General features: G+C 59.9%; 103 protein-coding genes, 1 tRNA gene, 2 rRNA genes and 1 riboswitch. Of the genes, 75 read left to right on the forward strand and 31 right to left on the reverse strand.

Annotation, left to right across the window (positions count from 1 at the left end; all coding sequences use genetic code 11):
• Positions 1-19 precede the first annotated feature (19 nt).
• Positions 20-2,815: ribosomal RNA gene (locus KW403_RS09220) — 23S ribosomal RNA — on the forward strand.
• Between the two features lie 16 nt (positions 2,816-2,831).
• Here the strand turns inward: KW403_RS09220 and KW403_RS19445 are convergent.
• Positions 2,832-2,960 carry a hypothetical protein gene (locus KW403_RS19445; RefSeq protein ID WP_281425579.1) on the reverse strand — a complete coding sequence of 43 codons (129 nt, stop codon included), beginning with the start codon at positions 2,958-2,960 and terminating at the stop codon, positions 2,832-2,834.
• Positions 2,961-2,996: 36 nt separating this feature from the next.
• Here KW403_RS19445 and rrf point away from each other — a divergent pair.
• Positions 2,997-3,111: ribosomal RNA gene (gene rrf, locus KW403_RS09225) — 5S ribosomal RNA — on the forward strand.
• 103 nt (positions 3,112-3,214) lie between these two features.
• Positions 3,215-3,291: transfer RNA gene (locus KW403_RS09230), tRNA-Met, on the forward strand.
• A gap of 17 nt (positions 3,292-3,308) precedes the next feature.
• Here the strand turns inward: KW403_RS09230 and KW403_RS19490 are convergent.
• The 3 genes from KW403_RS19490 to KW403_RS09240 all read right to left on the reverse strand — a co-directional run bounded on the left by KW403_RS19490 (position 3,309) and on the right by KW403_RS09240 (position 5,290).
• On the reverse strand, positions 3,309-4,079 hold the full coding sequence (locus KW403_RS19490; RefSeq protein WP_425518226.1) for a DDE-type integrase/transposase/recombinase: 771 nt from the start codon (positions 4,077-4,079) through the stop codon (positions 3,309-3,311).
• Positions 4,080-4,194: 115 nt separating this feature from the next.
• On the reverse strand, positions 4,195-4,401 hold the full coding sequence (locus KW403_RS09235) for a transposase (RefSeq protein WP_343224061.1): 207 nt from the start codon (positions 4,399-4,401) through the stop codon (positions 4,195-4,197).
• A gap of 175 nt (positions 4,402-4,576) precedes the next feature.
• Entirely contained in the window at positions 4,577-5,290 is a 714-nt protein-coding gene (locus tag KW403_RS09240) for a GntR family transcriptional regulator (protein WP_223019212.1), read from the reverse strand.
• 312 nt (positions 5,291-5,602) lie between these two features.
• Here KW403_RS09240 and KW403_RS09245 point away from each other — a divergent pair, with 312 nt between their 5' ends.
• The 15 genes from KW403_RS09245 to KW403_RS09315 all read left to right on the forward strand — a co-directional run bounded on the left by KW403_RS09245 (position 5,603) and on the right by KW403_RS09315 (position 20,336).
• A complete protein-coding gene (locus tag KW403_RS09245; protein ID WP_223019213.1) occupies positions 5,603-6,550 on the forward strand; it encodes a Bug family tripartite tricarboxylate transporter substrate binding protein in 948 nt (315 codons plus the stop codon).
• Positions 6,551-6,618: 68 nt separating this feature from the next.
• Entirely contained in the window at positions 6,619-7,122 is a 504-nt protein-coding gene (locus KW403_RS09250; protein ID WP_223019214.1) for a hypothetical protein, read from the forward strand.
• Entirely contained in the window at positions 7,122-8,615 is a 1,494-nt protein-coding gene (locus KW403_RS09255; RefSeq protein WP_223019215.1) for a tripartite tricarboxylate transporter permease, read from the forward strand. The genes KW403_RS09250 and KW403_RS09255 overlap by 1 nt, the downstream gene beginning before the upstream one ends.
• A gap of 23 nt (positions 8,616-8,638) precedes the next feature.
• The gene (locus KW403_RS09260; protein WP_223019216.1) at positions 8,639-9,568 is read left to right on the forward strand and encodes an amidohydrolase family protein; all 930 of its coding nucleotides are present in this window, start codon (positions 8,639-8,641) and stop codon (positions 9,566-9,568) included.
• Between the two features lies 1 nt (position 9,569).
• A complete protein-coding gene (locus KW403_RS09265) occupies positions 9,570-10,733 on the forward strand; it encodes a UxaA family hydrolase (protein WP_223019217.1) in 1,164 nt (387 codons plus the stop codon).
• The gene (locus KW403_RS09270) at positions 10,730-11,011 is read left to right on the forward strand and encodes a UxaA family hydrolase (protein ID WP_223019218.1); all 282 of its coding nucleotides are present in this window, start codon (positions 10,730-10,732) and stop codon (positions 11,009-11,011) included. Before KW403_RS09265 ends, KW403_RS09270 begins: the two co-directional genes overlap by 4 nt.
• Positions 11,008-11,811: an HpcH/HpaI aldolase family protein gene (locus KW403_RS09275; protein ID WP_223019219.1), complete on the forward strand. Its 804-nt coding sequence runs from the start codon at positions 11,008-11,010 to the stop codon at positions 11,809-11,811. Before KW403_RS09270 ends, KW403_RS09275 begins: the two co-directional genes overlap by 4 nt.
• The gene (locus tag KW403_RS09280) at positions 11,808-13,247 is read left to right on the forward strand and encodes an aldehyde dehydrogenase family protein (RefSeq protein ID WP_223019220.1); all 1,440 of its coding nucleotides are present in this window, start codon (positions 11,808-11,810) and stop codon (positions 13,245-13,247) included. Before KW403_RS09275 ends, KW403_RS09280 begins: the two co-directional genes overlap by 4 nt.
• An 11-nt stretch (positions 13,248-13,258) precedes the next feature.
• Positions 13,259-14,359 (forward strand): enolase C-terminal domain-like protein, encoded by a 1,101-nt coding sequence (locus KW403_RS09285; RefSeq protein ID WP_223019221.1) that lies wholly within the window; start codon positions 13,259-13,261, stop codon positions 14,357-14,359.
• 38 nt (positions 14,360-14,397) lie between these two features.
• A complete protein-coding gene (locus KW403_RS09290) occupies positions 14,398-15,237 on the forward strand; it encodes a carbohydrate ABC transporter permease (RefSeq protein WP_223019222.1) in 840 nt (279 codons plus the stop codon).
• A 52-nt stretch (positions 15,238-15,289) separates the two neighbouring features.
• A complete protein-coding gene (locus tag KW403_RS09295) occupies positions 15,290-16,537 on the forward strand; it encodes an ABC transporter substrate-binding protein (RefSeq protein WP_223019223.1) in 1,248 nt (415 codons plus the stop codon).
• 55 nt (positions 16,538-16,592) lie between these two features.
• Positions 16,593-17,480: a carbohydrate ABC transporter permease gene (locus KW403_RS09300; RefSeq protein ID WP_223019224.1), complete on the forward strand. Its 888-nt coding sequence runs from the start codon at positions 16,593-16,595 to the stop codon at positions 17,478-17,480.
• Positions 17,481-17,494: 14 nt separating this feature from the next.
• Positions 17,495-18,562 (forward strand): ABC transporter ATP-binding protein, encoded by a 1,068-nt coding sequence (locus KW403_RS09305; RefSeq protein ID WP_223019225.1) that lies wholly within the window; start codon positions 17,495-17,497, stop codon positions 18,560-18,562.
• On the forward strand, positions 18,559-19,503 hold the full coding sequence (locus tag KW403_RS09310) for an aldo/keto reductase (protein ID WP_223019226.1): 945 nt from the start codon (positions 18,559-18,561) through the stop codon (positions 19,501-19,503). The genes KW403_RS09305 and KW403_RS09310 overlap by 4 nt, the downstream gene beginning before the upstream one ends.
• On the forward strand, positions 19,500-20,336 hold the full coding sequence (locus KW403_RS09315; RefSeq protein WP_223019227.1) for an amidohydrolase family protein: 837 nt from the start codon (positions 19,500-19,502) through the stop codon (positions 20,334-20,336). Before KW403_RS09310 ends, KW403_RS09315 begins: the two co-directional genes overlap by 4 nt.
• Before the next feature lie 761 nt (positions 20,337-21,097).
• Here KW403_RS09315 and KW403_RS09320 read toward each other — a convergent pair.
• Entirely contained in the window at positions 21,098-21,496 is a 399-nt protein-coding gene (locus KW403_RS09320) for a RidA family protein (protein ID WP_223019228.1), read from the reverse strand.
• Positions 21,497-21,616: 120 nt separating this feature from the next.
• Between KW403_RS09320 and KW403_RS09325 the strand changes: the two genes are divergently transcribed.
• Positions 21,617-22,204 (forward strand): TetR/AcrR family transcriptional regulator, encoded by a 588-nt coding sequence (locus KW403_RS09325; RefSeq protein WP_223019229.1) that lies wholly within the window; start codon positions 21,617-21,619, stop codon positions 22,202-22,204.
• Between the two features lie 31 nt (positions 22,205-22,235).
• On the opposite strand, the gene KW403_RS19450 is transcribed toward KW403_RS09325, so the two are convergent.
• On the reverse strand, positions 22,236-22,358 hold the full coding sequence (locus tag KW403_RS19450; protein ID WP_281425580.1) for a hypothetical protein: 123 nt from the start codon (positions 22,356-22,358) through the stop codon (positions 22,236-22,238).
• A 116-nt stretch (positions 22,359-22,474) separates the two neighbouring features.
• Positions 22,475-22,612, reverse strand: a complete 138-nt coding sequence (locus tag KW403_RS09330; RefSeq protein WP_223019230.1) for a hypothetical protein — start codon at positions 22,610-22,612, stop codon at positions 22,475-22,477.
• A 689-nt stretch (positions 22,613-23,301) separates the two neighbouring features.
• On the opposite strand from KW403_RS09330, the gene KW403_RS09335 reads away from it, so the two are divergent.
• From KW403_RS09335 to KW403_RS09345, 3 genes are all read left to right on the forward strand, one after another.
• Positions 23,302-26,361 carry an AfsR/SARP family transcriptional regulator gene (locus KW403_RS09335; protein WP_223019231.1) on the forward strand — a complete coding sequence of 1,020 codons (3,060 nt, stop codon included), beginning with the start codon at positions 23,302-23,304 and terminating at the stop codon, positions 26,359-26,361.
• A 242-nt stretch (positions 26,362-26,603) separates the two neighbouring features.
• On the forward strand, positions 26,604-30,446 hold the full coding sequence (locus KW403_RS09340; RefSeq protein WP_223019232.1) for an autotransporter domain-containing protein: 3,843 nt from the start codon (positions 26,604-26,606) through the stop codon (positions 30,444-30,446).
• A 96-nt stretch (positions 30,447-30,542) separates the two neighbouring features.
• Positions 30,543-31,076, forward strand: a complete 534-nt coding sequence (locus KW403_RS09345) for an invasion associated locus B family protein (RefSeq protein WP_223019233.1) — start codon at positions 30,543-30,545, stop codon at positions 31,074-31,076.
• Between the two features lie 581 nt (positions 31,077-31,657).
• Here KW403_RS09345 and KW403_RS09350 read toward each other — a convergent pair.
• Genes KW403_RS09350 through KW403_RS09360 form a run of 3 tightly spaced genes read right to left on the reverse strand, consistent with a single transcriptional unit; the run spans position 31,658 to position 34,566 of the window.
• The gene (locus KW403_RS09350) at positions 31,658-32,359 is read right to left on the reverse strand and encodes a GntR family transcriptional regulator (protein WP_223019234.1); all 702 of its coding nucleotides are present in this window, start codon (positions 32,357-32,359) and stop codon (positions 31,658-31,660) included.
• 9 nt (positions 32,360-32,368) lie between these two features.
• Positions 32,369-33,400 (reverse strand): Gfo/Idh/MocA family protein, encoded by a 1,032-nt coding sequence (locus tag KW403_RS09355; RefSeq protein ID WP_223019235.1) that lies wholly within the window; start codon positions 33,398-33,400, stop codon positions 32,369-32,371.
• Between the two features lie 11 nt (positions 33,401-33,411).
• Positions 33,412-34,566, reverse strand: coding sequence for an isocitrate/isopropylmalate dehydrogenase family protein (locus KW403_RS09360; RefSeq protein WP_223019236.1), 1,155 nt, complete (start codon positions 34,564-34,566; stop codon positions 33,412-33,414).
• Between the two features lie 143 nt (positions 34,567-34,709).
• Here KW403_RS09360 and KW403_RS09365 point away from each other — a divergent pair, with 143 nt between their 5' ends.
• From KW403_RS09365 to otnC, 8 genes are all read left to right on the forward strand, one after another.
• Positions 34,710-35,720: a Bug family tripartite tricarboxylate transporter substrate binding protein gene (locus tag KW403_RS09365; protein WP_223019237.1), complete on the forward strand. Its 1,011-nt coding sequence runs from the start codon at positions 34,710-34,712 to the stop codon at positions 35,718-35,720.
• A gap of 87 nt (positions 35,721-35,807) precedes the next feature.
• Positions 35,808-36,584, forward strand: coding sequence for a hypothetical protein (locus KW403_RS09370; protein ID WP_223019238.1), 777 nt, complete (start codon positions 35,808-35,810; stop codon positions 36,582-36,584).
• Positions 36,585-36,586: 2 nt separating this feature from the next.
• Positions 36,587-38,137: a tripartite tricarboxylate transporter permease gene (locus KW403_RS09375; protein ID WP_223019239.1), complete on the forward strand. Its 1,551-nt coding sequence runs from the start codon at positions 36,587-36,589 to the stop codon at positions 38,135-38,137.
• Complete coding sequence (locus KW403_RS09380; RefSeq protein WP_223019240.1) at positions 38,137-38,424, forward strand: putative quinol monooxygenase; 288 nt, start codon at positions 38,137-38,139, stop codon at positions 38,422-38,424. The genes KW403_RS09375 and KW403_RS09380 overlap by 1 nt, the downstream gene beginning before the upstream one ends.
• Positions 38,421-39,443, forward strand: a complete 1,023-nt coding sequence (locus tag KW403_RS09385; protein WP_223019241.1) for an aldo/keto reductase — start codon at positions 38,421-38,423, stop codon at positions 39,441-39,443. Before KW403_RS09380 ends, KW403_RS09385 begins: the two co-directional genes overlap by 4 nt.
• Positions 39,436-40,260, forward strand: a complete 825-nt coding sequence (locus KW403_RS09390; protein ID WP_223019242.1) for an N-acyl homoserine lactonase family protein — start codon at positions 39,436-39,438, stop codon at positions 40,258-40,260. The genes KW403_RS09385 and KW403_RS09390 overlap by 8 nt, the downstream gene beginning before the upstream one ends.
• Positions 40,261-41,517: a 3-oxo-tetronate kinase gene (otnK, locus tag KW403_RS09395; protein ID WP_223019243.1), complete on the forward strand. Its 1,257-nt coding sequence runs from the start codon at positions 40,261-40,263 to the stop codon at positions 41,515-41,517.
• Complete coding sequence (gene otnC / locus KW403_RS09400; RefSeq protein WP_223019244.1) at positions 41,514-42,158, forward strand: 3-oxo-tetronate 4-phosphate decarboxylase; 645 nt, start codon at positions 41,514-41,516, stop codon at positions 42,156-42,158. Before otnK ends, otnC begins: the two co-directional genes overlap by 4 nt.
• Before the next feature lie 146 nt (positions 42,159-42,304).
• Here otnC and KW403_RS09405 read toward each other — a convergent pair whose 3' ends face one another.
• Positions 42,305-43,075 carry an IclR family transcriptional regulator gene (locus KW403_RS09405; RefSeq protein WP_223019245.1) on the reverse strand — a complete coding sequence of 257 codons (771 nt, stop codon included), beginning with the start codon at positions 43,073-43,075 and terminating at the stop codon, positions 42,305-42,307.
• A 194-nt stretch (positions 43,076-43,269) separates the two neighbouring features.
• Between KW403_RS09405 and KW403_RS09410 the strand changes: the two genes are divergently transcribed.
• The 8 genes from KW403_RS09410 to KW403_RS09445 all read left to right on the forward strand — a co-directional run bounded on the left by KW403_RS09410 (position 43,270) and on the right by KW403_RS09445 (position 52,369).
• The gene (locus KW403_RS09410) at positions 43,270-44,841 is read left to right on the forward strand and encodes an ABC transporter substrate-binding protein (protein ID WP_223022504.1); all 1,572 of its coding nucleotides are present in this window, start codon (positions 43,270-43,272) and stop codon (positions 44,839-44,841) included.
• 99 nt (positions 44,842-44,940) lie between these two features.
• Positions 44,941-45,792 carry an alpha/beta hydrolase gene (locus tag KW403_RS09415; protein ID WP_223019246.1) on the forward strand — a complete coding sequence of 284 codons (852 nt, stop codon included), beginning with the start codon at positions 44,941-44,943 and terminating at the stop codon, positions 45,790-45,792.
• Positions 45,789-47,402 (forward strand): gamma-glutamyltransferase, encoded by a 1,614-nt coding sequence (gene ggt, locus KW403_RS09420; RefSeq protein WP_223019247.1) that lies wholly within the window; start codon positions 45,789-45,791, stop codon positions 47,400-47,402. The genes KW403_RS09415 and ggt overlap by 4 nt, the downstream gene beginning before the upstream one ends.
• A gap of 23 nt (positions 47,403-47,425) precedes the next feature.
• The gene (locus KW403_RS09425; protein WP_223019248.1) at positions 47,426-48,400 is read left to right on the forward strand and encodes an ABC transporter permease; all 975 of its coding nucleotides are present in this window, start codon (positions 47,426-47,428) and stop codon (positions 48,398-48,400) included.
• A 6-nt stretch (positions 48,401-48,406) separates the two neighbouring features.
• Positions 48,407-49,342, forward strand: coding sequence for an ABC transporter permease (locus KW403_RS09430; RefSeq protein ID WP_223019249.1), 936 nt, complete (start codon positions 48,407-48,409; stop codon positions 49,340-49,342).
• Positions 49,339-50,313 carry an ABC transporter ATP-binding protein gene (locus tag KW403_RS09435; protein WP_223019250.1) on the forward strand — a complete coding sequence of 325 codons (975 nt, stop codon included), beginning with the start codon at positions 49,339-49,341 and terminating at the stop codon, positions 50,311-50,313. Before KW403_RS09430 ends, KW403_RS09435 begins: the two co-directional genes overlap by 4 nt.
• Positions 50,310-51,338: an ABC transporter ATP-binding protein gene (locus KW403_RS09440; RefSeq protein ID WP_223019251.1), complete on the forward strand. Its 1,029-nt coding sequence runs from the start codon at positions 50,310-50,312 to the stop codon at positions 51,336-51,338. Before KW403_RS09435 ends, KW403_RS09440 begins: the two co-directional genes overlap by 4 nt.
• A complete protein-coding gene (locus KW403_RS09445; RefSeq protein WP_223019252.1) occupies positions 51,335-52,369 on the forward strand; it encodes an AbrB family transcriptional regulator in 1,035 nt (344 codons plus the stop codon). Before KW403_RS09440 ends, KW403_RS09445 begins: the two co-directional genes overlap by 4 nt.
• Before the next feature lie 78 nt (positions 52,370-52,447).
• Here KW403_RS09445 and KW403_RS09450 read toward each other — a convergent pair whose 3' ends face one another.
• From KW403_RS09450 to KW403_RS09490, 9 genes are all read right to left on the reverse strand, one after another.
• Positions 52,448-52,792 (reverse strand): RidA family protein, encoded by a 345-nt coding sequence (locus tag KW403_RS09450; protein WP_223019253.1) that lies wholly within the window; start codon positions 52,790-52,792, stop codon positions 52,448-52,450.
• The gene (locus KW403_RS09455; RefSeq protein ID WP_223019254.1) at positions 52,789-53,943 is read right to left on the reverse strand and encodes an NAD(P)/FAD-dependent oxidoreductase; all 1,155 of its coding nucleotides are present in this window, start codon (positions 53,941-53,943) and stop codon (positions 52,789-52,791) included. The genes KW403_RS09450 and KW403_RS09455 overlap by 4 nt, the downstream gene beginning before the upstream one ends.
• Positions 53,944-53,958: 15 nt before the next feature.
• On the reverse strand, positions 53,959-55,344 hold the full coding sequence (locus KW403_RS09460; protein ID WP_223019255.1) for an FAD/NAD(P)-dependent oxidoreductase: 1,386 nt from the start codon (positions 55,342-55,344) through the stop codon (positions 53,959-53,961).
• Positions 55,341-55,640 (reverse strand): (2Fe-2S)-binding protein, encoded by a 300-nt coding sequence (locus tag KW403_RS09465; protein ID WP_223019256.1) that lies wholly within the window; start codon positions 55,638-55,640, stop codon positions 55,341-55,343. The genes KW403_RS09460 and KW403_RS09465 overlap by 4 nt, the downstream gene beginning before the upstream one ends.
• On the reverse strand, positions 55,624-56,730 hold the full coding sequence (locus KW403_RS09470) for an NAD(P)/FAD-dependent oxidoreductase (RefSeq protein ID WP_223019257.1): 1,107 nt from the start codon (positions 56,728-56,730) through the stop codon (positions 55,624-55,626). Before KW403_RS09470 ends, KW403_RS09465 begins: the two co-directional genes overlap by 17 nt.
• The gene (locus KW403_RS09475; protein ID WP_223019258.1) at positions 56,727-57,527 is read right to left on the reverse strand and encodes an ABC transporter permease; all 801 of its coding nucleotides are present in this window, start codon (positions 57,525-57,527) and stop codon (positions 56,727-56,729) included. The genes KW403_RS09470 and KW403_RS09475 overlap by 4 nt, the downstream gene beginning before the upstream one ends.
• Positions 57,524-58,384, reverse strand: a complete 861-nt coding sequence (locus KW403_RS09480; RefSeq protein WP_223019259.1) for an ABC transporter permease — start codon at positions 58,382-58,384, stop codon at positions 57,524-57,526. The genes KW403_RS09475 and KW403_RS09480 overlap by 4 nt, the downstream gene beginning before the upstream one ends.
• Positions 58,381-59,472, reverse strand: coding sequence for an ABC transporter ATP-binding protein (locus tag KW403_RS09485; protein ID WP_246637739.1), 1,092 nt, complete (start codon positions 59,470-59,472; stop codon positions 58,381-58,383). The genes KW403_RS09480 and KW403_RS09485 overlap by 4 nt, the downstream gene beginning before the upstream one ends.
• A gap of 115 nt (positions 59,473-59,587) precedes the next feature.
• The gene (locus KW403_RS09490; protein ID WP_223019260.1) at positions 59,588-60,637 is read right to left on the reverse strand and encodes an ABC transporter substrate-binding protein; all 1,050 of its coding nucleotides are present in this window, start codon (positions 60,635-60,637) and stop codon (positions 59,588-59,590) included.
• 109 nt (positions 60,638-60,746) lie between these two features.
• On the opposite strand from KW403_RS09490, the gene KW403_RS09495 reads away from it, so the two are divergent.
• The 12 genes from KW403_RS09495 to cydX all read left to right on the forward strand — a co-directional run bounded on the left by KW403_RS09495 (position 60,747) and on the right by cydX (position 75,022).
• Complete coding sequence (locus KW403_RS09495) at positions 60,747-61,676, forward strand: LysR substrate-binding domain-containing protein (protein WP_223019261.1); 930 nt, start codon at positions 60,747-60,749, stop codon at positions 61,674-61,676.
• A 324-nt stretch (positions 61,677-62,000) separates the two neighbouring features.
• Positions 62,001-62,198, forward strand: a riboswitch (cobalamin riboswitch).
• A gap of 158 nt (positions 62,199-62,356) precedes the next feature.
• Positions 62,357-63,415, forward strand: coding sequence for an LLM class flavin-dependent oxidoreductase (locus KW403_RS09500; RefSeq protein WP_223019262.1), 1,059 nt, complete (start codon positions 62,357-62,359; stop codon positions 63,413-63,415).
• The gene (locus KW403_RS09505) at positions 63,412-64,401 is read left to right on the forward strand and encodes an ABC transporter substrate-binding protein (RefSeq protein ID WP_223019263.1); all 990 of its coding nucleotides are present in this window, start codon (positions 63,412-63,414) and stop codon (positions 64,399-64,401) included. The genes KW403_RS09500 and KW403_RS09505 overlap by 4 nt, the downstream gene beginning before the upstream one ends.
• A 21-nt stretch (positions 64,402-64,422) precedes the next feature.
• Entirely contained in the window at positions 64,423-65,592 is a 1,170-nt protein-coding gene (locus KW403_RS09510) for a FecCD family ABC transporter permease (RefSeq protein WP_223019264.1), read from the forward strand.
• The gene (locus KW403_RS09515) at positions 65,589-66,410 is read left to right on the forward strand and encodes an ABC transporter ATP-binding protein (protein WP_223019265.1); all 822 of its coding nucleotides are present in this window, start codon (positions 65,589-65,591) and stop codon (positions 66,408-66,410) included. Before KW403_RS09510 ends, KW403_RS09515 begins: the two co-directional genes overlap by 4 nt.
• A 161-nt stretch (positions 66,411-66,571) precedes the next feature.
• Complete coding sequence (locus tag KW403_RS09520) at positions 66,572-67,891, forward strand: O-antigen ligase family protein (protein WP_223019266.1); 1,320 nt, start codon at positions 66,572-66,574, stop codon at positions 67,889-67,891.
• A 177-nt stretch (positions 67,892-68,068) separates the two neighbouring features.
• Positions 68,069-68,641: a GbsR/MarR family transcriptional regulator gene (locus tag KW403_RS09525; protein ID WP_223019267.1), complete on the forward strand. Its 573-nt coding sequence runs from the start codon at positions 68,069-68,071 to the stop codon at positions 68,639-68,641.
• Positions 68,638-70,395, forward strand: a complete 1,758-nt coding sequence (gene cydD / locus KW403_RS09530; protein WP_223019268.1) for a thiol reductant ABC exporter subunit CydD — start codon at positions 68,638-68,640, stop codon at positions 70,393-70,395. Before KW403_RS09525 ends, cydD begins: the two co-directional genes overlap by 4 nt.
• Positions 70,392-72,083 (forward strand): amino acid ABC transporter ATP-binding/permease protein, encoded by a 1,692-nt coding sequence (locus tag KW403_RS09535; protein ID WP_223019269.1) that lies wholly within the window; start codon positions 70,392-70,394, stop codon positions 72,081-72,083. Before cydD ends, KW403_RS09535 begins: the two co-directional genes overlap by 4 nt.
• Before the next feature lie 46 nt (positions 72,084-72,129).
• Positions 72,130-73,707, forward strand: coding sequence for a cytochrome ubiquinol oxidase subunit I (locus KW403_RS09540; RefSeq protein WP_223019270.1), 1,578 nt, complete (start codon positions 72,130-72,132; stop codon positions 73,705-73,707).
• A 5-nt stretch (positions 73,708-73,712) separates the two neighbouring features.
• A complete protein-coding gene (gene cydB / locus KW403_RS09545; RefSeq protein ID WP_223019271.1) occupies positions 73,713-74,870 on the forward strand; it encodes a cytochrome d ubiquinol oxidase subunit II in 1,158 nt (385 codons plus the stop codon).
• A 32-nt stretch (positions 74,871-74,902) separates the two neighbouring features.
• A complete protein-coding gene (cydX, locus tag KW403_RS09550; RefSeq protein WP_223019272.1) occupies positions 74,903-75,022 on the forward strand; it encodes a cytochrome bd-I oxidase subunit CydX in 120 nt (39 codons plus the stop codon).
• Positions 75,023-75,065: 43 nt separating this feature from the next.
• Here the strand turns inward: cydX and KW403_RS09555 are convergent, their stop codons facing one another.
• Positions 75,066-76,364, reverse strand: coding sequence for a mechanosensitive ion channel family protein (locus tag KW403_RS09555; RefSeq protein WP_223019273.1), 1,299 nt, complete (start codon positions 76,362-76,364; stop codon positions 75,066-75,068).
• Between the two features lie 187 nt (positions 76,365-76,551).
• On the opposite strand from KW403_RS09555, the gene KW403_RS09560 reads away from it, so the two are divergent.
• The 4 genes from KW403_RS09560 (at position 76,552) to olsA (ending at position 80,835) form a co-directional block, all read left to right on the forward strand.
• On the forward strand, positions 76,552-78,735 hold the full coding sequence (locus tag KW403_RS09560; RefSeq protein ID WP_223019274.1) for a malate synthase G: 2,184 nt from the start codon (positions 76,552-76,554) through the stop codon (positions 78,733-78,735).
• 62 nt (positions 78,736-78,797) lie between these two features.
• A complete protein-coding gene (gene tsaB, locus KW403_RS09565) occupies positions 78,798-79,478 on the forward strand; it encodes a tRNA (adenosine(37)-N6)-threonylcarbamoyltransferase complex dimerization subunit type 1 TsaB (protein WP_223019275.1) in 681 nt (226 codons plus the stop codon).
• Positions 79,478-79,963 (forward strand): ribosomal protein S18-alanine N-acetyltransferase, encoded by a 486-nt coding sequence (gene rimI / locus KW403_RS09570; RefSeq protein ID WP_223019276.1) that lies wholly within the window; start codon positions 79,478-79,480, stop codon positions 79,961-79,963. The genes tsaB and rimI overlap by 1 nt, the downstream gene beginning before the upstream one ends.
• 86 nt (positions 79,964-80,049) lie before the next feature.
• Complete coding sequence (gene olsA, locus KW403_RS09575; RefSeq protein ID WP_223019277.1) at positions 80,050-80,835, forward strand: lyso-ornithine lipid O-acyltransferase; 786 nt, start codon at positions 80,050-80,052, stop codon at positions 80,833-80,835.
• A gap of 40 nt (positions 80,836-80,875) precedes the next feature.
• Here olsA and KW403_RS09580 read toward each other — a convergent pair whose 3' ends face one another.
• On the reverse strand, positions 80,876-81,634 hold the full coding sequence (locus tag KW403_RS09580; protein ID WP_223019278.1) for an alpha/beta fold hydrolase: 759 nt from the start codon (positions 81,632-81,634) through the stop codon (positions 80,876-80,878).
• A gap of 102 nt (positions 81,635-81,736) precedes the next feature.
• Here KW403_RS09580 and KW403_RS09585 point away from each other — a divergent pair, with 102 nt between their 5' ends.
• The 9 genes from KW403_RS09585 (at position 81,737) to trmB (ending at position 91,142) form a co-directional block, all read left to right on the forward strand.
• Complete coding sequence (locus tag KW403_RS09585) at positions 81,737-82,660, forward strand: LysR family transcriptional regulator (protein ID WP_223019279.1); 924 nt, start codon at positions 81,737-81,739, stop codon at positions 82,658-82,660.
• 26 nt (positions 82,661-82,686) lie between these two features.
• Positions 82,687-84,099, forward strand: coding sequence for a tRNA (N6-isopentenyl adenosine(37)-C2)-methylthiotransferase MiaB (gene miaB / locus KW403_RS09590; protein ID WP_223019280.1), 1,413 nt, complete (start codon positions 82,687-82,689; stop codon positions 84,097-84,099).
• Positions 84,100-84,158: 59 nt separating this feature from the next.
• Positions 84,159-85,127 carry a PhoH family protein gene (locus tag KW403_RS09595; protein WP_378596503.1) on the forward strand — a complete coding sequence of 323 codons (969 nt, stop codon included), beginning with the start codon at positions 84,159-84,161 and terminating at the stop codon, positions 85,125-85,127.
• A 13-nt stretch (positions 85,128-85,140) separates the two neighbouring features.
• The gene (ybeY, locus tag KW403_RS09600; RefSeq protein ID WP_223019281.1) at positions 85,141-85,644 is read left to right on the forward strand and encodes an rRNA maturation RNase YbeY; all 504 of its coding nucleotides are present in this window, start codon (positions 85,141-85,143) and stop codon (positions 85,642-85,644) included.
• Positions 85,645-85,671: 27 nt separating this feature from the next.
• On the forward strand, positions 85,672-86,727 hold the full coding sequence (locus tag KW403_RS09605; RefSeq protein ID WP_343224029.1) for a hemolysin family protein: 1,056 nt from the start codon (positions 85,672-85,674) through the stop codon (positions 86,725-86,727).
• A 90-nt stretch (positions 86,728-86,817) separates the two neighbouring features.
• Positions 86,818-88,401 (forward strand): apolipoprotein N-acyltransferase, encoded by a 1,584-nt coding sequence (gene lnt / locus KW403_RS09610; protein ID WP_223019282.1) that lies wholly within the window; start codon positions 86,818-86,820, stop codon positions 88,399-88,401.
• 132 nt (positions 88,402-88,533) lie between these two features.
• Entirely contained in the window at positions 88,534-88,947 is a 414-nt protein-coding gene (locus KW403_RS09615) for a helix-turn-helix domain-containing protein (protein ID WP_223019283.1), read from the forward strand.
• A gap of 182 nt (positions 88,948-89,129) precedes the next feature.
• Positions 89,130-90,410 carry a methionine adenosyltransferase gene (gene metK, locus KW403_RS09620; RefSeq protein ID WP_223019284.1) on the forward strand — a complete coding sequence of 427 codons (1,281 nt, stop codon included), beginning with the start codon at positions 89,130-89,132 and terminating at the stop codon, positions 90,408-90,410.
• Between the two features lie 30 nt (positions 90,411-90,440).
• On the forward strand, positions 90,441-91,142 hold the full coding sequence (gene trmB, locus KW403_RS09625; protein WP_223019285.1) for a tRNA (guanine(46)-N(7))-methyltransferase TrmB: 702 nt from the start codon (positions 90,441-90,443) through the stop codon (positions 91,140-91,142).
• A 7-nt stretch (positions 91,143-91,149) separates the two neighbouring features.
• Here the strand turns inward: trmB and KW403_RS09630 are convergent, their stop codons facing one another.
• Positions 91,150-91,314 (reverse strand): hypothetical protein, encoded by a 165-nt coding sequence (locus KW403_RS09630; protein WP_223019286.1) that lies wholly within the window; start codon positions 91,312-91,314, stop codon positions 91,150-91,152.
• Positions 91,315-91,579: 265 nt separating this feature from the next.
• On the opposite strand from KW403_RS09630, the gene rimP reads away from it, so the two are divergent.
• The 10 genes from rimP to KW403_RS09680 all read left to right on the forward strand — a co-directional run bounded on the left by rimP (position 91,580) and on the right by KW403_RS09680 (position 104,561).
• A complete protein-coding gene (rimP, locus tag KW403_RS09635; protein WP_223019287.1) occupies positions 91,580-92,269 on the forward strand; it encodes a ribosome maturation factor RimP in 690 nt (229 codons plus the stop codon).
• A 1-nt stretch (position 92,270) separates the two neighbouring features.
• The gene (gene nusA, locus KW403_RS09640) at positions 92,271-93,926 is read left to right on the forward strand and encodes a transcription termination factor NusA (RefSeq protein WP_223019288.1); all 1,656 of its coding nucleotides are present in this window, start codon (positions 92,271-92,273) and stop codon (positions 93,924-93,926) included.
• Positions 93,927-94,059: 133 nt separating this feature from the next.
• A complete protein-coding gene (locus KW403_RS09645; protein WP_223019289.1) occupies positions 94,060-94,695 on the forward strand; it encodes an RNA-binding protein in 636 nt (211 codons plus the stop codon).
• Positions 94,692-97,289: a translation initiation factor IF-2 gene (infB, locus tag KW403_RS09650; protein ID WP_223019290.1), complete on the forward strand. Its 2,598-nt coding sequence runs from the start codon at positions 94,692-94,694 to the stop codon at positions 97,287-97,289. The genes KW403_RS09645 and infB overlap by 4 nt, the downstream gene beginning before the upstream one ends.
• Before the next feature lie 138 nt (positions 97,290-97,427).
• Positions 97,428-97,832 (forward strand): 30S ribosome-binding factor RbfA, encoded by a 405-nt coding sequence (gene rbfA / locus KW403_RS09655; protein WP_223019291.1) that lies wholly within the window; start codon positions 97,428-97,430, stop codon positions 97,830-97,832.
• Positions 97,832-98,767 carry a tRNA pseudouridine(55) synthase TruB gene (gene truB, locus KW403_RS09660; RefSeq protein WP_223019292.1) on the forward strand — a complete coding sequence of 312 codons (936 nt, stop codon included), beginning with the start codon at positions 97,832-97,834 and terminating at the stop codon, positions 98,765-98,767. Before rbfA ends, truB begins: the two co-directional genes overlap by 1 nt.
• 93 nt (positions 98,768-98,860) lie before the next feature.
• Complete coding sequence (locus KW403_RS09665; RefSeq protein WP_223019293.1) at positions 98,861-100,585, forward strand: sensor histidine kinase; 1,725 nt, start codon at positions 98,861-98,863, stop codon at positions 100,583-100,585.
• A gap of 157 nt (positions 100,586-100,742) precedes the next feature.
• Complete coding sequence (gene rpsO, locus KW403_RS09670; RefSeq protein ID WP_007010185.1) at positions 100,743-101,012, forward strand: 30S ribosomal protein S15; 270 nt, start codon at positions 100,743-100,745, stop codon at positions 101,010-101,012.
• Between the two features lie 310 nt (positions 101,013-101,322).
• Positions 101,323-103,473, forward strand: coding sequence for a polyribonucleotide nucleotidyltransferase (gene pnp / locus KW403_RS09675; RefSeq protein WP_223019294.1), 2,151 nt, complete (start codon positions 101,323-101,325; stop codon positions 103,471-103,473).
• A gap of 74 nt (positions 103,474-103,547) precedes the next feature.
• On the forward strand, positions 103,548-104,561 hold the full coding sequence (locus KW403_RS09680; protein ID WP_223019295.1) for a class I SAM-dependent methyltransferase: 1,014 nt from the start codon (positions 103,548-103,550) through the stop codon (positions 104,559-104,561).
• A gap of 19 nt (positions 104,562-104,580) precedes the next feature.
• On the opposite strand, the gene fabI is transcribed toward KW403_RS09680, so the two are convergent.
• From fabI to fabA, 3 genes are read right to left on the reverse strand one after another with little or no spacing between them, the layout of a single operon-like run.
• A complete protein-coding gene (fabI, locus tag KW403_RS09685) occupies positions 104,581-105,399 on the reverse strand; it encodes an enoyl-ACP reductase FabI (RefSeq protein ID WP_223019296.1) in 819 nt (272 codons plus the stop codon).
• A gap of 9 nt (positions 105,400-105,408) precedes the next feature.
• On the reverse strand, positions 105,409-106,629 hold the full coding sequence (gene fabB / locus KW403_RS09690) for a beta-ketoacyl-ACP synthase I (protein ID WP_223019297.1): 1,221 nt from the start codon (positions 106,627-106,629) through the stop codon (positions 105,409-105,411).
• A 49-nt stretch (positions 106,630-106,678) separates the two neighbouring features.
• Positions 106,679-107,191, reverse strand: a complete 513-nt coding sequence (fabA, locus tag KW403_RS09695; protein WP_223019298.1) for a 3-hydroxyacyl-[acyl-carrier-protein] dehydratase FabA — start codon at positions 107,189-107,191, stop codon at positions 106,679-106,681.
• A 278-nt stretch (positions 107,192-107,469) separates the two neighbouring features.
• On the opposite strand from fabA, the gene irrA reads away from it, so the two are divergent.
• Positions 107,470-107,871 (forward strand): iron response transcriptional regulator IrrA, encoded by a 402-nt coding sequence (gene irrA / locus KW403_RS09700; RefSeq protein WP_223022508.1) that lies wholly within the window; start codon positions 107,470-107,472, stop codon positions 107,869-107,871.
• Between the two features lie 26 nt (positions 107,872-107,897).
• Here irrA and KW403_RS09705 read toward each other — a convergent pair whose 3' ends face one another.
• On the reverse strand, positions 107,898-108,452 hold the full coding sequence (locus tag KW403_RS09705; protein WP_223019299.1) for an SH3 domain-containing protein: 555 nt from the start codon (positions 108,450-108,452) through the stop codon (positions 107,898-107,900).
• Positions 108,453-108,614: 162 nt separating this feature from the next.
• Here KW403_RS09705 and KW403_RS09710 point away from each other — a divergent pair, with 162 nt between their 5' ends.
• Complete coding sequence (locus KW403_RS09710) at positions 108,615-109,616, forward strand: 2-hydroxyacid dehydrogenase (RefSeq protein ID WP_223019300.1); 1,002 nt, start codon at positions 108,615-108,617, stop codon at positions 109,614-109,616.
• 120 nt (positions 109,617-109,736) lie between these two features.
• On the opposite strand, the gene KW403_RS09715 is transcribed toward KW403_RS09710, so the two are convergent.
• The 4 genes from KW403_RS09715 to dnaA all read right to left on the reverse strand — a co-directional run bounded on the left by KW403_RS09715 (position 109,737) and on the right by dnaA (position 114,565).
• Positions 109,737-110,507 carry a molybdopterin-synthase adenylyltransferase MoeB gene (locus tag KW403_RS09715; protein ID WP_223019301.1) on the reverse strand — a complete coding sequence of 257 codons (771 nt, stop codon included), beginning with the start codon at positions 110,505-110,507 and terminating at the stop codon, positions 109,737-109,739.
• A 31-nt stretch (positions 110,508-110,538) separates the two neighbouring features.
• Positions 110,539-111,708 carry a DNA replication/repair protein RecF gene (gene recF / locus KW403_RS09720; RefSeq protein WP_223019302.1) on the reverse strand — a complete coding sequence of 390 codons (1,170 nt, stop codon included), beginning with the start codon at positions 111,706-111,708 and terminating at the stop codon, positions 110,539-110,541.
• Positions 111,709-111,731: 23 nt separating this feature from the next.
• Positions 111,732-112,850 carry a DNA polymerase III subunit beta gene (dnaN, locus tag KW403_RS09725; RefSeq protein WP_223019303.1) on the reverse strand — a complete coding sequence of 373 codons (1,119 nt, stop codon included), beginning with the start codon at positions 112,848-112,850 and terminating at the stop codon, positions 111,732-111,734.
• A gap of 278 nt (positions 112,851-113,128) precedes the next feature.
• Complete coding sequence (gene dnaA, locus KW403_RS09730) at positions 113,129-114,565, reverse strand: chromosomal replication initiator protein DnaA (RefSeq protein ID WP_378596501.1); 1,437 nt, start codon at positions 114,563-114,565, stop codon at positions 113,129-113,131.
• Positions 114,566-115,343 lie beyond the last annotated feature (778 nt).

Genomic DNA, 115,343 nt, shown 5'->3' on the forward strand with positions numbered 1-115,343 from the left:
GAGCATTGGCAATGAGAATGATCAAGTGTCTTAAGGGCAATTGGTGGATGCCTTGGCATGCACAGGCGATGAAGGACGTGATACGCTGCGAAAAGCTACGGGGAGGTGCGAATACCCTTTGATCCGTAGATATCCGAATGGGGAAACCCACCTTAGATACTTGGGAAATCACAGCAGTCTGCTTTGCGGGCTGCTGCGGTTTCCAAGTATCGCAATAAGGTATCTTATTCTGAATACATAGGGATAAGAAGCGAACGCGGGGAACTGAAACATCTAAGTACCCGTAGGAAAGGACATCAACCGAGACTCCGCTAGTAGTGGCGAGCGAACGCGGACCAGGCCAGTGGCTATCGTTTAACAAGCAGAACCTTCTGGAAAGTTGGACCGGAGCGGGTGACAGTCCCGTATGCGTAATGTGAACGATAGTCCTCGAGTAGGGCGGGACACGTGAAATCCTGTCTGAACATGGGGGGACCACCCTCCAAGCCTAAGTACTCGTGCATGACCGATAGCGAACTAGTACCGTGAGGGAAAGGTGAAAAGCACCCCGACGAGGGGAGTGAAAGAGTACCTGAAACCGGTTGCCTACAAACAGTGGGAGCACGCAAGTGTGACCACGTACCTTTTGTATAATGGGTCAGCGACTTAATGTAACGTGCAAGCTTAAGCCGGTAGGTGTAGGCGTAGCGAAAGCGAGTCTTAACAGGGCGTTCAGTACGTTGCATTAGACCCGAAACCGAGTGATCTAGCCATGAGCAGGTTGAAGGTAAGGTAACACTTACTGGAGGACCGAACCCATATCTGTTGCAATAGATCGGGATGACTTGTGGCTAGGGGTGAAAGGCCAATCAAACTCGGAAATAGCTGGTTCTCCGCGAAATCTATTTAGGTAGAGCGTCGACCGAATACCCTCGGGGGTAGAGCACTGGATGGGCTAGGGGTCCTCACCGGATTACCAAACCTAACCAAACTCCGAATACCGAGGAGTACTAGTCGGCAGACACACGGCGGGTGCTAACGTCCGTCGTGGAGAGGGAAACAACCCTGACCAACAGCTAAGGTCCCCAAGTTATGGCTAAGTGGGAAAGGATGTGAGACTCCCAAAACAACCAGGATGTTGGCTTAGAAGCAGCCATCATTTAAAGAAAGCGTAACAGCTCACTGGTCTAATTAAGGGGTTTTGCGCCGAAAATGTACCGGGGCTAAAGCCATACACCGAAGCTTTGGGCTTGCTTTGCAAGCGGTAGCGGAGCGTTCCGTAGGCTGATGAAGGGAGACCCGTGAGGGCTCCTGGAGGTATCGGAAGTGCGAATGCTGACATGAGTAACGATAAAGGGGGTGAGAGACCCCCTCGCCGAAAGTCCAAGGGTTCCTGCTTAAAGTTAATCTGAGCAGGGTTAGCCGGCCCCTAAGGCGAGGCCGAAAGGCGTAGTCGATGGGAACCACGTTAATATTCGTGGGCCTGGAGGTAGTGACGGATTGCGGACGTTGTCTTTCCTTATCGGATTGGAGAGGCAGCCATGTGGTCCCAGGAAATAGCTCCTCCATATAGACCGTACCCGAAACCGACACAGGTGGACTGGTAGAGTATACCAAGGCGCTTGAGAGAACTCTGCTGAAGGAACTCGGCAAAATGCACGCGTAACTTCGGGATAAGCGTGACCCTTGTTCGGGCAACCGGATGGGGGTGGCACAGACCAGGGGGTAGCGACTGTTTATCAAAAACACAGGGCTCTGCGAAGTCGCAAGACGACGTATAGGGTCTGACGCCTGCCCGGTGCCGGAAGGTTAAGAGGAGGAGTGCAAGCTCTGAATTGAAGCCCCGGTAAACGGCGGCCGTAACTATAACGGTCCTAAGGTAGCGAAATTCCTTGTCGGGTAAGTTCCGACCTGCACGAATGGCGTAACGACTTCCCCGCTGTCTCCAGCAGAGACTCAGTGAAATTGAATTCCCCGTGAAGATGCGGGGTTCCTGCGGTTAGACGGAAAGACCCCGTGCACCTTTACTATAGCTTTACACTGGCATTCGTGTCGGCATGTGTAGGATAGGTGGTAGGCTTTGAAGCGTGGGCGCCAGCTCGCGTGGAGCCATCCTTGAAATACCACCCTTATCTATATGGATGTCTAACCGCGGTCCGTTATCCGGATCCGGGACAGTGTATGGTGGGTAGTTTGACTGGGGCGGTCGCCTCCTAAAGAGTAACGGAGGCGCGCGATGGTGGGCTCAGAACGGTCGGAAATCGTTCGCTGAGTGCAATGGCATAAGCCTGCCTGACTGCAAGACTGACAAGTCGAGCAGAGACGAAAGTCGGTCATAGTGATCCGGTGGTCCCGCGTGGAAGGGCCATCGCTCAACGGATAAAAGGTACGCCGGGGATAACAGGCTGATGACCCCCAAGAGTCCATATCGACGGGGTTGTTTGGCACCTCGATGTCGACTCATCGCATCCTGGGGCTGGAGCAGGTCCCAAGGGTATGGCTGTTCGCCATTTAAAGCGGTACGTGAGTTGGGTTCAGAACGTCGTGAGACAGTTCGGTCCCTATCTGCCGTGGGTGTAGGAATATTGACAGGATCTGTCCCTAGTACGAGAGGACCGGGATGGACGTATCTCTGGTGGACCTGTTGTGGCGCCAGCCGCATAGCAGGGTAGCTATATACGGAACGGATAACCGCTGAAGGCATCTAAGCGGGAAACCGACCTGAAAACGAGTATTCCCTGAGAGTCGTGGGAGACCACCACGTTGATAGGCCGGGTGTGGAAGTGCGGCAACGCATGGAGCTTACCGGTACTAATAACTCGATAGGCTTGAATCATTCTCATTGCTTATGCTCATCTGGGCTTATGCTCATCGCAATTGTCCTTGCGGATGAGCGCGGCGAAAGCCGCTATCCGGCGGACGGCAAGCGCAATCATGCGCGACGGCCGCTTGGCCTTGCGGGCTTTGCCCGTATCAGGCATCAAAAACCAGCTTCTCGATTACATGCGTTTCGCCGACCTGGTGGTTATGGCGGGGCGGCTGCACCCGTTCCCTTTCCGAACACGGCCGTGAAACGCCCCAGCGCCGATGGTACTTCGTCTTAAGACGCGGGAGAGTAGGTCGCTGCCAGGTCTGCTAAACGCATGGAAATCTTCTCTGAACAAAGCCAAAAACGACAAAGGCCGCAACACGCGGCCTTTTGTCATGAAAACAGGCAAAAACGCAAAAACATTGACGCGGGGTGGAGCAGCCCGGTAGCTCGTCAGGCTCATAACCTGAAGGTCGCAGGTTCAAATCCTGCCCCCGCAACCAAATCAATCAAAAAGCGCTCAAACGAGCGCTTTTTTTGATTCAACACCCGCCCCCGCGCCTCCCATGAAGCATACACGGGCAACCATCGCCTGAAACGCAACAGCTTCTCGCTTCTGCTCACTATCCTGCTGATAACCCCGCCTCAGCCAGCTTTCCTCCTCATGTCCTGGCTCCGGTCTGGCTAGCACTGAAGTAGGGAAACCGTGGGTCGTCAGGACGAAGCCTTTCTTCTCCCTCGGCGCACAGCGTCTCGTTGAGACACAAGTCCCTGAATCTGCCGTTGAAGCTCCGCCGAAGCCATCCCGCATCGGCTTGCCAGGCTGGATGGGATGCCAGTCCACGCTGGTCTCCCAGGAACACTGAGCACGGCCGTGCTGGACAAGTTCTGCCCGGTTGTTGGAGACCAAGGTACCGGGCTTGCCACACAACCGGATCAGGGGATCGAGTTCACGGGTTACTCGAAGACCTGACAACGATGTGCCCGCCACCAGCGCAAGACACTCCCGGCTGAAGTCATCGAAGACGGCCAGAAGCCGGAACCGGCGTCTATCGGTGTAAGCATCGGAAACAAGGTCCAGGCTCCATTGTTCGTTTGTTCCTCTAGGCAGCAACATCAGTCTGCTGGTGCTGCGAGCCCGCCTCCGGGCGCCATGATTGCAAGCCTGCAGCTTCTCCTCTCGATAAAGGCGTCTCAGCTGCTTTTGGTTCAACACGATCCCTCGCCGTTCCGGCATCAGATGAAAGCGCCTGTCTCCGAACCGCCGGCGTTCACGAGCGGCGTTGTTCATCGCGTCACGCAAATCTCAGTCGCCCTGCTGGATGCTCCGGCATCGCACGCGCGGCGCTGGCGCACACCGTGCGCCGTGTACAGGTGAGTCGCGGCCTGCCACTTCGCGCCAGGCGTCACCATATTTTTGCTGCGGCATCCTTGAGTTTGGCATTCTCCAGCATCACCTCGCACAGCAGCCTGTTCAGTTTGCGGGCGTCCGACACGTCCGTTCCGCCGAACTTGGCTTTGTGTTTGTAGAAGGTCGTTTCCGAGACGCCCTGCTTGCGAAAGACATCCGCAGTCTTCATCCCGGCGTGCTGCTCCCGCGATATCCCGATGATCTTTTTTCGTGAACCGTGATGGTTCTATTGCCTGTCACCTTCGCGGAGGAACAGGCAAACCAAGAACAGGAAAATCGCAAGGGAGCAGGTCAGAAACCGAAATTCGATTCAGCCTTCAAATGACGAACACTGATACCCGCTGCCAAGGTCAGTTACTCAGGCCTTTGGCTTCCCTTCAATATTCGATCGCGTCGAGGAACCTCTGTTTTGCGGTGTCGAGGTGGTCCGCCAGAAGTTGTGCGGCTTTATCCGGAGCCCGCTCCAGTATCGCGTCCAGAATTTCGTGATGCTCGGCAAAGGCCTCGCCATGGCTGAGATACCGGGGCGGCAGCTGCAGGCGGACTAGCATTTGCCGGGTCTCGAGGTTTCGAAAAATCGTGTCGACCAGGCTGCTTTGGAGCGCGCGCAGGAAGGTTTGATGAAGGCCCCAGTCCAGTTGCGTCCGTTGCTGGACCAAAGCTTGCCGTTGTTCGGCCGTCTCCATTGGCGCATTGATGATCTCCATCGTCTTGCGGCGGAGCGTGGCAACCTCCTCGGGATCGTGGTTCAGTGCATAGATCCGTACCGCCGGCACCTCGACCAGCTTGCGCAGCTGGTAAATCTCGCGCACCTCGTCAGCGGTGATCTCGCGCAGGATGACGCCTTTCTTGGCAATCAGCTCCACGATCCCTTCGCCTTCCAACCGCTTTAGAGCCTCTCGGACGGCCGTGATGGGCGATCCGGTCGCGTCACAGATCTCGCGCTGCGTGACAAGCCTTCCGGGTCTGAAGACGCCCTGCATCAGGCACTTCAAAAAGCCTTCATAGGCACCCGATCTCTGTACGGTCGCCGTCTTGGTGGCGTCGTCTATGACCGGGTTCTGGGCTTTATTGAAACGTGCATCTTCCATGAAATTGACCTTAACGTTCAAAATTTGGGCATCGCCGCCGAATGTTCAGACATGGCTGCTGTCCGATGGCATTTCGCGCCGTCATTCCGCGAGCGCGCATTCACATGCATCACGCCAATCCAAGCACTCTGGCTGTCCTCAGTATAGAATTTCACAGCTTAATCAGAATGTTACGGACGATCATGCCAGTCGGATCCCATGGCGGAAACACGCATCAATGATAATTGACTTAGCGGCACAACTATGTCAAATCTTTTGTGAGAGCTCAGTTAAGCTCTCTAGAAGGCGAAACATTTCGGTTGGGAGGAACTTATGATTCGCAGGAAATTCATTGCACTTGCCGCCACGGCGCTGACTCTGCTGCCGCTGGTTGCAACTGCGCAGGACTATCCGAGTCAACCGATCAAGATCATTGTTCCCTTCGCCCCTGGCGGCGGAAGCGACACCGTAGCGCGTGCCTTTCAGATCGCATTGGAGGAAACGGGTGCATTGGGCACCAATGTGGTCGTCGTAAACATGCCTGGCGCGGGTGGATCGCTGGGAGGAAACGCTGTCGCAAGTGCCGAACCGGACGGGTATACGCTCGGCATGTGGCATTTCGGCATGCTGACCTCAAAGGCGCTCGGCGTTTCCCAGGTGGCGCCGGAGGATGTGGAAACCATTGCCCTGACCGGGCGCTGGAACTCGATCATGATCGCGCGTTCCGATTCCGGATATGAAACCTTGAAAGATGTGGTGGACTTTGCCCTGGCCAATCCCGGCGCTGTGACCGAAGCGACGGCTTTGGGCTCGGAGACCCATATTCAGCATGAGATGCTGAAGTCCAAAGTCGAAGGTCTGGATATTCGGCTGGTGAATATCGGGGGCGGAGCCAAGCGGTTGGCAGCGATCCTTGGCGGACACGCCGACATCACCATTCACTCGATGGGCGAATATGTCGGCAGCCCAAATCCGGACATCAAGGCGCTGGTGCAATTCTCGCCGGAGCGCCATCCGGCGATGCCCGACATTCCCACTGCCAAAGAGCTTGGCATCGATCAGGTCTGGAACAACTACAACTGGGTCTTCGCACCGAAGGGCACCCCGCCCGAGCGTCTGGAAATCCTCGAGAATGCCTTCCGCACTGCCTATGAATCGGAGAGTTTCCAGGCAATGCTGAAGCAACGCGCGCTCACCAATGAGTTCCTCACCGCCGAGGATGCGCCTGCGGCCTACGGGCCGACCTTCCAGGAAGTGATGGCCGCCGCGTCCAAGATGTAGCTGCTCGGATATCGTGAAAAACCGCAGGTCGCGTCGTTCAATCGGCGCGTCTTCGGGGGAGGAGTGCCATGGACAAAAACAGCAATGACGGCCTCATCAGCCTGCTTGCCGCGCTCGGTGCAGCGGGAATCGCGGTGGCTTTCTATGTCGCTGCGCTAACCCTACCCGAATCCCGGTTCGAGCCGATGGGCTCGGCCGCCGTGCCCAAGATGATCGCCGTCATTGTCTTCATCTGCGCGGCTTTCGAGGTCGTTCGCTGTGCACGCCTTCTTCTGGCCGATCCCTCTCCCCTGCACAACCTGATGCATCCGGGGTCCGCAGCGATCCGCCGTGCGGCCACGGTCATCGGCTATATCCTGTTCTTCTTTGCCATTGTTCTGGTGCTGCAAAGCGCGGTGGTGCCGTTCATGGCAATTGCCGCCGTCCTGTTCTGGATCGGAGCGCTGTTCATAGGCGTGCCGCGGACCCGGACGATGCTGCTTGCCCTGGGCCTTGTCGGGCTGGTGCTCGGCGTTGGGCTGGAGCTGATTTTCACCCGTGTCTTCTTCGTCAACATCCCGGCGGTGTTGTGATGGAGTTTCTGATTTCAGCCGGGGCAACCCTCTTCACCCCGTTCCCGCTAATGATGATGATGCTCGGAGTCTTTCTGGGGATCATCGTCGGCGCCATTCCCGGCTTGAGCGCGACCATGCTGATCGCGCTGGCCCTGCCGATGACCTACCTCATGAAGGACACCGACGCGATGACACTGCTGGTGTCGATGTATGTCGGTGGCATCTCCGGTGGACTGATCTCGGCGATCTTGATCAACATGCCTGGCACGCCCTCGTCGATCTTCACCACGCTCGACGGTTTCCCCATGACGCGGCAGGGGAAGGCGGCACGGGCACTTGCCCTTGGGGTGTTGAGTTCGCTGGTCGGCGGTGTGATCTCCTTCTTATTGCTGCTTGCGGTCGCGCCACCGCTTGCCTCCATCGCCCTGCGCTTCGGACCATGGGAGTTCTTCGCCATGGTGATGATGGCTCTGGTGCTGATTTCCTCCCTTGGCGGGCGATCGTTCACCAAGGGGATCATGGCAGGCTTCCTCGGCATGCTGTTCTCGCTGCCCGGTATCGATCCCACCAGCGGGAACATTCGTTTCACCTTTGGCATCCCCGACCTTGCTGCAGGTCTCAGCCTGCTGCCGGTTCTGGTCGGCACTTTCGCGCTCAGCCAGGTCATCCAGGCCGCCGGAGGTGGCATCGTGAAGATGGAGAGCAAGCGCGTCAGCTTGCGGGAGCTGACCGGCCAGTTGCGCGACTTCGGGGAGCACAAATGGAACATGCTGCGCTCCTCCCTTCTGGGTACGTGGATCGGCCTTCTGCCCGGAATCGGCGGCAATATCGCCGCCATGGTCGCCTATTCCGCCAGCCGGAGTCTGTCGAAGACGCCCGAGCGGTTCGGGCAGGGCGCGGAAGAAGGACTGGTCTCCACGGAATGCGCCAACAATGCTTCCATCGGCGGCGCCCTGATCCCGCTGATCAGTCTCGGCATACCCGGATCCACCGTCGATGCGATCTTGATCGGCGCGTTGCTCATTCACAACGTCCAGCTCGGTCCGCTGCTGATCGTCAACAATCCGGAGATCGTCTTTTCGATCGTCATGACCTACGGCGTCGCCAATTTCGTGATGTTCGCCATGATGATCGGCTTCATCCCCTATCTGGCCAGGTTGGTCGAGATTCCGCGGGCGTTTGTACTCTCGGCAGTGGCGGTGTTCTGCGTGATCGGCACCTATGCCGCGAACAACCGGATTCTTGATGTTTGGGTGTTGTTGTTCTTCGGCGTTCTGGGCGCAGTGCTGATGCGGTTGAAGCTGCCGCTCGGGCCATTCGTGATCGGATTTGTTCTGGCACCGATTGCCGAGGCAGAGATGCGCGCCGGGATCATGTTGACGAATGGCGCAATTCCTTCGCCGGCCGACTATCCCATCGCCGCAGTGATGCTGGCCGTGGCCGTGATGGTTGCGGTGATGCCGGTCATCATGCGTCTGCGCGGCGCCGCCCTGAAACGCCAAAATCAATGACCTTCGGAGAGAGAGGACCGACCATGACCTCCATCAATGTCACGCGCCGCGCGGCGCTTGCCTCGGGCGCCGCCGCTCTTGCCGCTGCTGCCCTGCCGCGCTTGGCCGGGGCGCAGGGTGAACATGGCTGGATCGATGCCCATTGCCATGCCTGGTCGGGCGACCTGGCCGCCTATCCGATGGCCGAGGGGCGCACGGCGGCGGATCTCAATCCGGCAGAAATGCCAACGGGCGGTTTGCTGAAAACGCTGGCACCGATGGGCGTAGGCCGCGTCGTGCTGATTCAGCACATCTGGTATCACGGCTTCGACAGTTCCTACCTCACCGACGCTGCCAAGGCTTCGCCGGCAACCTTCGCCGTCGTCGGCGCCGTGGGCGAGGCCGAGCCAAATGGCCCCGACATGATGCTCGAAAAGAAGGCCGAGGGGGTCAAGGGCTTCCGCGTGCGCGGGTTCGGCACCGCCGACTGGGTCGATGCCCCGGTGATGAACGGTATGTACGAGATGGCGGCGCGAGAACATCTCAACATCTGCCCGCTGATCCGCAACGACGCCAAGATGGACAATGACGCGCTGTTGCATCTGGCCGCGTTGAGCGAAAAGCACCCCGATACCGTGGTGGTGATCGACCATATGGGGACCGTGATGCCCGGCGATACCGAACAGCTGGGCAACCTGATCACCTTGGCGCGGTATCCCAAGGTTCACGTCAAGATTTCGGGCTTCAACAAGTTCGCACCACCACCCTATGACGCGCTCAAGGGCCAGATTGCGGCGCTGATCGAAGCTTTCGGGATCGAGCGGCTGATGTGGGGTTCGGACCTGCCGGTGCTGGAGTATGAGGCTCCGCACAATCTGGCCGCGGCCTTCGCGCTGATAGATTCTGGGCTGGGTCTTTCGGATGACGAAAAATCCACCCTGCTGGCAGGCACGGCAGAACGGGTGTTTTTCTAGAATGTCCGGCACCGATACCTTTCTCGGCTATCCGCGGCCCAGGGGGCGACCCGGAATCCGCAATCGTCTTCTGGTGCTGAACTGTACCGGGCTGACGGACGCGGCGGCCCGCCGTGTGGCCTTCGCCTTGCCTGGTTCGGTCTTTGCCAGCACGATGTACGGCATGGGCATGGTCGGCGCCGATGCGGGTTTTCACACCGCCGCGCTGGCTGGAATGGCAACTCATCCCAATTGCGGCGCGGTTCTGCTGATCGGTGCCGATCGAACCCGGCTTGACCAGATGATCGCAGTGGTTGAAGCCGCCAAACGCCCATTCGTGGCACTGGGGCTGGACGAGACGGGTCATGATGCACTTCTGCTTGGCCAGAGAGCGATCGCCGAAGGCGCGCGCCTCTTGCGTGATCTGTCGCTGGAGCGCCCCGTTGCCTGCCCGGTCTCGGAGTTGTTCCTCGCCTTCGAGTGCGGTCTTTCCGACCCGTCGTCCGGACTCGCGGCAAACCCACTTCTCGGTTGCATCGCGGACTGGCTGGTGGATTCGGGCGGTAGCGTGGTGCTGGGCGAAACCATTGAATGGCTCGGCACTGAGGATGAACTGGCGCGCCGCGCAGCCACGCCTGAGGTGGGCGAGACGCTGAAGCGCGTCGTCGCCGACCGGCTGGCATTGGCCCATGCCGCAGGCGTGGACCTGCTGGGCACCAATCCCAACGCCGCCAACATCAAGGCAGGGCTCAGCACCATCGAGGAAAAAGCCAGCGGGGCGGTTCTCAAGGCCGGCACCCGTGCAATTCAGTCGGTGCTCGCCTATGCCGAGGCGCCCGCGACGGCGGGCCTGCACTTCATGGACGCGCCCAGCTATTCGCCCGAATCCCTCACCGGTTTCGTAGCGAGCGGAGCACAGATGATCCTGTTCACCACCGGGCTCGGCAACAGTTATTGCAGTGCCTTGGCTCCAACGCTGAAGCTGACTGCCAATGCCAGGACCGCCGGGTCCCTTTCCCACCAGATCGACTTCGACGCCTCGGATGTCCTGGCTGGCCGCAGCTTGCAGGACGTCGCGCAGGACCTGCGCAAGCGCATCGTCGCCACTGCCTCCGGGCAGCTGACCTTCGGCGAGATCCTGGGCGAAGGCGCGGAATCCATCAGCCGCTTTGGAGCCGCCATATGACCGTAACTGCCCAGTCAGTCAGCCCCGGCGACAGGGTCGCCTATCTGCTCGCTGATGTGTCCGCGGGCGGGGTAGTGAAGGCCGCCACCGGCCTGCTCACCGCACGCGAAAACATACCGGCCTTTCACAAGATCGCCCTGCAGGACATCGCCGCTGGCGAAAGCCTGCATCGCGGCGGCTGGCTCATCGGCCGCGTCACTGCCGACATCCCGGCGGGCGCGCATGTGCATGTGCATAACCTCGTCAGTGCCTATTCGACGTCAAAGGAGACGAAATGACCGAATTGCCACGAGCTCTGGAAAAGGGGCTCTCTTTCAAGAGGAAACTGGCTGAAGGGCATGCCGTTTCGGGCGCATGGTCGACGCTTGGCTCACCGGAAGCTGCCTGCCTGATGGCCGCCGCCGGACTGGACTATTTGCTGATCGACCTCGAGCATGGCCGGGGCGGACTCGACGGCCTTGCGGCACAGATCCAGGCCTTGGCGGCGTTTGACACTGCAGTGATGGTCCGGCTGCCGGACCACGATGCAGGCAGCATCAAACGGTGTCTCGATCTGGGCGCCAACAGTCTGCTGGTGCCCCAGGTGGACACCGCAGCAATGGCGCAGGGCATTCTGGACAACGCACTGTTCCCGACCGAAGGGCGTCGTGGCGTGGCCGTCGGGGCGATACAGGCCGCTGACTGGGGGTATGCGGCAGAAGCCTATTTCAAGCATGCCAATGACGCGTTGACCGTGCTGATGCAGATCGAGTCGCCCGAGGCTGTCGCCAATCTCGATGAGATCCTGTCAATCGAACGGATCGACGGGCTGTTCGTGGGGCCGAATGATCTCTCGGCGTCCATGGGCCTGTTCCGCCAGTTCGACGCACCGGAATTCCGCAGGGTGTTTGACCGGGTTCTGGATGCCACTCTGGCTGCGGGCAAGGTCTTCGGCGCGCTGCCTGCACCCGCCCTTGAGGTCAAGACGCTGGTGAGCAGGGGCGCGCAGCTGGTTCCCGCCGGATCGGACCAGACCATGCTGCGCGGTGGGGCGCAGGCGTTGATCGCTACTCTCGCCGAAGCAGGAGATCACGGATGAACAGCACCGTCATCGAACCTCCGGTCTTGCCCTTTGCTGGCGACCAGGCCGTCAGGGAGGCATTCGCTACCCGCGACCCGGCGACCGGCGCCGTGGTTGGCCGTTATGCTGCGGCGACGTCCGAGGACATCGCCAGAACACTGGCGGCAGCGCGGCGCGGCTTCGCCGCATGGTCCGCGAAAACCGCAAACCAGCGGTGCGACCTGCTGGCCGAATGGCTGAACCGGATCGAGGCGCAGACTGAGTTGCTGGCTGGCGCTATGACGGAGGAGCAGGGCAAGCCATTGGCCGAATCCCGGGCGGAAATCGGCAAGTCGCTGCGCGAGGCGCGGCAGATGCTGAGTTTTGCCCGTGCCCATGGAGGCCGAACCCTTCCGGGGCGGGCGCCGGGATGGTCCAACACGATTCTGCGCCGTCCGCTGGGCGTCGTTCTGGCGATCACGCCGTGGAATTTCCCGGTGCTGACGCCGCTGCGCAAGCTGGTGCCGGCACTGGCTGCCGGCAATGCGGTGGTCCTGAAGCCTTCGGAATTTACTCCGGCCGCAGCGATGGGGCTGGTGCGCGCTGCGGAGGCTCTGCTGCCCCAGGGGACACTCTGTCTGGTCAATGGTGCGGGCGATGTGGCGGCGAGCCTCGTCGAGGCTGATGTCGATGCCATCTCCTTCACCGGATCGGTTGCGACCGGCCGCAAGATCGGTGCAGCCGCCGGGGGCAGGCTCGTTCCGGTTTCGCTGGAGCTCGGCGGCAAGAACGCGGCCATCGTCGACAAGGTGGCCAATCTGGACGCGGCGCTGGACGCGATCGCAGGCGCAGCCTTCCAATGCTCGGGTCAGCGCTGCACCGCGATCAGCCGGGTTATCGTCCACGCCGATGTCTATGCCGCTGCCTGCGACGGGCTGATCCGCCGCCTGACGGCGCTGAAGCCCGGGCCGGGCCGCGATCCTGAAACGACATTGGGGCCGATAACCACGCAAGCGCAGCTCGCTCGTGTGACAGACTTGGTTCGCGCAGCCGAAAGCGCGGGCGCGCGTGTGCTCACCGGCGGTCAGAAGCTGGCCGTGCCCGGTGCGCCCCAGGGGCTTTTCTTCGCCCCAACCCTGCTGGCGACCGATGACCCCGAAAATCCCGCGTCGCGGGAGGAGATTTTCGGACCGGTCCTGACGATCACCCGCTATCACGACGATGATGCAGCGCTGAGTCTCGCCAATGCGACCGATTACGGTCTGACCGCTGCGGTCTTCACAGACCGTTTGGAGTTCGCCCAGCGGGCGATGTCAGAACTTCAAACCGGCATGATCCACATCAACCATGGCACTGCGCCAGACGACAACATGCCCTTCGTCGGCATCAAGGATTCCGGTTTGGGAACCGGGTCCGTCGGTCCATCCACCCTCGATTTTTACACGACTGAACACGCCGCTTACGTCGCCTGCTGAAGGAGCCCGCAATGAAATTCACCGATATCGAGATTCGCGCCTGCCGCAGCGAGCCCGACCAGACGTACAGCCTCAAGGACGGCAAGGCGATCGATTTCGAGTTCCTGGCCATGCGCTTTCACACCGATGAGGGACTGAGCGTCGAGACTTTCGGCTTTGCCGGGCGCAGCGCACTGGCCATGGGCGCCGTCTCGTCGGAACTGTTGCGGCCCTTTTTCCTGGGGCGCGATCCCGATTACAGGGAACAGCATTGGCACGACTATCGTCGCTTCAACCGGGCCTGGAACTTCACGCCCAGCTATGTCTATGCGCCCTACGATATAGCCTGCCATCTGGCGCAGGCACAGGCGGCGGGGAAGCCTCTGTACAAGCATCTCGGCGCGGTGCGGGACAGCATCCCGATCTACGGCTCCTCGCTCACCCTGCCCACGGCAGAGGCCTATGCTGAAGAGGCCAAAGACTTGCAGGCGCGCGGATGGGCTGCCTACAAGTTGCATCCGCCGGCGGATCTCGAGGTGGCCTTCGAGGCACACCGTGCCTGCCGGGAGGCGGTTGGTCCTGATTTCCGCCTGATGAGCGATCCGGTCAACAATTTCAATCTACAGCAGAACATCCATTTTGGCAGAATGCTCGAAGAGTTGAACTTTTACTGGCTGGAAGAGCCAATGTTCGACGAATGCCACGGATCCCTGCGGTCGCTCCGCGACACGTTGAAAATCCCCATCGTCGGTGGCGAAACCTCGGAGAACCACCCCGCGGGCGTTGCCGAGCTGATCGCCAGCCGCGCCATCGATATCGTGCGCGGCGACGCGTCGTGGTCCGGCGGGATCACCGGACTGATGAAGACAGCGCATCTGGCCGAAGCCCATGGCATGAATTGCGAGATCCATACCGCGATCTATCATCCGCTGGAGCTGGTGAACCTGCATTGCGCCGCCGCGATCCGCAACAATGAGTTTTTTGAGGTTCTGGTGCCGGAGAAATTGTTCGCCATCGGCCTGAAAGAGCCGATCGACATTCGCGATGGCCAAGCCCATCTGCCGCAGAAACCCGGGCTCGGGATCGAGTTGGACTGGGACTTCATCGACAATGCAACACTGAAGGTCTTTTGATGACCAAGATAGCCCGGCATGACAGACCCGCAAGGGTCGTGAACGAAGAACGCAGGCGGCGCTGGCGTCAGTTGGCGGTCTATGCCGCGCTGACTGTGATCACCTTTGTCTTAGTGTTCCCGATCCTGTGGATGGTCTCGGTGTCGCTCAAGCCCACCACCGAGACCTTTTCGCTGCCGCCGCGCCTTATCCCCGACGAGCTGCACTGGGGTGGGTATGCGAAGGTGCTGGCCGACCCAAAGTTCCGCACCTTCCTGATCAACAGCTATGTCGTCGGGCTTGCGGTGACCTTCCTGTCACTGGTGATCGGAACGCTCGCCGCTTTCGCCTTCTCGCGTTACCGCTTTCTGGGTGACCGGGTGGCCAAACTCTTTGTCATCACCACCCAGATGGTGCCGACGATCACACTGCTGATCCCATTCTTCGGCGTGATCGTCTTTTTGGGTGTCTATGACACCCTATGGGGTCTGATTCTGACCTATCTGACATTCGCGCTGCCTTATTCCATCGTCATGATGAACGGCTACCTCGACACGATCCCCAAGGATTTTGACGAGGCCGCCGCCATTGACGGCTGCACACCATTCGGCGTGCTCGTGCGTGTCCTGCTGCCGGTGGCGATGCCAGGAATCATTTCAACTGCGGTCTATACTTTTTTGTTGGCCTGGAACGAGTTTCTTTTCGCCTTGGCTCTGACCCGGTCCCTGGAGGTGCGCACTGTCCCGGTGGGGATTTCGATGATGGTCGGCGAGTTCGGCCTCAAGTGGGACGAGATGATGGCGTTCTCGGTGATCGGCTCTCTTCCGGTGCTGATCCTTTTCATGCTCGTTCAGAGATTTGTCGTCGGCGGCCTGTCCGCAGGCGGCGTTAAGGGGTGAGGAACCTGCAAACCGGGCAATACGCCCACGCAACAATATGGAGGAGACTACAATGATGAAAATCCGGCTCCGCGCATGGGCGCTTGCCCTCGCAACGACGCTGACGCCACTGGCATCGCAGGCTGGCGAAATCGAATGGCTGCAATGGTTCGCAGCCGAGGAAACGACCGGCTTCTACGACAAGCTTGTCGCCGATTTTGAAGCTCAGCACCCCGACATCACCGTCAAGCTGGTCACCCAGCCCTTCGGCAAGGTCCGCGAGAGCATCGTGACGGACAATGCGATCGGCGTGGGCTCGGACGTGCTGGGGCTCAATATGCCATGGACCAAGGAGTTCCTCGACATCGGCATTCTGGAGCCCCTCGACGACTACCTGGCTCGCGAGGACAACAGTTTTGCGACCGACGACCTCATCGAGGCCCCTTTGGGCAAGATTGACGGCAAGACCTGGATGGTGCCGCTCAATGCCTTCCCCTTCGTGATGCATGTCAATATGGAGCTTGTGCGCAAGGCCGGGTTCGACGCCCCGCCCACCAACTGGGAGGAATTCGCTGCGCAGGCAAAGGCAATCTCGGCGCTTCAGGATGGCATCTCCGGCATTGGAATGCCGTTTTCCTCGCAGCCGCCATCGAACGGCCCCATCCTCACCTTCCTGCCGTTGCTCTATGCAAATGGCGGGCGGATCATGGATGGCACCACGCCCAATTTCGACAATCCCAAGGTTGTCGAGACCCTACAGTTCCTCAAGGACATGAATGATGCGGGCAGCATCGCCCCCGGCGCAGCCTCCCGTACCGGCGGCGTCGATCTGGAAGAGTTCATCGCCGGGCGCACCGGCTTCCTGATCTCCCCGGGTGTGCACTCCAGCTCGATCACCAGCCGCAATCCGGACCTGGATTACACGCTGGTTCGTGTGCCCTCGAACGGCGAAAAAGCCTATCGCGTCCATGGTTGGGAACTCGGCATCTCCGCCGACAGCGACAACAAGGAAGACGCCTGGACCTTCGTGAACTATCTGCTTTCGCCAGAAGTCAACGCGAAAGCCGCCGTGGCCGCCAACGCGCTGCCGGGCAATCTCGCCGCGCTCGACGCCGTGCGCGAGGGCGCGGACGAGACGCTGATCAAGCAGATGGAAATCCTCGAAGGCGACACCCCCGTCGAGGAGATGCGCCAATCGCCGAAGGCAGCGGGGAGCTGGTCAGTCATGACCGAGGAACTCCAGGCCATGCTGCGCGGCGACAAGAGCCCAGAAGAGGCCGCGGCCGCCGTGCAGGCGCGCTGGCTGGAGCTTGCACAGTAAGACTCATGGGCCGGGCACATCGTTGCTCGGCCCTCCTGCCCAAAAGGACGAACCAGTGATCGCAACGCTTCGCCAAATGACCACCCAGGGCACGCCCTATCTGTTCGTGCTACCGGGACTGGTGATCCTCGGCGCACTGCTTTCGGTGCCGCTTTACAAGGTGGTCGAATACTCACTCTACGACAACGTGATCGTTGAGCGTAATCCCACCTATGTCGGCCTCGACAACTATACTACGCTCTTGTCTGACCCTGGTTATTGGAGCGCGGGCCTCAACACCGTGGTCTTCACCGTGGGTTCGGTTCTGGGCCATATGATTGTCGGCATCGGGCTGGCGCTTCTGGTCAACGCCGATATCAACGCGCGCGCCCGGACCTTCTTTCGTTCGATGCTGGTGCTGCCGTGGATTTTCACCGCCGTCGTGGTCGCCCTGAACTGGCAATTGCTGCTCAATCCCTTTGGCCTGATCAACTATGTCTTGCAATGGCTGGGACTGATATCTGAGCCCCTCGACTGGCTGGGCAACCCCGACTACGCCATGTGGGCGCTTTTGTTGATTTCCACCTGGCGCGGCTATCCCTTCATCATGGTCAGCTTCCTGTCGGGTCTGCAGACCGTTCCCAAGGAGCTCTACGAGGCCGCCGAAATCGACGGTGCCGGATTCTGGCACAAGTTCTGGCACGTCACCTTGCCGCAGCTGAAACCGGTGATCTACGGCGTTGCGCTGCTTGATCTCATCTGGACCTTCCAGCTGTTTCCGCTGGTCTGGCTCTCGACAGGCGGGGGACCGGGGCGCGCGACGGAGGTTCTGTCCACGCTCACCTTCCGCCTCGCCTTTGTCGACTTTCAATTCTCTCAGGCGGCCACCGTCGCCGTTTCGATCCTCATCATCTCGGCTGCTTTCACGTTGCTCTATCTGCGCAACGAAGCACGCCGCGTGTAAGACCCGGAGTTCCCATGTCACGCATTGAAATCCGAAACCTCGTAAAGATGTACGGCACGCATCAAGCTTTGCACGGGATCGACATCTCTATCCAGCCGGGCGAGTTCTGCGTTCTCGTCGGTCCCTCGGGTTGCGGCAAGTCAACCACGCTCCGCATGGTGGCGGGGCTGGAGACCATCTCGGGCGGCGAGATCGTCATCGGCGAGCGCGTGGTCAACGGGCTTAGGCCGAAGGAACGCGGCATCGCCATGGTGTTTCAGAACTATGCGCTTTACCCGTCGAAGACGGTCTACAACAACATGGCGTTCTCGTTGCAGCTGTCGAAAATGCCGAAAGCCGAAATCGACCGCCGCGTGCGCGAGGTGGCCGAAATCCTCGAGCTGACACAATTGCTCGATCGCAAGCCTGGCGCCCTTTCCGGCGGTCAGCGCCAGCGTGTCGCCATGGGACGCGCCATCGTCCGCGACCCCGAGGTGTTCCTCTTCGACGAACCGCTGTCCAACCTCGATGCCAAGCTCCGCGGCCAGATGCGGGCCGAGATCAAACGCCTGCACCAGAGGCTGAAAAACACGATCATCTATGTCACCCACGACCAGGTGGAGGCGATGACCCTGGCCGACCGCATCGTCATCATGCGAGACGGGCGGATCGAGCAGCAGGGTACCCCTGACTCAATCTTCCACGATCCCGACACTGTTTTCGTGGCCGGGTTCATGGGCAGCCCGGCAATGAACCTGATCGACTGCATGGTGACGCCGGACGGGTTACGGTTGGGCGAAACAGACCTCGTCTGCACCACGCCCGAAGGGCTGCGCGCCGGTGACCGCGTGACCTTCGGTATTCGCCCGGACGATGTGCGCCCGGCTGCGGACCTGCCGAACGGCGTGCCCGCCACTTTGCCGGTGGATCTAATTGAACAGCTCGGCACCGAGAAGCTTCTCCATTTTCGCGCCGGCCCGCATGATCTCATCGGCAAGACCGGAGGCCGGATGGATATGGCTGAAGGCAGCGCGCAGACGCTGGCTTTCGACATGGCGCACGCCTTCTTCTTTGATGCGAACACCGGGCGGCGTATTCGATGAGCGGCCCGGTCAAGCCGGTCGGCCTCGGCTTTGGCCTGCTGGGGACGACCAACGCCGCTCCCATCCCGGATGAAAGCGCCGAAGAGATGTTTGCCGCCGCCTGGGAGATGGGCATCCGTCGCTTCGACACCGCTCCGCTCTATGGCGGGCGGCTCTCGGAGGAGCGCCTGGGACGCCTGCTGCGCGGCCGCTCTCGCGACGACTATGTTCTATCCAGCAAGGTCGGACGCTACCGCGGCTACGCAGCGACAGTGGTCAATCCGATGAACAATCCCGGGGACTGGCACGACTACTCGCGCGACGCCACGTTCCGTTCGGTTGAGGAGAGCCTGAAGCTTCTGGGCACCGATCATCTCGACATCGTGTTCGTTCATGATTGCGATGCGCATCTTTCCGAGGCGCTGACCGGCGCGCTGCCTGCGTTGACCGAGCTCAAGGCGCAGGGGGTCGTGGGCGCAATTGGCTGCGGCAGCAATGTCGCGGCCACCCATCTCGCACTGCTTCGGAAGATCGAGCTGGACGTGCTGATGGTTGCGGGGCGTTTCACGCTGCTGGACCAGAGCGCGGCTGATCTGCTCTTCCCGTTCTGCCTGGCGCGCGGCGTGCGCGTGGAACTGGCGGCGCCATTCAATTCGGGCATCCTTGCCACCGGTCCGGACGTGGAGGCCACGCGCTTCGATTATCAGCCGCCGGATGCAGCGCTGCGTGCCCGAGTGCGGGCCATTCAGGCCATCTGTCAGGCTGAATCAGTTACCCTCAAACGCGCCGCCCTGCACTATTCGGCATCGCATCCGGCGGTCACAAGGCTGGTGCTGGGGCTCGTCCACCCTGAGGCTCTGCGATCAAATCTCGAAGATCTGTCGACGCCGGTGCCAGGCAGGCTCTGGCCTGCGCTGGAGCCTCTGGGCATTCCCGATCCCACAGAAAGCATAAAACGATGAACACTGCCATTGACGCTCATGTCCACATCTGGAACCGCGCCCGGGGCGAAACCTTCATCGCCGAAAAGCAGTTCCCCGCCCTGACGGGCAAGGCGTTCCTGCCTGAAGACCTCATGCCCGTCCTGGCTGCAACAGGCGCCGGGAGCGCCGTGCTGGTTCACGGACCTGCCACGGTGGCGCATGCGCATTATTGTCTCGAGCTCTGTCACCGATACGAGATGTTCCGCTCCGTTGTCGGCTGGGTTGACTTGCGCGATCCCGATTGTCTTTCGCAGCTTGCGGGGCAGGCTGGAGACACGGCTTTTCGCGGTGTGCGTTTCACGCCTCTTCTGGATGCAGATCCCAGGGGGTACCTGCGAAGTGATGCTGCACTCTCGATCTGCTCGGCGCTGCAGGCGCAGGGCCATCTGGTCGAGGTCCTCGCCCCACAGGCGCTGTTGAGATCGGTCGCGGCCCTTGCTCTCGCTTTCCCCAAACTTCCCGTGGTGCTGGCCCATTTCGGCCTGCCTGATGGAAACCCGGACGGCTTTGGCGCGTGGCGCCAGTCGATGTCGCATCTGTCGCGTCACTATAACGTCCACGTCAAACTGTCGGGGCTTCCCCTGACCGGGGATGCCGACCGTGACCGTAAGATGGCGCGGGATCATGTCCTTCCCTTGTTGGATTGTTTCGGTCCTCACCGGCTGATCTATGCGAGCAACTGGCCGGTAGCGACGGCGCTGGCAAAGCCTGAATACTGGAGAGATCTGCTGCAAGCCACTCTGCAGGAGGCATCGCTCGACGAGGTGCGGCAGGCTGCGATCTGGCGCGGCAATACCGAGCGTCTCTACTGAAGTCGGGGCTGTATCGGATAGCATGCCGATCGCACCCATCCCCGACGCCGCATGCTTCCATCGTCAGGAGGGGAGAAGCATTTTCCGATACAGGCCTCACCATCTTGCTGATGCGGCGATGAAGGAGGTCGGATGGGCGATCCGAAAATCGATCAAGAAGTTGCGCAATCGCCCGACGCGAGAAGCTTTCATTTCGCTTCGCGGGAAAAGTGTGGTCAGTGCGGGACTGGCAATTCAAGGCCGATGGCGGGCGTTCGGTGTTGGAGTCTGTGCCCCAGGGACAGATGGCCGCTCAGTTTTCCAAAGCTTCCGCAGTGAAAACCTCGGCTGCCTTATCCGCACCACCCGGAGCTGAAAGCAGTATCTGCGGGTTCCAATAGTCGCGATAGTGTGCAATGCGCCTGTCACGCAGTCTGACACCAGAGACACAGTCCTGATTATAGGCAGCACCTGTTGCTTTAGCTCCTCTGGACACGAGCATTCAAATACCAGGACTTCCCCGGAGGGGTAGACGGTATCAAGCGTCAATTCCCCGAATTCCAAGACGGGCGCGAGAAGAGCGAAATGGCGGGCAAGGGCCGCATCGTGGCCGGTGCAAATCCATCGCGAGCGCAGCTTGCATGCCAGACGACCGCGATCGCTGCCGCGCTACGGGCGTTGGGCTGAAGGTCATCCGGCTGATGTCAAGATAATCACTTGACCGTCGCAGCCGCAGGCGCTTCGCCGCGCAGATGTTGCGCGGCGAGTGACCTGTGTGCTCGTTATGCTGCCGGTGTCCGCGCTATAACCTTGATTTCGAAGTCGAAACCCGCCAGCCAATTGACGCCGACTGCTGTCCAGTTCGGGAAGGGGGGCGCGGTGAACACGGTATTCCGCACTTCCATGATCGCTTCAAACTGGCTCTCCGGGTCAGTGTGGAAGGTCGTCACGTCAATGATGTCGTCGGTGGTGCAGCCGGCAGCCCCAAGAACAGCCTTCAAATTATCGAAGGCGAGGGCTACCTGTTTCTTGAAATCAGGTTCCGGCGATCCGTCTTGGCGGCTGCCAACCTGGCCGGACACGAAGACCAGATCACCAGATTTGATCGCTGCTGAATAGCGATGCTTCTCATAAAGGGCGTGACGTTCTGAGGGAATTATGGCTTCGTTCTGAGTTGGCATGGGAACTTCTCGTGTCTTGAGTGGAGCGGATGAAAGCAATGCATACGATGCGTATGTGAATAGTGGCATACGCAACGTATGTCAAGTAATATACGAACCGTATGTGAAGGCAGGAAGTACATGGCTGGAAAGACCCGGGCAGAGAAGATGGAAGAGACGCGCGCAAAGCTCATCGCGGCTGCCCGGAAAGCCTTCGCAGAGAAGGGGTTTCATGCAGCATCGATGGATGAGCTGACGGCCGATGTCGGCCTTACACGAGGAGCGCTCTATCACAATTTTGGAAGTAAGGTCGGCTTGCTGGCGGCTGTGGTGGATCGGATCGACTCTGAAATGGCGACGAAAGCGCGGGCGCTCGGGCAGATCGCAGGTGGCGGATGGAGCGGTCTTCTGGCGGAAGGTGTTGCCTATATCGAGATGGCCCTTGAGCCAGAAGTACAGCGGATCGTCCTGCTAGACGGTCCGGCAGTGCTGGGAGATCCCTCCGGTTGGCCCAGTCAGAACCGATGTCTACAGGCCACAATCGCGACTTTGCACGACCTTGCAGCAGATGGTCGGATCAAATCTGCCGATATAGAGGGGCTCGCGCGCCTGTTGAATGGGATGGCCTTGAACGCCGCGCTCTGGGTTGCTGCCAGTGAGGACGCGCGCGCAACCCTGCCGAAGGCCGTCGCTGCCTTTGAATGTTTGGCGTCTGGTGCGTTGAAATAGCTTTCTATCGCCTTTTGGCAGGGCTGGTTGATCAGCATTGCTTGCTGTTTGCTGAGAAGCCCAGATCTAAATCCAGCGCGCCCCTTCGGTCACATCCATGGCAGGCCATCTGCAACTCATCGTGTCGGCCCGCATAGCGTTCTTCATATTTCATTGCGATCTCCTCGACGAAACAGCGCGAAGGGTATGCATCAAAGCTGATATTGAACATTGGTGACATGCCTTCTGCCTCTCACACATCGCCGAGTGTCAACTCGTTGAGGCTTTTGGCTAGTTGCCAACTGCCGCCATGCCCTTTTCGGAGAACACGACGTCGCGCCCGCGCAATCCAGCCATCATGCGGCGCACCACGACGGGGTTGGCGGCCATCGTCATGGCGTTTGAGCAGCGAGTTGATGACGTATTCAAGCCCAGGCCTTCTGACGCTTCAATTCCTGAGCATGGAAGAACGCCTGCACGATTTGCATGAGCTTCGCAAGCGCTTGCGCCCCCCTCTTCTCCGCACATCATCGCAGCCCGGAGAGAGGCCACTCTAGCGAATGGTTGGCACACACCGCAGCTTTCGCTGCAGGAGAAGATGTTGTTTGTTGATCCCCCGGCCACGGCTCAATCGGCCTCAGCCATGGCCCGAAAGCTTGTTCTTCTGTCGGCGGATGAAGAAGCGGCGCTATTGCGGAAGTCCGCATCAATCTGCGTGGCTGGGTCAGTTACGTGTACAAATATGCGCAAGGCAAAGTCTGATCCCGGATTCTGAGCTTGTCCCAGGTGATCTGAGCCTCCGACAATTTCGACTTCTGCATGGGGCTCTCCAACTCCCATAGCAGGGATCGTAAATCGAAAATTCCGGTCCAGAACGTTCCAAAAATCGGGTGGCACGTCAGCGCTGGGCGACCGTTGTCTTAATGTTGTCGAGTGAGACCAGCGGACAGATCCGCGACCTATCCGCGACCGTTTGACCCTATCAATATAGTGGTCATGGCAACACTTCAGGCCGGCGGGCAGCAGCGTCAAGCCGTTGTGAGGAATTGCGCTGGCCCGTCGATGGCGGCAAACTTGGGAGGCAAGCTCGACAATTGGGGGGATCGGAATTGAAAAGGATGGGGGGCCCTACCAAGGGGCGTTCGAGGGGAACGATCCTGCGCCATGCCGGAGATGCGCTGGAAGGGAATCTCAAACCGGTTGTCTGGATCACTGCGCCTGCAGGCAGCGGTAAATCCGTCTTTGCGAAGCAGATTTGCCGTCGGTCCGGTGGTGTATGTATATGGTTGCGCGCCGAACCGCGCATGGCCGACATGGGCATGTTTCTGACCTCTCTCGAGTCTGCTTTCCGCAATGCGCTTGCGAAGCGCGACCTGCCCGCTCTGGCCTCGCAGGATATCGCATACCCTGTCGATTATCTGCGCCGACTAATCGCAGCCGGCAGCCAAGACAGCCGTATCACCATTGTGCTGGACGATCTTCACGGTCTGCCCGCCGACGCGCCACTGCATCAGGCGCTTGCAGACGCCATTGCCGATGACACCGGCGATGTCCGGCTCATTCTGGTTTCACGGGAGACGCCGCATCCCGCCTGGTTGAGGTTCAACGCTGCCGGCAAGGTTGTGACCGTCGATTTCAACACGTTGAAGCTCAGCGAAGCCGAAGCATCAGAACTAATGATTCAGCTGGGTGGCGATTGCGGCGGCTGGACCGCGTCGAGCCTGGTACAAGCCTCCGGCGGATGGATGCTCGGTGCGTGCCTGCTTCTGCAATCCGCGATGCCGCGCAAGGTCAATGATGCCGCCGACCTCCTTTCACCTGACTCCACGGACCTGTTCAATCTCATCGTTCACGAACTGATCGAGCCGCTCTCGGACACGGACCGCACCATGCTCTGCAGAATGGCACGGCTGCCCAATCTGCCGGTTCGGATCGTAGCGCACGCGCTTGGGCTGCCGCGCGGCGACAAGCGTTTGGTGAGGCTGGCGAACAGATTGCTCTTCGTCGAACGGGACGGCCGTGACAGGTTGCAGATTCACGACCTACTCAAGGCGGCGCTTCGCCACCACTATTCAGACCTTGTCGATGAGGGCAAAGCTGCGGAACTCGCCACGAGAGCGGGTAAGATGTTGCTTGAGGACGGGGATGTGGGCGAAGGTTTGCTGCTTCTATCGTCATCCGCCGCATGGGCTGCTCTCAAGAGAGCGGTCATCGAACATGCACCGGCGCTCAGCGAACAGGGCGAACTCGGTGTGATCCTGACAGCACTTGAACCGATGCCGGAGGCGGAGCGGGAAACGAACCTCACTATGCGCTACTGGTATGCGGCTGCGCTGCTCAACGTCAATCCGATCAAAGCGCGGGAATTATTGACGCCCATGCTCGAAACCGCGCGGCGGGTTCGCGCAAACGAACTGCTTATCCCGATCTGGACGACACTCGCCGATGCAATCTGGCTGGAATGGATGGACTGCTCCCTGTTCGATCCCTTGATAGAAATGCTGCCCGAACTCGCAAAGCGCGCAAAGAAGCAGGGACCGACCTATGAGGCCATGCTTGCGCGCGGTGCGTTCGCCGCCATGTCGTTTCGTTGCCCCGATCACAAGGATTTTTCATACTGGGAGCAACGCAATCTCGACTTCTATGGCCAGCGCATACCCCGCCACGAGACTATCAGGCGAGGCATCCACTTGCTTTTTCGTTATTGCTACGGGGAAGGGCATCGTTGGAAGGCGGATCAGGTTCGCACACGCCTGAATCAGGTCTTTGACGAAGAAACCGCCTCGGTCGCAGATATCTGCACCCGCTATGTGGTGACGGCGGAGTTCCTTTCGATCTTCGACGCATCCGGCGACGAAACCTTTCGCGCATTGGAAATGGGGATCGAGGCCAATGCCCGGCACCAACAGACCTTCTGGGACGGAACGCTGATCAATGCCGCACTTTTCAAGGCTCTGTCACTGGAGGACCGTGAACGGGCGCGGCGTTATCTGGGGCTGCTTGCCGCCAGGCTTGGGCCGCATGCACACCCCAACCATGTCGCCTTTCATCAGCATTTTTCCGCCTGGAACCACTGGCTCGACGGGGAACGCGAGGCGGCGCTCGCCCTGCTCCTGCCTGCCTATCGCACGGCTGAGCGCAGTGGCATGGCGATGTTCCCGGTTCATTATGGCAACGCGGTCGCCGCCGTTCTTCAAAGCCTCGGCCGCCGGCGCGAGGCTCTGGCATGGCTACGCCGCTCACGCCGGGCCGCGGAAAGGCAGAGCAGCCCACTGCTGGTTTTCCTGAGCGGTCTGCGCGGCGCTTCGCTGGCGTTGACGAGTGCCAATCCGGAGCGCGCGAAACCCTATCTGCGAGCGGCGCTCGCGGCCGGCGCCATCATGCGGTTCTATCTTCATGCCTGGACCAGCCGGTCCGAGATGGCCGCCCTGATGCGCTTTGCGATCCTGAACGATATCGAGGCCGACTACGCCCGGGAGTTGATCCGTGTGCTTGGGTTGGCCGGAGAAATGCCGCCCGAGGCGGATCTCGCCAATGTGCAGATCGTTTCGCTCGGACGGTTCGATGTCCTGCAGGGTGGCGGCTCGCGCCTGACATCGGGAAAACTCCCGCGCAGCCCTATCGCGCTCGCCGTGCATTTGATCGCCGCCGGACCAGAGGGCGAAGCAAGCGAGGCTCTGGCCGACCGGCTCTGGCCCGACCTCAATGCAGACGAAGCGCGCAAGCGGATGAAATCGACCGTCTATAGGCTGCGGCAGATGGTGGGCACGTCGGAAGCCATCGTCACGGCTGGCGGCCGTATTTCCTTCGATCCCGAGCATGTGTCCATCGATGCGTGGGAGCTGATGACGCTGGCAACGGCGCCCGGCTGGACGGCGGAGGCCCGCCATGCGGAGGCGCTGCGCCTTTATCGCGGGCCGTTCGTCTATCACTACGCCGATGATACGGGGCTTATCTCTTACGAACACAAGCTTGAGGAAGCGGCAATCGAAGCGTGCACGGCCTTTGTCCGTGCGCTCAGCGTGGCGGGGGACTGGTCGCGCGCATTGCGCGTTTCGCGTGAAGGGCTGGAACGCCTCGGCTTCCGCGAAACTCTCCATGACCTGGCAACCGAGGCCGCTGAACATCTCGGTGTCGACTTTGATGCCGGCGCTTCGGATGTCAGACTCTATAGCTGACCTTGAAACGTCAATAACCAGAGGTCGTGCCAAATTCGTGGCTTGAGCCGACCTCAGATACCCTCCGTTCAACCTGTTGCGATCTGGCAACAGGTTGAACGGATCTCAAGAAAATTTCACGGTGTAGAACAAGCTGTCAGATCCGCGACCCATCCGCGACCCTCTCCCCTTATGCGTCATTCAACAGGATTCACCGCGCGCCACGGCGGGTCGGTTGAAGCATTGAAGGGGGACACCGCATTATGCCGAAGACGGTCGGAAGAGTCAGCATCAACACCTTGTCCAGGGCGCTGTTATGCTCGACGGCGATTGCGGGCTGTCTGCTTGGGGCCAGCGTCCCCGCCATGGCGCAGTCGATCAACTGGGACGGGGACACGTCCTCCGACTGGGGCACCGCCGACAACTGGGACCTGGGAGTGGTTCCGACCGGTGTGCTCAACGTTTACCTGAACGGAGACGGCGCCGATCCCGTTATCGATGGCGTCGTCATGGGCGGGACAGCCCATGCGGGCACCATCATTTTCGGAAGCACGCCCGCATCGCCCGGCAGCCTTCTCTTCGACAATGGCGGTCGACTGGAGAGCGGCACCGCCTATGTCGGGGATGCGGCAAGCTCCCAACACAGTATCCGCCTGCAGGGCGCCTCCTCATGGGAGGTGACGGGAACGATCTTTCTCGGCAGCGTGTCACAGGGCAATCTTGCTGTCACGGCTGCCAGCACAATGACAAGCTCCGATGCGGTGTTGGGCATGGGAGCGTTTACCTATGGTATCGCGACCGTACAGAATGCCGGGTCGTCCTGGGATGCCGGCGAGGATCTGACGGTGGGGCGAAACGGGACGGGCCAGCTCTTCATCCTGGACCAGGGCGTGGTCGGCGCCGAGTATGTTGCCCTTGCCGAAGAAGCCGGCAGTACCGGTGTGGTCCTGGTCAACGGAGCTGGCTCGCAACTGATTGTCGATCATAGTCTCGATGTCGGTGAAGGCGGTGAGGGTCAGCTGGCGATCACGGATGGCGGCTATGTGTCCAGCAGCGATATCGCCAGGATCGGCCGCGATACCGGTTCCCAGGGCGCTGTCCAGGTTGCGACAAACGGTGTGTGGGATCACGCGGGCACGATCGTCGTCGGCGGCGAAGGGGAGGGCTATCTGACCATCGACGTCGATGGCGCCGTGAACAGTGTGAACGGCATCATCGGGCAGACATCCGGCTCTGTCGGTTCTGCTCTTGTCGGGGGTACCTGGACCAATACGGGCTATATCACCGTGGGCCAGTCGAGCCTTGGCGAAATGCGCATTGCGAACGGGCAGGTCACAAGCAGCTTCGGCATTATCGCCGACAATGCCGGTGCCGATGGCAGTTCGGTTACGGTCGATGGGGCGAGCGCATCCTGGAATGCCAATGACGGGCTCTATGTCGGCGATGGCGGCGACGGGCGGCTCGATATTATCAATGGCGGCTTGGTGACGGCTGATGAAGTGGAGATCGGTGGCGGTGGCGGCACGCAAGGCGCCGTCCTTGTGGATGGAGCTGGCTCGCTTCTCGATGCCGTAAATGTGCTTTCGGTCGGGGTTGATACGGTCGGCAGCCTGCAGGTCGTCAATCGCGCTCGCGCGACCACCTACAGGGCGCGGATCGGATCGGATGCGGACGGGGTGGGCACCGTAACGGTCGATGGAAGCGGATCATCCTTTGATGTGGATGAGAACCTGTATGTGGGCTGGAGCGGGAATGGCCGTATCGACGTGGTGAACGAGGGGCAGGTCGAAGCCGATATTCTTATCATAGCAGAGAACCCCGGCAGCGCCGGTGATATTCTGGTCGACGGTGCCGGTACGGTACTCAGCGCCAATGAGTTGCTCGTCGGCTGGGAGGGCGACGGCGCGCTGACGATCAGCAACGGTGGCCGGGTCAACAGCACGCACGGCTATGTCGCCCAGCTTGACACCTCATCCGGTTCCGTGACGGTGACCGGCCCGGGATCCTCATGGTGGCTCACCGGTGCCAGCGGCAATCTGTTCGTCGGTGAGGAAGCTGAGGGGACGCTCGTCGTCGCCAATGGGGGGTTGGTGAACCAGGATGCCGGCGATGCCCATATCGGTGCTGGAACCAATCTCGCCGGTTTGGGCAACGTGCTTGTTACGGGTCCCGGTTCGGAATGGGTTACGAGCGGCCGAATTTATGTCGGCTCGAGCAATAGTGGCACCGTTACGATTGCCGACGGCGGATCGGTGGAGAGCGCAGAACTGCTCATCGCCTCTGCCAGCGGCTTTGCCGGTACGCTAAATATCGGCGCGGTATCGGGCGGCACCGCCGCCGGCGCGGGCACGCTCAGCACCTCGGCCGTGGCCTTCGGGGACGGTGACGGCACTTTGGTGTTCAATCACACCGACAGCGGCTATGACTTCAACACCTTCCTGGCTTCGTCGGGAACCGGTACGCACCAGGTTCTGCAGGAAGCCGGCGTGACGCTTTTCAGTGGCGACTGGTCGGCATTCAATGGCACCACGACGGTTTCAGGTGGCACGCTGATGGTCAATGGCCTCCTCAACGGCGCCATTCAGGTGGGTGGTGGCGTTCTTGGCGGTACCGGGGCTGTAGGCGATCTGGCACTCAACTCCGGGGGCGTGCTGGCGCCCGGCAATTCCATCGGCACGATCAATGCTGCCGGCGCGGTCATCAATCCCGGCGGGGTCTACGAGGTCGAACTCAACGACGGTGGTTTCGTCGCCGGCGTCAACAACGATCTGCTCGCAGTCACCGGCGCAGTGACGATCAACGGCGGCACCGTGCATGTGACGCGGGAGAACGGCACCGATGACGGCTCGACCTACACGCCGGGCACCTACACCATCGTCAGGGCCGGCGCGCTGACAGGAGCCTTCGGCGCCGTGACAGACGACTTCGTCTTCCTCGATTTTGTCGACAGCTATGACTATACGCTCAACGAGGCGTACCTGACTTCCAGCATGGCAGTCACCAGCTTCTGTGTCGTGGGGATGAGTAACAATCAATGCGCGGCTGGCGAGGGTGTGTTTTCACTTGGCAGCGGCAATAGCGTGTTCGATGCAGTACTCGGTCTCTCCGCCGCCGAAGCTCCGGTTGCCTTCGATCTGCTCTCGGGCGAGATTCACGCTTCTGCCCAGACCGGGCTTCTGGAGGACAGCCGTTTCCCGCGCGAGGCGACGACGGATCGGCTGCGCGTGGCGCTCGGCGGTTTGGGAAGCGATAACAGCGCCCAGATCGAGAAGCGGATCTCCGAGAGTTTTGGCCTCTGGGGTCAGGGGTACGGATCTTGGGGCCAATGGGACAGCGACGGCAATGCTGCCACCATGGACCGCAATATCGGCGGGTTCCTAATGGGCGGAGACGCACTGGTCTGGGACAATGTGCGCTTCGGTGTCCTGGCGGGCTATTCCCGCTCTAGTTTCAGCGCCGATGACCGGTTGTCCTCGGGTTCGGCTGATACCTATACATTGGGCATCTATAGTGGGGGAGGATGGGATGCCTTCACCCTGACAGGCGGGTTTGCCCATAGCTGGCACAGCCTCAACACGTCGCGGACGGCGTCTTTCTCGGGCTTCTTGGATAGCCTCAGCGCCTCCTATGATGCCCGGACCCTTCAAGCTTGGGGTGAAGCCGCCTATAGCTTCGAGGCGGGTGGAGCACGGTTCCAACCCTTCGCCAATCTTGCCTATGTGAACCTGTCCACCGATGGCTTCACCGAAACTGGTGGTGCGGCCGCGCTGACTGCGTCCTCCAATGTGGTCGACGCGACCTTCACCACACTGGGCCTACGCGCCGAGACCGATGTATCGCTTGGCGACATGAACGCCACACTGCGCGGCATGATGGGCTGGCGGCACGTCTTCGGCGGCGCTCCGGCTAGAAATATGGCTTTCGCCTCGGGGGGCGATGCTTTCACCATTGCAGGCGTACCGATGGCGCAGAATAGTCTGGTGCTCGACGCGGGGCTCGATGTGAATCTCAACGAAAACGCTATTTTGGGCTTTGCCTATGGCGGTCAGTTCGGCTCCGGCGTTCAGGATCACTCGGCCAACCTCAATCTGAGCGTACGATTTTGATCGTCGGGGTCTCATCGGGAAACCTGAAAACGCCACGCCCACCGCCCCGGGGCCTCACTCGGGGGCTGCTTCCTTTCTTCAGCGAAGACGATCATCATGCCGAACACAAGAAACCTCCTTGCAGCCATCGTCACATTCCTGCTTCTCACTTCGACGACTTTGGCCCAGGAGAACGGCCTGCCCGGCAATGCTTCGAGCCTTCGTGAGGGACATGGCGATTGGCAGGTGGCTTGCTCAGTAGCCGAAGGCAAAGTGCGATGTGCGATGTCGCAAATTCAGGTGGGAGAGAATCGTCGACGGGCCCTTAGCATCGAACTTGTCACCAACAACGACGCCCATGCAGCCAGCGGTGCGCTGGTTCTGCCTTTCGGACTCGATCTCGCCAGTGGCGTCTCCTACCGGCTCGACGAAGGTGACGCCGGTGCTGTCCAGCCGTTCCGGACCTGCCTGCCTGTGGGCTGCATAGTCGACATCGCCTTTGATGCTGACACCGTCGCTTCGCTCCGGACTGGCAACAAGCTCAACGTGATTGCCACCGCCGATGGCGGACAGGAATTCATCTTCTCTATCTCGCTCGCAGGCTTTTCCAGTGCATATGATCGTGTGATCGCTTTGGCCGAAGTTGAATAGGTCTAACCCCGATGAGAAGTCAGGAGATCGGTATGTTCCGATTGGGATTGGGAATGAAAACTGCATTTGTCTTGATGGCGCTCGCTCCGCCCGCGAACGCACAGTCGATTGGCGGCATTTACGAGGCCGTCGGAACCAACCTCGACGGCTCAACTTATCGCGGTACAGCAACTATAACGCTGACGAGTTCCACCACATGCAAGATCAGATGGCAGACGGGAGGAACGACGTCGCAGGGCATTTGCATGCGCAACGGATCCGCCTTCTCCGCAGCGTATGTTCTGGGTCGCGCGATAGGGCTTGTGATCTACAGCGTACAGCCGAACGGCACGCTCCAAGGGATCTGGACGGTTGCAGGGTCCGAGGGAGTAGGCACCGAGGTTTTGACACCCAGATAAGCAGCAATTGAAAAACGCCCGCGTTCACCACCAATGAGATGGAAAACCGCTGCCTCCATGCGCATGCAGGTGAACCCAGCCCACGGTGCGCCCGTTCAACCATGAGAAAGGAAGGCACCATTGGAGCGCGGGATCAGACTTCGGAACTTCAATGGCTGTTTATGACCGCGCCTGGCTGCTGCATCATATCGCACTGAACCCGTGGGAGGTGATGAGTTCGATCATCAATTCCTTTGCCTGCAGGCGGTGTTGGCGGTGGATTTCACGCGCCTCTTCCGCCTTCCCGGCGGCAATGGCCTCGACCAGTGCACGGTGATCGGCGTTGGATTGATGCGGGGCAGGGCGGATATAGAGCGTGAGAAGGCGCGCCCTGTGCACCTGATCGGAATAGGTGGAGACGATGGTTTGCAAACGCCGGTTTCCGGCAAGCTGGATGAGGCGGCGGTGGAAACGGTCATCCACCTGTGCCCACAGCTGGCGGTCATCCTTTTCCAGCGCGTGTTCCATCTCCTCGATATGGTGGCGCAACTCTGCAAGTTCGCTGTCGCTCAGCCCCTTCATGGCAAGGTCGTGGGCGGCAAGCGATTCCAGCTCGGTCAGAATGGAATAGATCTCTTCCATGTCTTTTGGAGAGATGGGCAGGACGCGCACGCCGCGTCGCGGGCGGACTTCCACCAGTCCTTGTCCTTCCAGAATGATGGCCGCCTCACGAACCGGGGTGCGTGACATGCCCAGCAATTCGGCGAGTTCGGCTTCCAAATGATTGGAACCGGGCAAGAGCTTGTTGGATATGACCATCTCGCGCAACAGCGTTACCGCGCGTTGCGTCTGTGATTGCGGTTTGGTCTCGCCGGGGTCCATATCCAAAAGCTTCGAGCCGCCCATGTGTCGTTCCTATTGCGCCTCAAGCGATACCACGCAGCCCTTACTTGCGGAATGGTAGATGGCGTTTTCGATCTCGATATTGCGCAGATATGAGGCGGCATCGTTCTCGATCGGCGTGCCATGCAGAAGGTGATCACTCACATGTTTCTGCAGGTGATAGACGCAGTCACCGCCGAAACGGCTGTCGTCGAAGGCGTAGTCCACGGGGCCCCATTCACGTGCACCGCGTTGGCGCAGGAAGAGCCTGCCAAAACCGTCCAGCATGAGTGTGCCTTCGCTTCCTTCCGCCAGGCATTCGCCCATCGTCAGGCGCGGATTGTCGGCGGGATGGTCGCTCAGGCGGTTTCCATCGAAAAGGGCTCGCTTTCCATCCTTGAAGCGATAGAGAAAATAGCCGGCATCTTCCCCGGCAATGTTGGGATTGAGCCTGCGCAGATCGGCGAAGACATCGGTCGGTTCGCCCAGAAGAAACCGGAAGGTGTCAATCCAGTGGACCGCTGTTTCATGCACCAGAAATCGCTCCATCGCCTGGAAATAGGGCTGCCGTGACAGATAAGCGTCCGGCCCCTGCCCATCGCCCGGACGTAGGCGGAAGGTGATCTGATAGAGATCGCCGATCCGACCACTGTCGATCATCTGGCGCATGGTGCGATACCACGGCTGAAAGCGGAAATTTTCATGTACGATTAGCGGCTTGCCGGCTTCCGCCGCCTCCCGGGTCACCGCCTGTGCTTCATCAAGCGAGGTGCAAAAGGGCTTCTGGCAGATGATCGCTCTGGCGTCGGTGTCCAAGGCCTCCCTTATCAGGGGGGCATGAGAGGTGGGCGGTGCCGCGATGTCGATGATATCGAACGGTCCTTGACAGACGTTGAGATCGGCCGCCGCCTTCGCCCCTGCAGCGCCGTGTTCGGCGAGCAGGGAACGTGCCTTGTCTTCATCGAGATCGATGACGGCCGCTAGCTCCGTGTCCGGGTTGCGGTGCCAGCCTTCCACGTGAAAGCCGGCGAAATAGCCCGCGCCGATGACGGCCACTGAAAGCATTCCCTCCTCCTTCACGCGGCAGTTCTCAACCGTTTGTCGAAGGCATCAAGAACGGCATCGGCAACCGCTTCGGTGCTGGCATCGCCGCCAAGATCCGGGGTCATGACGCGGCCTTCGGAAATCACGTCATTCACGGCTGTCGTCACTCCCTCGGATGCTTCCAGCATTTCGCTCACGCCGTGCTCGTGCCCCAACCATTCCAACATCATGGAGGCAGAGAGGATCATGGCAAGCGGGTTTGCAAGCCCTTTGCCGGCAATATCCGGCGCGCTGCCGTGGCAGGGCTGGAAAACGGCATTGTCGCTGCCGATATCGGCGGAGGGCGCGAGGCCCAGACTGCCCATGATACCGGCTCCCAGATCCGACAGGATGTCGCCGAACATGTTCTCGGTGACCATCACGTCGAACATCTCCGGCCGCTGCACCATCCAAAGCGCGGTGGCATCAACATAGGCGGTTTCAGCGGCAATGTCGGTGTGTCGAGCGGCCACTTCGTGGAAGATCTTGCGGAAGAAGGCGAAGGCCTGGAATACATTGGCCTTGTCGACGCAGTGGACCTTGCCAGGACCCTTACCGGTTTCCTTGCGCCGGCGGGCAAGGTTGAAGGCGAATTCAAAGAGCTTTTCGGAAACGTCGCGGGTGATGACGAGCGTTTCTTCCGCCGAAGCGTCGCCGTGCACCTTGCCCTTGCCGTGGGAGGCGAAAAGACCTTCCGTCGATTCGCGGATGATGACGAAATCGAAGCCCTTTCTTTCCGCGACCTTGAGTGGAGACCCTTGCCCGGGATGAATGAGAACCGGGCGCACGCCTGCGAACAATCCCAATTCCATACGCAACTCGATTTGTGGAGAGATTTCCGTGCCATCTGGATAGCGCACTTCCGGCAGACCCATTGCGGACAGCAGGATGGCATCCGACTGGCGGGCCGTTTCAAGGGAGGCTCCGGGCAGTGAAACGCCGTGATCACGGAAATGGGCAGCCCCTGCGGGAGCGACTTTGAAATCCAGCGTGAAAGCACCGCTGGCCTTTGCCACCGCGCGCAGAAGTTTGATCGTGGGGGCCATGATTTCTGGCCCGATACCATCTCCCTCGAACACAGCAATGGAGAAGTGCGGCGATGTGTTGCCGCGCAGGCTGCTGCCAGAAGGTGGATTTGTAGCACTCATCGATCAACGTCCTCCGATTTCACCGCAGACTTATCGGCAAACAATGTCGTTGACAATGCATAATTTAACGCATACGCAATTTATGATCTTGTGGATCGACATCGATTGCACAAGTGTTGTCTGCAATTCTGGGAGGAATCGAAATGAAGCTCGGACTTGGAACTTGGGGCGCCTTCGCGGCCCTTTCGGCCGCCATTCTGTCTGCGCCTGCCCAGGCACAGGAATATCCCTACCGCGACATCTCGACGGTTGTCGTCTGGGGTGCCGGGGGAGGCACCGATTCCATCAACCGCATGATCATGGCGGAGATGGAGAAGGAGCTGCCGGTCAACATCACGGTCACCAACACGACGGGCGGCGTGGCCGGCTCCAACGGCATGACCTATGTGCTCAACCAACCCGCCGACGGCTACACGCTCGCCGGGATTTCCGAATCTAACGTGACTGCCGCGGTACAGGGCGGATGGGACAAGAAATTCGATGTCTGGCATCCCTTCATCGTGGGTGGATCGCCGGACCTGATCTCGGTGACGGCAAACTCCGAATATGACAGTCTCGAAGCGCTGATCGAGGCTGCGAAGAAGGATCCGGGCTCCATTACCGCTGCAGCATCAGGTGCGGGCTCCATCCATCACCTCAATCTTCTGGCTCTGGAAAACGGAACCGGAGCCAAGTTCAAATTTGTCCCCTACGGCGGGTCCGGCCCCGCGCAGGAGGCGGCAGTCGCCGGTGAGGTGCAGGTAATCGTCACCTCACTTGCCGAGCAGCAGGGTCTCATCAAGGGCGGTCAGCTCAAGCCGCTTGCCATGCTCGTGCCCGAGAAGGGCGACCTTGACGGCACCGAAATTCCCTCGGCCTTCGACAGCTATGCCGATCTCTCAAAATATCTGCCACTGAAGCAGGCCATCGGTTTTGCCGTGTTGGCCGATGCGCCCGACGAAGCGAAGAAGGTGCTTGAAGAGGCATTCGCAAAGGCCATGCAGTCGGACAAGGTCAAGGAGTGGGCTGCGTCCAACTATTACGACCTTTCCGGTCTTGCCGGGGCCGAGGCTTCGGCGCAGTTTGCCAAGCTGGAAAGCAATTTTGCCTGGACGCTCAAAGAGCTTGATTCGGCTGCGGTCGATCCTGCCGAACTGGGTATCCCAAAGCCCTGATCCATTGAGGGCAAAAAAGGCGGCTGCACCGGGTCTCTGGGGGGAGATTCCGGTGCAGCTTTCGCATGACAAGCAGAGGCGCCGGTGATGCAAGACAAGACAAGGCTGCGGCAGCAGGATTTTTGGACGGCTCTCGTGCTGATCGCAGTCAGCCTGTTTTTTCTCTACAAGACCAGCGAGATACCCTTCTTCCGGGCCAATGCGGCCGGGGTTGAATCGGGACAATGGTACAATTCCGCGGCACTCGTTCCCTACGGGATATTTGCCGCCATCCTTGTTCTCGGATTTTTCCTTCTGGTGACAGCGCTTCGGCAGGGTGGCGCGCCCGGCGTGGATCAGCTCTCGGTCGCCGTAAACTGGATGCGGACCCCTTCGGCCGCCCGCATGGGGGCCGTGGCGCTCATACTGCTTGCCTATATCTTCTCATTGGTGCCGCGCGTGGATTTCATCATCTGCAGCGCCCTGGTGCTTCTGGCGCTGACCTATGGATTTCATGTCCGCCGGCCACGCGCCACCCTGATCGCGCTTGTGGCCGTGCTCATTCCCGCTGCCTATGCGCTGGTGATGCATTTCCCGCAGTCGGCATGGAACGCACCCCATGACGATGACTGGCTGACGCTTGCCTGTTTCGCGGCGCTCTCCGTCTTCATGTTCGTGGAGACACGGTTGGCAGGGGAAAAGCCCGACGGGTTTTTGCGGAGCGCGCCGTTGGTGGCTCTGATCGTCCCGGCTTTCCTGATCGTGTCCATGGCGTTCGGCTTCCGCCAGAATGTTCCGAACCGAACGGGCCTCTTCTTCAAACAGATCGAATATCAGTATTACGTCAATGTGCGGCCCTGGCTTGCGGGCAAGAAGGGGAGTTGACCATGTTTGAATTCCTTCTGTCGCAGTTCACCAGTTTTGCGAGCGTGTTCGCCGAACTCGCGCTTGACCCGGTCACCTATCTTTATCTTGTGGGCTCGGTGGCGCTGGGCATCATCTTCGGCGCACTTCCAGGACTGACGGCCACATTGGCGGTGACGATCCTGACCGGATTTTTCGGCAACAAGTTCCCGGTCGAGCAGTCGCTCATCGCGTTGATCGGCGCTTATGTGGGCGCGATTTATGGCGGCTCCTATCCCTCGATCCTGCTCAACATTCCTGGCACGGCGGCCTCCGCAGCAACCGCCATGGACGGACATCCACTGGCGAAGCAGGGGCGGGGAGGAGAGGCGCTCGGCATGACCACGACGGCCTCGTTCATCGGCACCATGATCGGCACATTCTGCCTGCTGATCTTCGTCTGGGTGCTGATGGCGGTTTCCAAACAGATCGCCTCGCCCGAAAAAGCGTTGCTCGCCCTGTTCGGCATCCTCGTCTCGGGCACGTTGATGAGCACGGACCTCGTTGTCAAAGGCTGGATCGCAGGGCTGATCGGCCTCGCCATGGCGATGGTGGGGCTCGACCCGATCCTCTCCGAGCAGCGCTATACATTCGGGTGGTCCTATCTTTTGTCGGGTTTCATGGTGGTGCCGGTGCTCATGGGCGCTTTTGCCATCCCGCAGATCCTCAACGGATTGCGTGAAGGCGCGCTGGCGGCAAATCCCATCCAGATCGGCAGGATCCTCCCAAGCTTCGGCAAGATTCGCCGTTATCTGCCCACCATTTCCCGCTCCGGCGCGATAGGTGTGGGGATCGGTTCGCTGCCGGGCGTCGGTGAGGATGTCTCCGGCTGGGTGTCCTACGGCGTCGGCAAGAGCTTTTCCAAGGAACCGGAAAAGTTCGGAAAGGGGTCCCTGGAAGGGCTGATTTCCTCCGAAACGGCCAACAATGCCTGTATTGGCGGTGCGCTCATTCCGCTCCTTGTTCTGGGAATCCCCGGCTCGCCGCCCGCCGCAGCGCTTCTTGGCGCGCTGATGATCAACAATGTGACGCCCGGTCCGACCATCGATCCGATGCTCATCATCCGCATTGTCGCCATTCTGGTTCTGGCCTCCTTCACCATGTTCGTGCTCGGCCTGTTCATGGCGCGCATCTTCATCTCCGTCCTTCGGCTGCCGCAGACCATATTCCTGCCCATTGTCATGGTGCTCACCACCATTGGCTCCTTCTCTGTTGGCGGCGGCGTCAACGATCTGTTCCTCATGGTCGTCGTCGGACTCGTATCCTTTGCGTTGATCCGCATGGAATACCCGATCGCGCCGCTGGTCATCGGCGTCATTCTCGGTGGACTGTTTGACGAGACCTTCCGCAGGTCGCTTCTGGTGTCGGATGGCGATCTGACCACATTCCTGATGCGTCCGGGGGCAGCGATTCTGGTGGTCCTCAACCTGCTCCTGATCCTGTCACAAATTCCTGCCGTCAAACGGGGCGCTGGCCGGCTGTTCAGACGCAAGGCCGCGGCAAGTGGCCTTCCTACAGAGAGTGAGAAAGCCTGATGTATTGTGTTGCCGTGACCTTTCGTGTCCACAAGGACCACACAAGAGCCTTTCGGGCTCGCGTCATCCGGCAGGCGAAGGAGTCTGTGGATCTGGAGCCCGGCTGTTCGGTATTCGATGTCTGGACCGATCCGGAGCGCGGGGATGAGGTTTTCCTTTACGAGATATACGACGACCGCGCCGCCTTCGAAGCGCATCTCCAGAGCGCGCATTTCAAGGCCTTCGATGCAGAAGTGGCCGCCTGGGTGGCCGACAAGAAGGTTGTGACCTGGAGCGGCAAGGCATGACGCTGCCTGCGGTGAAACTGGGGCCCGATGGTCCCAATGTCTCGCGTCTTTGCCTCGGCACGATGATGTTCGGCGATCAGGCGGATGAGGCGGCAGCGGTGGCGATCCTTGACACCTATCTGCAGGCGGGCGGCAACTTCATCGACACGGCCGATTCCTATGCGGGGACGCGGTCGGAAACGCTTCTTGGCAAGCTTCTCGGCGAACGCGCGCCGGTGCTCCTTGCCACCAAATGCGGCAATGCCGTCGCCGGCGTCGAGGCAAGCGGAGGGCTTTCCGCACACTGGATCTTGCGGGCGGCGGAGATGTCGCTCGAGCGCCTCAGGCGGGAGAAGATCGATCTCTTCTACCTGCACCACGATGATAATGTCACACCGCTGGACGAGATGGTTTCGGCGATAGGCGAGCTCCTTTCCCGCGGCATGATTGGCGCCTGGGGGATTTCGAATTTCCGGCCATGGAAAATTGTGGAGCTGGTGCGCCAGGCTGATCTTCAGGACATTGCCCGTCCGGTTGCCGCGCAGCCCTATTATCATCTGCTCAACCGGACGGCGGAGGCGGACTATCTGCCGGCCTGCCGTCATTTCGGCATTGGCGTCATTCCCTATTCACCGCTGGCGCGCGGGGTGCTGACGGGGAAATACCGTTCAGGAACTCCTGAAGGGTCGCGGGCCGGGCGAGGAGACCGACGCATGATGGAAACGGAGTTTCATCCTGCAACGCTTGAGCTTGCCGCAAAGGCTGCCGCATATGCAGATGCCAAAGGCGTCGCACCGGCCCATCTTGCATTGCAATGGGTGCTGGCGAACGACGCCGTGACAAGCGTGCTGATCGGCCCGCGCACGGTCGACCAGCTGAATGCCTATCTGGAGGCGATGAACACGCCCTATGATGGCCAGGACGAAGACTTTCTGAGCGCGCTGTGCACGCCCGGCACCACACCGGTTCCCAATTACTGGGACCCGCGGGCCCCGCTTCAGGGCAGGCAAGTCCGCCTAGGGGAGCAGAGTGATGGATGATATCTACGAGGTCTTTGCCCTCAAATATGCCGAACGCAATGGCCGCACACGTGGGGACTCCTTCCTTTTCGACGATGATCACGCAAGCCAGCATGACATGGACTATTCCATCTGGGTGATCCGCAATGAGAGCCGCGTTATCGTCGTCGACACCGGCTATGACGAAGAGGAGGCAAAGCGCCGTGGCAGGCCGATCCTTGAGACACCGGCACGCTGCCTCGCCGATTTCGGCATAGATCCGGCCAAGGTCGACACGGTGGTCATCACGCATCTCCACTATGATCATGCCGGATCGCTCCGGGATTTTCCCAATGCCCGATTTCATTTGCAGGCCGCTGAGTTGGGGTTCGCCACTGGACCGTGCATGTGTCACGACGTGCTGAAGGCGCCTTTCTCGGTCGAGCACGTGGTGGATATGGTGCGCCATGTCTATTCCGGCCGTGTGGTTTTTCATGATGGCGATGGCGAAGTTGCACCGGGTGTTCAGGTTCATGCGGTGGGCGGCCATTCACGCGGGCTGCAATGTGTGCGGGTCAAGACCGCGCGCGGCTATCTTGTGCTCGCCTCGGACGCCTCGCATTATTACGAGAATTTCCTGCGCAAAAAGCTGTTTCCGATCGTTGAAAACCCGCAAGCGATGCTGGAGGGGTTTGATCTTCTTCCTAGGCTTGCCAGCGTTCCCTCCCTCATCATTCCGGGCCATGACCCGCTCGTGCGAACGCTGTTTCCTGTGGTGGCAGTCAGCGGCAAGCTGACGGTCAACCGGCTCGATGTGGAGCCGGCAGCCGATTTCCTTCAAAAGACGGGGCAGGCATAGATGAAGCTGGGTTGTATCGGGGATGACTTCACCGGATCGTCGGACCTCGGAAACACGCTGGCCAAGGCCGGCATGCGGACCGTGCAGTATTGCGGACTTCCTGGGAGAGCCGCCGCGCCTGACGTGGAGGCCGGTGTTGTTTCGCTGAAAACGCGGACCATGCCAGCCGATGAGGCAGTGCGGCAATCGCTGGAAGCGCTCGACTGGCTGCGAGATCAGGGCTGTCAGCAATTCTTCTTCAAATATTGCTCCACCTTCGATTCAACATCAAAAGGCAATATCGGTCCGGTGGCGGAAGCCCTGAGCGATGCGCTCGGTGCAGGTCCGGTGATCTTCTGTCCGGCCTTTCCCGCGACGGGTCGCTCCGTCTATCAGGGCTATCTTTTCGTCAATGACCGGCTGCTGAATGAATCCGGCATGGAAAACCATCCGCTGACACCGATGCGGGATGCCGACTTGCGCCGTGTGCTGGCCTCGCAAACCCAAAAGCCGGTTGGCCATGTCGGTATCGGCGATGTGCTGGCGGGGCACGATGCCATTCGCAACGCTCTCTCGCGGGAATTCGAGGCTGGCCGTCCCTTCATCGTGGTCGACGCGATCACCGACGAGCATCTGGTGGACATCGGCAGGGCGGCGGCCGATCTTTCGCTGGTGACTGGCGGCTCAGGCATTGCCCTCGGTTTGCCGGAGAATTTCGGCTGCCGTCCCGCGCTTCAGGGCCGGCTTGAAGGATTTGAGCCGGTGGCTTCAAGGGCGGTAGCGCTGGCAGGTTCCGTTTCTCGCGCTACGCGCGGTCAGGTGGATGCGCACCGGCAGGCGGGCCAGCCACTTTTTGAAATCGTCGCCGCAGACGTGATCGAGAACCGGATCAACGCGAAGCTGCTTACTGATTGGCTGCTCCAACAGGACGGCGTACCGCTTGCCTATTCTTCCACCAATCCGGAAACTGTGGCGGAGAACCAGCGCCGGTTTGGCCGAGACGAGGTGGCGCATGCCATCGAACAGCTGTTTGCCGAGACGGCACGTCTTGTTTCGGAACGCGGCGTCGAGATCATCATTTCCGCCGGTGGCGAGACATCCGGAGCAATCGTTTCCGCGCTCAGGGTGGAGGCGTTTGAAATCGGTCCGGAGATCGATCCTGGCGTTCCGGCGCTTCAGGTTGTTGGGGCGCCGCTTCGGTTGGCGCTGAAATCCGGCAATTTCGGGGGAGCGGATTTCTTCAGCAAGGCAGCACGAATCCTGGGAGCGACACTATGAGTGAAGAAGCGCGTCTGCGCGAGGAAATGGCATTTCTCGCAAAGTCACTCTATGACCGGGGCCTGACCCATGGCTCGACGGGAAACATTTCCGCGCGGCTTTCCGATGGCAGTCTGCTCGTCACGCCGACGGGGTCTTCGCTTGGCATGCTCGACCCGGCGCGTATTTCCCGTCTGGACGCAGATTTCAATCATGTTGACGGCGATCGGCCGACCAAGGAAGTGCCTCTGCATTCAGCCTTCTATGAAACGCGTCAAGCCCAGACCGGGGCAGTGGTGCATCTGCATTCCACCCATTCCGTGGCGCTCTCGGTGCTTCCGGAAACCGACCCCGACAATGTGCTGCCGCCGATCACACCCTATTCGCTCATGCAGCTCGGTAAGGTGAAGCTTCTGCCCTATTTCATGCCCGGCGATGCGGCCATGGGAGAGGCGGTGAAGGGGCTTGCCGGAAAACACTCCGCCGTGCTTCTCGCCAATCACGGGCCGGTAGTGGCGGCGAAGAATCTGAAAGCGGCCGTCTTTGCCATGGAAGAGCTGGAAGCAACCGCGCGGCTGGTGCTTCTTACCCGTGGCATGAATGCAAAGCTTTTGAGCGAGGGTGACGTGGCGGAGCTGACAACGCGCTACCCGCCCGGGTGATCGCATCAGCACGTGTTTGGGCGCGCGGTCATGGCTGGATGCGTCCGGGCATGCAACATGCCTTCAAGGTCGATTGCCCACCCGGGAAGACACTCGCCTGGAAATCGACTCTGTGCCATACGCTCCGGCGAAAGCCAGGCAGTGTACTATCCCGCTGCAACCTCCTCACCACTCCAACCCAAAGCCCGGGAGAGCCGAGCCGCGGATGATGTCGCCAGACGAATGATGTGCTCCAGTTCGGATTCCTGAATCCGGAACGCAGGAGCCACCACATGCACGGTCGCTATGACCGAATTGTCCAGGGTAAAGACGGGGGCGGCGCAGGAAACCTGATGGTCGCTCACCTCACCGCGGCTGACACAATATCCCTGACGACGAATCCTCGTGAGCTCGGCAAGAATGGCCTTGCGGGAGCGTGGCGTGTTTGGGGTGAGCGCAGCGGGTTTCAAGGGGACGCATTTGTCGATGAATGCCTGCGGCTGGAAGGCCAGAAGACATTTGGGCGAACCCGCATATAGCGGACGACGGCGCCCCACATTCGCATGCACCCTCAGGTCTCGTGAAGGCTCGGCCTTCGCGACACATAAGGCTTCCATGCCATCGATCGTCCGCAGTTGCACAGTCTCGTTCACCCGTTGGCACAGCTCTTCGAGAATGGGCGTTGCCAGACGGATCATGTCCGTTTGCGAACTGGCGGTGATTCCCAGAACCAGCATGGCATCACCCAGGCCATAAGCGCCATCTTTCGTCCGCTTAACGATTTGACGCTGTTCCATTGTATGCAACAATCTATAGGCACGGGACTTGTTGAGTCCTGTTTTTCTGGCGAGATCCGTCACACCGATGTTCGGCTTTCGGGCCACCTCCATGAGAAGATCCAACGCCTTATCGACTGATTCTACTATATAATTTTGCATGGCGCTCTGAATCGACGTTGATCTCTATCAGGGTATTTTATGTGTTTTATCTGGCGAAACAAGTTCAGAATAAGTTTGACAGCATCGTTTTAGCGACTGTTTACTCAGGCCTGTTGAAAAACACGAAGTTAAAGAAATCACGGTCGGTCACAGGCCGCCGCGAAACAACCAGGGGGAAGAGATTGACCAAATTCATGACCCGGCGGAGTTTTCATGCTTCGGTGATTGCGCTGATCGCCGCTGGCGCCATTCCCGCATCCGCACAGGAGGCAACGCTATCAATCGGCATGGCTGCGCCCATCACTTCGCTTGATCCGCATGAGGATTCCAATTCACCGAACAATGCCACCAGCCGTCACATATGGGACAGCCTCATCAATCGCGGTGGCTCGGCGGAAAACAAGCCCCAGCTAGCAACGGAGTGGGAGATCGTCGACGACACGCATTGGCGCTTCAAGCTTCGTGAGGACGTCACCTTTCATGACGGCTCATCCTTTGACGCTGAGGACGTGGTGGTTTCGCTCATAAGAGCCCGGGACAAGGAGAGCCAGGCATTTGCTTCCTACACCCGCAACATCGCCAATGTGACTGCCGAGGACGATCACACCGTTGTGGTTGAAACGACTGTCCCGGATCCGATGATCCTGAACTCGCTCAGCCGCATTCGCATCATAAGTTCGGATTTTGCGGATGCACCGGTTTCCGATTTCGAGAACGGTCCAGCGGCAGTCGGTACGGGTCCTTTCAAACTGGCTTCCTACACTCCGGGTGACAGGATCGAGCTTGAGCGGAATGACGAGTATTTTGGCGGCCCTGCTGACTGGTCCCGTGTGACCCTTCGTCTCGTACCGGATGATGGCGGTCGCCTTGCCTCCCTTCTGGCCGGTGATCTGGACCTGATCGAGAACCTTCCCGCCGAGGGTGTGGCTCGAGTCGAGTCCAATGATGATCTGAAGATCATTCGCGGCCAGTCCACCCGCCTCGTCTATCTCGGTATGGACGTTTCGCGCGATCAGACACCCTTTGCCACCGCAAAGGACGGGTCCCCGTTGGAGAGCAACCCCTTCAAGGATGAAAGGGTTCGCAAGGCTCTTTTGATGTCTATGAACCGCGAAGCAATCGTGGATCGTGTCATGCAGAAGAACGGCACGGTCGCGCATCAATACGTCGCGGAAGGCTTTTTCGGACATTCCGACGAGGTCGAGAAAGTCGGTTATGATCCCGAGGCTGCGAAGGCACTGTTGGCAGAAGCAGGATATCCAGACGGCTTTGCCCTCACGATTCACGGTCCGTCGGGCCGATATGTGAATGACAGTGAAGTGTTGCAGGCTGCCGGCCAGATGTTCTCCCGCATCGGCATCGACACCAAGGTCGAAGTCATGCCGTGGTCGGTCTATTCGGGCAAGTACGCCAATGGCGAGTATTCGCTCTTCCTCGGATCCTGGGGCGTAAATACCGGTGAGGTGTCCAATCCGGCTTTGGCCCTGGTGGCAGCAAGGAACGCCGAAAAGGGCACCGGACGCTACAATGGCGGCGGCATCGATATTCCCGCGGTCAACGAATTGCTGGACAAGGCGACTTCGACGCTCGACGAAGAGGCAAGAGAGCCACTCCTCCAAGACGTTTCGGCGCATACATTCAACGATGTGTGGCTGTTGCCGATGCACTACGAAAATGTGGTGATGGGGGCGAGAAACGGCATCGAGTTCAAGCCGCGTGGGGACAAGTATACCCTCGCTTATGAAGTGCACAAATCGGGCGAGTGACGCAGACTTTGCGGGAGGCGCCTTGGGCGTCTCCCGCATTCTTCTCCCAATATATGGCGTCCCTTCGGGCCAGCCTGATTTAACCATCCAGGAGTACACATGCAGGAGCTTGCATCCAGCGGTGCGGCTTTGCGCGCGCGCGCAATCTACGACTATGGCGAAACCGCAATCATGGCGTCAACCGTCGATCCCCGGTTCCACATGATGCTCTACGTGCCCCCGGCAGCCGCCGAGGGAAAGAAGGTCGACCTGCTTGTCGCCGTCCACGGAACAGGCCGCACCTCGGCTTTCGAGTTTCGTGACGGGTTCGCCGAATTTGGTCTTTATAATGATTGTGCGATCCTGTGCCCGATCTTTCCGGTCAATGTGCGCGGTGATGGAGCTCGCTCGGGCTACAAGTACATGCAGGAAGGCGACATCCGTTATGACAGGCTTCTTCTCTCCATGGTGGAAGAGATGGCCGGGAAATACGGGCAGGACTGGTCGAAATTCGCGATCTTCGGCTATTCCGGCGGCGGTCATTTTGCGCATCGCTTCGCCATCCTCCATCCGGAAAAATTATGGGCCGCAAGCATCGGCGCACCTGGCTCGGTGACGCTCCTCGATCCGGAGCGCGACTGGTGGGTGGGCGTGCGGGACGTGGCCGAACGTTTTGGAAAGCCCTTTGATGCATCGGCTCTGGCCCGGGTTGCCGTTCACATGGTTGTGGGTGATGCGGATCTCGAGACCTGGGAAATCGCCCACGCCCCCGGTTCGTCCTATTTCATGGAAGGCGCAAATGACGCCGGCGCCACCCGGCCGGAACGGTTGCGCAGTCTCAAGGCTTCGTTCGAGGCGGCCGGAGTGAACGTGACTTTCGACGAGATTCCAGGCGTTTCGCATGACCGGATGAAATGCATCGGACATACCAAGGCCTTCCTGACCCGTACTCTGAAGGAAATGCGTACATGAACCGTAACGCCACGATCGTCGCTCCGCAGCCAGAAGCGGTGGAGGCCGGAGCCGAAGTCCTGGAACGCGGCGGCAATGCCATCGATGCGGCACTTGCCTGCGCGTTTGTTCAGGGGGTCGTCGACCCGCAGATGTGTGGCATCGGCGGCTTCGGATCGATGCAGGTTTATATGCCGGAACGGGGCATCCACGAGATGCTGGAGTTCTATGCGCTCGCACCCTCTGCCGCGAAGCCGGATATGTGGCTCGACAAGCTCCTGGGGCAAAGCCGCGATGGGTTTGGTTTCATCCTTGAAAACAATATCTCCGAGATCGGCTATCTCGCCTGCTGCACACCCGCCTCGCTCAAGGGATATGAGCGCGCGCTGAAGGATTATGGCACATGGGACTGGGGCGACCTCATCGCGCCGGCCATCAAATATGCCGAAGAAGGCTTCAAGATCCGGCCGCATATGCACTGGTACTGGACGAAGGACCAGTCAAGCGATGGGCAGATCAATACGCTGGACAAGCTGCGATACTCGCAAACGGGGCAGCGCGTCTATTTCCGCAGTGATGGCAAGCTTCGGGAAGTGGGCGAGATTCTCAGCAATCCAGATCTCGGGCGTACACTGCGACGGATAGCTGAGAGCGGTTCTTCAGACATCTTTTATCACGGTGAGATTGCCGAGCAGATTGCGGCGGATTTCGCCGCCAATGGTGGATTGATCGCGCTGGAAGATCTGGCGCAATACGAAATCACCAAGGCATCGCCCGTGTGGGGCAGTTACCGAGGGCACCGGATTGCCTCCAGCCCCCCGCCGGGTTCCGGCTTTCCGATGATCGAATTGCTGCATATTCTTGAGCACTTCGACCTCGCAGCCATGAAGCACGGCTCCACGGAGTATGTGCGCACGCTGTTCGAAGCGATGAAGCGGATGACCATCGACAAGGACAAACATATGGGCGACCCCGCCTATGTGGATGTTCCGGTGGATGAACTTCTGTCGAAGGAGCACGCCGCAGAACTCGCTGCGCAGATCAAGCGGGGAGAGCGCGCCAGCGTTGAACGACTGGACATGTCGCAGCGGGATACCACACACATTTCCGTTGTGGACAAGCAGGGCAATGCCGTGGCGTTGACCCATTCGCTGGGCAGCCCGTCCGGTGCGATCACCGAAGGGCTGGGTTTCATGTACAACGGGTTGATGAGCCGCTTCGATCCGCGACCGGGCAAGGCCGCTTCGATCGCGCCCCGCAAGCGCAGGGCGAGTTCAGCGGCACCGACGATCGTGTTCGAAGGTGAGAATCCGTCGATCGTGATAGGCGCTCCCGGGGGCAGCTACATTGCCCCCACGGTGGCCCAGGGTATCATCAACATGATCGATTTCGACATGAACATTCATGCCGCCGTTTCGGCGCCGCGTCTGGTCGGCGTTTCCAACAGCATCGACATCTGCAACCGGATTCGACGCTCCGTGGCAGAAGAGCTGCGTGGGCAAGGCTATGAAGTGTTGCGCTCACCGCAAGCTTATGCGTTCGCGGCACTGCATGGTATCCGGATAACGGACGGGGTCTCTTCGGGTGCTGCAGATCCGCAGCGCGACGGTATGGCGATCAGCGTCGACTGACCCCCGGAAGGCGATAACAAACCATGGTAACCACCCTCATACGGCGCATGATTCAGGCGGGCTTCGTCATTCTGGCGATGACGGTGATCGTTTTTCTTGGTGTGAATGTGATCGGCAACCCGGTCGATATTCTCATCAACCCCGACCTGAATCAGGCAGAGCGGCTGCGCGTGATCGAAAGCCTTGGGCTGGACCGGCCCCTCTGGCAGCAATATCTGAGCTTCCTTCATGGCCTCACGGAAGGAAATTTCGGCAACAGCTTTGTTTATTCCAAGCCGGCTCTCGATGTGATCCTTGAGCGCTTGCCAGCGACGCTGGAACTGGCGCTGTGCGCAATGTTGATCGCGATTGTTGTTGGCTTGCCCCTGGGGCTCTATGCCGGCCTTTATCCGAACCGCGTGTCTTCACGGGTCATCATGACAGGATCCATTCTCGGTTTCTCTCTGCCCACCTTCTGGGTAGGGCTCATGCTGATCCTGCTGTTTGCCGTCCAGCTCGGCTGGCTGCCGTCCAACGGACGCGGCGAGACCGCGATGTTGTTCGGCGTCCGCTGGTCTTTCCTTACAAAGGATGGGCTGTCGCATCTGCTTCTCCCCGCATCGAACCTCGCTCTCTTCAAGACGTCGCTCATTCTCCGACTTACCCGGGCGGGCGTGCAGGAGGTGATCATGCAGGATTATGTCAAGTTCGCCCGTGCCAAGGGTTTGCGGGAAAGCCGCATCATCTTCGTACACATACTGAAAAACCTCATGATACCTGTCGTGACGATCATAGGGCTGGAGTTCGGCTCGCTGATCGCCTTCTCGGTGGTGACCGAGAGCATATTTGGCTGGCCGGGCATGGGGAAGCTCATCATCGACAGCATCAACCTGCTCGATCGTCCGGTGATCGTCGCCTACCTGATGATGATGGTGGTGCTCTTCGTCTCGCTGAATTTCATCATCGACATCTGTTATACCCTGCTGGACCCCCGGGTTCGGCTGGATGGCAAAGGTTGACGCGCCATGGAGTCGAAAATCGTAGCCCAAGCTGAAAGTTCCGATAACGTACCGACAGGTCAGACCCCGGCCCGAACGCGGATCTGGCGTGCACTGCGGCACTTCTTCTCGTCACCGGCAGCACTTGTCGGGTTCATCGGCCTGGTTGTCGTGTTGTTCATCGCCATCTTCGCGCCGTGGATCGCTCCCCAGAACCCTTATGACCTCATGCAACTCGACATTATGGACAGCCGTCTGCCTCCCGGTTCGGAGAGCTTTTCAGGCGTGCCCTACGTGCTGGGAACTGACGGCCAGGGCCGCGATATCCTGTCGGGCATCATGTACGGGATGCGGACCTCGTTGATTGTCGGCATTGCTTCGGCATTCGCGGCCGCGCTCATCGGTACCACACTAGGGCTGATGGCTGCCTATCTTGGCGGGCGCACCGAGAATTTCATGATGCGCCTGGTGGACCTGCAACTGTCCTTCCCCACCATTCTCATGGCGCTGATGGTGCTTGCGATCCTGGGCAATGGCGTGACGAATGTCGTGTTGGCAATTATCGTCGCGGAATGGGCGACCTATGCCCGCACGGCACGCGGCACGGCCCTGGTTGAACGGGAGAAGGAATACATCGAAGCGGCGCGCTGCTTGCGCATTCCCGGTCATCGCGTGCTCTTGCGCCACCTTTTGCCCAACTGTCTTGCGCCGATCATCGTGATCGCCACCATGCAGGTGGCCCGCGCCATCGGGCTTGAAGCGACCCTCTCCTTTCTGGGGCTGGGCGCGTCAGTCACCCAACCCTCTTTGGGAATGCTGATCTCCAACGGCTACCAGTATCTTCTCTCTGGTCTCTACTGGATCAGTTTTTACCCTGGCATCGCCCTGCTCATCACGATCGTATCCATCAATCTGGTGGGTGATCGGCTTCGCGATGTGCTCAACCCGAGGAACGCCCGATGACAGCGCTGCTTGACGTTCGCAACCTTGTTACCGAGTTCCCCGGCGATGCGGCGCCCGGGCTGCGTGCGGTGGATGACGTCTCGTTTCGTCTGGGACGTGGTGAGGTACTGGGCCTCGTGGGGGAGAGTGGTTCCGGAAAAAGTGTTACGGGCTTTTCCATCATGGGGTTGGTGGACTGGCCTGGGCGTGTGGCAGGCGGGCAGATCCTGTTTGATGGTGAGGATATCGCCAGGGCCGATGAGGAAACCCGCCGTTCCCTGCGCGGCCGGCGTATCGCCATGGTGTTCCAGGATCCGATGATGACGCTCAACCCGGTTCTGCGGATCGGCACGCAGATGACCGAGGCATTGCATGCCCATGAACGCATGAGCAGCGCGGCTGCGCGTGAGCGGGCGCGTGACGCGCTGGGGCTTGTGGGGATACCCAGTCCGGAGGAGCGTCTCGACGCCTATCCCCATCAGTTCTCCGGCGGCATGCGTCAGCGTGTGGCGATTGCGATTGCGCTGTTGCACCGACCCGATCTCATCATCGCGGATGAGCCGACCACCGCACTCGACGTCACGATTCAGGCGCAGATCATTTCCGAGTTCCAGAAACTGACGGAAGATCAGGGGACCGCGGTGATCTGGATCACCCATGATCTCGCCATCGTTTCCGGCCTCGCCGATCGCATTGCGGTCATGTATGGCGGGCGCATCGTGGAGACGGGCAATATCGAGGAGGTGCTGGTCGCGCCCAAACATCCTTACACGCACGGTTTGATTCGGTCTGTGCCCTCACAAAACAGTCGTGGCCACAGACTGGCGCAGATTCCGGGGGTGACACCAAGTCTCGCGCGGATGCCCGAGGGATGTGCATTCCGTACCCGTTGTGAGCGCGCCACAGAAACCTGCATCGCGCGGCCGGGACGCTTTGGTGACGAGCTTGCCTATCACCGCTGCTTTCATCCCCATGAGGAGGCTCTGGTATGACAATGACAGAGACAGCCGACAGCACCTCTTCGCCACTGCTTGAACTTCGCAAGGTGTCATGCCGTTTTGGCGCGCGTCCTGATATCGCTGCCCGGATTGCGATTGCGGTCGGCGCGGCCAAGCCCTTCCCGATCATCCATGCGTTGGATAAAGTGGATCTGACCATCCGCAAGGGGGAAGTGCTCGGCCTCGTCGGGGAGTCAGGCTGCGGAAAGTCGACGCTCGGCAGAATTGCCGCAGGCATATTGCCCCCGTCTGCGGGGCAGGTTTTCTGGAAGGGTGAGGACCGGGCCACATTGCGCGGAAGCCGGCAGCGTGATGCCGATCTCGAAGCGCAGATGATCTTCCAGAATCCCATGGCAGCCCTCAATCCACGCATGACGGTCGAGAAACTCGTGGCTGAAGCCCCGGGCATTCATGGCCTCATCAAAGGCAGCACGAGCAGCTATGTGGATGATTATCTGGCCAAGGCCGGTTTCGATCCGGCCATGAAAAAACGCCTGCCGCACCAGTTTTCCGGCGGGCAGAGGGCGCGGGTCAACATCGCGCGCGCGCTCGCCGTGCAGCCGGAGTTTCTCGTCTGCGACGAGAGTGTCGCAGCGCTGGATGTGTCCATCCAGGCGCAGATTCTCAATCTGTTCATGGATCTGCGAGAGCAGCTGGATCTGACCTATTTGTTCGTCAGCCATGATCTGGGAGTTGTGGAGCATATTTCCGACCGGGTTGCGATCATGTATCTCGGGCGGCTGATTGAGGAAGCACCCGTAGCCGAGATATTCTCCCGGCCAAACCATCCCTATACCCAGCAATTGCTGGCTGAGGTTCCGCGCATCAGACCCGGAAAACGGCGCTTCGCTGCGATGAAGGGTGAGCTGCCCAGCCCTCTCAATCCTCCGAAGGGATGCCATTTTCATCCGCGCTGCCCTCACGCACATGAGCGCTGCAGGATTGAAGTTCCGCAAAAACGCGAGATTGCACCGGGGCATATTTCGGCATGCCATTTGAACGACAAGCAGGCGGTATGAGTGGAATAGGACGCATCCCCGGTTTTATCCTTGCCTTGACCCTGGGGGCGGCGGGCGGAGCGCTTTTTACCTGGATCGGCATGCCGCTTTCCTGGATGCTTGGATCGATGACCGCCTGCGGCATTGCATCGATCATGAGTCTGCCGGTTCGCGGCTCCAACCTGGCTCGTCCGCCGATGTCAGCGGTGATAGGCACGATGCTCGGTTCCCAGTTTGGGCCACACACTCTGGAAAGCGCAGCGATGTGGTGGCCGGCACTGCTCGCATTGGCCGCCTATCTCGCGGTGGCGGCCGTTCTCTGTAATCTCTATCTGCGCCGCGTTATTCATCTGGATCGAAGAACGGCCTTCTTCTCCGCAATGCCGGGCGGGCTCGTTGATATGGTGCTGCTGGGCGCGGAGAAGGGTGGTGACGAGCGTACCATCGCTTTGATGCACTCTTCACGCATCTTTCTGGTTGTGTTGAGCCTTCCGCCACTGATGACGTTGATCACGGGTGCTGATCCGGGAGCACGTGTGGCGACCTGGCGGCCAATGTCCGATATGGGCCCGGCGGATGTGGCCTGGTTCATTGCCACGCTCGGGGCCGGGATCGGACTCGGCAAATTGCTGCGATTGCCGGCGCCATATCTGATAGGTCCAATGCTGGTGAGCGCGGGGCTGCATTGGACGGGGGCCTCGGGCTTCGTGGTGCCAAGCACGGTGATGGCCATGGCGCAGGTCGTTCTTGGAACGGTCGTCGGTTGCCGCTTCGCCGGCACTGCGCCAAGACGCATTCTCCACATTCTCATGACCTCAGCCGGTGCGACAGCCATCCTGCTGTTGGTCGCCGTCGTCTTCGCTTTCGCTCTACAACGTGTCATCGACGTTCCGGTCGAAGGTATCCTTCTTGCTTTCGCCCCGGGCGGACTTGCTGAAATGAGCCTCGTTGCACTCGCGTTGAATTTGGAAGTGGCCTTCGTCGTGGTCAGTCATATCAGCCGGATCGGTATGGTGATTTTGGCAGCAGGCCTTCTCTCGTCCAGGGGGTGAGCATGGCTCGGTTGACCACACTTCCGGCCATGATTACGGCCGGAAGGTCTCTCCAGGCAGATTGACGGCAAATCTGAATCAGCGTGCCGCCGAAACCACCACTTCAATCAGTGTGTCCTTGCCCAGTTCGGCCACCCCGATAGTCGCTCTCGTGGGCAGGTGTTCCGCCGGCATCCATTCCAGCCAGGCCGCGTTCATACCCTCTTTCTGCGAGAAGTCGGAGATGTAGATCATAGCGGTAAGAAGGTTCTCCTTCGATGAGCCAACCTCAGCCAGCAGGGCATCGATCTTGGCGCAGATCTGTTCGGTTTGCCCTTTCATATCCAGCGACTTGTCATCGGCGACAAGACCTCCGAAATACAAGACGCCGTTGTGCTCGACGACCCGATGGTTGATGCGGGTCTGAATATGTCTCTTGATCATGAGAGTTCCTTCTGTGCTCTGGTTGGATCTTGCGGAAAGCGCTCGATTGAAAATGGCTTGATCGGGGCCTGGGTGCTGCCGGTCGCGATCAATTCCGCCATGATGTCGCCGACACCTGGCCCGAGCTGAAAGCCATGCGCGGAGAAGCCAAAAGCGTGGAAAGCTCCCGGCGCGTGTGCCGCGGGGCCGATAACCGGTATGCCATCCGGCATCAGCCCTTCGATTCCCGCCCATGAGCGAATGATCTGTGCGCCACGCATCACGGGAAAAATGTCCATCGCTGTCTGCGCGGAATGACGCAATTCGGACATCTGCATATGGGTGCGGTTGTTTGCCGGCTCCGGCACTCCCGGTCGGCCACCGCCGATAACGACTGTGCCGTTTGGCATCTGCTTGAAGGAGAGAGGACGGCCCGCCGCTCCGACAACCGCTGTACAGAATGGGCGCAATCGTTCCGTGACGATCATCATTGGCGCATAGGCGCGTATGGGGGCATGATCGCCGATCTGCCGTGCGATTTCGCCTCCCCATGCCCCGGCACAGTTCAGAATGAAACGCCCGATAAACTCCTGCCCAGCGGCGTGGACCGTCCAATCCTTGCCAGACCGGGATACGCGTTCGACCGGTGTGTGTTCCAGAACGCGCACGCCCATCTGCTGGGCCTTGCGCTGAAAGGCGAAGGTCGTTTGGTATGGCTGGGCAAATCCGTCATCGAGTGAGGCAACGGCACCGACACAGTGTTCTGCGACCGCCGGCAGATATGTGCGCATTGTCTGCCGGTCCAGTATCTGCTCATGGGTGTAGCCCAAGCCGTTGAGTTCCGCGACGCGCCCCCGCAAGGTTTCGAGCTCTCCCGCGGTTTCTGCGACCTTGATCTGCGGCGACGGCTGAAAACCACAATCATCGTCTAGAAGGTCCGCGATGCGGCGCCAGATGGACATGGAATGCAGCGAAAGCGGAATTTCCGCGACGTGCCTGCCGAGCTTTCGCACGCCCCCGGCATTCACACCCGAAGCGTGCCTTGCCACCGTGTCCTTTTCGAAAACGACGACCTCAAGACCCCGCATCGCTGCGTGCAGCGCTGCAGAGCAGCCGTGAATTCCGCCGCCGATGATGAGAAGGTCGGCGGTCCTGTTCCCAAGAGATGCCATCGCCAAGATGCTGCCTCAGAGTGGCTCGTCGCGTGTCGGTTCGCGTTCGAGCTGAGCCAGTTCGGAAAGGAGAAGTGGTTTCAGCGGTGGGCGCAGGCGATAATAACCGATGGACTGCGGATCCTCCTTGCGCCGCTCCGCTATGATGGAGCTCACCGCCAGCCCGCACATCCGACCCTGACAAGGTCCCATGCCGCTTCTCAGGAAGGACTTGATCTGGTTGGGGCCGGGCGCTCCGAGGTCGACAGCTTCCCGGATGGCCCCGGCGGTCACTTCCTCGCAACGGCACACGAGAACGTCGTCGTGAGGCACCATGACTTCGTCAGACGGCGCATAGAGCGTCTCCAGAAACGGCCTGATGGCTTCGTCGCGGCTGAGCCTTTTCTGCAGCGCCCGGATTTGGGTGCCTTTGTCGTCCCCCAGCTTCTGCGCAACACGAAGGGCGACAATCCTGCCTCGGATTTCTGCGGAGTACGCGCCGGCTATTCCGGCTCCGTCGCCTGCGACGAAGACGTTCTCCACGCTGCTTTCGAAAAACGCGTCGAGTTTTGGAATGAAACAGCGTTGGCTCTCACTCCATACATGGTCGCAGCCAAGCAGTCGCGTTGCCTGCTGATTGGGCACGACACCCTGGTGCAGCGCGACGCTGGTTGCCTCAATACGGTGTGACTTGCCGTGGACGGAAAAACGCACCGCCTCGGCGCGTTGGGTCCCTTCTATGCGAATGTCGCGGGCCCCCGTGTAACGCGGAACGCCAGCGCGCCGAATTTGCCGCATCATCGCCATCCCCTTACGCAGATAGGAGAGCGCCGAGAGGGCACGGGGAAGATACCGGGCGGCCTTGAGGTAGCGGCTCCTGTCGATGGTTTCGATGATGGCTTTCGGCGGGCTACCCGCCTCGATCATCTGTTGCGCAAGCAGGTAGAGCAACGGACCGCTTCCGACGAGCACGACATCGTCGCCCACACCGCCGTGGGCCTTGAGGAGGATCTGCAAGGCACCTGCTGTCGTAACGCCCGGGAGGGTCCATCCGGGCATTGGCGTGGGCCTTTCCACCGCGCCCGTTGCAATGAGGAGATGCCGCGTTGAAACCTGGGAAGAGCCGCCATTGAGCGAATAATCGATGCTGAGATCGGGGTTTATGTTCCAGACAGTGGCTTCAGGAATGTACGTGGCATTGGAGGCGCGAAACGCCTGAGCGATCGACAAGCCTTTCCCATAATCGGAGCCCAGCAGTTTTCGCCGTTCCTCCGGCACGGTTTCAATCGCGCGGTAGATTTGGCCGCCGGGAGCGGGCTGTTCGTCAAGCAGGATGACAGAAAGGCCGGCGTTTGCGGCTTCCGTTGCGGCAGCCATCCCCGCCGGGCCGGCACCGATAATGGCAAGATCACACGCGTTCATTCGACTTCAACTCCAATCGCACCTTTCTGGCGGCGCACTGACATGCCTTCACGCACAGCCACCATGCAGGCCTGGCGGTTCGGAACTCCGTCGATCTCGACGAGGCATTCAAAGCAGACGCCCATCATGCAGAAGGGGCCACGCCGGCTCTGGGAAACCGGCGTGTCGCGGAAGTGGGTTTCCCCTGCAAGCATCAGCGCAGAGGCGACGGTGTCCCCGGCAGTGGCATTGATGGAACGGCCTTCGAAGGTGAAGGAGACCTTTCCGTTTTTGGTGGCGTTAATGCGCTTGAACATTCAGTCTCTCTGTAGAAAAGGCAGACATGGGTTCTCCCAGCCGGCCGCGAGCGATCATGGGGGCGAGCGTGCATGCGTGCGCACCGGCAAGCGTGACGCCGGAATGGCAGTTGACCGAGAACACCCCCGGATGGCTCTCGGATTGCTGGTATATGGGGAAGCCATCCGGGCTCATGACGCGTAGCGCCGCCCATGAGCGCACCAGCCGCAAGTCCTTCAGAAACGGGAAGGAGCGGATTGCCCGGGTCGCGATATCCGCCATGATGCCGGTGCGCGAGGTGAGATCAAAACCCGCATCCTCGTGGCTGTCGCCGAGAAGGAACGAGCCCTCGTCAGTCTGCCGGATGAACACAGTCGGCATGGAGAATTTCATCTCTGTGCGCTCGGTGACCAGTATCTGCCCTTTCTGAGGAAGAACCGGAACCTCCAGGCCGACGAGAGGGCCAAGTTTGCGGTTTCCAAGGCCTGCAGCCAAGACAACCTTGGCTCCTTTGAAGGAGCCCGCCGCGGTGGTCACGCGGTAACCGGAGCCATCTTTTTCAATGTTCTCAACGCGTGCCTCGTTTCGATAGGCCCCGCCGAAACGCGTGATGCTTTCGTGCAGTGCTCTCAAAAGGTAGAGCGGACTTGCATGCCCATCATGGGGCGACCAGCTTGCGCCTACGACCTCCGGGCCGATGCCGGGCAGCATCTTTTTCAGTTCGTCGCGCTTGATCATCACGGCCCCGTAATCGGAGCCGTGGACATTGTGCATGCGCTTGATCAGAGCGGATTGCCGCTCCCAGGCTTCCTCTGAGAGGCAGAGATGCACGCCACCGGCCTTGTGATAGGCGGTGTCGACGCCGGTCTGTTCGTGAAGCTCCTCGGAAAAATCAGGCCACACGTCCGCCGAATGCCGGCTCCACCGCGCGTATTCGGGCATGCCTTCGCCTTTGGACTGGACCCAGACAAGACCGAAATTCCCGCGCGAGGCCCGGAATGCCACATCGCCTTCGTCCAGAACCAGAACCTTTTCACCGAGCTTGCCAAGCCCGTGGGCCACGGCTGCGCCGACCAGGCCACCACCGACAACGATTGTGTCGTAGTTCATCGCGCTTCTCCTCCGATCAGCAGCCTGTCCAATCCATAGAGCTTGTTGACTGCGAGCATCAGCAACACCGTCAATAGGATCACCATTGTTGAGATCGAGGCGATCAGAGGATCAGTTGTCTGGGTGATGTGCGAGAAGAGTCGCACCGGGAGTGTGGTGGTCGACGGGTTCACGATGAACACCGTTACGGTGAGTTCGTCAAAGCTGGTTATGAAAGCCAGCACCCAGCCTCCCACCACACCGGGCAGAATGAGTGGCAGCGTCACACGGCGAAACACTGTCCAGTGCGACGCACCGAGCGAGGTTGCGGCCATTTCAATGGATCGATCGACCCCCGTGACGGAGGCTAGCACCAGTCGCAGCACGAAGGGCGTAACGATCACCGCATGGCACAAAACGAGCCCCAAGAAAGTGCCGTTGATATCGAACAGGCTCAGAAAGCGCAGGAACGCGACACCAAGCACCACGGTCGGTACGGTGAGCGGTGAAAGGAATAGCGCCTGCAATGCATCGCGCCCGCGGAAGCGCTCCCGCCCGATGGCGAGCGCCGCTGGCACGGCAAGAAGCGTCGACAGTGTGGCCGAGGCCAGTCCAAGCTCCAGGCTGATCCAGGCCGCATCGATGAAATCGGGATTGTCGAGGATCGCTTTGAACCAGCGAAACGAAATCGCACTCGGGGGGAACTCCAGATAGCCCGTGGGCGTGAAGGAGACCCCGATCACCACGAGGAGCGGGCCCATCATGAACAGTGCGAAGAGGGCATTGAAACAGAGGGCCCAAAAGCCGTTGCGGTTCATTCGAAGACTCCCGAATAGCGGCGTTCCACGAGTTTGTTCCAGGCGATCATGATGGTCAGGACCGACACCAGAAGCAGGATCGCAATGGCGGCGCCCAACGGCCAGTTGAGCGTGTTCAAAAACTCGTCATAGACGGTCGTTGAAACCATTTTCACGCGCCGCCCACCCAGCACTGCCGGGGTGGCGAAGGCGCTGGCCGAAAGCGAAAACACGATGAGCGAACCGGACAGAACGCCAGGCATGGCCTGCGGCAGAACGATGCGCATGAAAATCGTGAATGGCCCCGCCCCAAGCGATTCCGCCGCCCGCTCGGTGGCCGGATCCTGACGCTGCAGCGCGGCCCAGACGGCGAGGATCATGAACGGGATCATGACATGAACCAGCGCGACGACAATCCCGGTGGACGTGTACATCATGCGGATGGGTGAAGTGATAAGGCCGATGTCACGCAGGAATTCGTTGATAACCCCCTTGTTGCCCAGCAGGATCGCCCAGCCCAGCGTGCGCACCACAACAGATATGAGAAGGGGACCAAGCACGATGAGCAGCATGAATGAGCGCCAAGCGGGCTTCATGCGAAACAGAATGTATGCCTCCGGCAGCCCGAGCACGGCACAGATGGCCGTGGTGATGAAGGCAATCAGAAAGGTGCGACCGAAGATCTCGTAGAAATAGGTGTCGCTCAGCACCTCGATGTAGTTCTCCAGTCCAAACGTGTTCTCTATGCCTCCGTAGAAAGAGAAGCTGTTGAAGCTGAGCAGGAACGTCATGGCCAATGGAGTGACAAGCAATGCCGCGAAGAGCGTCAGTGCCGGCGCGCTGAGGAACCACGGAGTCGCTTTGCCTGAAACCGTCATGAGGCCTCTCCGCGCGGTAGTAGCCGCATGGCTTCCGGCTTCCAGGAGAGATGCAGGCGCTCACCAATTCCGGCCTCGCGCCGCCCCAGATTGCGCTGCATGACGAGCAGTTTTCCTATGGGCGTATCGACCCGGAAAAGCCAGTGATCACCCAGGAACACCCGCTCGATCACATCACCGGAGAGGGTGGCACGCTCCTTATCCGTCAATTCGATACGTTCTGGGCGAAGTGAAAGCTCGACAGGCCCTTCTGCCAGGTCTGTTTCGGGACCCGGTAGGCGAACATCGTCAATGATGATCTGTATCGTCTTGCCGGTTCTCTGCAGAACGGCCGGAAGGCTGTTCGTCTTGCCGAGAAAAGTCGAGATAAAGGACGTCGCCGGCTTCTCATAGACGTCGAACGGACTGTCCTCCTGAATAAGGCGTCCGCTCTGCATGACGGCGACCCGGTCGCTTAATGCCATGGCTTCCGACTGGTCGTGTGTGACGAGGAGAGTGGTGACGCCGGCTTCCTGTTGAATACGGCGGAGTTCGAGCTGCATTTCCTCGCGCAGCTTCGCGTCGAGATTTGATAACGGCTCATCGAGCAGAAGGAGTTCCGGCTCGATGACAAGCGCGCGGGCGAGCGCCACACGTTGCCGCTGCCCGCCGCTCATATTGCGTGGGAAACGATCCCCCAGATGTGACAGGTGAACAAGATCGAGTGCGTCGGAAACGCGCCGGCGCCGCTCGTCGGTAGGCACATTGCGCATTTCCAGGCCGAAACCGACATTCTGTTCGACCGTCATATGCGGAAAAAGGGCATAGGTCTGAAACACGATGCCAAGCCCGCGCTTCCGCGCCGGGACGGCGCCGAGATCACGGCCGTTCAGCATGATCTTGCCCGAGGTGGGTTGGGTAAAGCCCGCGATCATCTGCAGCGTGGTCGTCTTGCCGCATCCCGAGGGTCCCAAGAGCGAAACGAACTCTCCGCGCTCGATGCTGAGATTGAAGTCCTCGACGGCGACGACTGCGTTGTAGCGCTTGTTTAATGCTTGGAGCTCAAGAAAAGCCATTGTCAGCCCGTAATTGAAAGCTGGTTGATCCATCTTCGCTACGCCCGCAGGGCAGCGTCGGCCAGGGGGGCGAAACTGCCCGGTGTCCGCCAGGAAGCAGCACTGGAAGCTTCGCCCGGTATAGGCATGGTGATTTCCAGGTTTGCGATCAGCGTTCGATTTCGCGTGCCCAACGCTTGGTCCACTCTTCGCGGGCTGGGTTGATCGTGTCCCAGTCGACGGCAATCAGCTTGCCGATCTGCTCAGGCCCGTAAGGAAGCGAAGCAGCCAACTCGTCTGGTAGCTCAGCATTCTTGTTCACAGGACCAGAGCCCATGGCATCGGCGAGGCGCACCTGGATTTCCGGTTCCAGCAGGAAGTCAACGAAGGCGTTGGCAAGATCGGTCACGTCGCTTTCGACCACCGGGCATGCAGCCAGCATAAGAGCGACAGCGCCCTCCTTGGGATAAGCGAACTTTGCCGGAAAGCCTGTGTCGGCAAGGGACTTTGTCCGGCCCGAACCCCAGATCGACAGGGCGATTTCCTCCGATTGGAAGAGCTCGGACATCTTGCCGGATGAAGGCTCGAACACCAGGATGTTGGGCGCGACCTTTTCCGCCATGGTGCTGAAGCCGGGATCGATCTCTTTCTCTCCGCCACCATTCAGGCGCGCCATCATCACAAGCGTGTGCAGGCCATATGTGTTCGAGATCGGCGGGACGGACAGGATCTGGCTGTATTTCTCGTCCGCCAGGTCCATCCAGCTTGACGGCGGCTCCCAACCTTCGCGTTCAAACCAGTCCGTGTTGTAGGTGAAGCCGGTGGCCACAAAGCCGATCCCGATCGAATTGGGCCCAAGCTTCGCGATGTCATAAATGTCATCTCCGGGTGTCGAAGATGCCATGGGCGCGCAGAAGCCGAGAGCGTCGGCCTGATACATCGGACCGTCGTCAAGAATGACAACATCCAGCTCCTGATTGCCCTTCTGCGCTTGGAGTCGTGCAAGGTTCTCCGTGGAGTTTCCTGGCACGAACTGGATCTTGACCTCATGTCGGCTTTCGAATTCAGGGATGATGAGTTCCTTCATCAGTGTTTCGAAAGACCCTCCATACCCCCCGACGGTCAGCGTCTTCTCCTGCGCCAGTGCAGCCCCGGGGGCCAAGACCGAGCAACTCGCAGCCAGCATCCCATGCGCCAGCGATCGCCAAATCCTATTCATTGTCTTCCCCTTTGTTTTTGTGCGGTGGCGCGCCTATTCAAAGGAGACATTATCTGAATTTCAAATCATATTATTTGCCCTTGATATTCCAAAAGGTTATGTTGTTGCTATGCGCAAAACCAATGTCCGACAGATTGAAACCTTCAATGCATTCATGACGAGCGGTTCGGTAACAAAAGCTGCCGAGGCGCTGCATGTCAGCCAGCCGGCCGTCAGCAAGCTACTGAAATTATTTGAGGATTCCTGCGAGATTCAGCTGTTCAATCGCGACACCGGCCGTCTTGTCCCGACACCGGAGGCTCGTGTGCTCTACACGGAAACGGCCAAGCTCGAGGCGGGCGTTCTGCGGGTACACAAGGCTGCTCGGGAGATTCGCGAATTCGACCGGGGCCAGCTTACGATTGTCGGATTCCCGGCCATAGGCCTTCAGCTCATACCGCGTGTCGTGGCCGACATGCTGGGCCGTGACACGGGATTGAAGGTTACCCTTCTGACGCGCACCTCGCCCAGCATTGCGGATGTGATGCTCACGCGATCCGCCGATTTCGGCCTTTCGCTAGTTCCCGCAACCCACAGCATGCTTCACTGCGAACCCTTCGCGCAGTTGCCCATGATCTGTGCGCTTCCGGCAGATCATTCTCTGGCCAGTAAACAGGTAATTTCACTGCGGGATCTGTGCGACGACCCGTTCATCGCACTTGGGCGAAGCGACATGTCCTACCCGGCAATCTATGAAGCCTTTCACGCAATCGGGATCAGTCCACGTGAGGTTGCCGAGGTTCAAATGCTGGAAGCCGCCTGCGCCATGGTGAGTGCCGGTTTTGGCGTCTCGATCATCTCCAGTCTGGCCCTCGTTGCGCCCCAGGACCCCAGAGTCGTCTTCCGCCCGCTCGCCGAGCGCATTGAAACGTCCATCTGGCTGATCACGTCGCACGTGCATGAGTTGCCGCTCGTGGGACGCGAGGTGATCAACCGCATACGGGATGCGGTTTCGAGGATCGACATATCCCAAACGCTCATTCCTGCATGCAGGAACTGATTGACGAAAGAGTTGGTATGCCGGCGCGGCGGCTGTGCGAAGTAGAGGGCCCGGAGGGTCGCTGTGACACAGGGTGAAAGCCGCAAGATTGCGACCGCTGAAGTAGCGAGGCAGGCAGGTGTATGAACCGCCGCTGGCAGGGTTCTGCGCGGGTATGACTCCGGCAGCGAGGATGTGCGCAATCGCGTTCAGGAAAGCGCACGTCAGCTTGGCTATCAGCCCAACCAGCTTGCGCGTGTCTGCGTGTCCTTGCTGTCAAGCCATGGCGGGATAACCGCATCCTCCCGACGTTTGAGCGTGTTGCGCAGCGCGCGCTTCGCCTTTAGTGTCGCTCATGCATGCGGTTCCGCATCCTGCGGATGAAAAGGGAACCCGGTGCGACCTCCCTTGGGGGATCAATTCCGGGGCTGCCCTCGCAACTGTAAGCGGCAAGTTCTTTCCAATGCCACTGGCGCGAGCCGGGAAGGCGGAGGGAACGTCCGAGCCGCGAGCCAGGAGACCTGCCTCATGCATTGACCATGAACGCCGGACGAGGTGCGCCGGCAGGAGGACCAGCATGCATGCAGGCACGGCTTTGCCGGCGATGAAACGCCATGTCGCGTTCGATTTGACTCGATATGTTATACCATTTCATATAAGTGATCCCCGATCTTGTGAATTGGTGTCTGGGGGTGGCTTGAATGCGCGTTGATCTGGCTGGATTCGCCCGGGAAGGGACGCTGGGCGATCATAAGGCGCTGATGCGCCTTGTGGAAGGAGCCGATGCGCTTGGATTTGGCGGAATCTGGTTCAACGAGTTCCACTTTGCCCGCAAGACGCTGCCCTATCCATCCACGCTAATGCTGGGGGCGGATATTCTGGCGCGAACAGAGCGTTTGCGGTTCGGCACGTCGATCCTCGTCCTGCCACTCTATCACCCGCTCCTGCTGGCAGAGCAGATCGCACAGCTCGATTTTCAAAGCGGCGGACGCGTGGATGTTGGAATCGGTCGTGGCACGGAACCCTCGACGTTCAACGCGCTGGAGATAGCCCGTGACGAGGCGCATTTGCGTTTCAGCGAAGCGCTGAGAATCATGATTGAGGCGTGGACAAAACCACATTGCTCCGCCGATAGCGGCCCATGGACATTCTCCAACGTCGCAGTGGGGCCGCCACCGGTGCAGAAGCCGCATCCGCCCATCTATGTTGCCGGCGTATCGGAAGGAACTGTCGACATCGCCGCGCGAAACGGCTTTCCGCTGCTTCTCAGCCTCGAGCCGAACGAGGCGCGGCAATTGCCCGTGCTGCACGCTGCTCTAAAACGGCATGGCGCATCGCGCGCAACCCTCGAAACCTCCTCGCTTTCGCGATACGTGGTGGTCGCGCCGACGCGTGCGGAGGCCAACGACCGGGTCGACACGCTGCTCGAAAAGCTGAACGCGCGCCGCACCGAACGAGCCGCGTCACGCGGGCTCAAGCCGCCTGAGCCACGCAGCCGCGCTGTGATGTTGGCCGATTTCACCATCGCGGGAACGCCTGAGGATTGCCATGCGCAATTGTGTGCGCTTTCCGCGCGCACGGGATCGCAGAGCATACGCTGCCTTTTCAGCGCCAACGGCCTGATCAACAACGATGTAGCGCTCCAGGGGATGGAACTCTTTGCCAAGGAGGTTCTCCCGTATCTGGGAGGGCAATCCCCTTCTACACCCCATTCCGACAACGCCGCCTATGAGCCGGCTTTCCAAGGAGTTTCTTCATGAACCGATTTGCTGGCTTCTGCGCGATTGCTGCCGCAGGCCTTTTCATCATTTCGACATCTGCGTTCGCAGACGAAGCCGGCTTTCCCTATACGGATGAGAATTGCGGGGTCACAACAGTCTATGCGGCACCACCGGCGCGGGCCGTGACGCTCAGCAACAATGCAACGGAGCTGATGCTTGCCCTTGGGCTTGAGGAGCGCATGGCAGGCACTTCCTACATGGCAAACCTGAAGATCAGCCCGCAATATGAGGAAGCCTATAACCAGGTTCCGGTGCTCTCGCCGCTCGTCGCCACCACGGAGCAGCTGATCGAGGTGGAGGCTGACTTTGTTTATGCCGGCTATCCCGATGGGTTCAGCGAGAGCCGGCACACGCGCGATCAGTTGCACGATCTGGGCATGAAAACGCGGCTCAACACCGAAGGCTGCAATCTCGGAAAGTTCGGTTTTGATGAACTCTATGACGAGATCCGATCCATGGCGGCCATATTCGGCGTTCGGGAGCGCGGCGAAGCGCTGATCGCCGACATCACGGAGCGCCTTTCCTCCGTGGAAGAGAAGCTCGAAGGCGTAGAGCCCATGCCGGTGTTCATCTTCAACGGTGGCGAATCGGCGCCCCGTGCTGTTCTCGGCAACACCATGCTGTCGCACGTGGTGTCACGGGCCGGTGGTGAAAACATCTTTGGCGAAGTGGCAAACCGTTATGGGCAAGTTTCGTGGGAACAGATTGCCGAGCGTATGCCGGAATACATCGTGGTCTATTACTCCGGAACCGCTGGGGGGCAGGTGGTGGGAGATCCGGCGGGTGAACTCGGCAAGGGGCGGATCGAGATCCTGAAAACCAACCCGTCCGTGAAGGGCGTGCCGGGCATTGCCGGCGAAAGGTTTGTCACGATCGATTCCGTCTGGGGACAGCCGGGGCCCAGTTCCATTGACGCCGTGGAGAAACTGGCGCGTGCCTTCCACCCCGGCCGAATGGGCGAATAACAGGCCGGGCGGAACCGAAACATGCATGCACCTGTTCCGAAACAGAACGATCCGGACAGCCATGAAGCCTTGTTGGCTGTCCTTCAGTCAGCGCCGCCCGTCCAACGGGTGAAGAGCCGGCCCATGCCCGGCGCACGCTCGTTGGGTGGCCGGGCTTCGGGTTACGCTCTGGTCATTCTCCTGATGGCGGCGCTGCTTGTGAGCGTGGCCGTCGCCGGGTTGATGCTCGGTTCGGTGCATATTCCCGGCGGGACGGCCATTGCCATTCTGGCAAATCTGGCTCTCGGCGATAATCTGGTGGACCCATACTGGCGTACGGTACACGAGACGATCATTATCCAAACCCGCATGCCGCGCGTGGTGCTTGCAGCTCTGGTGGGCGCAAGCCTGGGGGTTACCGGCATGACGATCCAGTCCATTGTCCGCAATCCGCTCGCGGGTCCGAGCATTCTGGGTGTTTCGTCCGGTGCGGCGACAGGTGCGGTGGTGGTGATGCGTTGGGGACTTTTGGGCTTCGGTGTTTTCACACTTCACATTTCGGCCTTTCTGGGCGGACTTGTTACGCTTTTCGCTGTGTTCTGGGTCGCGCGAACCGGCGGACACATGACACCGACGCGGCTTGTGCTGGCCGGTGTGGCGATGAGCGCAATCCTGAGTGCACTGACAAGCCTGATCGTGCTGACGTCCCCCGATCCTCAGCTTGCCTCCCGCGTGCTGTTCTGGACGCTGGGCGGTTTCGGCACCGCACAGTGGAAACTCATTCCCGTCCCGCTTGCCGCCCTTGCGCTCGGGCTTGGCGTGATGCTTGTCCAGGCCCGGCGGCTCAACCTGCTGATGGCGGGTGACGAGAGCGCAGTGGCGCTTGGGCTCGATGTCCAGCGCTTTCGCCAGACCATGTTCGTGCTCGCGGCAGCACTCACCGGCATCACCGTGGCGGTGGCCGGGGTGATCGGCTTTGTCGGCCTCATCATGCCGCACATCGTGCGTTTTCTTGTCGGTGCGGATCATCGACGCTCCTTGCCGGCAGTTGCGCTTCTGGGCGCGAGCTTCGCCATAGGGGCCGATCTCGTCGCCCGCACGGTGATCGCTCCGCTGGAATTGCCCGTCGGCATCGTCACGGCCCTCGTAGGCGGGCCCTTTTTCATCTGGCTTCTGCGGCGCGACGCGCGCGGGCTGGGCGGTGCGCGATGAGTGTTCGACCTTGCACACTCGATATGCGCTCCGTCACGGTGAGAGCCGGCAGCGACACGCTGGTCGACAATGTGTCGATCCATGTTGGCGAAGGCGAGATGGTTGGTCTCATCGGACCTAACGGGGCGGGAAAATCAAGCCTGTTGCGAACCATTTACCGCATCAACAAACCTGCAACAGGCAGGGTATACGTGGATGGGAAAGACGTCTGGCGCAAACCCACGGAATGGGTCGCGCGCAATGTCGGTGCGGTGCTTCAGGACATGCCGGCGGAGTTCCCGTTGACGGTGCGCGACGTGGTGGCCATGGGTCGCTCTGCACACAAGAAGCTTCTGGAAGCCGACACGCCGCATGATCATGCTCTCCTGGACGCAGCGATCGCGCTTTTAGGGTTGGCTCCCTTTCGGGATCGCGCGTTCCGCACGCTGTCTGGGGGCGAAAGACAGCGCGTTCTCGTCGCACGGGCTTTGGTTCAACAGCCCCGGATCCTGATACTGGATGAGCCGACGAACCACCTTGATATTCATCACCAACTGCAGCTTCTACGGTTCCTGCGCGGGCTTCAGACAACGGTGGTGGCCGCCTTGCACGATCTCAATCTTGCTTCCATGTTCTGCGATCGGCTCGGCGTTCTTGATCAGGGGCGGCTGGTGGCGATGGGACCTCCGCAAGACGTGCTGACGCCGGTTTTGCTCCGCCGTGTCTATCGCATCGAAGCGACCATTGGGCGACATCCGGAGACAGGCAGTGTCTGGGTCATGCCTTCGGCTGCTCCACCGATCAGTTCGATCGGGCGGATTGAAGCGCGCTCTGCATAGACATAACGGCTCCTATTACAATTAACGCGGTCTTAAGCGAGGCGGCGCTTTATGGTCAGGTATACGAGGCACCAGCCCCCTCATGGCGAGCAAGGCACTCTGCCGGATTGTCAGGCACGAGCGTGGAGGGAAGTGAAGCCCGGTGGAGTCTTTGTGTGGCGATGAGCACAATTGCACAACAGCGCTGGAAAGGAAGTTCCTTCCTCGCGCGCATGGCCGCAACCGGGCAGCCGTCCACTGCCGTTGCAGCGGTCATGTTCACCATTTTGATGATCTCTTTTCGTCCGTTCCAGCCTTCTGGCGCCCAACTCACCGGGGACGGTGGCGACATCGTCAACCAGTTGGGTTTCGGTGCCCTTGGAGGGATTGCCGTGGCATCGCTGTTGACCCTGGTCGACAGGCGGGTTCTGGCTTCGCTCCTAAGCCCCTGGTGGATGGTCCTGATGGTCTTTTTGGCCATCGCCACCTTCAACACGCCGGTTCCAGGTGACACGATGCGCACCGTGGCGTTCTCGATCATCGGCATTCTGACGATCGCCGCGATACTCACGCTGCCGCGTGATGCTGATGCGTTTTCGCGAGTGCTGGTGTTTGCAGGGTTCATCATTCTCGGCCTCTCCTATTTCGGGGTAATCGCGCTGCGCGACGTAGCGGTTCACCAGGTCTATGACGTCGAATCCCAACATGCAGGCCTTTGGCGCGGTGTCTTCACGCACAAGAACATTGCCGGGCCGGTCATGGCGGGTCTGGCGTTCGCCGGACTTTACCTTTGCCGGCGCGGATGGCGATGGACGGGTGGGTTAATGGCCCTCCTGGCCATGGTCTTCGTGTTCCACACAGGCTCGAAAACGACGACAGCCACGGTGCCGCTGGCGGGAATGCTCGTCGCCTTGCCGGGAATATTCGGATTGCGGGCTCTCGTGCCCGTGTTCGTGGTCGGGGCGGTCAGCGTGCTGGCGTTGGCTACACTTGGCATTGTCTTTATCGATCCGCTGAAGGATCTCGCCGCGACGCTTGCGCCCGATCTTACCTATACGGGACGCACGCCGGTCTGGGAGTTCGCGGGAGACATGATCATGCAGAAGCCATGGTTCGGATATGGCTTCGATAATTTCTGGCTGACCCAAACGGTGTTCACATCCGATCAGTCATTCGATCGGCTGTGGGATATTCGCGGAATCGTGCATGGTCACAATGGCTATATCGACATCGCGCTCGGGATGGGGCTTCCGGCACTTGCAATCGCGATCATCACCTTTCTGTTCATGCCGCTGCGGGACTATATGCGCACCCCACTCAACCGGGAGAATGTGTTCCTGGCGGATTTCTTCATGATGGTGGTCACGTTCTGTCTGTTCAACGCTTTCCTCGAAAGCTTCTTCTTCCGTCGGATAGACCCGGTCTGGATGTTGTTTGTCATGGGCGTATTCGGCATGCGGCTTGTGGCGCGATTCCGGGTTCCGGGGCGGGCCGAGCGATAAGGCCTTCCCTTCCTGTTTGAGCGAGCGAAACTCACGCGTTCCGGGGAAACCGCAGAACGCGTTGCCGGCCATGCCTGCTGCAAATGGGCGCACCTGGCTGCCATGGCTTGCCCACCGGAATTTCGGGATGTACATTAATTTCAGTATTTTCTGAAAATAGTGGCAGGCACACCCTTCATGAACCTCCCTCCAGTTCTACAGTCCTTCGTTCTGCATTTCGGAGAAATGGGCAGCCGCTGGGGCATCAATCGCACGGTGGGCCAGATTTATGCATTGCTCTACGCGTCCGCCAAGCCACTCTGTGCGGACGACATTGTCGATGCGTTGTCGATTTCCCGGTCCAATGTCTCCATGAGTCTGCGGGAGCTTCAGGCCTGGAATCTGGTGGTTTTGAAACACATTCCCGAAGATAGGCGGGATTTCTTCACGACGCCGGACGACGTCTGGCGGATCCTGAGAACGCTGGCTGAAGAGCGCAAGAAACGGGAAGTGGATCCTACGCTGTCAGTGCTTCGCGAGCTGTTGATGCAGACACCGGGCAATGAGGAGGAGCGCTATGCGCAGGCCCGTCTGGCCGAGATGCAAATCCTCATAGAGCAGTTGACGCAGTGGTATGACGATGTGAAGCATTTGGAAACGGAGCAGTTGGCAACATTGCTTAATCTCGGCGCGAAGGTGACGAAGCTGCTCGATGCCAAAGACCGCATTGTCTCATTGGGCCGCAAGCGCACGGAGCCGAAAGGGTCATGACCACGCTGGATGCCGGCGTACGAAGCCGCCAATCACCGGCAGATGTGCGCACGATCCCAATGGCGCAACGGGCGCATTTCAGCAAGGCCGCAGAAAGCCTGTCCGCGCGCGGGACCAGCCGGGCAGCAGTGGTGTTGCAAACGCTTGCGTCGTTGCTCTGGCTCCCGCAAGCAGCGCTGCTGGCGATGGCGGTCGGCGATATTGCCGCCGGAGATGGCGCAACGGCGGCGTGGCTACCGGCCATCGGCATCTTCCTTCTGGGGGCCATGCGCGCGGCGCTGGATGGAGCGGGAGGCCGGATGGCGTTCCGGCGCGCACGCAGGTGCCTGAGCGCATTGCGCAATCAGGCGGTGGCTGGCCTGGCGGAAATCTCTCCGCTTTCTGCAGCACGACCATCTTCCGGCCTTGCCGCAAGCACGCTTGCCGAGCAGGCTGAGGCCATTGTTCCCTATGTAGCGCGATACCGGCCTGCGCGTATGAGAGCGATGATCGTGCCGCTGGCAATCCTCGCCTGTGTTCTTGCCTTTTCCTGGGCGGCGGCGCTGGTGCTGCTCATGGCAGCACCGCTCATACCGGTGTTCATGGCTCTGGTTGGCTGGCGTGCCAAAGCGGCAAGCGAAGAACAGCTTGCCGAAATGGGTAGCATGAACGCATTCCTTATCGACCGACTGCGGGGGATGACGACCATTCGCAGTTTCGATGCTGTCGACCGCACGGCGACCAGACTTCGAGCCACAGCCGAGGATTTGAGAAGCCGCACCATGGCCGTGTTGCGCATTGCGTTCCTTTCCTCCGCGGTGCTGGAGCTGTTTGCCGCGCTGGGTGTGGCGATGGTGGCGGTTTATGTAGGGTTTCACCTTCTTGGAGAGCTGAACTTCGGAGCGTGGGGCAGCAAGCTCTCCCTCGCCGAGGGGTTGTTCATCCTTCTTCTCGCCCCCTCGTTTTTCGAGCCTCTGCGCGAACTCTCTTCGGTCTGGCACGACCGGGCCTCGGGAGAGGCGGCGCTTGCAGCCCTGGAAAAGCTTGGTGCGTCGGGGCCGAAGATCGTGGGACACCCAGATCGCGCGGTCCGGGAGGTTGGGGGCGTCGGTGCGCTTTGCGTTTCTATAGAAGGGCTGACGTTTCGACACACGGAAGAGGCCGCGCCGGTTTTTTCGTCATTCGATCTGGAAGTGTCGGCGGGTGAGCGTGTCGCGCTGGTGGCCCCAAGCGGTGCGGGTAAATCAACGCTCCTTGCGCTCATTGCCGGCCTGGTGGCGCCCGAGGTAGGGACAGTTCGCATCGGCGGTCAGCCAATGGAAGGTGCTCGCGCTGCAGAGTTGCGGCCGCTGATCGCATGGGTCGGGCAAAATCCCCACATCTTTCCCGGAACGATGCTGAGCAATATCACGATGGGCCGCCCCGAGGTGGGGCATGCAGCGGTTGCGGAAGTGCTTCAGGCGGTGAGTCTCTCGCGTCTGGCCGAGATGCGCGGGCCTGCGATGATCGGTGAATCCGGTTTTGGCCTTTCGGGAGGCGAAGCGCTGCGGCTTGCATTGGCTCGCGCCGCCGCCACACCGCATGCCGGCCTGGTTCTGGCCGATGAGCCGACGGCCCATCTGGACCGGGAAACCGCGCACGAAATTACCGAGAGCCTGCTGCAAATCAGCCAGGGCAAGACGCTGATTGTCGCAACCCATGATCCCGTTCTCGCCGCCCGGATGGACCGGGTCATCGCAGTGCAGCCAATGGCGAGGGGTGGAGGCCGTTCATGACCGGAAAGCGTGATCTACTCGCTGTTGCACGGCTTTTCTGGTTGGGAAGCCGCAGCAAGTTGCTTTCCGGAGCGTTGCTTGCGCTTGCCACCGTGCTGTGCGGAATAACACTTCTTGGTCTTTCAGGCTGGTTCATTGCGGCAACGGCGATTGCAGGACTTTCGCTGACGACCGCCCTTGCCTTCGATGTTTTCGCCCCTTCCGCCGGCATCCGTTTTCTGGCGCTCGCGCGGACCGCATCCCGCTATGGCGAGCGGATCGCCACACATGATGCAACGCTCGAAGTGCTGGCCGAGCTGCGGGAAAGACTGTTTCGGGGCTGGGCAGTTGCAGGCGCCGCGCGCGCAATGGCGGCGCGGCCAGCGCGATTGCTTTTCCGGCTCACAAATGACATCGACGCCCTGGATTCACTCTATCTGCGCGTCCTCGTGCCACTGTTCTCTGCCGCCGGCGCTGCCATCATGGCTGGCTTGGCGCTCGGTTTCATCGATTGGCGGCTCGGCGTCGCCACCGCAGTGTTCCTTGTGGCAGTCGGCCTCGGCGTACCGGCACTTGCCGCGCGCCGCGCCCACAAACCGGCACGCCGCCGGGCCCATGCGCTTGAGGTGCTGCGCGCCCGCAGTGTCGATCTGGTGCGTGGGCAAGGAGAGTTGATCATGACCGGGCGGATCATGGCTCAGCGTGAAGCGATTGCCCAGGCCGATGAGCGACTGGCTCAAGCGGATGATTCCATAAACAGGGTTGAAACTCGGGTAAACGCCACCCTTGGCGTTGCCGGTGCAGGGCTGCTCGCCGCCGTATTATTTGCCGGCGCGCAACTGGCGGAAGCCGGTCGGATAGGAGCGCCGGTTGCTGCTCTGGCACTCCTTGTTGCGTTAACGGCAACGGAGCCGTTTGCTGCGTTGCGGCGTGGTGCCGTCGAACTCGGGCGCACGTTGGTGGCTGTCGGGCGTGTGGGACCAAGGCTTCAACAGGATGTTGGTGCGCCGGCGAACAAGGCACCCGATGCTCCGTTGACAGCGGTGTCCATGGCGCACGTGACTGCGTCGTATCCGGGGGGCTCCGTACCGACCCTCGCCAATGTTTCTCTGCGTCTCAAGTCGGGAGAGCGTGTGGCGGTCATCGGTGCGAGCGGTGCAGGGAAAAGTTCTCTCCTTGCCGTCATAGCAGGCGAGATGACGATAGATCGGGGCGCGGTTGCGAGCCTTCCCTCCATTCTGTTCACGCAGCGCACCGAATTGTTTCACGACACGCTGCGGGGCAATCTCTCGCTGGCCGACCCTTCGGCCGTGGAGAACGCGATGCTTGCTGCGCTACAGGCTGCGGGCCTTGCACCGATGGTGCAAAACTTGCCTCATGGGCTCGACACCATGCTTGGTGAGGGCGGTTCCGGTCTTTCAACCGGTCAGGCACGACGGCTCGCACTGGCGCGGCTGATCTTGCAAAACACGCCTGTCTGGCTTCTGGACGAACCCACCGAAGGGCTGGACCCGGATACAGCGAACGATGTGATCGCGCGTGTCAGGCAAGTGGCAGACGACAAGACGCTGGTCATCGCGACCCACATCCGCCGCGAGGCGGACATTGCGGACCGCATCCTGCGGATGGAGCATGGCCGGATCGTTGCCGATGCCCGCCGCGGCACCGAGGCATACACAATTATGCTCGAAAGTCTGAGACCGGAATGAGCATTTTCTCCCGAGGACCAAAGGAGCCGGAAAGCCGGATGGTACAATGGAACTGAACATCGTCGATCTCTCGCGGTTGCAATTCGCAATTACCGCTCTCTACCACTTCCTGTTTGTCCCGCTGACGCTCGGACTGTCGGTGCTGGTTGCCATCATGGAAACCGTCTACGTGATGACCGGCCGCACCATCTGGAGACAGATGACGAAATTCTGGGGCACGCTGTTTGGCATCAATTTCGTGCTCGGTGTCGCCACCGGCATCGTCATGGAGTTCCAGTTCGGGATGAACTGGAGCTATTACAGCCACTATGTCGGGGACATATTCGGTGCACCGCTGGCCATCGAGGGCCTTATGGCCTTCTTTCTGGAAGCGACCTTCGTAGGCCTCTTCTTTTTCGGCTGGGACAAACTGTCCAAGCTCGGACATCTGGCGTCTGCCTGGGCAGTGGCCATCGGCTCCAATTTCTCCGCTCTATGGATCCTCATTGCGAATGGCTGGATGCAGAATCCGGTGGGCTCCGCATTCAATCCGCAGACCATGCGTATGGAGGTGACAGACTTTTACGCCGTGCTGATGAACCCGGTGGCACAGGCAAAGTTCGTCCACACCGTCTCGGCAGGCTATGTCACGGCCTCCGTTTTTGTTCTCGGCGTTTCTGCCTGGTATGTGCTCAAGGGACGACACCTCGACCTCGCCAGGCGTTCCATGACGGTTGCAGCTTCCTTCGGCCTTGCTTCGGCTCTCTCGGTGGTGGTGTTGGGCGATGAAAGCGGCTACCTCGCCACCGAGCACCAGAAGATGAAGCTCGCTGCTGTCGAAGCCATGTGGGAGACGGAGCCGGCGCCAGCATCGTTCACTGCTTTTGGATTTCCGGATCAGGAAGCGCGCGAAACGCATTATGCGGTACACATTCCGTGGGCGATGGGTATCATTGCAACACGTTCGCTCGACACACAGATACCCGGCATTGACGAACTGGTAGAGCATGCGGAAGAGCGCATCAGAAACGGCATTGTCGCTTATGACGCTCTGCAGAAGATCCGCGCCGCCGGCAATGCTGATGCCATTCCTGATGATGTCAGGAATGCGTTCGAGGAGAGTGGTTCGGACCTCGGATACGCGCTGCTTCTCAAGCCTTATCTCGACGATCCGCGTGAAGCGACGGATGCGCAGATAACCCAGGCGGCAAACGACACGGTTCCAAACGTGCCCACCCTGTTCTGGACTTTCCGCATCATGGTTGGGCTGGGCTTTTTCTTCATCCTGCTCATGACCGTGTTCTTCTATCTCTCGGCGCGCCACAGGCTCGACCGCTATCCCTTCCTGCTGCGGATCGCGGTTTTTGCGATCCCGCTCCCCTGGATCGCTGCCGAATGCGGCTGGATCGTTGCGGAGTTCGGGCGTCAACCTTGGATCATCGAAGGTGTTTTGCCCACGGCCGTGGCGGTCTCAAACCTTGGTGCTTCCACGGTGCTGATGACGATCATCGGTTTCTCGTTGATCTATACCGTCCTCTTCATAGTCGAAATGGCGCTTATGCTGCGCGCCATTCGCAAGGGGCCTGAACCAGACGAAGAGCCCGAGGCCGTGTTCGGCCCCCGCGCCTTCGTACCGGCGGAGTAAAGACAATGATCCTGCACACTCTTATCGACTATGAAACGCTGCGCGTGATCTGGTGGGGGCTTCTCGGCGTGTTGCTGATAGGCTTTGCCGTAACCGATGGTTTTGACCTGGGAACGGGAACACTCCTGCCTTTTGTGGCCAAAACAGATACCGAGCGTCGTGTCGTGATCAACGCCGTCGGCCCGGTATGGGAAGGCAATCAGGTTTGGCTCATTCTGGGTGGGGGAGCGATTTTCGCGGCCTGGCCACCACTATACGCGGTGTCGTTTTCAGGTTTTTATCTCGCAATGTTCGCTGTCGTCTTCGCACTGATCCTGCGTCCTGTCGCGTTCAAATACCGGTCAAAACGAGAGAACCCGACCTGGCGGACCACTTGGGACTGGGCGCTGTTCATCGGCGGATTTGTCCCTGCACTCATCTTCGGTGTTGCGGTGGGCAATGTCCTTCAGGGCGTGCCGTTCCGGCTCGGAAACGATTTGAGGATCTTCTACGAGGGCACGACATTGTTCGAGCTTCTCAATCCATTCGCGCTCCTGTGCGGGCTTCTTTCGGTGGCGATGCTCATCATGCATGGTGCATCCTGGCTCATGGTAAAAACCGACGGACCGGTCGCGGCACGCAGCCGCACCTTTGGCAGCGTTGCGGCCATGGCCACCATCGTGATCTTTGCGCTCGGGGGACTCTGGCTATGGGCCGGCATCGATGGCTATCGCATCACCAGCGCTATAGTGACCGACGGCCCGTCCAACCCGCTGGCGAAGACCGTGGTACAGGCGAGTGGTGCCTGGTTCGACAATTACGCGGCGCACCCTTGGATGATCATCGCTCCCGGGCTCGGTTTTCTCGGCGCAGTCCTGGCGCTTGTTCTCTTTCGTGCCCGGCGTGAAGTGTTGACGTTGCTCGCCAGCGCGATGTCGATCATCGGCATCATCTCGACGGTCGGCCTGTCGATGTTTCCCGTCATCCTGCCGTCCTCCATCGCACCGGGAGCAAGCCTGACGGTGTGGGACGCCTCGTCAAGCCATCTCACCCTGTTCATCATGCTGGTGGTGACTGCGTTTTTCGTTCCTCTCATCGTTGCCTACACGAGCTGGGTCTACAAGGTCCTGTGGGGCAAGGTGGATGAAAAGGACATCCAGGAAGGCAGGGGACACGCTTACTGAGCGGTCCCCCTTCACACAAAGGAGATCAGGACATGTGGTATTTCGCATGGTTGCTCGGACTTCCCCTCGCCGCGGCTTTCGCCGTTCTCAACGCGATGTGGTATGAACTGATGGACGACGCGGCGAAGAAGAAGGAAGCCGCCAAACCATGAATCAATAAGCGCCGGCCTTGCGCCGGCGATTATCTTTCAGGGCTCAATCGACAACCGGCCCGCCCGCCGCCCGCTTCATGATCACTTCACGGTGCGGATAGGGGATCTCGACCCCGTTTTCCTTCAGCGTGTCCCACAATGCGAGCAGCACTTTGCCGCGCACATTGGTGAGGCCTTGCTGGGGGTCGCGAATCCAGAAGCGCAGCACGAAATCGAGCGAGGATTCACCAAATCCTGTCAGCCAGCAAACCGGTCTCCGGTCGGCATCCACACGACCGACACTTACGGCAGCGTCAATGGCGAGGGCTGAAACCTGGTGCGGATCACAATCGTAGGAAACACCAAACGGCACATCGAGCCGCACCATTTCGTCGCTGAACGACCAGTTGATCACCTGTTGGGTGATGAAATCCTCGTTGGGAATGAGATATTCGCGTCCGTCTCGGGTGATGACGGAAACGAAGCGGGCCCGCAGTTCGCGGATCCAGCCGAACGTGTCTCCGAGCGTGATCGTGTCGCCCGGCTTAATGGATTTGTCGAGTAGGATGATGATGCCGGAAATGAAATTGGAAACGACCTTTTGGAGGCCGAAGCCAAGCCCCACGCCGACAGCGCCGGAAAACACCGTCAACGCCGTCAGGTCGACACCCACGGAGGAAAGCGCGATGGCGCCGGCTGCAATGACGAGGCCGATCTTGACCACCTTGCCGAGCAGCACACGGATGGACGGGGTAAGTTCGTCGGACCGCTGGACGCGTTCGTCGAAATAATTGCCGAGAACTATCGCGAGCCAGACAGTGCCGGTGAGCAAAACCGCGGCTTTCAGGAGCACCAAGGCGCTTAACCTTGTCGCGCCCAGCGGCAGGGCCAGCGTGTCGAGAAACGCCGCCGCCTCGTCGTCTATCCCAAGAATGACAATGGCTGCATAGGTCCACGCTATCCATCCTATGGTTCTGGCAAGCAGGCGGTTGCGGATGATGCGCGAAACGACCGAGGTGAACACCCAGGCGATCGAAAGCGACAGGGTGAGCGAAAGCAAGAGCGTTCTGCTTGGCCATGTAAACGAGCGCAAAACCGTCAGCGCCCCAAAAAGAAGGAGGACAAACAGAATCCAGTCGCTGCGCCGCATGAGCGCCACGACAACGCGCAGAAGCCCCTGATGACCCTTGATGCGCCTGGCATGTGCTTCGAGCCGGCTCTCCAAACCACGCGATGCCAGCTTTGCGACAAAGAACAGCACCGCAATGATCGCGACCTGATAGAAGGTCCAGGGATTGGCGAGATTGACGATCTGGGCTCGCACCCAATTCGCGATCTCAAGCAAGAGGTCCACAAACGCCATGGGGCAACAGTAGCCCATAATGCGGGGCTGCGGAATGCAGATGACGAATGCTTCATTCTGGCCAGACGGTGGCCCAACCTCACCTCTCGTTGAAACCTCTTTCCTCATCCGGCGAATTGACCCGGTGTCGCTGGCGTGGTGAAAGCAGTGCATCATTTCTGACATTGGGAAGAGGAGTGTCTGCTAAATGGAAAATCGCGTTGAGCTTCATGGGTTGAAGGTTGCGGAGGAGCTGCGCAATTTCGCGGTAGAGGAGGCGCTCCCCGGTACGGGTGTAGAACCCGACCAATTCTGGAAGGCGTTCTCGGAAATCGTAAGCGATCTGGCGCCAAAAAATCGGGCCCTGCTCGCCAAGCGCGACGCAATGCAAGAAAAGCACGACGCCTGGTACAAGGAAAACGGCGCGGCTGCCGACCAGGACGCTTATCAGGCTTTCCTGCGCGAGATCGGTTATCTGCTGCCGGAAGGCGAGGCCTTCTCCGTCTCCACGCAGAATGTCGACCCGGAGATCGCCAGTGTCGCCGGTCCCCAGCTTGTCGTGCCCGTGATGAATGCGCGCTACGCGCTCAACGCGGCCAATGCGCGCTGGGGTTCGCTCTATGATGCGCTTTACGGCACAGACGCCATTTCCGAGGAGGACGGCGCGGAAAAGGGCAAGGGCTACAATCCGAAGCGCGGCGAAAAGGTCATCGCCTGGGCGCGTGCCTTCCTCGACGGCAGCGCGCCGCTCGATGGGGTTTCCTGGACGGACATAACCGGGCTTTCTGTTGTCGGCGGTCAACTCCTGGCGAAAACCGAGGGCGGTGAAGCGCACCTGAAGGATGTTTCGAAATTCGTCGGCTATCGCGGTGCGGCGGAAGAGCCGTCAGCAATCCTGCTTGCCACCAATGGCATGCATGCGGAAGTCGCGATCGATCCCAACCACCCGATCGGCAAGACCGACAAGGCGGGCATTGCCGATGTGGTGCTGGAATCGGCCCTGACCACCATTCAGGATTGCGAGGATTCCGTCGCCGCCGTCGATGCCGAGGACAAGGTTGTCGTCTATCGCAACTGGCTTGGTTTGATGAAGGGCGACCTCGAAGAGCAGGTGACGAAGGGCGACAGAACCTTCACCCGCCGCCTGAACCCCGACCGCGAATACACCGCGCCCGATGGCAGGACACTCACGCTGCCCGGCCGTTCGCTGATGCTGGTGCGCAATGTCGGTCACCTCATGACCAACCCGGCCATTCTCGACGCCGATGGCAATGAGGTGCCGGAAGGCATTATGGACGCGCTCTTCACAGCAGCCATCGCGCTGCACGATGTCGGGCCGAATGGCCGCCGCATGAACAGCCGCGCGGGCTCAATGTACGTGGTGAAGCCGAAGATGCACGGACCTGAAGAGGTGGCCTTCGCTGTGGAGCTGTTTGATCGCGTCGAGAAAGCACTCGGCATGGCGCCCAACACCATCAAGATGGGTATTATGGACGAGGAGCGCCGCACCACGGTCAACCTGAAGGAGTGCATCCGCGCCGCGCGCGAGCGGGTGGTCTTTATCAATACCGGCTTCCTCGACCGCACCGGCGACGAGATCCACACCTCCATGGAAGCGGGCCCGATGATCCGCAAGGGCGACATGAAACAGGCAGCCTGGATCTCTGCCTATGAGAACTGGAATGTCGATATCGGCCTTGAGTGTGGTCTTTCCGGCCACGCCCAGATCGGCAAGGGCATGTGGGCCATGCCCGACCTGATGGCAGCGATGCTTGAGCAGAAGATCGGTCACCCCAAGGCCGGCGCGAACACGGCATGGGTGCCCTCGCCAACGGCGGCCACGCTTCACGCCACGCATTATCATCAGGTGGATGTCCACGCCGTGCAGGCCGAGCTGAAAAACCGCAAACGCGCAGCACTGTCCGATATCCTCTCGGTGCCGGTTGCCACGCGGCCCAACTGGACGCCGGAGGAAATCCAGAAAGAGCTCGACAACAACGCGCAGGGCATTCTGGGCTATGTGGTGCGCTGGATCGATCAGGGCGTCGGCTGCTCCAAGGTGCCGGACATCAACGATGTGGGTCTGATGGAAGACCGTGCAACGCTGCGCATTTCCGCTCAGCACATGGCAAACTGGCTGCATCATGGCGTCGCAAGCAAAGAGCAGGTGATGGAAACGATGAAGCGCATGGCGGCGGTGGTGGACCGGCAGAATGCCGGCGATCCGCTCTATCGGCCGATGGCGCCGGCTTTCGACAAATCCATTGCGTTTCAGGCGGCCTGCGACCTTGTCTTCAAGGGGCGGGAACAGCCCAATGGCTATACCGAACCGGTTCTCCATGCACGCCGCCTTGAACTGAAGGCGCAAGACAGTGCAAGTAGAGCATCATGACCCGCTGATGGCGCATCGGATTCGCCGGCGGTAACAACAACAGGTCGCCGGACTGTGCCTGAATGAAGATCCTTGCAATCGATACCGCGGCGGCGCTCTGCGCCGCCTGCGTTCTTGACACCCAAACGGATGAAATGCTCGGGCGGCACGTGCTGGACCTGGGCAAGGGGCATGCCGAACACGTCATGTCCGTCATCGAAGGTGCGCTGCAGGCTGCCGGTCTTGGCTATGACGCACTTGGCGCCGTGGCTGTTTCCGTGGGCCCCGGATCGTTTACCGGCGTGCGGGTCGGCGTCTCTGCCGCACGCGGTCTGGCGCTGGCGCTCAAAGTGCCGGCCATCGGTATCTCCACGCTGGAGGCGCTTGGCGCGGAAGCGCGTGATACGCTTCCCGGACGCACCGTTCTCGTGGCGCTTGGGCAGCGCGCGCCCAGTCTTTTCGCAGCGGGCTTCGATAGCGAAGGGCGCGTTCTCCTCGAACCTCAAAGCCAGTCGGCACAGTGGCTGGCCGGATGGGCCTCTATCGAAAATGCGGTCGTCTACGGTGTTGCGGCCGAGCTTGTGGCTGAGGCGGGCTCGCCCGCGCTTGACATTCAAACTGCCGGCGCAACGGCGGATATTCTGACCTTTGCCCGGCTGGCCGCTACCAAGGAGGGGAGTGGCGAACCGCCAAAGCCGCTTTATCTGCGCGCACCGGACGCTGCCCCGCAGCAAAACTTCGCTCTCCCGCGAAGGGAACGCTGATGGCGCTCTTTCCGAGAAAACGCGAATTTGTGGTGCGGCCTCTGGAGGTGGCGGACAGTCTCGTTCTAGCCGATATGCACGCCGAGGATTTCACGCGGCCGTGGAGCGATGCGGAGTTTGAATCGCTGCTCACACAGGATGGCGTGTTCGGGTTCGCGGTTTCCGAAATTGGCAGAAAGCCACCGCAGCTTGCCGGGTTCGTGCTTGCGCGGCAGGCCGCGGATGAAGGCGAAATCCTCACCATTCTTGTCGCCCGCAATCAGCGCCGCCACGGGCTTGGCCGACAATTGATGGATGCCGTGCTATTCAAGATGCATAGCGACAGGGCAGCGGCACTTTTTCTTGAGGTGGAGGAAACCAACACGCCTGCCATCGCGCTCTACCGTCGCCTCGGATTCCGGCAGGTCGGAGGGCGGCCCGATTATTATCGCGACGCGAATGGCAGGCGCACCAGCGCTCTGGTGATGCGCCGCGACCTGCGCTGAGCTTTCAACCTCATGTTTCCTGGAAACGGAAAATGCTGTAGAGGGTCCGTTCTCCGCCCACGGGCCTCATAGCTGATTCAGGGCTGATGCTCAGCACGCTGCGTTTCGTCATCGCTATCGGGATTGTCGCGCTCTACACTCTGCCGCTTATGGTGGTGCAGGAAATCGCGCTCAGAACCGGATTTTTCAGCGACCGCATCGTGCCGCGCCTCTGGCACAGGCTCACGCTGCGTGTGCTCGGTGTGCGGGTGCGCATGAAAGGGCGCCGGTCGCGGGAGCGCCCGCAGATGATTGTTGCCAATCATGTCTCCTGGCTCGACATTCTGGTGCTCGGGTCACTTGATGGCGTTCATTTCATAGCCAAATCGGACATGCGGAACTGGCCCATTCTTGGCACGTTTGCCCGCCAGCAGCGCTCCGTGTTCGTGGAGCGAGAGCGCCGCCGCGCATCGCCGGAGCAGGCGCGAGAGATTGCCGAACGGCTTTCCGACGGGGATCCGATGGTGCTTTTCGCCGAGGGCACGACCGGCGACGGCAACAAGGTCCTGCCATTCAAGAGCACGCTCTTCGGCGCAGCGCAGCTTGCGCTCGGGGAGGACAAAAGCAGGCAGGTGACCATTCAGCCCGCAGCCATTGTCTACCTGGCAAGCCACGGACTGAAACTGGACCGGCGGGAACGCTCAACCATTTCGTGGATCGGCGACCTCGATCTGATGCCCCATCTCCGACTGGTCCTCGCCGCGCGGCCTCTTGATGTGGAGGTCCGGTTCGGAGCGCCTCTCCCATTCTCTGTCGCAGGCGAGCGGAAGAAAATCGCGCGTGAGGCGGAAAACCAGGTCCGCTCAATGCTCGTGCAGGCTCTGCGGTCGTAAGCCGCAGCGCGAGAGACATCAGGCTGCAAGATAGCTGCGCTTATCGAACGGAAGCGACGGCGCGCTCGATCAGTTCAGCAATGTCGTTCGGATGGCTCATCGGAAGCAGGTGCCCGGCGGCGATCTCGATCGTTTGCGCGCCCGAACGTTCGGACATCCATCTTTGAAGGTCCGGTGAGACAGTGCGGTCCCGCGTTGCCACCGCTGACCACACCGGCAGACCATGCCAAGCTGCGAACTGCGCCGTCTGCGTGAAGATCGCAATGTTCGCCGCCGCCTGCGCATTGGCCGTATAGGTTGCGTCCGCCGGTGAAAGGCCATTGGCCACATCTTTCATCCAGACCGCGTCTTTCACGGTGAAGTAGCCGTCCTCCGAGATCGTCAGGGGGTCTGCCGACATGGCCGGTGGCATCGTCGCGTTCAACGAAGCAAGGCTGTCGCCCACCTCCGGCTGAAATGCTGCTATGTAGACCAATGCCCTTGCGGCCGGCTCCTGTGCTGCCTGGGTGATGATCATGCCACCATAGGAATGACCGACGAGAACCATCGGCCCGTCTTCCTGCCTTATTGCGCGGCGCGCCGCCTTCACATCATCCGGCATGGACGTGAAGGGTAGTTGCAGAACCTTTGTCTCGATGCCTTTTGCTGTCAGTTTTTCAAAGACAGCCCGCCAAGAGGCACCTTCCATCCCGATGCCGGGGACAAGAAGCACTTTGGGCGTGTCAGCCAGTACCGGTGAGGCGAACACCAAGCCAAGCACGACTATCGCAAATTTAGAGGCGGTTCTTAGCGATTTCATGGGTCAATGCCTTTCGCAAAATTGTCTGCGAACTGGATAGAAGCCTGCCCAGAAAGGCACTATACTGATAAAACTGATATGGTTATTCATCTGGAATGATTAATGGATCGTCAGGACCTTTCCGCCCTGGTCGTGTTGAATGCGGTCGCGGAAGCAGGAAGCTTCACGCGGGCATCTCGACAGCTCAACCGGGCTCAATCGGGAGTCAGCCAGACGATCCGGGAGCTTGAGGCCCGACTTGGCGTTGCGCTTCTGGCGCGCACGACGCGCAGCGTTCGCCTTACGGAGGCGGGAAGACGCCTGCTTGATGATGTCGCTCCGGCACTGATGCAAATTTCCAACAGCCTCACGCGCGCCAAAACTGGAGCCACCGAACCGGCGGGCACCTTGCGCATAACCACGCTGGAACATCCTGCACAAACCATTCTCGTGCCGGCAATCGCCGAACTCCAGCAACGTTATCCCGCAATCGAGGTCGACCTCCATGTGAGTGATAGGCTCACCGATATCGTGGATGGCGGTTTTGACGCGGGCGTCCGGTTTGCCGGACATCTGGAAAAAGACATGACGGCCATTCCGATCAGCGCCGACATCCGCGCCACGGTCGTGGGTGCGCCGCGTTACTTCGAGCGCCACGGAAAGCCTTGCGAGTTGGAGGATCTCAGACGCCATGATTGCATCAACTACCGGCTCGCGACACATGGCGTGCGCTATCGCTGGCTGTTTCAGAAATCGGGCAGGCCGATAGAGGTTGCCGTGTCTGGCACGCTCACCGTCAACGGGACGGCGGTTCTGCTTGAAGCGGCGCGCCGTGGCATAGGTCTAGGATATGTGTTTGAACCTTTGGCCGCAGCGGATTTGTCAGCAGGAACCCTTGAAACATGCCTCGAATCCTATGCGCCATCCTGGAGCCGCTATCATCTCTATTATCCTGATCGGCGCCAGAAATCTCCTGCATTGAAGGCATTTATGGAGGTTCTCCAGGGACGGGGACGCGCAGCAGGTGAAAAACCGTCTGTTTTTTGACATGCAAAAGCGTTAGGAAGCGCGGTATGGAACAGAATTCTTTGCATCATTCCGGCACCGCCGCTTCCAGCGAAGAGGCCGTTGCCGCCCCGGCAGCCACCAAAAAGGTTTTCGTGAAAACCTATGGTTGTCAGATGAATGTCTACGATTCGCAGCGCATGTCCGATGCGCTGGCAGCTGACGGCTATGCTCCGACGGATCAGATCGAAGAGGCGGACCTCGTTCTACTGAACACCTGCCACATCCGTGAAAAGGCGGCGGAGAAGGTGTATTCCGAGCTCGGCCGCATCCGCCAGCTCAAGGAAGAGCGCAGCCAGGCGGGCCGCGAAACGGTGATCGGCGTGGCCGGTTGCGTGGCACAGGCCGAGGGTCAGGAGATCCTGCGCCGCGCGCCTGCCGTCGATCTGGTGATCGGGCCGCAGACCTATCACCGCCTGCCCAAAGTGGTGAAGCGGGCGCTTGGCGGCGAAAAGATCGTTGAGACCGAATACGCCATCGAGGACAAGTTCGAGCATCTGCCGCAGCCGCAGAAGCGCGTGGTGCGCAATCGTGGCGTGACGGCGTTTCTCACCGTGCAGGAAGGCTGCGACAAATTCTGCACCTTCTGTGTGGTTCCCTATACGCGAGGCTCGGAAGTGTCGCGCTCCGTGGCGCAAATCGTTGCCGAGGCCGAGCGTCTTGCCGAGGGTGGTGTGCGCGAGGTGACGCTGCTTGGCCAGAACGTCAACGCCTGGCATGGCGAGGGTGCCGATGGGCGCGAATGGGGGCTTGGCGAGCTTCTGTTCCGGCTGGCGGAAATCCCCGGTCTCGATCGGCTGCGCTACACGACCAGCCATCCGCGTGACATGGACGACGCGCTGATCGCCGCCCACCGCGATCTGCCCAAGCTGATGCCTTATCTCCACCTGCCGGTGCAGTCGGGATCCGACCGGATCCTGAAAGCAATGAACCGCAAGCATACGGGCGATGATTATCGACGGCTGATCGACAGGATCAGAGAGGCGCGGCCAGACATAGCCATGTCGGGCGATTTCATCGTCGGTTTCCCGGGCGAAACGGAGCAGGATTTCGAGGACACGATGCAACTGATCCGCTACGTGACCTATGCGCAGGCCTTCTCGTTCAAATATTCGCCGCGTCCGGGAACGCCGGGAGCGGATCTGGGCGGTCAGGTGCCGGAAGCTGTGAAGGATGAGCGGCTACAGGCACTTCAGGCACTGCTTACCGAACAGCAGCGCGCTTTCGTTCAGAGCCTCGTTGGCAGCGAGATGGACGTGTTGCTGGAGAAGCCCGGGCGTCAGCCGGGCCAGCGCGTCGGTAGATCACCCTGGCTTCAGCCTGTGATTCTTGATGAAAAAGCCGGCGAAATCGGTGACATTGTTCATGTTCGAATCACGCAGGCAGGCCCCAACAGCCTGTTTGCAGAGCCGGTGTCGTAAAGGAGAGGCGTTTGACCGCCAGCACTGAGTTGAAGAACATGCCCTCCGGGGCCTCCGACATGGCACACATCGTGCTGACCTTCGATGACAACAAGCTGGCCAGCGCCCTTTACGGGCCCTTTGACGAGAATCTGGCCCAGATCGAGCAGCGGCTCGGCGTCGATATTCGCTCCAAGGGCAATCAGCTCACCGTCAAGGGGGAGAGCGTTGCCGCCGCACAGGCGCGCCGCGCACTCGATTATCTCTATGATCTCCTTCAAAAGGGGACAGAGCTTGCCCCCTCCGATGTGGATGGCGCCGTGCGGCTGGCCATCGCCGCCGATGAACAGCTCACCTTCCCGACCATGGAGAGCAAGGGAAAGCTCGCCGCGGCACAGATTTCCACGCGCAAGCGCACCGTTCATGCGCGCTCGGCCAACCAGGACGCCTATATGCGGGCGCTGGAGCGCTCGGAGCTCGTCTTCGGCATCGGCCCCGCCGGTACGGGCAAGACCTTCCTTGCCGTCGCTTATGCCGCGATGCTTTTGGAACGGGGGGCGGTGGATCGCATCATCCTGTCGCGTCCGGCGGTTGAAGCGGGCGAGCGGCTTGGCTTTTTGCCCGGAGACATGCGCGAGAAGGTCGATCCCTATCTGCGCCCGCTCTACGACGCTCTCTACGACATGATCCCGACCGAAAAGGTCGAGCGGGCGCTGGCGGCAGACGTGATCGAAATCGCGCCGCTTGCCTTCATGCGCGGACGCACACTGGCGAATTCAGTGGTAATCCTCGATGAGGCGCAGAACACCACGCCGATGCAGATGAAAATGTTTCTGACGCGGCTTGGCGAGAATGCCCGCATGATCGTCACCGGTGACCCAAGCCAGATCGATCTCCCGCCCAATACCAAGTCTGGCCTGGTCGAAGCGCTTGAGGTGCTGGGAGATGTGCCCGGCATTGTCACCGTCCGCTTCGACGAGAAGGACGTGGTGCGCCATCCGCTGGTGGCTGCGATTGTCCGGGCCTATGACAAGAAGGCGCGGGGCTGATCCGCGCGGGCTGATGGACGATATTCCCCCTGCCGGCGAAAAGCCGGAAATCTTTGTTGAAGTCGCCATTGAGGCGGGTGCCTGGACATCGGAAACTGCGCTTCAGGCGCTGGCAGAGCGGGCCATTCGCGCGGCTATATCGGTAATTGAACTTGAGCCGGATGAAGGCGGTGCGATCAGCCTGCTTTTTACCGGCGACGCCGAAATCCAGGTGTTGAATCGACAATGGCGCGGCAAGGACAAGCCCACAAATGTGCTTTCCTTTCCTGCGCCTGAGATGATCAATCCGGGAGATGAATTGCAGCCCCTCGGTGACATTATCGTCGCTCAAGAGACCGTGGCGAAGGAAGCTGCAGAAGAGGGTAAGCAATTCGATCACCATCTGACGCATCTCATCGTTCACGGATTTTTGCATATCATGGGGTATGACCATGAAACCGATGAAGAAGCTGAAGAGATGGAAGAATTGGAGCGCAAAGCGCTGCAAACACTTGCCATTCACGATCCTTACGCCTAACTGAAGGGCTTAATTGAACAAACGGCCATGACAGAGAACACGATGATCGCGGTGGGAGATGCGCCCGCAAGCGAGACGAGCTCCCCCGAGGAGGGGGAAGAGGGGTCTAGTAGACCCCCGCAACACAACCCCGGCAGCCGCCTGTCCCTCTGGGAGAGAATGATGGCAGCGCTTGGCATTCGCAACGGTTCTTCGCTACGCGATGATCTCGCGGACGCACTGGACGAGCATACCCACGACACGGCGGCCTTTTCCCCCGGGGAAAGGGCGATGCTCAAGAACATCCTTCGCCTGCGCGAGCTGCGTGTCGAAGATGTGATGGTTCCGCGCGCCGATATCGAGGCAGTCGATCTCACGACAACGCTGGGTGAACTCCTGAACGCCTTTGAGCGGTCGGGTCATTCGCGGATGCCGGTTTACGGCGAGACGCTCGATGATCCGCGCGGGATGGTCCACATCCGGGATGTGGTCACGCACATTACCAAGACGGCCAGAGCCAAACGAGGGCGGGCGAGAAAAACGCCCGAACCGGTAGCGTTTGATCTTGGCAAGGTGGATCTCGATCGGTCGATCGGGGAGTTGAACCTTCCCCGTTCGATTCTGTTCGTGCCGCCTTCCATGCTTGCATCGGACCTGATGGCCCGCATGCAGGCCTCTCGTACGCAAATGGCCCTTGTGATTGACGAATATGGCGGGACCGACGGCCTCGTTTCACTGGAAGACATTGTTGAAATGGTTGTCGGTGATATCGAAGATGAGCACGACGACGATGCGCCCCTCATCGAGCAAGTGGGCGAGGATGTCTTTGTTGTGGACGCCAAGGCTGAGATCGAGGACGTCGCCGAAGTGATTGGTGACGATTTTCACGCAGAGGAACACTCTGAGGACGTGGACACGATCGGTGGCGTGATTTTCAATGTTTTGGGCCGTGTCCCGGCACGAGGCGAGGTGGTCCAGGCGATCCCGGGCTTTGAATTTCAGGTCATGGATGCTGATCCGCGCCGGGTAAAGCGTGTGCGCATCGTGCATAACCGCGCGTCCGAGCGCCGAAGAAGATCGTTGCGACCCGGCGACAATTTGTAGCTCCTGACATTCTAACCCGCGACACGGTTTCAAAGCGCGGCAAACTGCTGATACTGCTTGTCATGTGATTCGGGTTTCACGGATGCGTGCATGGAGAGCCTTGCCGGACGGGTTGTATTGCTGAGTGGGTGGCGACGGTCGCTCGTCTCCTTCGCAGCGGGCGGTTTCGCTTCCCTTTCACAACCGCCATTTGACTTCTTCGCCGCCTGCTTTGTTGCCTTTCCCGTCCTGGTTTGGCTCCTGGATGGTGCGGTCGGCGAGGGGCGCGGCCTCCGTTCACTAGTAATTCCTGCCTTTAAAACGGGCTGGTGGTTCGGTTTCGGGTATTTTATGCTTGGACTGTGGTGGATCGGCACTGCATTGCTGGTCGACGCGGAAAATTATGCTTGGGCCGTTCCGTTTGCTGTTGTAGGAATCCCGGCATTTCTTGCAATTTTCTACGGGCTTGCAGCGCTTCTTTCGCGGTTTTTTTGGTCGGACGGGATCATGAGAGTGATTTCTCTTGCGTTCTTTTTCGGCATTATTGAGTCCATAAGGGGCATAGTCTTCACGGGTTTTCCGTGGGGCGCTATCGGTTACGCCGCTATGCCCACATTGCTAAGCATGCAGTCGGCTAAGGTACTTGGGCTGGCTGGTATGAATTTTCTGGCGGTTTTGGTGTTTTCGATGCCGGCGCTCCTGGGTACTCGCCGGCATCTTCTCATCGGCAGTATTACCGCCATCGGTCTGGTAACAATGCAGTTGGCATATGGTTATCTAAGTCTCTCCAGAGAAATCCGGTCTGATAATTTTTTGCCGGTGCGGATCGTTCAACCGTCGATCAAACAGACTGAAAAATGGGATTCCTCCGAACAAACGCGCATCTTTAACATCCTGCTGGATCTCACTCGACGTCAGACGGCCGAAGGCGTCGAAAAGCCTAAGTTGATTGTTTGGCCCGAGACTGCAGTCCCATTTCTGTTCACCGAACGCCCCGAAGCCCTGGTCCAACTCGGCGAAGCGTTGGACGAGGGGCAAATGCTCCTGACCGGCGCTGTGCGCGCCGAAGGCGGCGATGGTCTGGGTCCGACCCGCTATTACAATTCAGTTGTGGCGATAGGTCAGGACGGAACAATTATTGACGCAGTCGACAAGGTGCATCTGGTCCCATTTGGCGAATACGTGCCGTTCGCCAACCTGTTGAATAATCTAGGGATAGAAGAGATAGTGCAGTCAGCAGGTCCGTTCACAGCGGGTGGTGTGCGTCGTCCCCTCACTGTTTTCGAGGGCACTCGCATTATGCCGTTCGTCTGCTACGAGATCATCTTTCCGCACTTGGTCGCTGAGGTTGCAGATCAGTCGGATATTCTTGTCAACGTCACAAATGACGCCTGGTTTGGGGTGACGCCCGGTCCTTATCAGCATTTTCGACAGGCCCGCGTGCGTGCTGTTGAAAACGGGCGCCCGTTGCTGCGTGCCGCCAACTCCGGCATCTCTGCTGTTATCGACTCATCGGGCCGTATCATCGACGCTTTCGATCTTAATGCTGTGGGCAATCTGGACCTCCGAATGCCTATTGAGAAGCCTGAGAAATTTTATTTTGAGAATCCGGGAACCAATGGAATGTTTATTGCGTTTGGTTTTGGGACCGTGCTTTTCGGTTCAAGTATTGTTCGACGTCTGAGAGCGAATTGACATCGTCCCTTTCGGCTACGCATAGTGTGTAAGCCGACTACATCGCAATTCGATTTGACAGGCTTGGGGCTCTGGGAGGTCGAAGAGGTAGATCGGTCAATGGCAACCCCGTGCCGGACGGCGAGGGAATATATGAACAAGAACAAGAAAAAACCGAATCCGATCGACATTCATGTTGGAGGTCGGATTAGACTAAGAAGAAACATGCTTGGCATGAGCCAGGAAAAACTTGGCGAAAGCCTGGGTATAACTTTCCAGCAAATTCAGAAATACGAGAAGGGTACGAATCGCGTCGGCGCGAGCCGGCTGCAGGCAATCGCTTCGGTCCTCAGTGCTCCGGTGTCGTTCTTCTTTGAAGGCGCACCAGGCGAGGAAAGCGAGGGCGGAAAGGGAATGGCAGAGGACGGTGCGGACTTTGTCGTCGATTTTCTCAACAGCAGCGAAGGTGTTCAGCTGAACAGGGCGTTTGCGAAGATTTCTGACCCTAAGGTGCGCCGTCGTATCATCGACTTGGTCAAGGTGCTGGCCGTCGAGAACCAGGACTGAGGGTTCCCATAGAACGCTGATAGCTCTCCCAGAGCGCTACTGATCAACAGGGGATGGGTAAAACCGTTCCCTGTTTTGCTTTATGTCGCAACCGTTATGCTTGACCTGATGCATCGAGCTTCGCTAACAGGAAGGCGCCTGTTGCCGACAGATTGATCGGCTTCTTCTCAGAGGGGATACCCGTGGCGCGCAAGAACTATCTCTTTACAAGTGAATCCGTTTCCGAAGGCCATCCCGATAAGGTCTGTGATCGCATCTCCGATGAGATCGTCGATCTGGTCTACCGGGAAGCCAAGAAATCCGGCATGGACCCGTGGAAGGTTCGTGTGGCGTGTGAAACGCTGGCGACGACAAACCGTGTCGTGATTGCCGGTGAGGTGCGCGTCCCCGAATCGCTGCTTAAGCGGGACAAAAAGACTGGTGAGATCGCCAAGGATGCTCAGGGCAATCCTCTCATCAATCCGTCGCGCTTCCGCTCGGCTGCGCGCCGGGCGATCCGTGCTATAGGTTATGAACAGGACGGTTTTCACTGGAAGACCGCGAAGATCGACGTCCTCCTGCACGGGCAGTCGCCCGATATCGGTCAAGGCGTCGATAGCGCAGCCGATCGCCAGGGAGAAGAAGGTGCAGGCGACCAGGGCATCATGTTCGGTTATGCCTGCCGCGAGACGCCTGACCTCATGCCGGCGCCTATTTACTACTCGCACAAGATCCTTCAGCTTCTGGCCGATGCCCGCAAGTCCGGTGAAGGCGAGGCTGCAAAGCTCGGTCCGGATGCAAAGGCCCAGGTCACGGTGCGTTATGTCGACGGTGCGCCGTCCGAGGTAACGGAGATTGTGCTCTCCACCCAGCATCTGGATGCGTCCTGGAACAGCACCAAGGTGCGTCAGGTCGTTGAGCCCTACATCCACGAAGCGTTGTCTTCTGGCGGAATCACGGTTGCGGACAACTGCAATTGGTACATCAATCCAACCGGTAAATTCGTGATTGGTGGGCCCGACGGCGATGCGGGGCTTACCGGTCGCAAGATCATCGTCGATACTTACGGTGGCGCAGCACCCCATGGTGGAGGTGCTTTCTCCGGGAAGGACACAACCAAGGTGGACCGGTCGGCAGCTTATGCCGCACGCTATCTCGCCAAAAACGTGGTTGCGGCCAATCTCGCCGAGCGTTGTACGATACAGCTTTCCTACGCCATCGGTGTAGCGCAGCCGCTGTCGGTCTATGTGGATCTGCACGGCACGGGCCGTGTCTCCGAAGAAGAGGTCGAGATCGCGATTCGTGAGGTGATGGATTTGTCGCCCACTGGCATTCGTCGCCACCTGGATCTCAATCGCCCCATCTACGCCAAGACAGCTGCTTACGGTCACTTCGGGCGGAAAGCCAGCCGTGATGGTTCATTCTCCTGGGAGCGCACCGATCTGGTGAAAACCCTCAAACAGGCAGTTGCAAAAGCCGCGTGACGCGGCTTTTACCAGTACCGGAACGACCGAATGGCTGAAGAACGGCGCAAACGGGCTACCGAAGCCTTCTTCGGCCGTCGGCATGGCAAGCGTCTGCGTCCAAAACAGGACGCGGCGCTTACCGCTTTTCTCGATCACGCGCTGTTAAAGCTCGATGCTCCGCCGCAGGACCCTGCTGGCTTGTTTGCCCACCCGGTCGAGCAAGTCCGGCTTGAGATCGGCTTTGGCGGGGGCGAGCACCTGCTCAATGAAGTCTCGCGCTTCCCTGCCACGGGCTTCATAGGTGTTGAACCCTTCGTGAATGGCATGGCCAAGCTTGCATCCGCGCTGGACGAGCAGGGCGGTTTTCCAGCGAATCTGCGGGTTTACAACGATGATGCCACGGTGCTTCTGGATTGGCTGCCAGAGGCGTCCATCTCAGGGATAGATCTGCTCTATCCAGATCCCTGGCCCAAGAAAAAGCACTGGAAGCGGCGCTTCGTGAACTGCGTCAATCTGGATCGGTTCGCGCGAGTGCTGAAACCGGGGAGCCGCTTCCGTTTCGCGTCAGACATCGACACGTATGTCGACTGGACACTACAGCATTGCGAAGCGCATCAAGCATTTTGTTGGCAGGCAGAATCTGCGGATGATTGGCGCCTGGCTTATGACGGCTGGCCTGGTACGCGTTATGAAGCGAAAGCTATCCGCGAAGGGCGGACACCCGCCTACCTGACATTTCTGCGAGTATGAGCGGAGCTTACCGGCCGCTCATACCATAAAATTGCTCGGGATTAATGCCAAGCCGGCGCAGGTCGGCATCCTTTGCCCGACGACGATTCCGCACTGCAGCAGAAACAGCCACGGCACTTTCGATCACGCCGAAAAAATCACCAATTCCAGAAATGAACTTACGGGTCGACATGGAGTTACCTCTCATTGTGCATTGCAACACAATCTAGCGCGCTCCGTGGTCGATAAGAAGCGCCGTTCTGACAAGGCTGCTATGCATTTGTGCGTTGCACCATGTCAGAAACCAAAACCCCGTCTGCGGGCCCCGGTCATGAGTTGCGCACTTGAAAAGAATTGCCATCTCGTCTATATCCAATTCAAATTCTTGGTCGCTATGACGGAGAGTGGGTCCCACCGGTCCCGCTCTTTTTTGTTAGATGCGGCCGTCCGGAGGTTGGATGACGGCAGTTTCAGAAGACAGGAACAGTGATGATCGCCTGATCCGTGAGAGCGGAATTGAGGCGCGCGTTGCCGCGATCATCATTCCTGTTTTGGGAGCAATTGGATATCGCCTTGTTCGCGTTCGCATGACAGCGCAGGACGGTGCCACGTTGCAGATCATGGCCGAACGTCCCGATGGCATCATGACCGTCGAGGATTGCGAGGAAGTCAGCAGAGCGCTGTCACCCGTTCTGGATGTTGAAGACCCGATCGACACGGCTTACCAACTCGAGATTTCCTCACCTGGTATCGACCGCCCGCTGGTGCGCAAGGCGGATTTTGCCGCGGCTCAGGGGCACCTGGTCAAAATCGAGACTGCTGTGCTGCTGGATGGGCGCAAGCGCTTTCGCGGTTTCGTGGTCGAAAGTGACGACGAGACTGTGACGATCGAGCCGGAAACGGTCGAGGAAGAAGGGGACGAGGACGTCCTCTTTGGAATTCCCTTCGAGGCGATTGCCGATGCGCGGTTGGTCCTGACGGACGATCTGGTGCGCGACGCCCTGAAGCAGGAGAAGGAAGAGCGCCGCGAACGCAAGCGCAATCGCCGCCCTTCCGCATCGGAAAGGGCCGCTCAGCGGTCCGAAAAACAAAACGCAACTGAGCCGGCCGGGAACGAAGAACCCGGATCCCACGCCGAAGGAGAGTGACATGGCAGTCAGTGCGAACAGGCTGGAGCTTCTTCAGATCGCCGACGCGGTGGCCCGCGAGAAGTCTATCGACAAGCAGATCGTCATCGCCGCCATGGCCGACGCGATCCAGAAGGCCGCGCGGTCGCGGTATGGTCAGGAGACCAATATTCGCGCCGACATCAACCCTCAGACGGGTGAAATGAAGCTGCAGCGTCTGATGGAAGTCGTCGAGAATGTCGAAGAGCCGGCACGCGAAATCTCCGTGAAGGATGCGCGCACGCGCAACCCCGATGCTCAGCCAGGTGATTTTCTTGCCGAGCAGCTTCCGCCCATGGATTTTGGTCGCATCGCTGCCCAGTCCGCCAAACAGGTGATTGTGCAGAAGGTGCGCGAAGCTGAACGCGATCGTCAGTATGACGAATACAAGGATCGCATCGGCGAGATTGTCAACGGCACCGTCAAGCGTGTCGAATACGGCAATGTCATCGTCGATCTCGGCCGGGGCGAAGCCATCATTCGCCGCGACGAACTGATCCCGCGCGAAATCTTCAAATATGGCGACCGCGTCCGCGCCTATGTCTATGACGTGCGTCGAGAGCAGCGCGGCCCGCAGATCTTCCTGTCGCGCACCCATCCTCAGTTCATGGCGAAGCTGTTCACCATGGAAGTGCCGGAAATCTACGACGGCATCATCGAGATCCGTTCGGTAGCCCGCGATCCGGGTTCACGCGCGAAGATCGCCGTGATCAGCCATGACTCCTCCATCGACCCGGTCGGGGCCTGCGTGGGTATGCGCGGCAGCCGTGTTCAGGCTGTTGTCGGCGAGCTGCAGGGCGAGAAGATCGACATCATTCCGTGGAACGAGAACGCCGCTTCCTTCATCGTCAATGCGCTGCAGCCGGCGGAAGTCGCCAAGGTGGTGCTGGATGAGGACGCGGAGCGTATCGAGGTCGTGGTGCCGGACGATCAGCTTTCGCTGGCCATTGGCCGGCGTGGCCAGAACGTGCGTCTCGCTTCGCAGCTCACCGGTTGGGATATCGACATTCTGACCGAGGAAGAAGAATCGAGCCGTCGTCAGAAAGAATTCACCGAACGTTCCTCTCTGTTCATGGACGCACTGAACGTCGACGAGATGGTGGGGCAGGTCCTGGCTTCCGAAGGCTTCACCAGTGTCGAAGAAGTGGCCTATGTCGAATCTGGCGAGATCGCGTCGATCGATGGTTTCGACGAAGAAACCGCCGAAGAGATTCAGACCCGCGCACGCGAATATCTCGAACGCATCGAGGGTGAGTTCGACGCAAAGCGTCAGGAACTTGGTGTCGAGGACGAGTTGCGGGAAATCCCTGGGCTCACCACCGCTATGATGGTGGCTGTCGGGGAGGATGGCGTGAAGACGATCGAGGATTTCGCTGGTTATGCGGTGGACGATCTTGTCGGTTGGAAAGAACGGAAGGATGGCGAGACGACGTTCGAGCCGGGCGTTCTTTCCAAGTTCGACGTGTCGCGTGCAGAAGCCGAGCAGATGGTTGTCGCGGCCCGTCTTAAGACGGGCTGGATAACCGAAGAAGACCTCGCAGCCGAGGCTGAAGCCGAAGAGGCTGTCGAGGGTGAGGAAAGCGCTGACGTTGCCGAGGGCGCGCACGCCCCTGAGGCGGCCGAAGGCGCGGAAGCCTGATATGGGTGTTGTCGAGCGTGTGGCCGTCTGTGTGACGCCCGTGGTGCGCTCGATAATCCTTGTTTCGCCGCAATCCTGCGGAGCCGCGTGATGGCACGCGGCAGCAGGTTGCTCTGGAGTTGTTGTGGACGATATGAACGATCGCACATGCATTGTCTCGCGCAAGGCGCGGCCCGCGGAGGACCTGATCCGGTTCGTCGCGGGACCGGACGGCATGGTCGTGCCCGATCTGAAGCGCAAACTCCCCGGGCGCGGTTGCTGGGTCACCGCTGATCGGGTTCATGTCGAAAAGGCGGCGGAGAAGAACCTCTTTTCCCGCGCCCTCAAAACATCAGTCACGGCACCGGACAATCTGGGCGAACTGGTCGATGTTTTGCTTTCAAAAGCCGCTCTAGGCGCTCTTGGGCTTGCGCGAAAGGCCGGAGCCGTGGCATTGGGTGCTGCGAAGGTCGAGGCATCGGTGCGTAGCGGCAAGGCCTATGGTGTGCTGCATGCTCGTGAAGCCTCGCAGGACGGGGTGCGCAAGATCACGGCCGCTCGTCATGCAGTGGTCCATCTGGGCGGACCAGCCATCCCAGCTTACAAACTCTTTTCGGAAGAAGAAATGAGTTTGGCATTGGGGGCAACAAATGTGATACATGCTGCCGTGTTCGGGCGGGACGCGGGCAAGGCGGCGCTGAAACGCGTTAGTGCGCTCGAGACTTTTCGAGGCGAATGCGCGGATAAACCGGCAGCGGTTGCAATGGGCACCGCAGAGGATGTGGAATGACGGATACGAAAACCGGTGACGACAAGACGCTGAGCGTCGAAAAGAAGAAGACGCTGACGCTGAAGCGGCCCTCCGTTGAGCAGGGCACGGTGCGCCAGAACTTCTCGCATGGACGCTCCAAGTCTGTCGTCGTCGAAACGAAAAAGCGCAAGTTTTCCAGGCCGGATGAGCGACCCGAGGCCGCGCCTGCGCCTGCCCCTGCGCCGGCACCTGCGCCTGTTGCGGCAAAGCCGAAGCCTGCGGCCCCAAAGCCGGCACCACAGCGTCATCGCGAGCGTCCACGCCCGTCGCCGGGTGGTAATCGCTCCGGCGTGGTGCTCAATGAGCTCTCAAAGGACGAGATAGAGGCTCGGCGACGCGCGTTGCAGGATTCCAAGGTGCGCGAGGCGGAAGAGCGCAAGCGCGCTGAAGAAGAAGCAAAGCGTCGCGCTGAGGAAGAGGTGCGCCGGGAGCGCGAGCGTGAGGAATCCGCACGCCGCCAGGCCGAGGAAGAGGCGCGTTTGAAAGCGGAGGCGGAAGCGCGCAGCCAGGCAGAAGAAGAGGCGCGTCGCCGCGCGCCGGCTCCGGTTGAAACCAAGCCCGTGCTTGAGGACGATACCGACGATGAAGGCCGCTCGAAGAGCAAGGGCACACCGGTCAAGCGCGCAGCGCCCAAGCCGGAGACGCCTCGCCCGGCAGCCAAGCCGCGGGGAGACGATCAGCGTCGCCGCGGCAAGTTGACCCTTAATCGTGCTCTTTCGGACGATGGAGAGACACGCGGGCGTTCGCTTTCTTCGATGCGTCGTCGCCAGGAGAAATTCAAACGCGCGCAGCATCAGGAGCCGCGCGAGAAGATCTCTCGTGAAGTGGTGCTTCCTGAAACGATTACCATTCAGGAACTCGCTCAGCGTATGACCGAGCGTGCCGTGGAGGTGATCAAGTTCTTCATGAAGCAGGGCCAGATGCTGAAGCCCGGCGACGTGATCGACGCGGACACTGCCGAGTTGGTGGCTGAGGAATTCGGTCACACCGTAAAGCGCGTAGCCGAATCCGATGTGGAAGACGGCCTCTTCAATGTTGAGGACAAGGCAGAGGATCTGAAGGCGCGTCCGCCCGTCGTGACGATCATGGGCCATGTCGACCACGGCAAGACGTCGCTGCTTGATGCCATTCGCCATGCAAACGTCGTTTCAGGCGAGGCCGGTGGCATCACGCAGCATATCGGTGCCTATCAGGTCGAGCAGAACGGACAGACGATCACCTTCATCGACACGCCCGGCCACGCCGCCTTCACGGCAATGCGTGCACGCGGTGCCGAGGCAACCGATATCGCCATTCTGGTGGTGGCTGCCGATGACAGCGTCATGCCGCAGACGATCGAATCCATCAACCACGCCAAGGCGGCGGGTGTTCCGATCATTGTCGCGATCAACAAGGTCGACAAACCGGAAGCCGACGCCAACAAGGTGCGGACCGAACTCCTTCAGCACGAAGTGTTCGTGGAATCCATGGGTGGTGAGGTGCTCGACGTCGAGGTCTCTGCCGTCAAGGGAACCAATCTCGACAAGCTGCTCGAAGCTGTGCTTCTGCAGTCGGAGGTTCTCGAGCTCAAGGCCAACCCGGACCGTGCCGCTGAAGGCGTTGTCATCGAGGCGAAGCTCGACCGTGGTCGCGGTTCTGTCGCGACAGTTCTGGTTCAGGCCGGAACGCTTCGCACCGGCGATATCATCGTGGCAGGCAATGAGTGGGGCCGTGTGCGCGCACTTGTCAATGACCGCGGCGATCAGTTGAAGGAGGCTCCGCCTTCCATGCCGGTCGAGATCCTCGGACTGCAGGGCACGCCGCTGGCTGGCGACCGCATCGCGGTTGTCGAGAGCGAGGCCCGTGCCCGCGAGATCTCGGAATATCGTCAACGTCTGGCTCGCGAGAAGTCTGTTGCCCGCCAGGCGGGCCAGCGCGGCTCTCTGGAACAGATGATGTCGCAGCTTCAGGATTCTGGCTTGAAGGAGTTCCCGCTCATCGTGAAGGGCGACGTGCAGGGCTCGATCGAAGCCATTGCCGGTGCTCTCGACAAGCTGGGCACCGACGAGGTGCGCGCACGCATCGTCCATTCGGGCGCCGGCGCGATCACGGAGAGCGACGTGTCGCTTGCCGAGACCTCCGAGGCCGCGATCATCGGGTTCAACGTCCGTGCCAACAAGCAGGCCCGCGACGCGGCTGAAGCAGCCGGCATCGAAATCCGCTACTACAACATCATCTACGATCTGGTGGATGACATTAAAGCGGCCATGTCAGGGCTTCTTTCGCCGGAGCGTCGCGAGACCTTCCTCGGCAATGCCGAGATCCTCGAGGTCTTCAACGTGTCCAAGGTCGGCAAGGTTGCCGGTTGCCGGGTCACCGAGGGCAAGGTCGAGCGTGGCGCCGGCGTGCGGCTCATTCGCGACAGCGTTGTGATCCACGAAGGCAAGCTGAAAACGCTCAAGCGCTTCAAGGACGAAGTTTCCGAAGTGCCTGGCGGTCAGGAATGCGGCATGGCGTTCGAGAACTACGAAGACATTCGCCCCGGCGATGTCATCGAGGCCTACCGCGTCGAAATGGTCACGCGCACGCTCTAATGCGCATACGTATGGAAACGGCGGCATGGGGCATCTGATGCCCCATGCCGCTTTCCGGCGTCAGACGCTTCAGCTTTCATAATTTGCCGATATCCGTGATGCGGATACAATAGGGTTTTCCCCGCAAGAAGGTACTCCATGCCGTCTTCCGCCCCCTCTCAACGCCAGCTTCGCGTCGGCGAGCAGGTGCGTCATGCAATCGCGCAGGCTCTCCAGCGCGGCGATGTGAGTGACGATGCACTCGCCAACACCGTGGTTTCCGTGTCCGAAGTGCGCATGTCCCCGGATCTGAAGATCGCAACAGCCTACGTCTCGCCGCTCGGCGCTGCCGACAAGGAAGCGGTTGCGGCAGCGCTGAACCGTCATGCGCGTTTCATTCGTGGCCGCATCACACCTGCTCTACGTCAGATGAAGTACATGCCGGAACTGCGCTTCCGGGTGGACGACAGTTTCGAGAATTTCAACAAGATCGATCGTCTCCTGAAATCGCCGGAAGTGGCTCGGGATCTGAAGGATGACGGACACAACGAGGGTGACGATTGATGGCGCGGCGCGGCAAGCGGAAGGGACGCCGTATCAACGGCTGGCTGATCCTCGACAAGCCGGCCGGAATGGGGTCAACCAGCGCTGTTTCGAAGATCAAATGGCTGTTCAATGCGGAGAAGGCAGGTCACGCGGGGACACTCGATCCCCTCGCATCCGGCATGTTGCCGATCGCACTGGGAGACGCGACGAAGACGGTTCCATTCGTGATGGACGGAGCGAAGGTCTATCGGTTCAAGGTGGCATGGGGTGAGGAACGGGCCACGGATGACCTGGAAGGTCCGGTGACACATAGCTCCGATGAACGCCCCACTGAAGAAGCCATTCGCGCACTCCTGCCGAACTATACCGGCATCATCATGCAGACCCCGCCGCAATTCTCTGCAATCAAGATTGACGGCGAACGCGCCTACGACCTTGCACGCGAAGGCGAGACAGTAGAGATCGCGGCACGCGAGATCGAGGTGGGGCGGCTTGATCTGGTTTCCTTCACGCCCGATGAAGCACTGTTCGAGATCGAGTGCGGCAAAGGCACCTATGTGCGCAGCATCGCTCGGGATTTGGGAAGAGACCTGGGTTGCTTTGGCCACATCGCCGAACTGCGGCGCACGGAAGTGTATCCATTTCTTCCCGAACAGCTTGTGGAGCTCCCGGCGCTGGAAGACGCTGCCAAAGAAGGGGACCGTGAGGCCGGCAATCTCGATGCGCTGGATACGTATCTCCTGGACATTGCCACCGCGCTCGAAGGTTTGCCCGAAGTGACGGTCACCGACGATGCGGCAGCCCGTCTTCGTCTGGGCAATCCGGTGATCGTGCGCGGCCGTGATGCTCCTGTGGAAGCGCCGGAAGCATGGGCCAGCGCGCGGGGGCGGCTGGTGGCGCTTGGGGCGGTTGAGGCGGGTATGTTCAAACCCAAACGGGTTTTTGCCGTTTAAATCACTGAGCCAAGCGATTTCCTTCGATCGGCTAGGCAACCCTTGGCCGTTTTATGCATTATGTACCGAGATGATCAACGGGACGGGTACTGGATGCAAGCGAAAGATGATGCGCTTCCGGAAACATGGTCAGAGCGCATAAGGGCTTTCGCGTCGGGCCCGAAGTCTATTGGCTTTTTTCTGTTTCTGTTGATCGCGGTGACCGTCATCCCCGCGATAGGTGTTTCGGTTGTCCTGCTTCAGCGAAACAATGAGGCTCAGCGCGAAGTCGTAACGACGCTTGCCGAAGCCATGGCAGGCTCCATCGCCGAGGCCGTGGATCGTGAACTGAGCGGCATGGCAACAACATTGCGTGTGCTTTCGACAACCCCTTCGCTCTCCAGCGGTGACATGAAGGATTTTTACGACCGTGCGAGGCTCGCCCTCGCCGGCAGCGGATCCTATCTGCGGGTGCTGGACGACAACTTCCGGCCGCTGATGAATACAGGGGTGCCTTATGGCGAACCGTTGGGGCCCATCAAAGAGCCGGAGACGGTGAAGGCGGCACTGGAAGGCGGGGTCACCAGAACTTCCGGTGTGTTCCTTGGCAGTTTGGACGGAAAATGGAGCTTCAAGGTCGTGAAGCCCTACTTTCCGGAGAACGGTTCCCCCCTCCTCCTGGTGATGACGCGCAACGCGGATTCGCTGATCGATGTTCTGTCTCAGCAGATGCTCCGCGGAGGATGGAACGCCTCGGTGGTGGACAAGAAAAACATCGTCGTGGCCTCTTCCTTGATGTCGTCGGATGTCGGCGAACCCTTCTTTCTGGATCTGGAGGGAACCGGTATCTACCACGAGGCTGAGCCGACAGAGGATCGCGAAGGCGGCACCTACACCACGATCGTGGATGAATCCGGGGTCAGCGGGTGGAAGGCGGTGGTATGGGCGTCGACCGCGACGATTGAAGAACCAATGCGCCATTCTTTGCGCATGCTGCTAGCTGGAGGCCTGCTCGTGATCGCCATCGGCGCCTTCGCAGCCTGGTTGCTCGGCCGGCAGATCGCCGGTCCCGTGAGGCGTCTCGCACGCGATGCCCGCCGGTTGGGCGCCGGAGAGCCAGTCCATGCTATCGAATATCCGATTGCAGAAGTGGCTACCGTCTCCACGGCTTTGGCGGAAGCGGCCCTGGATCGGGAGCAGGCAGAGAATGAAATTCGCCTCCTGATGCGCGAAGTGGCGCATCGCTCCAAGAACCAGCTTACGGTCGTGTCCTCCATGGCCAAGCAAACCGCTCGCAGCTCAAGAACCTTTGCGGGATTTCAGGACGCGTTTCAAAAACGCCTTTACGGACTTGCGCGCTCGACCGACTTGCTGATTGCAGGTGGCGCCGCAGGCGTGGAACTGCGTGAACTGCTGGCGGCACAGGTCGATCCCTTTCGGCCAGACAGCGCCGAGCGCTTCAAAATGAGCGGGCCCAAGTTTCGGCTCGCCAATCAACCTGCGCAGACAATCGGCCTCGCTGTGCATGAACTCGCGACCAACGCCTCCAAGTACGGTGCCTTTTCCAGCGATACCGGAAGTCTCGACATCTCGTGGAAAACCAAGGACGAAATGTTCACTCTCACCTGGCGGGAGTTTGTCGCGAAGGGCCGTCGCCGCAATGCTCGTCGCCGCGGTTTCGGCACCGAGATTATCGAACGAATGGTCGGCGGTACGCTAGATGCCGAGATATCCCGTGTATACCACCGCGATGGGCTGGAATGCGTGTTCAAGATTCCAGTCGACAGGCTGGTACCCGATTTTCAGAAGAAGGCGATACGGGAGGATGCCGCCGGCTGAGAACGCGAGGCGGGCAATGTTTGGGCTGGTAATTCCAGGCGATTTCGCTTATATGCCGGCCATCATTGCGCTTTGAATGCGCATTGTTGCATGGCCCCGGCTGGACGACATCCCGGCTGAGGGCGTCCCTTTTCCCTAAATTCGAGAAAGGAAGCCGATGTCGGTTACTGCAGAGCGCAAACAGGATTTGCTGAAAGAATTTGCCACCGCCCAGGGCGATACCGGTTCTCCGGAAGTCCAGGTCGCTATTCTGACCGAGCGGATCAAGAACCTCACCGAGCACTTCAAGGATCACAAGAAGGACAACCACTCCCGTCGTGGTCTCCTGAAGCTCGTCTCCCAGCGTCGCCGTCTTCTGGACTATCTGAAAAAGAAGGACGAAGGCCGCTACAAGACGCTGATCGAGAAGCTCGGACTGCGGCGCTAAGCTGATTTGGCCGGCGGATACCAAGGGGTGTCCGCCGGTCTTATTTGGGCATGCAGTTTGTTCTGTGTGCCCGACGGCTCCGGCCAGGTGTGAATGTGACAGCGGCTTTGCCGCCATCCCGCACCCGTAAGCCGAATAGCCGGGGCCCCAATGGACAGGTCATGGGGCAGGATTGCAGGATGCTTGCGGTCGAACTGGCCGGAACCGAGCCTCCCGTTGTCTTGCCCGTGGCTCGTCTGACAAATGAAGCGAGCCCGAAGGGAGAACGCCGCCAGAGAATGGCGCGCCCTTCGGCACAAAAGGACAAGATATGTTTAAAGACCACAAAGTTGAGATCGAATGGGGTGGGCGTCCGCTGACCCTTGAAACCGGCAAGATCGCTCGTCAGGCCGATGGTGCCGTTCTGGCCACATACGGAGAGACGGTGGTTCTGGCCACGGTCGTTTCCCAGAAAGAGCCGAAGGCCGGTTTCGATTTCTTCCCGCTGACCGTCAACTACCAGGAAAAGACCTTTGCTGCCGGCAAGATTCCTGGTGGCTACTTCAAGCGTGAGGGTCGTCCGAGCGAGAAGGAGACGCTCGTCTCCCGCCTCATCGACCGCCCGATCCGCCCGCTTTTCGTCGACGGATACAAGAACGACACCCAGGTGGTTGCCACCGTCCTCCAGCACGATCTGGAAAATGATCCGGACATCGTCGCCATGGTGGCCGTATCGGCTGCGCTGACGATTTCGGGCGTGCCCTTCATGGGGCCGATCGGTGCTGCACGCGTCGGCTACATCAACGGCGAATACATTCTGAACCCGCATGTCGACGAAATGGAAGAGACCAAGCTCGACCTCGTCGTTGCCGGTACGGGGGATGCCGTTCTCATGGTGGAATCGGAAGCCCAGGAGCTTCCCGAGGATGTCATGCTCGGTGCTGTCATGTTTGGCCACAAGGCTTTCCAGCCGGTCATCGATGCCGTCATCAAGCTTGCGGAGGTCGCCGCCAAGGAACCGCGCGATTTCACCCCGCCGGATCTTTCCGATCTCGAAGGCGAGATGCTCAAAATCGTCGAAAACGATCTGCGCGAAGCCTACAAGATCACCGACAAACAGCAGCGCTATGATGCTGTTGATGCGGCAAAGGGCAAGGTCAAGGAAACGCTTCTGCCGGAAGGCGAAGAAGAGACCAAATGGTCGGCCGAGCAGGTGAACACCGTCTTCAAGAGCCTGCAGGCGAAGATCGTTCGCTGGAACATCCTCGACACCGGGGGCCGGATTGACGGTCGTGACCTGAAGACCGTCCGCCCGATTGTTGCGGAGGCCGGCCTTCTCCCGCGCACGCACGGTTCGGCGCTCTTCACCCGTGGTGAGACGCAGGCCCTTGTGGTTGCCACGCTCGGCACCGGCGAGGACGAGCAGTATATCGACTCGCTTACCGGCACCTACAAGGAGACCTTCCTCCTTCACTACAACTTCCCGCCCTATTCCGTGGGCGAGACCGGCCGCATGGGTTCGCCCGGCCGCCGCGAGATCGGTCATGGCAAGCTCGCATGGCGCGCCATTCATCCGATGTTGCCGGCCGCCGATCAGTTCCCCTACACGCTGCGGGTTGTCTCCGAGGTCACCGAATCCAACGGTTCGTCTTCCATGGCGACCGTCTGCGGCACCTCGCTCGCTCTCATGGATGCCGGTGTTCCGCTGGCCAAGCCGGTTGCCGGCATTGCTATGGGCCTGATCAAGGAAGACGAGCGCTTTGCCGTTCTGTCTGACATTCTGGGTGACGAGGATCATCTCGGCGACATGGACTTCAAGGTCGCCGGCACGGATGAGGGCATCACCTCCCTTCAGATGGACATCAAGATCGACGGCATCACCGAGGAGATCATGCAGATCGCCCTCGACCAGGCCAAGGACGGCCGTCTGCACATTCTCGGCGAGATGGCCAAGGCGCTTTCGGAGAGCCGTGGTGAGCTGGGCGAGTTCGCTCCCCGCATCGAGGTCATGCAGATCCCGACCGACAAGATCCGCGACGTGATCGGCTCTGGCGGCAAGGTGATCCGCGAGATCGTTGAGAAGACTGGCGCCAAGATCAACATCGAGGACGATGGCACGGTCAAGATCGCTTCTTCCAACGCCAAGGAGATCGAGGCGGCGAAGAAGTGGATCCACTCGCTTACGGCTGAGCCGGAAGTGGGCGAAATCTACGAAGGCACGGTCGTGAAGACCGCCGACTTCGGCGCATTCGTGAATTTTTTCGGGCCCAAGGACGGCCTCGTTCACATCTCACAGCTCGCTCAGGAGCGCGTCGGCAAGACGACCGACGTCGTCAAGGAAGGCGACAAGGTGTTCGTCAAGCTGATGGGCTTCGATGAGCGCGGCAAGGTTCGTCTCTCCATGAAGGTCGTCGACCAGGAGACCGGCCAGGAGATCGTGCAGGATAAGAAGAAAGAAGAAGCCGAGGACGCCGACGGCTGATCCCGCTTTCCATTTGAACGACAAGCGGGCGCGCGCCTTCATGGCCGCGCCCGTTTTCACATCCGGTAACTGACATGAACGACACGCCGCTTCCCACACTTCTATTTCCGTTCGAGCGCGGGCTCATCGATCCGCCGGGCGAGGATGAGCGTGTGCTTTTTCTAGGCGCACCGGGAGCGTTTCATCTTCCTTCCGATTTCGCAGGAAACATGACGGCGGTTCAGGGCTATCGGCCGGACTTTCTCGCTCTTCAGAGAACGGGCATCTCGGTTTTCCCCGAACCGGAAGGGGAGGGCTATGATCTGGCGCTCGTGCTGCTCGGTCGCCACCGGCGCGAGAACGAACAGAGGCTGGCCGAAGCGCTGAAGCGAACCCGACCGGGCGCCCGCATTGTGGCCGCCTGCGCCAAGAAGGATGGCGGCGGCAGCGTGCGCAAGCGCATGGGTGAGCTCGTGGAACTCGAGGATCATGCCTCGAAACATCATGGCGTGGTATTCTGGCTCCGGCGCCCGGATGCGATCGACGCGGCGCTCGCTGCGCTGGAAATCGGCGAAACCGTGGCGGACGGTTACACCACCGCAGCCGGTGGTTTTTCTGATGATGGCGTCGATCCTGGCTCGGCATTGCTTGTCAAATGCCTCCCGGACAATCTGTCAGGTAGAATGGCCGATTTTGCCGCCGGGTGGGGGTATCTTTCGGTCGCGGCAGTGTCTTCTTTTCCTGCCATCAAAAGCATCGATCTCTATGAGGCGCATTATGCTTCTGTGGAGGCGGCACGGCGCAACATGGCACATAAGGCTTCGCAGGTACCGGCGCGCTTTTTCTGGCATGACCTTTTGGGGGAGCCGGTTAATGAGCGCTATGACGTGATTCTCATGAACCCGCCTTTCCATCGTAGCCGCGCCGCGGAGCCGGACATGGGGCACAGCATGATCGCTGCGGCCGCTAAGGCGCTCAAGCCGCGTGGGCGGCTCTTCCTCGTTGCCAACAGGCAGCTTCCTTATGAAGAGAGCCTAGAAAAGCATTTCGCGGCACAGGGTGAGCTGCGCCGCGATACGGTGTTCAAGGTTCTTTGGGCGCGCAAGTGACGCACGCCGGAGAACAGACTCAGTCGTCGCCGGTGGCCGCGCTCAGTCGCTTCAGCTCTTCCATGGTGGGCATGGATACTGTGTTGTAGCCGGAATCCACATAGTGGATTTCGCCGGTCACACCCGATGAAAGATCGGAAAGCAGATAGAGCGCCGACCCGCCAATCTCGTCGATCACAACCGTGCGCCGCAGCGGCGCATTGCGCTGCTGATAGGAGAACATGTAGCGCGCATCCGAGATGCCGGCGCCGGCCAACGTGCGCACCGGACCAGCGGAAATCGCGTTGACGCGGATATTGCGCGGGCCGTAATCGCTTGCGAGATAGCGCACGCTGGCTTCAAGACCAGCCTTGGCTACGCCCATGACGTTGTAATTCGGCATCACGCGGGTGGAGCCAGCATAGGTGAGCGTCAGCATCTGCCCGCCATTTTCCATCAGTTCCGCCGCCTTGCGGGCGACTTCGGTGAAGGAATAACAGGAGATGACCATGGTGCGCACGAAGTTCTCGCGCGTGGTGTTGGCGTAGAGGCCCTTCAGCTCGTTGCGGTCGGAAAAGCCAATGGCATGAACGATGAAATCGAGCGAGCCCCACTCTTCCTTCAGCCCGTCGAAGACAGCATCGATGGAGGCGCTGTCTTCTACGTCGCAAGGGAAAAGGAGATTTGAATTGACCTTCTCGGCCAGCGGTTTCACCCGGCGGCCAAACGCATCGCCCTGATAGGTGAACGCCAGTTCCGCGCCTTGTTCGGCCAGTTTCTTGGCGATGCCCCAGGCTATCGAATGATCGTTGGCGACCCCCATGATGAGGCCGCGTTTCCCTTTCATCAAACCGTCCATGGACCTAATTCACCCTGCGTAACGCTGGAACACGAGCGTGGCGTTGGTTCCGCCGAAGCCAAACGAGTTGGAGAGCACCGTGTCGATCTTGGCATCGTCGATGCGCTTGCGCACGATCGGCGCGCCCTCGAACTCGGGATCAAGCTCGGTAATGTGGGCGCTCTCACCGATGAAACCTGCCTGCATCATCAGGATCGAATAGATCGATTCCTGTGCGCCGGCGCCGCCAAGCGAATGGCCGGTCAGGGATTTCGTTGAGGCGATATGCGGCATTTTCTGCCCGAAGACCTGGCGGATGGCGTCGATCTCGCGTGAATCGCCCACTGGCGTCGCGGTGCCATGCGTGTTGATGTAATCCACATCGCCCTTCACCGTGGAAAGCGCCTGTTTCATGCAGCGCACAGCCCCTTCGCCCGAAGGCGCAACCATGTCGAAACCGTCGGAGGTTGCGCCATAGCCGGTGAGCTCGGCATAGATCTTGGCGCCGCGCGCCTTGGCATGCTCCAGCTCTTCGAGAACCAGGACACCTGCGCCGCCGGCGATCACGAAACCATCGCGCGAAACATCATAAGCGCGCGAAGCGGTGGCCGGCGTATCGTTGTGCTTCGAGGACATGGCGCCCATGGCGTCGAAGAGGTTCGACATGGTCCAGTCGAGATCCTCGTGGCCACCGGCAAACATCACGTCCTGCTTGCCCCACTGGATCATCTCTGCTGCATTGCCGATGCAGTGTGCCGAGGTCGAGCAGGCCGATGAGATCGAGTAGTTCACGCCATGGATTTTGAACCACGTGGCAAGCGTAGCGGAGGCGGTGGAGGACATCGCCTTCGGCACGGCAAACGGCCCGATCCGCTTGGGCGAGCCTTTTTCGATCGTGGTCTGCGCGGCTTCGAAGATGGTTCGGGTGGAGGGACCGCCCGAACCCATGATGATGCCGGTGCGCTCGTTGGTGATGTCGCCTTCCTCGAGCCCGGAATCGGCAATCGCCTGTTCCATGGCCACATGGTTCCACGCACCGCCCTTCGAAAGGAAACGCATGGCGCGGCGGTCGACCACTTCGGCCGGGTCAAGCGTTGGCGCGCCCCAGACCTGACAGCGAAAACCGTGCTCGGCGAAATCTTCTGAAAACGAAATGCCCGATTTTGCTTCGCGCAGCGAGGCGGTGACCTCGTCTGCATTATTGCCAATCGAGGATACGATCCCGAGACCGGTGACGACGACACGTCTCATGATGCTCTCCTTGGGCCGCTCAGGCGGCCGCCAGTCATTTGGTTGAAACTCAGGCTTCTTGCTTGGCCAGGCCGACGCGAAGATCCGTGGCGGTGTAGATCTGTTCGCCATCGGCTTTCAGCCAGCCATCGGCGGTGCCGAGAACGAGGCGGCCCTTCATGACGCGTTTGAAGTCGACGCCATATTCGACAAGCTTTGTCTCAGGCGTCACCATACCCTTGAATTTCACTTCGCCGGTCGAAAGGGCCATGCCCTTGCCCGGAAGGCCAAGCCAGCCGAGGTAAAAGCCGGTCAACTGCCAAAGTGCATCGAGGCCAAGGCAGCCCGGCATGATGGGGTTGCCGGGAAAGTGGCAGGGAAAGAACCAGTGGTCCGGCTTGATGGCGAAGTCAGCGCGAATATAGCCCTTTCCATATTCCCCGCCCTCTTCCTGGATGTCGGTGATACGGTCGAACATCAACATCGGGGGAGCTGGAAGCTGCGCATTGCCGGGGCCGAAAAGCTCACCCTGTGCACAGGCCAGAAGGTCTTCGTAATCGTAGCTGTTTTTCGTATGCGCCATTAATAGCCATCCCGTCCGTGGTTGCGGTGGTTCCGGAACCATTCTTGTCATAGTTGGAACTCCCTATCACAGCTTGTTTCTTGCTGGAAACCGCCGTTGTGGGATTTTGCGATGCCTCTTGAGGGACTGAACCGGAATTCCTCTGCTATTGATCGCTTTGAATTGAGCGAATATATGTCATTGGAAGAATGACTGCAGGAGAGTATGGGAAGAAGTCCCGGCTCAGCCAACAGGAAACACGGACGGTCGCGGTGTCGATTTCGAAAGAAACGCAGAACATGTCGCTCGAGGAGCGCCTGAGAAATGCGGGTCTGCGGCCGACCCGCCAGCGTGTGGCGCTCGCCGACCTCCTGTTCGCATCGGGCGACCGTCATGTCTCCGCGGAGGCATTGCACGAGGAAGCCCAGATAGCGGGTTTTTCCGTTTCGCTTGCCACGGTCTACAACACACTCCACCAATTCACCGAAGCGGGGATGTTGCGGATCGTTCAAGTGGAGGGCGCACGGACCTATTTCGACACCAATGTGTCGGACCATCACCATTTCTTCTACGAAGAAGACGAGACTGTGTTTGACATTCCCTCAGGCGGGGTTGAGGTGAAGAACCTTCCAGAACCACCGGAAGGAACGGAAATCGCCAATGTCGATATCGTCGTCAGATTGCGGCGCAAGCGGCACTGAAGTGTGCGGCCTCGCCGCGGCGTCGTTCATTCCTTGACTGCCTCGCCCGGATAGGCGCCCCAGATCAGCGACTGGTCTACCCAGCCGGAATGGCCGGAGAAGTCCATCTCGCACCAATCACCATTGCAGGTCTTGATTGAACCGATTGCACCGGGTTCCACGCGAGCAATCAGGCGCGCATCGTCCCTTGGGTCGGCCATCAGGTTGATATCGGCGTCCTTGCCCTTGAACCAGGGAGCGGCAATGCCTGTGCGGCGTCCCGATAGCAATGCCTGGTTGATCCAACCTTCCGCGCCCTCTGCATCACGCACGCGCCGCCAATTATCGTATTCCTGAATGATCTCCATGGGCAGGCCGGATTTCAGGTAGCGCCAGTTCACAGCGTAATTGAGACCCGGACCGATCCGCATGTTGACGCGGCTTGATTTGAGGCTGACAAACCGGGGCAGAGGAAGGCCGCTCGGTCCTACTTTTACACTCTGTTCGGTATTTGCCTGCGCGGTGGTTGAAACCGGCATCGCGACCAGCATTGCGGCAAAGATGGTGGCAAACAGCAAACGGAATGGCACGTTGGCCGACATTACAAACTCCCGGTACCCTGGTTCTGGTAGAGCGAGCGCTTCCACCCTTTTTCTTTGTCTTGGCGTCCCCCTCTTGATAGAGAGAAGGCAGCCCGGCTCGGCATTGCAGTGTCGTGCATCTTGGTTAAAGAGGTATCAACAGGGCGTTATTTTGGAGACCTTATGACCGTCAGGAAGAAGCCTCTCGTCGTCATCACCCGCAAGCTGCCGGACCAGGTTGAAACGCGTATGCGAGAACTGTTCGACGCGCGCCTCAATCTAGACGACAAGCGCATGACGCAGCCCGAGCTGGTGGCCGCCGTCAAGGAAGCCGACGTGCTTGTTCCAACGATCACGGATCGCATTGATGCAGCGCTCATTGCCCAGGCCGGTGAGCGGCTGAAACTGATCGCCAATTTTGGCAATGGTGTCGACAATATCGACGTGGCTGCGGCTGCCAAAAAGGGCATCACCGTGACGAACACGCCCAACGTGCTCAATGAAGACACTGCCGACATGACGATGGCACTCATGCTCGCGGTGCCGCGCCGTCTGACGGAAGGCGCGCAGCTTTTGCGCAGCGGCGAGAAGTGGGGCGGCTGGTCGCCCACCTGGATGCTTGGGCATCGCATATGGGGAAAACGTCTCGGTATTGTCGGCATGGGCCGCGTGGGAACCGCAGTGGCGCGGCGCGCCAAGGCCTTCGGCCTGTCGATCCACTATCACAACCGTCAGCGCGTTGCGCCTTCCATCGAAGATGCACTGGAAGCGACCTACTGGGACAGTCTCGATCAGATGTTGGCGCGCATGGACATCATCTCCGTCAATTGTCCGTCGACGCCGGCCACGTTCCATCTCCTGTCCGCCCGGCGGCTCGAACTCATGCAGCCGCGTGCCTATCTTGTAAACACCGCGCGCGGAGACGTGGTGGACGAGGATGCGTTGATCCGGCTGATCGAGGAAGGCAAGCTTGCCGGGGCGGGGCTCGACGTGTTCGAGCACGAGCCATCGGTCAACACCAAACTCCTGAAACTCGCTCAAAAGAACAAGATCGTCATCCTGCCGCATATGGGCTCGGCCACCATTGAGGGCCGCATCGATATGGGCGAGAAGGTGATCATCAACATCCGCGCCCTCTTCGACGGCCATCGTCCGCCGGACCGTGTCCTGCCCAGGAACGTCTGATCGCTTTGCGCATGCGATCTCGTGGCATTGATGGTGAGCTTGTCGAACCACGCACACCGTCAATGCAATAGGCCACGGAGCGAGCAAAGCCCGTTCCCACCCGCAGGCAAAAAAACGCCCTCAGCGGGTGCGCCGCCGGTATTTCACGGTTTCGAAGCGCGCAGCCAGCGCATCATAGAGGAGCAGGCGGCCAGTGAGCGGTTCGCCAATGCCGGTAATCAACTTGATGACCTCCATGGCTTCCAGCGTGCCCATCACGCCGGTCAGCGCGCCGACAATGCCCGCTTCGGCACAACTGGGAACCAGGCCCGCCGGTGGCGGCTCGGGAAAGAGGTCGCGATAGGTTGGCAGAACAGCGCCGTCGGCGCCGGTTTCGAACGGCTTGAGCACGGTCAGTGACCCGTCGAAGCGGCCGACAGCCGCCGTCACGAGCGGGCGCTTCATGGCCTCGCAGGTGTCGGCCAGAAGATAACGTGTGGCGAAATTGTCAGAACCGTCGACCACCACGTCGTAGCGCGCAATGATCCCGGTGGCGTTGTCTTCATCAAGCCTGACGGGGTGTGTTTCCACGGCCACGTGCGGGTTGATGCGGGCAATGCTCGCCTTCGCGCTTTCCACCTTCGAAACGCCAACGCGGGCTGTGTCGTGGATCACCTGCCTTTGCAAGTTCGAGAGCGAAACCTCGTCGTCATCGACGACGCCCAGCGTGCCGATGCCGGCGGCAGCGAGATAGCAGAGAACCGGTGCGCCCAACCCACCGGCACCGATCACCAGAACGCGGGCATTCTTCAGCCTCTGCTGCCCCGCTCCGCCGACCTCGGGCAGAACGATATGGCGGGCATAGCGTTCAAGTTCGCTTTCGCTCAGGGGTAGGGGAGGTGTTTCGGCCATGCAGTGATCTTATCCAGTGGCAGGGAAGGTGTCAGCGACGTTCGTGAATTGCGCCACCCGAGACAGACAAAAACTGGGCGCGGCCTTCGAGCGCCGAAAATAGAACTGCTTCCGTGCCTGTCATGAAAGCCTGGCAGTTGAGCTCCTCAAGGATCGAAAAGAGCGCTGCCCGCCGGTCGGGATCGAAATGTGCGGAAATCTCGTCCAGAAGCAGGATCGGTGCGGTCCCGGAGAGCTCACCCGTAAGCCGGGCATGAGCGAGCACCAGCCCCACCAGAAGCGCCTTTTGCTCGCCGGTGGAGCATCGCGCTGCCGGCATGTCCTTGGGCACGTGCCGGACGAGAAGATCACTGCGGTGGGGTCCTTCCAGCGTTCGCCCGGCCGCGCGGTCGCGGGGGCGCTGATCGCGCAGAAGAGTGCGGAATTTTTCTTCCACATCGACAGCGGCCTCTCGCCCGATCGCCTCATCGATGGTGCCGTCCAGCGCAATCCGCGCGGAAGGAAAAGGGCCATTCTCTGGCAAACGGTCGTTCATGGCCGCAAGCAGCCGCACCATTTCACCGCGTGCAGCGGCAATCGCCACGCCGGTCTCGGCCATCTGTGTCTCAATGGCATCGAACCAGCCACCATCGCGCGAATCCTCCGAAAGCAGCCGGTTGCGCGCGCGCATCGCCTTCTCGTAATCGAGCGCACGGCGGCCATGGGCAGGGTCGATGGCCAGAACAAGGCGGTCAAGAAATCGCCGGCGGTCGCCCGCCGGGCCCGTAAACAGCGCATCCATTGCCGGCGTCAGCCAGAGGACACGCACCCATTCGAGCATGGCGTCCGCGGTTCGTGCAGTCTCGCCATTGATGCGCAGGCGACGGCCGCCTGCTTCCATGCCCGGCTGAAGCCCTGCCGTGCCGGTTCCGATATCGCATTCGCCGAAAGGGCCTTCGAGCTTTGCATGGATGCCAAAGCCTGTCTCCGCGCCCTCCCGGGCCACATCGTCAAGCGTGGCGCGGCGCAATCCACGGCCCGGTGAAAGAAAAGAAACCGCCTCCAGCAGATTCGTTTTGCCCGCGCCGTTCTCACCTGTCAGCACCACGGCGCCAGGAGCTAGGTCCAGCGCCAGTGCGTGATAGTTTCGGAAGTCGGTGAGGTTCAGCCGGGTGACGTTGACCTGGGCTGCGGCCTGCCGATTGGATGCCTGGTCGACCAAGAGAAAGCCAAAGCCGGCGCGCTCTAAACGCGCATCGGCATCAGAACGTAAAGCGTGCTTTCATCGCCTTCATCCTGCACAAGCGTGGGCGATCCGGCGTCGGCAAGAAGGAAACGCGCCTCACTCCCCGAAAGCTGCGCCGCAACGTCAAGCAGGTAGCGGGCGTTGAAGCCGATCTCGATCGGATCGCTTTCGTAATCGGCTGCCAGTTCTTCCGTCGCCGAGCCCGAATCCGGGTTGTTCACCGTCAATGTAACCTGTCCTTCAGCGATGGTGAGCTTCACCGCCCGCCCGCGTTCTGAAGAAATGGTCGACACACGGTCAACCGCCGAGGCGAAGGTCTGACGGTCGATCACAAGCTTCTTGTCGTTCCCGGTCGGGATCACGCGCTGATAGTCGGGGAACGTCCCGTCAATCAGTTTTGAGGTGAGGATGACGCTGCCGATGGTGAAGCGGATCTTTGTGTCCGACAGCTCGACCGTGACCGCCACATCCGGATCGTCGACCAGTTTCTGCAGTTCACCGACCGTCTTGCGCGGGATGATGATGCCGGGCATGCCCTCGGAGCCTGCCGGGGCCTCCATTTCGGCGCGAGCGAGACGGTGCCCGTCCGTCGCAACCGAGCGCAGCTTGAGTCCGCCATCAGCCTCGATCGTGTGCAGGAATATACCGTTCAGATAGTACCGGGTCTCCTCGGTGGAGATGGCGAATTGCGTCTTCTCGATCAGTCCCTTGAGGGCCTCCGAATCGAGGCGGAAAATGTGCGAGAAATTGCCGGCGGAGAGCTCCGGGAAATCGGACTGGGGCAGGCACTGAAGCCGGAAACTGGAGCGCCCGGCAACCACCGACATGGCGTTGCCGTCCTCGTCCGTCTTCAGCATCACTTCTGCGCCATCGGGAAGCTTGCGGACAATGTCGTAGAGCAGATGTGCCGGTACGGTTGTCGCGCCGGCCTGTTCGATGGTCGCGCCTGCTGCCTCTGTCACTTCCAGGTCAAGGTCGGTCGCCTTCATTTGCAAGCTTGCACCATCCGCGCTGAGGAGCACATTCGACAGAATCGGGATCGTGTTGCGGCGTTCCACCACACGGTGAACGTGGTTCAGTGACTTCAGGAGGGTGGAGCGTTCGAGAATAACACGCATGACCAATCAATCTCACAAATATGAAGATAAGCCCTGCAAACATGGCGCATGTCCAGGGCAGCCTCGAACAGGCTTTGATTTCCGCCAAAATGACAGGAAATCGAGAAGAAACGCAAGTCTTTCACAGCGTTAGGTCCGCCTTCGACCCGCTTTCTGGGGAAAACGGAGTTCCGGCTTGAGGAGGCTGGTTGAAAGAGAAAGGACCGGCAGTTGCTGCCGGCCCTTCCATGTTCCTCGTGCGCCGCCCCATTGGCGGGGTGCGGATAGGATGCCTGCGATCAGGCCTGGTCGCTGATCAGGCGTTTCAGGAGTTCGATCTCCTGGGCCAATTGTCTGTCACCGTCGGTGAGCCCTTCGATTTTGCGCACCGCATGCAGCACGGTGGTGTGATCGCGGCCACCGAAGCGACGTCCGATTTCCGGCAGGGAGCGCGGGGTCATGACCTTGGAAAGATACATGGCCACCTGCCGCGGCTTGACGATGGTGCGAGTGCGCCTGTTCGAAAGCAGTTCCGTCTTGGAAACATTATAGTGTCGCGCAACGATCCGCTGGATGTCCTCGATGCGAACCCGCTTCGGCTCCCCTGCACGGCAGACATGGCCGAGTATTTCGTCAATTCGATCGATGGTGATCTGCGGTTCGAAGGAATGCCGGAACAGGAGCTGGTTGAAGGCACCCTCCAGTTCCCTGCCGCTGCCGGTCACCGAACGCGCTACATGCACAAGAATTTCTTCCGGAATTTCGAGCGAGCCATCCTCTGCCTGAGCGCTTGCGAGGCGCTGCTTGAGGATCGACAGGCGCATGGCGAAATCGGGCGCCCCAATCTCGAGCGATACGCCCCCGTTGAGGCGTGACTTCACGCGTGGCTCGAGCGATTCCAGTTCTGAAGGCGGCCGATCTGCCGCGACCACGACCTGTCGCGCGCTGTCGAGCAACATGTTGAGCAGATGGCAGAACTCGTTCTGGATGGACTTGCCCTGCAGGAACTGCATGTCGTCGATGATGAGAAGATCGATGTCGCGGAGCTGCTCCTTCAGAGTGAGCGCGTTGTTGTCGCGGATCGCCGTGGCGAAGCGCCACATAAAGTATTCCGCCGTCAGATAGACGACACGTGCCTGCGGCTTGCGACGCAAGGACTCGGCAGCGATGGCTTGCAGCATATGCGTTTTGCCGAGCCCGACCGAGGCGTGAAGGAAGAGCGGGTTGAAACGAATCGCGTTCGAATCCGACTCGGCCACCGTCCGGGCAGCTGCGCAGGCCACACGGTTGGACGCGCCTTCTATCAGGGAGTCAAACGTGTAACGGCTGTCGAGCGGCGAGCCGAGAATGTTCGATCGTCCGTCCGTTTCCTGCATTTTTGCCGGAATTGCCCGAGCAGATGGGTTGCCTGCGAGTGTGCCGGAAGCGAGCGCCGTTTGTGGCCGGCTCGAAACCTTGCGGGCGGCAGCCGGCTGGCTTTCCTGTGTGGCCCGCACATTGCGTGTGGCGGTTCGTACGATGATCTCCACCTTCAGCGTGTCAGGCGCTTCCTGTTTCCACAGATCGGTAATGAGGTCGAGATAGTGCCCGTTGATCCAGGAGCGCAGAAAAGCCGTGGGAACGGAAATCCGGACGCAGCCTTTGGATGCTTCCATCAATTTCATGCGGCCGAACCAGCTGGAGTAGACCTCGCTTCCCAGACGCGCACGGAGCTGCGTTTTCACGCGCTCGAAGATCGCATCAGATGGTCCGGCCTTGCCGTCGCCCTTTCTTGTTTCTGCTGTCTCTTTTTTTCCCTCCTGCTGAGACATCTGCTCCTGAAAAGAAAATCCCCCCGTCGTTTCCCTTTCCGCGCCGCTTTGCATTCCTCGTGTCCCTGTCGTTTTGAGTGGTGTTTTTACGGATGGGCTTGCGCCGTCTGGCGACTAACCCCTACCCAATCCGTTTTTTTATGATGATCGTATGTCCGCCCGGCCTCTGCTCAAAAAACTCTCCTTCGCTCTCTACAGCGCTGAAGGCGCCGTTGAAATAGAATATTCAATCACCGGTTGTTTTTTTCGTCCGGCGGACGTGCAACTCAAGCTCGTTTGATCCTGGCGCGAACGCGCCATCAAATGGGTCCTCGACAACCGAGCTGGCGAGGCTGTCTTCAAGAGCGCACGAAACCCCCGCGTGGAGAAAAAACCACGTCGCAATGGGTGCCGATTTTGGCTTAAGTTGCCGGGCTTCTCTTGCCCTCTCGATGGCCTGACATTACCGAAATCCTTGTGGAAAGGGCAAGGGCAGGGCTGCCGCTTTTTTCTCGAATCTGGTCTTGTGCGCGGCGAAAAAATCGGCATCGCCAAGGGGGCGTCTGGATAAGCCTTTTGGATTCAAAAGCCTTTTCCAGATAAGTGCACTTCGCGTGCACATCGAAAAAAAATCATAAAAAAACACTTGACATTTCAGGTCGCTTTTTGCGCTCACCGTGACATGCGTAACCTGTGGATAAACTCTCGTAACTATCTGAAATAT

The sequence above is a fragment of the Nitratireductor kimnyeongensis genome, from assembly GCF_019891395.1.
Lineage (GTDB): Bacteria > Pseudomonadota > Alphaproteobacteria > Rhizobiales > Rhizobiaceae > Nitratireductor > Nitratireductor kimnyeongensis.

Coding starts and splice junctions, on each gene's coding strand:
- tsaB (WP_223019275.1), top strand. CDS start 78,798: ATGAAGATCCTTGCAATCGATACCGCGGCGGCGCTCTGCGCCGCCTGC.
- KW403_RS09340 (WP_223019232.1), top strand. CDS start 26,604: ATGCCGAAGACGGTCGGAAGAGTCAGCATCAACACCTTGTCCAGGGCG.
- KW403_RS09455 (WP_223019254.1), bottom strand. CDS start 53,943: ATGGCATCTCTTGGGAACAGGACCGCCGACCTTCTCATCATCGGCGGC.
- rpsO (WP_007010185.1), top strand. CDS start 100,743: ATGTCGGTTACTGCAGAGCGCAAACAGGATTTGCTGAAAGAATTTGCC.
- cydD (WP_223019268.1), top strand. CDS start 68,638: ATGACCACGCTGGATGCCGGCGTACGAAGCCGCCAATCACCGGCAGAT.
- KW403_RS09370 (WP_223019238.1), top strand. CDS start 35,808: ATGCAAGACAAGACAAGGCTGCGGCAGCAGGATTTTTGGACGGCTCTC.
- KW403_RS09345 (WP_223019233.1), top strand. CDS start 30,543: ATGCCGAACACAAGAAACCTCCTTGCAGCCATCGTCACATTCCTGCTT.
- KW403_RS09705 (WP_223019299.1), bottom strand. CDS start 108,452: ATGTCGGCCAACGTGCCATTCCGTTTGCTGTTTGCCACCATCTTTGCC.
- KW403_RS09465 (WP_223019256.1), bottom strand. CDS start 55,640: ATGTTCAAGCGCATTAACGCCACCAAAAACGGAAAGGTCTCCTTCACC.
- KW403_RS09375 (WP_223019239.1), top strand. CDS start 36,587: ATGTTTGAATTCCTTCTGTCGCAGTTCACCAGTTTTGCGAGCGTGTTC.
- KW403_RS09410 (WP_223022504.1), top strand. CDS start 43,270: ATGACCCGGCGGAGTTTTCATGCTTCGGTGATTGCGCTGATCGCCGCT.
- KW403_RS09380 (WP_223019240.1), top strand. CDS start 38,137: ATGTATTGTGTTGCCGTGACCTTTCGTGTCCACAAGGACCACACAAGA.
- dnaN (WP_223019303.1), bottom strand. CDS start 112,850: ATGCGTGTTATTCTCGAACGCTCCACCCTCCTGAAGTCACTGAACCAC.
- KW403_RS09325 (WP_223019229.1), top strand. CDS start 21,617: ATGGCTGGAAAGACCCGGGCAGAGAAGATGGAAGAGACGCGCGCAAAG.
- KW403_RS09285 (WP_223019221.1), top strand. CDS start 13,259: ATGAAATTCACCGATATCGAGATTCGCGCCTGCCGCAGCGAGCCCGAC.
- KW403_RS09680 (WP_223019295.1), top strand. CDS start 103,548: ATGAACGACACGCCGCTTCCCACACTTCTATTTCCGTTCGAGCGCGGG.
- KW403_RS09245 (WP_223019213.1), top strand. CDS start 5,603: ATGATTCGCAGGAAATTCATTGCACTTGCCGCCACGGCGCTGACTCTG.
- KW403_RS09580 (WP_223019278.1), bottom strand. CDS start 81,634: ATGAAATCGCTAAGAACCGCCTCTAAATTTGCGATAGTCGTGCTTGGC.
- KW403_RS09630 (WP_223019286.1), bottom strand. CDS start 91,314: ATGTCGACCCGTAAGTTCATTTCTGGAATTGGTGATTTTTTCGGCGTG.
- pnp (WP_223019294.1), top strand. CDS start 101,323: ATGTTTAAAGACCACAAAGTTGAGATCGAATGGGGTGGGCGTCCGCTG.
- KW403_RS09475 (WP_223019258.1), bottom strand. CDS start 57,527: ATGAACCGCAACGGCTTTTGGGCCCTCTGTTTCAATGCCCTCTTCGCA.
- otnC (WP_223019244.1), top strand. CDS start 41,514: ATGAGTGAAGAAGCGCGTCTGCGCGAGGAAATGGCATTTCTCGCAAAG.
- KW403_RS09240 (WP_223019212.1), bottom strand. CDS start 5,290: ATGGAAGATGCACGTTTCAATAAAGCCCAGAACCCGGTCATAGACGAC.
- KW403_RS09645 (WP_223019289.1), top strand. CDS start 94,060: ATGAACGATCGCACATGCATTGTCTCGCGCAAGGCGCGGCCCGCGGAG.
- rimP (WP_223019287.1), top strand. CDS start 91,580: ATGACGGCAGTTTCAGAAGACAGGAACAGTGATGATCGCCTGATCCGT.
- miaB (WP_223019280.1), top strand. CDS start 82,687: ATGGAACAGAATTCTTTGCATCATTCCGGCACCGCCGCTTCCAGCGAA.
- KW403_RS09445 (WP_223019252.1), top strand. CDS start 51,335: ATGAGTGGAATAGGACGCATCCCCGGTTTTATCCTTGCCTTGACCCTG.
- KW403_RS09710 (WP_223019300.1), top strand. CDS start 108,615: ATGACCGTCAGGAAGAAGCCTCTCGTCGTCATCACCCGCAAGCTGCCG.
- KW403_RS09595 (WP_378596503.1), top strand. CDS start 84,159: ATGGCACACATCGTGCTGACCTTCGATGACAACAAGCTGGCCAGCGCC.
- fabB (WP_223019297.1), bottom strand. CDS start 106,629: ATGAGACGTGTCGTCGTCACCGGTCTCGGGATCGTATCCTCGATTGGC.
- KW403_RS09425 (WP_223019248.1), top strand. CDS start 47,426: ATGGTAACCACCCTCATACGGCGCATGATTCAGGCGGGCTTCGTCATT.
- KW403_RS09615 (WP_223019283.1), top strand. CDS start 88,534: ATGAACAAGAACAAGAAAAAACCGAATCCGATCGACATTCATGTTGGA.
- KW403_RS09295 (WP_223019223.1), top strand. CDS start 15,290: ATGATGAAAATCCGGCTCCGCGCATGGGCGCTTGCCCTCGCAACGACG.
- KW403_RS09460 (WP_223019255.1), bottom strand. CDS start 55,344: ATGAACGCGTGTGATCTTGCCATTATCGGTGCCGGCCCGGCGGGGATG.
- KW403_RS09320 (WP_223019228.1), bottom strand. CDS start 21,496: ATGCCAACTCAGAACGAAGCCATAATTCCCTCAGAACGTCACGCCCTT.
- nusA (WP_223019288.1), top strand. CDS start 92,271: ATGGCAGTCAGTGCGAACAGGCTGGAGCTTCTTCAGATCGCCGACGCG.
- cydB (WP_223019271.1), top strand. CDS start 73,713: ATGATCCTGCACACTCTTATCGACTATGAAACGCTGCGCGTGATCTGG.
- KW403_RS09555 (WP_223019273.1), bottom strand. CDS start 76,364: ATGGCGTTTGTGGACCTCTTGCTTGAGATCGCGAATTGGGTGCGAGCC.
- KW403_RS09405 (WP_223019245.1), bottom strand. CDS start 43,075: ATGCAAAATTATATAGTAGAATCAGTCGATAAGGCGTTGGATCTTCTC.
- KW403_RS09525 (WP_223019267.1), top strand. CDS start 68,069: ATGAACCTCCCTCCAGTTCTACAGTCCTTCGTTCTGCATTTCGGAGAA.
- KW403_RS09505 (WP_223019263.1), top strand. CDS start 63,412: ATGAACCGATTTGCTGGCTTCTGCGCGATTGCTGCCGCAGGCCTTTTC.
- KW403_RS09280 (WP_223019220.1), top strand. CDS start 11,808: ATGAACAGCACCGTCATCGAACCTCCGGTCTTGCCCTTTGCTGGCGAC.
- KW403_RS09260 (WP_223019216.1), top strand. CDS start 8,639: ATGACCTCCATCAATGTCACGCGCCGCGCGGCGCTTGCCTCGGGCGCC.
- irrA (WP_223022508.1), top strand. CDS start 107,470: ATGTCGCTCGAGGAGCGCCTGAGAAATGCGGGTCTGCGGCCGACCCGC.
- KW403_RS19490 (WP_425518226.1), bottom strand. CDS start 4,079: ATGAACAACGCCGCTCGTGAACGCCGGCGGTTCGGAGACAGGCGCTTT.
- KW403_RS09535 (WP_223019269.1), top strand. CDS start 70,392: ATGACCGGAAAGCGTGATCTACTCGCTGTTGCACGGCTTTTCTGGTTG.
- KW403_RS09255 (WP_223019215.1), top strand. CDS start 7,122: ATGGAGTTTCTGATTTCAGCCGGGGCAACCCTCTTCACCCCGTTCCCG.
- rbfA (WP_223019291.1), top strand. CDS start 97,428: ATGCCGTCTTCCGCCCCCTCTCAACGCCAGCTTCGCGTCGGCGAGCAG.
- KW403_RS09450 (WP_223019253.1), bottom strand. CDS start 52,792: ATGATCAAGAGACATATTCAGACCCGCATCAACCATCGGGTCGTCGAG.
- KW403_RS09365 (WP_223019237.1), top strand. CDS start 34,710: ATGAAGCTCGGACTTGGAACTTGGGGCGCCTTCGCGGCCCTTTCGGCC.
- KW403_RS09510 (WP_223019264.1), top strand. CDS start 64,423: ATGCATGCACCTGTTCCGAAACAGAACGATCCGGACAGCCATGAAGCC.
- KW403_RS09335 (WP_223019231.1), top strand. CDS start 23,302: ATGGGGGGCCCTACCAAGGGGCGTTCGAGGGGAACGATCCTGCGCCAT.
- KW403_RS19445 (WP_281425579.1), bottom strand. CDS start 2,960: ATGCCTGATACGGGCAAAGCCCGCAAGGCCAAGCGGCCGTCGCGCATG.
- KW403_RS09520 (WP_223019266.1), top strand. CDS start 66,572: ATGAGCACAATTGCACAACAGCGCTGGAAAGGAAGTTCCTTCCTCGCG.
- rimI (WP_223019276.1), top strand. CDS start 79,478: ATGGCGCTCTTTCCGAGAAAACGCGAATTTGTGGTGCGGCCTCTGGAG.
- KW403_RS09250 (WP_223019214.1), top strand. CDS start 6,619: ATGGACAAAAACAGCAATGACGGCCTCATCAGCCTGCTTGCCGCGCTC.
- infB (WP_223019290.1), top strand. CDS start 94,692: ATGACGGATACGAAAACCGGTGACGACAAGACGCTGAGCGTCGAAAAG.
- KW403_RS09490 (WP_223019260.1), bottom strand. CDS start 60,637: ATGAATAGGATTTGGCGATCGCTGGCGCATGGGATGCTGGCTGCGAGT.
- lnt (WP_223019282.1), top strand. CDS start 86,818: ATGGAGAGCCTTGCCGGACGGGTTGTATTGCTGAGTGGGTGGCGACGG.
- KW403_RS09585 (WP_223019279.1), top strand. CDS start 81,737: ATGGATCGTCAGGACCTTTCCGCCCTGGTCGTGTTGAATGCGGTCGCG.
- KW403_RS09415 (WP_223019246.1), top strand. CDS start 44,941: ATGCAGGAGCTTGCATCCAGCGGTGCGGCTTTGCGCGCGCGCGCAATC.
- KW403_RS09560 (WP_223019274.1), top strand. CDS start 76,552: ATGGAAAATCGCGTTGAGCTTCATGGGTTGAAGGTTGCGGAGGAGCTG.
- KW403_RS09270 (WP_223019218.1), top strand. CDS start 10,730: ATGACCGTAACTGCCCAGTCAGTCAGCCCCGGCGACAGGGTCGCCTAT.
- KW403_RS09665 (WP_223019293.1), top strand. CDS start 98,861: ATGCAAGCGAAAGATGATGCGCTTCCGGAAACATGGTCAGAGCGCATA.
- KW403_RS09605 (WP_343224029.1), top strand. CDS start 85,672: ATGACAGAGAACACGATGATCGCGGTGGGAGATGCGCCCGCAAGCGAG.
- KW403_RS09355 (WP_223019235.1), bottom strand. CDS start 33,400: ATGCTTTCAGTGGCCGTCATCGGCGCGGGCTATTTCGCCGGCTTTCAC.
- KW403_RS09495 (WP_223019261.1), top strand. CDS start 60,747: ATGCGCAAAACCAATGTCCGACAGATTGAAACCTTCAATGCATTCATG.
- olsA (WP_223019277.1), top strand. CDS start 80,050: ATGCTCAGCACGCTGCGTTTCGTCATCGCTATCGGGATTGTCGCGCTC.
- KW403_RS09470 (WP_223019257.1), bottom strand. CDS start 56,730: ATGAACTACGACACAATCGTTGTCGGTGGTGGCCTGGTCGGCGCAGCC.
- KW403_RS09275 (WP_223019219.1), top strand. CDS start 11,008: ATGACCGAATTGCCACGAGCTCTGGAAAAGGGGCTCTCTTTCAAGAGG.
- KW403_RS09265 (WP_223019217.1), top strand. CDS start 9,570: ATGTCCGGCACCGATACCTTTCTCGGCTATCCGCGGCCCAGGGGGCGA.
- ybeY (WP_223019281.1), top strand. CDS start 85,141: ATGGACGATATTCCCCCTGCCGGCGAAAAGCCGGAAATCTTTGTTGAA.
- KW403_RS09715 (WP_223019301.1), bottom strand. CDS start 110,507: ATGGCCGAAACACCTCCCCTACCCCTGAGCGAAAGCGAACTTGAACGC.
- KW403_RS09310 (WP_223019226.1), top strand. CDS start 18,559: ATGAGCGGCCCGGTCAAGCCGGTCGGCCTCGGCTTTGGCCTGCTGGGG.
- KW403_RS09480 (WP_223019259.1), bottom strand. CDS start 58,384: ATGACGGTTTCAGGCAAAGCGACTCCGTGGTTCCTCAGCGCGCCGGCA.
- KW403_RS09430 (WP_223019249.1), top strand. CDS start 48,407: ATGGAGTCGAAAATCGTAGCCCAAGCTGAAAGTTCCGATAACGTACCG.
- truB (WP_223019292.1), top strand. CDS start 97,832: ATGGCGCGGCGCGGCAAGCGGAAGGGACGCCGTATCAACGGCTGGCTG.
- KW403_RS09485 (WP_246637739.1), bottom strand. CDS start 59,472: ATGGATCAACCAGCTTTCAATTACGGGCTGACAATGGCTTTTCTTGAG.
- fabA (WP_223019298.1), bottom strand. CDS start 107,191: ATGGCGCATACGAAAAACAGCTACGATTACGAAGACCTTCTGGCCTGT.
- KW403_RS09305 (WP_223019225.1), top strand. CDS start 17,495: ATGTCACGCATTGAAATCCGAAACCTCGTAAAGATGTACGGCACGCAT.
- ggt (WP_223019247.1), top strand. CDS start 45,789: ATGAACCGTAACGCCACGATCGTCGCTCCGCAGCCAGAAGCGGTGGAG.
- KW403_RS09440 (WP_223019251.1), top strand. CDS start 50,310: ATGACAATGACAGAGACAGCCGACAGCACCTCTTCGCCACTGCTTGAA.
- KW403_RS09315 (WP_223019227.1), top strand. CDS start 19,500: ATGAACACTGCCATTGACGCTCATGTCCACATCTGGAACCGCGCCCGG.
- KW403_RS09385 (WP_223019241.1), top strand. CDS start 38,421: ATGACGCTGCCTGCGGTGAAACTGGGGCCCGATGGTCCCAATGTCTCG.
- KW403_RS09500 (WP_223019262.1), top strand. CDS start 62,357: ATGCGCGTTGATCTGGCTGGATTCGCCCGGGAAGGGACGCTGGGCGAT.
- KW403_RS09350 (WP_223019234.1), bottom strand. CDS start 32,359: ATGGGCGGCTCGAAGCTTTTGGATATGGACCCCGGCGAGACCAAACCG.
- fabI (WP_223019296.1), bottom strand. CDS start 105,399: ATGGACGGTTTGATGAAAGGGAAACGCGGCCTCATCATGGGGGTCGCC.
- KW403_RS19450 (WP_281425580.1), bottom strand. CDS start 22,358: ATGAAATATGAAGAACGCTATGCGGGCCGACACGATGAGTTGCAGATG.
- KW403_RS09390 (WP_223019242.1), top strand. CDS start 39,436: ATGGATGATATCTACGAGGTCTTTGCCCTCAAATATGCCGAACGCAAT.
- cydX (WP_223019272.1), top strand. CDS start 74,903: ATGTGGTATTTCGCATGGTTGCTCGGACTTCCCCTCGCCGCGGCTTTC.
- trmB (WP_223019285.1), top strand. CDS start 90,441: ATGGCTGAAGAACGGCGCAAACGGGCTACCGAAGCCTTCTTCGGCCGT.
- KW403_RS09540 (WP_223019270.1), top strand. CDS start 72,130: ATGGAACTGAACATCGTCGATCTCTCGCGGTTGCAATTCGCAATTACC.
- otnK (WP_223019243.1), top strand. CDS start 40,261: ATGAAGCTGGGTTGTATCGGGGATGACTTCACCGGATCGTCGGACCTC.
- KW403_RS09515 (WP_223019265.1), top strand. CDS start 65,589: ATGAGTGTTCGACCTTGCACACTCGATATGCGCTCCGTCACGGTGAGA.
- KW403_RS09360 (WP_223019236.1), bottom strand. CDS start 34,566: ATGAGTGCTACAAATCCACCTTCTGGCAGCAGCCTGCGCGGCAACACA.
- KW403_RS09435 (WP_223019250.1), top strand. CDS start 49,339: ATGACAGCGCTGCTTGACGTTCGCAACCTTGTTACCGAGTTCCCCGGC.